The sequence below is a fragment of the Paenibacillus sp. NPDC058177 genome (genome assembly GCF_042883835.1).
Lineage (GTDB): Bacteria > Bacillota > Bacilli > Paenibacillales > Paenibacillaceae > Paenibacillus_AQ > Paenibacillus_AQ agri.
Genome location: NZ_JBHVVB010000004.1, coordinates 445,002 through 539,839 on the forward strand (window position 1 = coordinate 445,002; position 94,838 = coordinate 539,839).

General features: G+C 46.3%; 78 protein-coding genes and 1 rRNA gene (1 of these 79 only partly in view). 69 read left to right on the forward strand and 10 right to left on the reverse strand.

Features of this window, described 5'->3' with window-relative positions; all coding sequences use genetic code 11:
- The 24 genes from rfbF to argH all read left to right on the forward strand — a co-directional run.
- Positions 1-166, forward strand: the end of a protein-coding gene (gene rfbF, locus ACFVU8_RS19100; protein ID WP_387429327.1) for a glucose-1-phosphate cytidylyltransferase. The gene continues 611 nt to the left of window position 1, outside the view; 166 of the gene's 777 nt are visible here — the last part of the coding sequence; its start codon lies beyond the left edge, outside the window; its stop codon occupies positions 164-166.
- The gene (rfbG, locus tag ACFVU8_RS19105; RefSeq protein WP_387429329.1) at positions 163-1,230 is read left to right on the forward strand and encodes a CDP-glucose 4,6-dehydratase; all 1,068 of its coding nucleotides are present in this window, start codon (positions 163-165) and stop codon (positions 1,228-1,230) included. The genes rfbF and rfbG overlap by 4 nt, the downstream gene beginning before the upstream one ends.
- Positions 1,230-2,459 carry a methyltransferase domain-containing protein gene (locus tag ACFVU8_RS19110; RefSeq protein WP_387429332.1) on the forward strand — a complete coding sequence of 410 codons (1,230 nt, stop codon included), beginning with the start codon at positions 1,230-1,232 and terminating at the stop codon, positions 2,457-2,459. The genes rfbG and ACFVU8_RS19110 overlap by 1 nt, the downstream gene beginning before the upstream one ends.
- A gap of 23 nt (positions 2,460-2,482) precedes the next feature.
- Positions 2,483-3,220: a cephalosporin hydroxylase family protein gene (locus ACFVU8_RS19115; RefSeq protein ID WP_387429335.1), complete on the forward strand. Its 738-nt coding sequence runs from the start codon at positions 2,483-2,485 to the stop codon at positions 3,218-3,220.
- 15 nt (positions 3,221-3,235) lie between these two features.
- Positions 3,236-3,772 carry a dTDP-4-dehydrorhamnose 3,5-epimerase gene (rfbC, locus tag ACFVU8_RS19120; protein WP_387429338.1) on the forward strand — a complete coding sequence of 179 codons (537 nt, stop codon included), beginning with the start codon at positions 3,236-3,238 and terminating at the stop codon, positions 3,770-3,772.
- Positions 3,769-4,704: an NAD-dependent epimerase/dehydratase family protein gene (locus tag ACFVU8_RS19125; RefSeq protein WP_387429340.1), complete on the forward strand. Its 936-nt coding sequence runs from the start codon at positions 3,769-3,771 to the stop codon at positions 4,702-4,704. Before rfbC (ACFVU8_RS19120) ends, ACFVU8_RS19125 begins: the two co-directional genes overlap by 4 nt.
- A complete protein-coding gene (locus ACFVU8_RS19130; protein ID WP_387429343.1) occupies positions 4,691-5,875 on the forward strand; it encodes a class I SAM-dependent methyltransferase in 1,185 nt (394 codons plus the stop codon). Before ACFVU8_RS19125 ends, ACFVU8_RS19130 begins: the two co-directional genes overlap by 14 nt.
- A gap of 396 nt (positions 5,876-6,271) precedes the next feature.
- A complete protein-coding gene (locus tag ACFVU8_RS19135) occupies positions 6,272-6,664 on the forward strand; it encodes a flagellar protein FlaG (protein ID WP_387429345.1) in 393 nt (130 codons plus the stop codon).
- Positions 6,665-6,675: 11 nt separating this feature from the next.
- Entirely contained in the window at positions 6,676-8,142 is a 1,467-nt protein-coding gene (gene fliD / locus ACFVU8_RS19140) for a flagellar filament capping protein FliD (protein ID WP_387429348.1), read from the forward strand.
- A gap of 19 nt (positions 8,143-8,161) precedes the next feature.
- Entirely contained in the window at positions 8,162-8,554 is a 393-nt protein-coding gene (gene fliS, locus ACFVU8_RS19145) for a flagellar export chaperone FliS (protein ID WP_387429491.1), read from the forward strand.
- Positions 8,547-8,882 carry a flagellar protein FliT gene (fliT, locus tag ACFVU8_RS19150; RefSeq protein ID WP_387429350.1) on the forward strand — a complete coding sequence of 112 codons (336 nt, stop codon included), beginning with the start codon at positions 8,547-8,549 and terminating at the stop codon, positions 8,880-8,882. The genes fliS and fliT overlap by 8 nt, the downstream gene beginning before the upstream one ends.
- 222 nt (positions 8,883-9,104) lie before the next feature.
- Positions 9,105-9,302 carry a cold shock domain-containing protein gene (locus ACFVU8_RS19155; RefSeq protein ID WP_019915069.1) on the forward strand — a complete coding sequence of 66 codons (198 nt, stop codon included), beginning with the start codon at positions 9,105-9,107 and terminating at the stop codon, positions 9,300-9,302.
- A 261-nt stretch (positions 9,303-9,563) separates the two neighbouring features.
- Entirely contained in the window at positions 9,564-11,012 is a 1,449-nt protein-coding gene (locus ACFVU8_RS19160; protein WP_387429353.1) for an S-layer homology domain-containing protein, read from the forward strand.
- 255 nt (positions 11,013-11,267) lie between these two features.
- Entirely contained in the window at positions 11,268-11,822 is a 555-nt protein-coding gene (hpf, locus tag ACFVU8_RS19165; RefSeq protein WP_379466430.1) for a ribosome hibernation-promoting factor, HPF/YfiA family, read from the forward strand.
- Between the two features lie 279 nt (positions 11,823-12,101).
- Positions 12,102-14,609, forward strand: a complete 2,508-nt coding sequence (gene secA / locus ACFVU8_RS19170) for a preprotein translocase subunit SecA (RefSeq protein ID WP_379466429.1) — start codon at positions 12,102-12,104, stop codon at positions 14,607-14,609.
- 273 nt (positions 14,610-14,882) lie between these two features.
- Positions 14,883-15,996 (forward strand): peptide chain release factor 2 gene (gene prfB / locus ACFVU8_RS19175; protein WP_387429355.1). Its coding sequence is split into 2 segments (ribosomal slippage): positions 14,883-14,954 and positions 14,956-15,996, totalling 1,113 coding nucleotides; the frame shifts between segments, so codons are not numbered across the junction.
- Between the two features lie 89 nt (positions 15,997-16,085).
- Entirely contained in the window at positions 16,086-16,970 is an 885-nt protein-coding gene (locus ACFVU8_RS19180) for a YitT family protein (protein WP_175371508.1), read from the forward strand.
- Positions 16,971-17,161: 191 nt separating this feature from the next.
- Complete coding sequence (argC, locus tag ACFVU8_RS19185) at positions 17,162-18,211, forward strand: N-acetyl-gamma-glutamyl-phosphate reductase (protein ID WP_387429493.1); 1,050 nt, start codon at positions 17,162-17,164, stop codon at positions 18,209-18,211.
- A 21-nt stretch (positions 18,212-18,232) separates the two neighbouring features.
- Positions 18,233-19,465: a bifunctional ornithine acetyltransferase/N-acetylglutamate synthase gene (gene argJ, locus ACFVU8_RS19190; RefSeq protein ID WP_387429357.1), complete on the forward strand. Its 1,233-nt coding sequence runs from the start codon at positions 18,233-18,235 to the stop codon at positions 19,463-19,465.
- Between the two features lie 45 nt (positions 19,466-19,510).
- Positions 19,511-20,332, forward strand: coding sequence for an acetylglutamate kinase (gene argB / locus ACFVU8_RS19195; RefSeq protein WP_387429359.1), 822 nt, complete (start codon positions 19,511-19,513; stop codon positions 20,330-20,332).
- Between the two features lie 85 nt (positions 20,333-20,417).
- Positions 20,418-21,677 (forward strand): aspartate aminotransferase family protein, encoded by a 1,260-nt coding sequence (locus tag ACFVU8_RS19200; protein ID WP_387429361.1) that lies wholly within the window; start codon positions 20,418-20,420, stop codon positions 21,675-21,677.
- A 3-nt stretch (positions 21,678-21,680) separates the two neighbouring features.
- The gene (argF, locus tag ACFVU8_RS19205; RefSeq protein ID WP_387429364.1) at positions 21,681-22,649 is read left to right on the forward strand and encodes an ornithine carbamoyltransferase; all 969 of its coding nucleotides are present in this window, start codon (positions 21,681-21,683) and stop codon (positions 22,647-22,649) included.
- 288 nt (positions 22,650-22,937) lie between these two features.
- Positions 22,938-24,173 carry an argininosuccinate synthase gene (locus ACFVU8_RS19210; protein WP_066378771.1) on the forward strand — a complete coding sequence of 412 codons (1,236 nt, stop codon included), beginning with the start codon at positions 22,938-22,940 and terminating at the stop codon, positions 24,171-24,173.
- A gap of 110 nt (positions 24,174-24,283) precedes the next feature.
- Positions 24,284-25,699: an argininosuccinate lyase gene (gene argH / locus ACFVU8_RS19215; protein WP_066378767.1), complete on the forward strand. Its 1,416-nt coding sequence runs from the start codon at positions 24,284-24,286 to the stop codon at positions 25,697-25,699.
- A 118-nt stretch (positions 25,700-25,817) separates the two neighbouring features.
- Here the strand turns inward: argH and ACFVU8_RS19220 are convergent, their stop codons facing one another.
- Complete coding sequence (locus ACFVU8_RS19220; protein ID WP_066378764.1) at positions 25,818-26,597, reverse strand: alpha/beta hydrolase; 780 nt, start codon at positions 26,595-26,597, stop codon at positions 25,818-25,820.
- A 173-nt stretch (positions 26,598-26,770) separates the two neighbouring features.
- Between ACFVU8_RS19220 and ACFVU8_RS19225 the strand changes: the two genes are divergently transcribed.
- Positions 26,771-27,370: a DL-endopeptidase inhibitor IseA family protein gene (locus ACFVU8_RS19225; RefSeq protein WP_387429366.1), complete on the forward strand. Its 600-nt coding sequence runs from the start codon at positions 26,771-26,773 to the stop codon at positions 27,368-27,370.
- Between the two features lie 52 nt (positions 27,371-27,422).
- Here the strand turns inward: ACFVU8_RS19225 and ACFVU8_RS19230 are convergent, their stop codons facing one another.
- The gene (locus ACFVU8_RS19230; protein WP_379466423.1) at positions 27,423-27,830 is read right to left on the reverse strand and encodes a CBS domain-containing protein; all 408 of its coding nucleotides are present in this window, start codon (positions 27,828-27,830) and stop codon (positions 27,423-27,425) included.
- A gap of 178 nt (positions 27,831-28,008) precedes the next feature.
- A complete protein-coding gene (locus ACFVU8_RS19235) occupies positions 28,009-29,439 on the reverse strand; it encodes a VanW family protein (RefSeq protein WP_387429367.1) in 1,431 nt (476 codons plus the stop codon).
- 208 nt (positions 29,440-29,647) lie between these two features.
- Here ACFVU8_RS19235 and ftsE point away from each other — a divergent pair, with 208 nt between their 5' ends.
- The 5 genes from ftsE (at position 29,648) to ACFVU8_RS19260 (ending at position 35,571) form a co-directional block, all read left to right on the forward strand.
- Positions 29,648-30,334 (forward strand): cell division ATP-binding protein FtsE, encoded by a 687-nt coding sequence (ftsE, locus tag ACFVU8_RS19240; RefSeq protein ID WP_066378748.1) that lies wholly within the window; start codon positions 29,648-29,650, stop codon positions 30,332-30,334.
- Positions 30,324-31,238: a permease-like cell division protein FtsX gene (gene ftsX / locus ACFVU8_RS19245; protein WP_066378746.1), complete on the forward strand. Its 915-nt coding sequence runs from the start codon at positions 30,324-30,326 to the stop codon at positions 31,236-31,238. Before ftsE ends, ftsX begins: the two co-directional genes overlap by 11 nt.
- Before the next feature lie 71 nt (positions 31,239-31,309).
- Positions 31,310-32,593 (forward strand): murein hydrolase activator EnvC family protein, encoded by a 1,284-nt coding sequence (locus tag ACFVU8_RS19250; RefSeq protein ID WP_379466421.1) that lies wholly within the window; start codon positions 31,310-31,312, stop codon positions 32,591-32,593.
- A 118-nt stretch (positions 32,594-32,711) separates the two neighbouring features.
- The gene (locus ACFVU8_RS19255; protein ID WP_379466420.1) at positions 32,712-34,184 is read left to right on the forward strand and encodes a S41 family peptidase; all 1,473 of its coding nucleotides are present in this window, start codon (positions 32,712-32,714) and stop codon (positions 34,182-34,184) included.
- Between the two features lie 79 nt (positions 34,185-34,263).
- Positions 34,264-35,571: a PDZ domain-containing protein gene (locus tag ACFVU8_RS19260; RefSeq protein ID WP_387429369.1), complete on the forward strand. Its 1,308-nt coding sequence runs from the start codon at positions 34,264-34,266 to the stop codon at positions 35,569-35,571.
- A 575-nt stretch (positions 35,572-36,146) separates the two neighbouring features.
- Here the strand turns inward: ACFVU8_RS19260 and ACFVU8_RS19265 are convergent.
- Entirely contained in the window at positions 36,147-36,800 is a 654-nt protein-coding gene (locus ACFVU8_RS19265; RefSeq protein WP_387429372.1) for a response regulator, read from the reverse strand.
- Positions 36,801-37,270: 470 nt separating this feature from the next.
- Positions 37,271-38,422 carry a sensor histidine kinase gene (locus ACFVU8_RS19270; protein ID WP_387429374.1) on the reverse strand — a complete coding sequence of 384 codons (1,152 nt, stop codon included), beginning with the start codon at positions 38,420-38,422 and terminating at the stop codon, positions 37,271-37,273.
- A gap of 170 nt (positions 38,423-38,592) precedes the next feature.
- Between ACFVU8_RS19270 and ACFVU8_RS19275 the strand changes: the two genes are divergently transcribed.
- The 7 genes from ACFVU8_RS19275 to ACFVU8_RS19305 all read left to right on the forward strand — a co-directional run bounded on the left by ACFVU8_RS19275 (position 38,593) and on the right by ACFVU8_RS19305 (position 46,306).
- Positions 38,593-39,528 (forward strand): ABC transporter ATP-binding protein, encoded by a 936-nt coding sequence (locus ACFVU8_RS19275; RefSeq protein ID WP_387429376.1) that lies wholly within the window; start codon positions 38,593-38,595, stop codon positions 39,526-39,528.
- An 18-nt stretch (positions 39,529-39,546) separates the two neighbouring features.
- Positions 39,547-40,719 (forward strand): ABC transporter permease, encoded by a 1,173-nt coding sequence (locus tag ACFVU8_RS19280; protein ID WP_387429378.1) that lies wholly within the window; start codon positions 39,547-39,549, stop codon positions 40,717-40,719.
- Positions 40,712-41,872 (forward strand): ABC transporter permease, encoded by a 1,161-nt coding sequence (locus ACFVU8_RS19285; RefSeq protein WP_387429379.1) that lies wholly within the window; start codon positions 40,712-40,714, stop codon positions 41,870-41,872. The genes ACFVU8_RS19280 and ACFVU8_RS19285 overlap by 8 nt, the downstream gene beginning before the upstream one ends.
- A gap of 180 nt (positions 41,873-42,052) precedes the next feature.
- A complete protein-coding gene (locus tag ACFVU8_RS19290; RefSeq protein WP_387429382.1) occupies positions 42,053-42,460 on the forward strand; it encodes a BlaI/MecI/CopY family transcriptional regulator in 408 nt (135 codons plus the stop codon).
- Positions 42,457-44,706, forward strand: coding sequence for a M56 family metallopeptidase (locus ACFVU8_RS19295; protein WP_387429384.1), 2,250 nt, complete (start codon positions 42,457-42,459; stop codon positions 44,704-44,706). Before ACFVU8_RS19290 ends, ACFVU8_RS19295 begins: the two co-directional genes overlap by 4 nt.
- 190 nt (positions 44,707-44,896) lie before the next feature.
- Positions 44,897-46,051 carry a cation:proton antiporter gene (locus ACFVU8_RS19300; RefSeq protein WP_387429386.1) on the forward strand — a complete coding sequence of 385 codons (1,155 nt, stop codon included), beginning with the start codon at positions 44,897-44,899 and terminating at the stop codon, positions 46,049-46,051.
- Positions 46,052-46,117: 66 nt separating this feature from the next.
- Positions 46,118-46,306, forward strand: coding sequence for a hypothetical protein (locus ACFVU8_RS19305; RefSeq protein WP_387429389.1), 189 nt, complete (start codon positions 46,118-46,120; stop codon positions 46,304-46,306).
- A gap of 87 nt (positions 46,307-46,393) precedes the next feature.
- Here ACFVU8_RS19305 and ACFVU8_RS19310 read toward each other — a convergent pair whose 3' ends face one another.
- From ACFVU8_RS19310 to ACFVU8_RS19320, 3 genes are all read right to left on the reverse strand, one after another.
- The gene (locus ACFVU8_RS19310) at positions 46,394-48,079 is read right to left on the reverse strand and encodes a methyl-accepting chemotaxis protein (protein WP_387429391.1); all 1,686 of its coding nucleotides are present in this window, start codon (positions 48,077-48,079) and stop codon (positions 46,394-46,396) included.
- A gap of 269 nt (positions 48,080-48,348) precedes the next feature.
- A complete protein-coding gene (locus ACFVU8_RS19315) occupies positions 48,349-49,209 on the reverse strand; it encodes a flagellar motor protein MotB (protein WP_387429393.1) in 861 nt (286 codons plus the stop codon).
- Entirely contained in the window at positions 49,206-49,994 is a 789-nt protein-coding gene (locus ACFVU8_RS19320) for a flagellar motor protein (RefSeq protein WP_387429396.1), read from the reverse strand. Before ACFVU8_RS19320 ends, ACFVU8_RS19315 begins: the two co-directional genes overlap by 4 nt.
- Before the next feature lie 177 nt (positions 49,995-50,171).
- On the opposite strand from ACFVU8_RS19320, the gene uvrB reads away from it, so the two are divergent.
- The 5 genes from uvrB to galU all read left to right on the forward strand — a co-directional run bounded on the left by uvrB (position 50,172) and on the right by galU (position 59,668).
- Positions 50,172-52,163 carry an excinuclease ABC subunit UvrB gene (uvrB, locus tag ACFVU8_RS19325; RefSeq protein WP_387429398.1) on the forward strand — a complete coding sequence of 664 codons (1,992 nt, stop codon included), beginning with the start codon at positions 50,172-50,174 and terminating at the stop codon, positions 52,161-52,163.
- Positions 52,164-52,388: 225 nt separating this feature from the next.
- Positions 52,389-55,262 carry an excinuclease ABC subunit UvrA gene (gene uvrA / locus ACFVU8_RS19330; protein WP_387429401.1) on the forward strand — a complete coding sequence of 958 codons (2,874 nt, stop codon included), beginning with the start codon at positions 52,389-52,391 and terminating at the stop codon, positions 55,260-55,262.
- 319 nt (positions 55,263-55,581) lie between these two features.
- Entirely contained in the window at positions 55,582-55,791 is a 210-nt protein-coding gene (locus ACFVU8_RS19335) for a DUF2759 family protein (RefSeq protein WP_066378701.1), read from the forward strand.
- Between the two features lie 221 nt (positions 55,792-56,012).
- The gene (locus ACFVU8_RS19340) at positions 56,013-58,565 is read left to right on the forward strand and encodes a U32 family peptidase (protein ID WP_387429403.1); all 2,553 of its coding nucleotides are present in this window, start codon (positions 56,013-56,015) and stop codon (positions 58,563-58,565) included.
- Positions 58,566-58,780: 215 nt separating this feature from the next.
- Positions 58,781-59,668 (forward strand): UTP--glucose-1-phosphate uridylyltransferase GalU, encoded by an 888-nt coding sequence (galU, locus tag ACFVU8_RS19345; protein ID WP_387429406.1) that lies wholly within the window; start codon positions 58,781-58,783, stop codon positions 59,666-59,668.
- Between the two features lie 89 nt (positions 59,669-59,757).
- On the opposite strand, the gene ACFVU8_RS19350 is transcribed toward galU, so the two are convergent.
- Complete coding sequence (locus ACFVU8_RS19350) at positions 59,758-62,214, reverse strand: O-antigen ligase family protein (protein WP_387429408.1); 2,457 nt, start codon at positions 62,212-62,214, stop codon at positions 59,758-59,760.
- 154 nt (positions 62,215-62,368) lie between these two features.
- Between ACFVU8_RS19350 and ACFVU8_RS19355 the strand changes: the two genes are divergently transcribed.
- The 26 genes from ACFVU8_RS19355 to ACFVU8_RS19480 all read left to right on the forward strand — a co-directional run bounded on the left by ACFVU8_RS19355 (position 62,369) and on the right by ACFVU8_RS19480 (position 92,741).
- Positions 62,369-63,643 (forward strand): glycosyltransferase, encoded by a 1,275-nt coding sequence (locus tag ACFVU8_RS19355; RefSeq protein ID WP_387429410.1) that lies wholly within the window; start codon positions 62,369-62,371, stop codon positions 63,641-63,643.
- A gap of 14 nt (positions 63,644-63,657) precedes the next feature.
- Positions 63,658-64,734 carry a mannose-1-phosphate guanylyltransferase gene (locus ACFVU8_RS19360; protein WP_387429412.1) on the forward strand — a complete coding sequence of 359 codons (1,077 nt, stop codon included), beginning with the start codon at positions 63,658-63,660 and terminating at the stop codon, positions 64,732-64,734.
- Between the two features lie 35 nt (positions 64,735-64,769).
- On the forward strand, positions 64,770-65,765 hold the full coding sequence (gene gmd, locus ACFVU8_RS19365; protein WP_387429414.1) for a GDP-mannose 4,6-dehydratase: 996 nt from the start codon (positions 64,770-64,772) through the stop codon (positions 65,763-65,765).
- A gap of 7 nt (positions 65,766-65,772) precedes the next feature.
- Entirely contained in the window at positions 65,773-66,711 is a 939-nt protein-coding gene (locus ACFVU8_RS19370) for a GDP-mannose 4,6-dehydratase (RefSeq protein ID WP_387429416.1), read from the forward strand.
- An 18-nt stretch (positions 66,712-66,729) separates the two neighbouring features.
- Positions 66,730-67,371: an acetyltransferase gene (locus ACFVU8_RS19375; RefSeq protein ID WP_387429418.1), complete on the forward strand. Its 642-nt coding sequence runs from the start codon at positions 66,730-66,732 to the stop codon at positions 67,369-67,371.
- Positions 67,371-68,495 carry a DegT/DnrJ/EryC1/StrS family aminotransferase gene (locus ACFVU8_RS19380; protein ID WP_387429420.1) on the forward strand — a complete coding sequence of 375 codons (1,125 nt, stop codon included), beginning with the start codon at positions 67,371-67,373 and terminating at the stop codon, positions 68,493-68,495. The genes ACFVU8_RS19375 and ACFVU8_RS19380 overlap by 1 nt, the downstream gene beginning before the upstream one ends.
- Before the next feature lie 28 nt (positions 68,496-68,523).
- The gene (locus ACFVU8_RS19385; protein ID WP_387429423.1) at positions 68,524-69,309 is read left to right on the forward strand and encodes an ABC transporter permease; all 786 of its coding nucleotides are present in this window, start codon (positions 68,524-68,526) and stop codon (positions 69,307-69,309) included.
- 18 nt (positions 69,310-69,327) lie between these two features.
- The gene (locus ACFVU8_RS19390) at positions 69,328-70,071 is read left to right on the forward strand and encodes an ABC transporter ATP-binding protein (protein WP_387429425.1); all 744 of its coding nucleotides are present in this window, start codon (positions 69,328-69,330) and stop codon (positions 70,069-70,071) included.
- A 13-nt stretch (positions 70,072-70,084) separates the two neighbouring features.
- Positions 70,085-72,337, forward strand: coding sequence for a glycosyltransferase (locus ACFVU8_RS19395; protein WP_387429428.1), 2,253 nt, complete (start codon positions 70,085-70,087; stop codon positions 72,335-72,337).
- Positions 72,334-73,917: a glycosyltransferase gene (locus ACFVU8_RS19400; RefSeq protein ID WP_387429430.1), complete on the forward strand. Its 1,584-nt coding sequence runs from the start codon at positions 72,334-72,336 to the stop codon at positions 73,915-73,917. Before ACFVU8_RS19395 ends, ACFVU8_RS19400 begins: the two co-directional genes overlap by 4 nt.
- Entirely contained in the window at positions 73,914-74,495 is a 582-nt protein-coding gene (locus ACFVU8_RS19405; RefSeq protein ID WP_387429433.1) for a hypothetical protein, read from the forward strand. Before ACFVU8_RS19400 ends, ACFVU8_RS19405 begins: the two co-directional genes overlap by 4 nt.
- Before the next feature lie 50 nt (positions 74,496-74,545).
- Positions 74,546-75,289: a sugar phosphate nucleotidyltransferase gene (locus ACFVU8_RS19410; protein ID WP_387429436.1), complete on the forward strand. Its 744-nt coding sequence runs from the start codon at positions 74,546-74,548 to the stop codon at positions 75,287-75,289.
- A gap of 20 nt (positions 75,290-75,309) precedes the next feature.
- Complete coding sequence (gene rfbC / locus ACFVU8_RS19415; RefSeq protein WP_387429439.1) at positions 75,310-75,858, forward strand: dTDP-4-dehydrorhamnose 3,5-epimerase; 549 nt, start codon at positions 75,310-75,312, stop codon at positions 75,856-75,858.
- Between the two features lie 78 nt (positions 75,859-75,936).
- On the forward strand, positions 75,937-76,959 hold the full coding sequence (rfbB, locus tag ACFVU8_RS19420) for a dTDP-glucose 4,6-dehydratase (protein ID WP_387429441.1): 1,023 nt from the start codon (positions 75,937-75,939) through the stop codon (positions 76,957-76,959).
- 29 nt (positions 76,960-76,988) lie between these two features.
- On the forward strand, positions 76,989-77,852 hold the full coding sequence (gene rfbD / locus ACFVU8_RS19425) for a dTDP-4-dehydrorhamnose reductase (protein ID WP_387429444.1): 864 nt from the start codon (positions 76,989-76,991) through the stop codon (positions 77,850-77,852).
- Between the two features lie 105 nt (positions 77,853-77,957).
- Complete coding sequence (locus tag ACFVU8_RS19430) at positions 77,958-78,935, forward strand: glycosyltransferase family 2 protein (RefSeq protein ID WP_387429446.1); 978 nt, start codon at positions 77,958-77,960, stop codon at positions 78,933-78,935.
- Between the two features lie 404 nt (positions 78,936-79,339).
- Positions 79,340-80,287 (forward strand): glycosyltransferase family 2 protein, encoded by a 948-nt coding sequence (locus ACFVU8_RS19435; protein WP_387429496.1) that lies wholly within the window; start codon positions 79,340-79,342, stop codon positions 80,285-80,287.
- Entirely contained in the window at positions 80,284-81,690 is a 1,407-nt protein-coding gene (locus tag ACFVU8_RS19440) for an undecaprenyl-phosphate glucose phosphotransferase (protein WP_175371549.1), read from the forward strand. The genes ACFVU8_RS19435 and ACFVU8_RS19440 overlap by 4 nt, the downstream gene beginning before the upstream one ends.
- A gap of 106 nt (positions 81,691-81,796) precedes the next feature.
- Positions 81,797-82,675, forward strand: coding sequence for a phosphatidylinositol-specific phospholipase C/glycerophosphodiester phosphodiesterase family protein (locus tag ACFVU8_RS19445; RefSeq protein ID WP_387429448.1), 879 nt, complete (start codon positions 81,797-81,799; stop codon positions 82,673-82,675).
- 154 nt (positions 82,676-82,829) lie between these two features.
- On the forward strand, positions 82,830-83,549 hold the full coding sequence (gene pcrB, locus ACFVU8_RS19450; protein ID WP_387429450.1) for a heptaprenylglyceryl phosphate synthase: 720 nt from the start codon (positions 82,830-82,832) through the stop codon (positions 83,547-83,549).
- 63 nt (positions 83,550-83,612) lie between these two features.
- Complete coding sequence (gene pcrA / locus ACFVU8_RS19455; RefSeq protein WP_175371552.1) at positions 83,613-85,961, forward strand: DNA helicase PcrA; 2,349 nt, start codon at positions 83,613-83,615, stop codon at positions 85,959-85,961.
- A 75-nt stretch (positions 85,962-86,036) separates the two neighbouring features.
- The gene (gene ligA / locus ACFVU8_RS19460) at positions 86,037-88,049 is read left to right on the forward strand and encodes an NAD-dependent DNA ligase LigA (protein WP_387429453.1); all 2,013 of its coding nucleotides are present in this window, start codon (positions 86,037-86,039) and stop codon (positions 88,047-88,049) included.
- A gap of 142 nt (positions 88,050-88,191) precedes the next feature.
- Positions 88,192-88,899, forward strand: coding sequence for a response regulator transcription factor (locus ACFVU8_RS19465; RefSeq protein WP_387429456.1), 708 nt, complete (start codon positions 88,192-88,194; stop codon positions 88,897-88,899).
- Between the two features lie 20 nt (positions 88,900-88,919).
- Entirely contained in the window at positions 88,920-90,029 is a 1,110-nt protein-coding gene (locus ACFVU8_RS19470) for a sensor histidine kinase (protein ID WP_387429458.1), read from the forward strand.
- 124 nt (positions 90,030-90,153) lie between these two features.
- A complete protein-coding gene (locus ACFVU8_RS19475) occupies positions 90,154-90,828 on the forward strand; it encodes a hypothetical protein (RefSeq protein WP_387429460.1) in 675 nt (224 codons plus the stop codon).
- A gap of 59 nt (positions 90,829-90,887) precedes the next feature.
- Entirely contained in the window at positions 90,888-92,741 is a 1,854-nt protein-coding gene (locus tag ACFVU8_RS19480) for a transglycosylase domain-containing protein (RefSeq protein ID WP_387429463.1), read from the forward strand.
- 59 nt (positions 92,742-92,800) lie between these two features.
- Here ACFVU8_RS19480 and ACFVU8_RS19485 read toward each other — a convergent pair whose 3' ends face one another.
- Entirely contained in the window at positions 92,801-94,057 is a 1,257-nt protein-coding gene (locus ACFVU8_RS19485) for an MFS transporter (protein ID WP_175371565.1), read from the reverse strand.
- A gap of 457 nt (positions 94,058-94,514) precedes the next feature.
- Between ACFVU8_RS19485 and ACFVU8_RS19490 the strand changes: the two genes are divergently transcribed.
- Positions 94,515-94,838, forward strand: a 16S ribosomal RNA gene (locus ACFVU8_RS19490); the annotation flags it as partial.

Sequence of the window (94,838 nt, forward strand, 5' to 3'; positions counted from 1 at the left end):
TACGGTTTGGGAGCTTGACCCCTTAGAAAGCTTAGCAAGAAATAATCAGTTGTCCGCATTTAAACACTATGGTTTTTGGCAGCCAATGGACACATTAAGAGACAAAGTGAAATTAGAGGAAATGTGGGATAGAAGAGAAGCTCCTTGGAAGGTATGGGAATCATGAAATCATTTTGGGAGAATAAGAGAATCCTGATTACAGGGCATACAGGTTTTAAAGGAAGTTGGTTGTCGCTTTGGTTACAGAAACTGGGTGCACAAGTGACGGGTTACTCGCTAGCACCCCCAACTACTCCCAATCTATTTACTCAAGCAGAAGTGAAGAATGGAATGACTTCAATATATGGGGATATTCGCGATTTATCCTTATTAAAAAAAACAATTTCCGAGTTTGATCCGGAAATCATATTCCATATGGCGGCACAATCACTTGTGAGAAGATCATATCAAGAACCGGTAGAAACTTTTTCGGCGAACGTGATGGGGACAGTAAACTTGTTTGAAGCCGCTCGCGATGCTGAGAACCTACGTGCCATCATTAACATTACGAGTGATAAGTGCTATGAGAATAAAGAATGGCAATGGGGCTATAGAGAAATAGACCCGATGGGCGGGTATGATCCATATAGCGCAAGCAAAGGCTGTGCAGAACTAGTTACTGCCTCTTATAGGCGTTCTTTTTATAATGATCAACATAAGGTAGCTATTGCTAGTGTGCGAGCTGGTAATGTAATTGGCGGTGGAGACTGGGCTGAGGACCGTTTAATTCCTGACCTAGTTAGATCAATACAAGCTAATAAGTCTCTAAAGATTAGAAACCCTCACTCAGTTAGACCATGGCAGCATGTGTTGGAACCTCTTTATGGTTACTTACTATTAGCTGAGAAAATGTGGAGTAATGGTGAAGAATATAGTGATGCATGGAATATCGGTCCTTCCGATTATGATGCAATCTCAGTAGAAGCCCTATTAAGTTTATTCCAAACAGGATGGAAACAAAAATTAAACATTCAAATGGACGATGGTAATCACCCGCACGAAGCGGGTTATCTCAAATTAGATTGTTCGAAAGCAAGATTGAGATTAGGTTGGAAGTCGAACCTATCTATCCAACAATGTGTGCAATGGGTCGTAGCATGGACATATGCATACCTACAAGAAGAGAATATTCGTGAATTTACACTAGATCAAATAACATCATTTGAAGAGTTAATAAAGGAGCATAAATAATGCAGACCTGCCGTTTTTGTGGTGAGGAGCTTACACAGAATTTTGTTGATTTAGGTATGTCTCCACTCTCAAATTCTTTTATTAAACCTGAAAGCTTATATGCAGCAGAAACTTTTCTACCGTTACATGCATTTGTATGTAGTCATTGTCATTTAGTTCAACTTGAAGATTTTGAAACACCAGAGCACATATTTCAGAATTATGCATATTTCAGCTCGTTTTCGCAAAGCTGGCTTTTGCATGCACAGAATTACGTTCAAAAGATGATAACAGAATACCCAATAACTACAAACAGTCACGTAGTTGAAATTGCAAGCAATGACGGCTACTTGCTTCAATATTTCAAGGAGAGTAATGTGCCTGTATTAGGTATTGAGCCAGCAAAAAATGTCGCAAAGGTTGCTATTGATAAAGGGATACCTACTATTTCTAACTTTTTCGGCAGGGATCTGGCCTCAGATTTATCTGCAAAAGGAAAACAAGCAGATCTTCTTCTTGGTAATAATGTACTGGCTCATGTTCCTGATATTAATGATTTTGTAGCGGGGATGAAGATCCTTTTGAAGTCTGACGGAATAATTACAATGGAGTTTCCACACCTATTAAAGCTAATGGAAGATGTACAGTTTGACACTATTTATCACGAACATTTTTCGTATCTCTCACTTACGGCAGTAAACAAAATATTCGATGCACATGACTTGCGAATATTTAATGTAGAGAAAATTGAAACGCATGGAGGTTCTTTGCGTATTTACGCAAAACATTCGGAAGATCTTACAAAACAAGTTGATCAACGCGTTCAGAACCTATTGGATCAAGAAGAACAAGCAGGACTTTTAACGATGGAAACTTATAATGATTTTTCGAATAGAGTTAAACAAGTTAAACGTAATCTCCTAGAACTTTTGCTGAAATTAAAAAATGAAGGAAAGACAATCGTGGGTTATGGAGCTCCTGCGAAAGGAAACACCTTGCTTAATTATTGTGGGATAGGGTCTGACTTTGTAGACTATACAGTGGATCGTAGTCCATATAAGCAAGGATTATTTCTACCCGGTACCCATATTCCAATTCACTCTCCCGGGATGATCCAAGAATCCAAGCCGGATGTCGTACTGATACTACCTTGGAATTTGAAAGAAGAAATTATGGATCAGACTTCATTTATCCGTGAATGGGGGGGGAAATGGATTATCCCAATGCCGGAAGCAATTATTATTGAATAATAAAAAAGGGATGAGTGAGTTATATGAATAGAGCTGAATTTGAAATGGAGAAAATGGAGAATATTAAAAAGCAAGCTGAGGATGTTAATCTTAAGAAAATAACAAATGATTTTATTCTTCAGCAAACCGAACATAAATACACATATAATTTTACTTGGCTCGGTATGCCTATTATTCAATTTCCACAAGATATTATCGCTCTACAGGAGATTATATGGGAAGTAAAACCTGATGTGATTATTGAAACTGGAATTGCACGGGGCGGTTCAGTTATCTTCTACTCTTCATTGCAAAGGCTAATTGGTAATGAGGGAATTGTAATAGGTGTAGACGTAGATATTAGACCACATAACCGTAAAGAGATAGAAAGTCATCCATTTTCGGATAGGATTCATTTGATTGAAGGTGATTCAACAAGTTTGGAGACTATCAATCAAGTTAAAGATATAATCTCTGACCGTAAATCTGTTTTAATTATACTTGATTCTAATCATACTCATGAACATGTTTTCAAAGAATTAGAGCTCTATTCTCCTTTGGTTACGAAAGGAAGTTATCTAGTTGTACTTGACACGATTGTTGAAGATATGCCAGATCATTTCTTTAAAGAACGTCCATGGAAATCTGGTAACAGTCCCAAAACTGCTGCGAGACAGTTTCTACAACAAAACAACCGATTTATTGTAGACAAAACTATAGAGGATAAACTTTTAATAACAGTTGCTCCAGAAGGATATTTGAAGTGTATAGCTGACAATTAAGTGGGGGCAGGTATAATGCGCTTTACAGAAACAAAGTTATCCGGGGCTTATTTAATAGAAATGCAGTTGTTAACTGATTCGCGTGGACATTTCGCAAGATCCTGGTGCTATGAAGAATTCGCATCTCGAGGATTGGAAGCCTCTTTTGTACAGTGTAATATATCATATAATAAATATAAGGGTACCCTTAGGGGCTTGCATTATCAGTCATTTCCTTATGAAGAAACAAAATTAGTCCGTTGTACAAAGGGCTCCATCTATGATGTTATCGTTGATATCAGGCCTAACTCGCCGACCTATAAACAATGGTTTGGTATTGAACTATCAGAAACGAATTATAAAATGCTTTATATACCTAAGGGTTTTGCACACGGGTTTCAAACATTGTCCGACGATACTGAAGTGTTTTATCAAATGGGTCAAGTTTATAAAGAAGAGTATGCACGTGGATTAAAGTGGGATGACCCGGTTTTTAATATAACATGGCCTAAAGAAGAAAAAGATAGAATAATTTCTGAAAGAGATTTGAATTATGATAGGTATGAAGAATGAAAAAGATAATTATAACGGGCGCAAATGGATTTATAGGAAAACATGTACTGAATGAATTGGCGGTTCGAGAAGATCAAATATATGCAATTACATCAAGCCTTGAAAATAAAAAAAATACCGATAATATTACTTGGTTGAAGGTGGACTTGCTTAACAGCAATCAGATGGATGATATGTTTTCATTAATTGGGTCGCCAACACATCTTTTGCATCTCGCATGGGACACCACTCCAGGTAAATATTGGAACTCTCCTTTGAACTTTAAATGGATGCAGGCCAGCTTAGCACTATTCGATATGTTTTGTTCTTCAGGAGGAAAGAGGATTGTAGGAGTGGGATCCTGCGCTGAATATGATTTAAGCCATGGTATTTGCAAAGAGTTTGAGACCCCTCTAAATTACAACAATATATATGGAGCTAGTAAAAATTCATTAAGTCATATGCTGATGGCATATGAAAAATACTATGGAGTTTCTAGTGCGTGGGCACGCATTTTTTATTTGTACGGTCCTTGGGAACATGAGGATCGCCTGGTTCCGTCTGTTATTTTATCACTATTAAAGGGTGAACATGCAAAATGTACCCATGGACAGCAAATTCGTGATTATCTGTATGTTAAGGATGCAGCAAAAGCGTTAGTTAATGTATTGGATAGTGAGATTAATGGTCCAATTAACGTTGGTTCAGGTAGACCGATACGGCTGCATGAAATTATAAGTACTATTGCGAATTTTCTGAATAAACGGGAACTTATTCAGCTTAATGCAATTTCAGCCGCTGTGGATGAACCGGAATCTGTCGTGGCTAATATGCAAAGGCTGAAAGAAAATACTGCCTGGAATCCTTCGGTCACTTTAGAACAAGGAATATATGAAACCGTACAATGGTGGCAATCCTATCTTCTTGGAGGCAAGCAAAGTGTCAAAAAATAACTGTCCAATATGCGAATCTACAAATCTAAAGAGCATATTAACTCGTAAAGGTATACCAGCGTATCAAAATATATTGATTGATAGCTTTGAAGATGCAAAGCAGGTATTAAAAGGAAATCTAACTCTTCTCCGATGTAAAGATTGTGGTTTTGTTTATAATAGCGCTTTTGATTCGAGCAAGGTTGTTTACGGTAGTGATTATGAGAATACTCAATCGTACTCTTTGTATTTCAATAATTATTTAAATGATTTAGTTGCTAACCTTATTAATAATAAGGGCGTTAGAAATCTAAACGTTGTAGAAGTAGGTTGTGGTAAAGGTGTTTTTTTGAAGAAAATAGTAGAATCCGGGGATAATTACGGCTACGGATTCGATCCGAGTTACATTGGACCGGAATTGGAACTAGAGGGTAAATTGAGATTCGAAAAAAGACTGTACAATGAAGATTGTGTTCATATTAAGGCGGATATTGTTATTTGTCGACATGTTATTGAACATATTTCGGAGCCACTGGAATTACTGAAGTCAATAAGAAAAGCACTAACACATTCTCCTAATGCTAGAGTCTTCTTTGAAACACCTTGTATAGAATGGATTTTTGAAAACAAAGTAATGTTTGATATTTTCTATGAGCATTGTTCTTACTTTAATAAAAGTTCACTTGCTAAGGCATTTGAATTGACTGGATTTGAAGTTGTGAATGTTGAACATATTTTTAATGGTCAATATATGTGGTTAGAAGCTAGACCTGTGGAGACTAATGGAAATACACATAATTCACTGCCTCAATTAGCTGTTGATACAAGAACTAGCACGCTGTTTTCTCAATATGAGATGGAATGGAGACAGAATGTACAGGAACAACTCTCTCACTATTCTAAAAAGGGTGAAATCGCGATTTGGGGTGCAGGAGCCAAAGGAGTAACCTTTTTGAATTTGATTGATCCAGATCTTAAGCATATTACCTGTGTGATAGATGTGAATCCAAATAAAGTAGGCAAGTATTTACCTGGAACAGGTCATGAAATAATTGGGATTGATTCTTTGCGAAACAAAGCGGTATCAACGGTGATTGTAATGAATCCTAATTACTTAGATGAAATAATGAAGATAGTTGAGCAGCAACAATTAAATATAGAGTTAATAAATATTGAATCATGGAATATCTGAATATTTATATCAAATAAAAAGAGTGAGCTTTTTTATCTGTCTCTATATCATATCTGAAATCCTCTGGCAATGATTATGGATGTGCTATAGAGACGGATAAGACAAACAGAAAACTAAGTGCTATAGTCCATGGGATTTCATAAATACTCTTTACATGTTCACAAAAATCTAAGCCAGCTCACCTAGTTGGTCCCGAGAGACGATGATTCTATTTTCGCGGTACTCACTTACTGCCACTACACTCATTTAATTCCGTTACGGTTATTTGGAGTGAACTTCGCCTTTGCTTCCATGTTTCCCATAGTTACTGAAAAACGAGGATGTTATTGTTTTTTCTCTACATAAGCAGATGTAAACAACCGATAAATAACCTATATTGCGATTGGGGGTTGTTGAATGAATTTTCAATTTTCAGTAACGACTAGCGCCATGAACGGCTATACAGCTGAAGTAAGGCAACCAAATGATATTGCTGCTTTGGGTAAAGATTCGAATAAAACGAATATTATAAAGAGTGCAGCGGAATTGACAGATTTAGAGCGACAAGGAGCTCATGTTTCTCTGGGTGAAGAGCATTTAATTCGCACCATTGAACGTGCTGTGAAGGCTCTTCAAGGTCCCACGACTACTCTTGATGTGAGTGTGCATCAGAAAACGCATGCGATTATGGTAAAGGTACTAAACAAGGACACTGGTGAACTGATCCGAGAAATCCCACCGGAGAAGACATTGGATTTAGTAGCCAAAATGATGGAAATCGCAGGGATTCTGGTAGACGAAAAGGTATAGGGGGAACATAAATGCGAATTACTGGATTTTCGGGTATGGATATAGATGGTATGGTGACTAAACTGATGACAGCGAAGAGGGCGCCGCTTAATAAGCTGAGTCAACAAAAAACAATTCTACAATGGACCCGTGATAGTTATCGAGAAGTAAACAGTAAAATTGTTGATTTCAAAAATACTAAGATAAAGTCATTTAATCTTTCGGCTGCGATGAACACCCAGAAAGCCGTAGTTACGGGGAACACAACTGCAGTAAAGGCAGAGGCTACTGCTGATGCTAATGGTGCACCTATGTCAATAGAAGTTGTCAGCCTAGCAACGAAGTCATACATGCAATCAGGAGCTTTGACAAAAACCACGGCTGGCGATGTAAAATTAAACACTACATTAGGAGAGCTATCTGGTAATGCAGGTGAGTCCTATGATTTAATTATTAATGGCAAAACCATCTCTTTAAGTAAAGATGATACTATAGCTAATGCGATTAATAAGATTAATGCTACTCCAGACGCAAAGGTCAACGCAACATTTGACGAAATTAGCGGTAAATTCTCTATTACTGCCAAAGAGTACGGTGCAACTAACAATATTACAGGTGGGACGGGTTCATTTGCAACACTACTTGGCCTCGGAGCTGTGCAGGGGGCTAAACAATCGGAAGTAATAATTAAAAGTAAACCATCAGATGCTACCGGTAGGACATTGCATTCAGATAATAATTCATTAACTGTAAATGGAATTAATCTAACATTGCTGGCTACTAACACAGCAGCAGATCCTGTAACAATTACAACAGAGGCCGATTCTACGAAGGCAATGGACACAATTAAAGCTTTTGTCGAAAATTATAATAGTTTACTTAGCATGTTTAATACGAAAGTAGGTGAGGAGCAGTATAAGTCTTTTCAACCACTTACAGATGATCAGAAAAAAGAAATGAAAGAGAGCGATGTTACTGCTTGGGAAGCGAAAGCGAAAAGCGGTCTCTTGAAAAACGATGAGATATTAAAATCTGCGATATTATCAATGCGTTCAATTATTTCGTCGAAAATAGGAGAATTAAGCTCGATTGGCATTACGACAGGTCAATATTATGAAGGTGGTAAAATCTATATTAATGAAGAAAAGCTTAAAGTTGCCCTCGAAAGTGATTCTCAAAAGGTGATAAGTATTTTTAAGGGTACAGCTGATGGTACAACTTCAGGTGTATACGAAAAGTTAAGTAAAACCATGGATGATGCCCTTACCAAATTGGTTGATAAGGCAGGTACTTCCAAATTTTCAACTGATGCAAATAGTATATTTAAAGAGGAAAGTGTGATGGGCCGGAAGTTAAAGGATTATAACAAACGAATTTCTGGTTTGGAAGATCGTCTAAAAGATATGGAAACAAGGTATTACAAACAATTTAGTGCTATGGAAGCTGCTATGAGCAAATATGAGAATCAATCAACCAGTCTTTCAAATTTTTTTAAATAGAAAGTGAGGAATGAGCGGCTTGCTTACATCTCCTTATGAAAAATATAGACAATCCGCTGTCCAGACATCTACTCCTGCTCAACTTGTTATAATGCTATATGATGGAGCAATACGTTTTGTGAAATCTGGAGTTGAAGGGTTAAATAACAATGATTTCCAAAAAGTCAATTATAATTTTGGAAGAGCTCAAACGATTGTTAGTGAATTGATGTGTACATTGGATCATACTTACGATATATCTAAGAATCTACACTCTTTATATGAGTATATTAATTATTTACTAATCCAATCTAATATCAAAAAGACTCTTGAGCCAGCAGAAGAAGCATTAGACTACCTAACGGATCTCCGTGAGACTTGGTTAGCTGCTAGTAAGCTGGTAAATGGGGCTCCAGGGAATCCTAATGGATAGTCTGATCCTCCAGTTGGAGGAGTTGACGAATGAACTAATAGTTAGACTGGATATGACAACATACGAGGAACTGGAACAGTTCATTATAGAGAGACAAACGGTAATTGATTGTATTGAAGTTTCCTATAATGTTTCTACAGTAACTGAACCGCAGAAAGAGCGAGTCCGGCTTCTTTTGAAACATGATTCATCCATTACTCATCGGATGGAAACACTAAGGAATGAAGCCCAAGAATGGCTACAACAACGCAACATTGCAAAAGTACAGCGTGATATGTATAACACCGCCTACACGCCGGATAGTTTTTTAATGGACCGCAAAAAATAATGTCTTTATTGTTTCACCGAGGGAGCAGACGGGTATTATATAACGTCTGCTCCTTTTGATTCTATTATCATTTTGTAAGCTCTTAATCTGGAAAATTAATGAATGGTAAATAATTGAATGAAATCATTTACTATTCCAATTGACAATTGAGAAGCAGCGATGGTATAGTCGAGTTGTGAGCAAGACTCACGTTCATCTGATGACGAAGGGAATGTTTAATCAATGGAAGGTAAAGTAAAATGGTTTAATGCAGAAAAAGGTTATGGTTTTATCGAAACTGCAGACGGTGGGGACGTATTTGTACACTTTTCCGCGATTCAAACAGACGGTTTCAAAACATTGGATGAGGGTCAATCCGTAGAATTTGATATCGTTGAAGGTGCACGTGGACCACAAGCAGCTAACGTAATCAAATTATAATCATCCGGCGAAGCCGACCTACATATATATGGTAGATGGTTAGCAATTGATACAACGCTAGCGAGAACCTTGGGAATATTCCCAAGGTTCTTTTTATTGTATACGCAATCATTGGGCGGATGAGCGCACATAGATGATTTTATATAACTATAATTTTCCATAAAAAGGTTTAGTCCTCCAACTACTCGGGTAATGGGTTACGTTGAGCTTTTTAGCTTACCAGGCGCACACTATACTTTCTGTAGGAGGATGAACTGCAAAATGAAAAAGATGTGGCGCGGTCTTATGACCGGAATGCTGGGAGTGAGCATGTTGCTCGGCTCTCTGGGCAGTGTATCTGCAGCCCCTGTTCCCAAAGATATTCAGGGACACTGGGCTCAGGCGCAATTGCAGCAATGGCTTGATAAGGGCTATCTTGGTGGGTACCCTGACGGTACCGTTAAGCCCAATAATGCGATTACACGTGCAGAATATGTTGCCTTCGTAAACCGACTGTTCGGATTCACAGAGACAGGAACTGTTAACTTCACGGATCTGAAGAGCTCGAATTGGTCCTACATTGAAGTAGCTAAGGCTGTCAAAGCGGGATACATTGGAGGGTATGAAAATAATACGTTCCGTCCTAATAATCCCCTAACCAGACAGGAGGCAGCTGTGATCACTGCCAAGCTGTTGAGGCTGAGCACGAATGCGACGACTACTAAATTTAAAGATAGCAGCCAGTTTGCTGCATGGAGCCGTGGTGCGATTGCAGCAGCTGCAGATAAGAAAATCATCAACGGCTATCCAGACGGAACATTCGGCCCTAAAAAAGCGCTGACCCGCGCCGAGGCAGTAGGTATTATAAGCAATTCGGTAGTGTATAAACCAGCAACACCAGGCGTTGTGAATCCTACGCCAGTACCTACACCAACGCCGTCGGCCACAACTGTACCTACAGCCAGTCCTACCCCAGTTCCGACAACTGTTCCAGGTGGGGGAAGCGGAGGCGGCGGTGGTGGAGGCGGTGGCGGGACCATCACTACTCCAACGGTTACTGGTGTCACCTATGGACATGTCGGATCGGTTACTGCAGATGTGTACCTCACACCTTCAGTAACAGGTGAAGTGTATTATGTTGTGGTTCCATATACGAGCACGCTGATAACACCAAGTGTGGCGGAAGTAAAAGGTGGACAGGGTGGTGCTGGTGTAACGGTTGTAAACCATGGAATTAAGGCAACCGCCGCTAACACAACAGTTTCCTTCTCCGTTTATGGCCTGCAAGCCAACACAGAATATGCTACATTCGCTGTGGTTACGGACACCTCCGGCAATTGGTCCTCCGTAGCAAAAGTGCAGTTGAAGACAGCCCCAGCCAATGCAGATGCCATTACGCTGGCACAGCCGGGACAGATTGGAACCGTAACCGCTGACGTGTACTTCAAGTATGGACAGGCTGGCGGAACGGCCCAGCAGGTTAAGTACGTAGTGCTTCCTGAGAATGATGCTGTACCAAGCGCTGGACAGGTGGCAGCCGGTCAGAATAGTGCAGGTACCACGCTGGCAGCGCCATGGACAGGTACTGTGTCTGTACTTCCAGGGACAGGTCATACGTATACCCTAACTGGACTTAATGCTGGAACGGGTTATAAGGTTTATCTTGTTAGTGGCTCCGGCAGCAATTGGTCCTCCGTAGAGGTTGTTCGCTTGCATACAAAGCAGCCATAACAGAAGGGATTCAGGTAGCAGATTCACAAGTGAGGACTTTAGTTAACAACTGTGAATGAGCAATTATAGTCTGTAGCAGAATAGAATTGTAATCGTCCGGAAAGGGTCGTTTCTATCCTCTTTCCGGACTTCTTTTTTAAAGGCGAATATCTTGCGGGAAATTTGTTAGCTTAATGTAAAGGTTGTCATGATTTGTTTTTTACTTAGCTCTAACAATTTGGTATAATGGAGCTGTAAACAAAGGAGGAGTGCCCCATGCAATTTAGCATTCGAGGTCAACAAATTGAAGTGACCGACGCTTTGAGAGACTATGTTGATAAGAAGCTCAGCAGACTTGAGAAGTATTTCGATGCACCCCCTACCTCAGAAGGATATGTAACGCTTAGCGTTGTACGCGGCCTTCATACAGTGGAAGTAACGATTCCGCTTGCAGGTGTGACGCTTCGTGCGGAAGATCGCAGCGATGACATGTATTCATCCATTGATGCCGTAGTGGACAAGCTGGAACGCCAAATTCGTAAACACAAGACCAAATTGAACCGCAAGTTCCGTCAGGAAGGCAGCCTGAAGACATTATTCGTGGAAGGCAACGGCAGCTCTGTAGCTGTAGAAGAACAGGATACGGACGATGATTTGGAAGTTGTACGGAACAAGCGCTTTACTCTGAAGCCTATGGATGTGGAGGAAGCTATCCTGCAGATGAATATGGTAGGACATAACTTCTTTGTCTTCTCCAATATTGATACATCCGAAGTGAGTGTTGTTTACAAACGTAATGATGGAAAATACGGACTGATTGAACAGAGCTAACTACAGCTAATTCCTATAATTAGTGAGAGTTAGAAGCGTTTATTATCAGTCAGATGTAAAAAAATTAAACGAGCCCTTATTCGCGTGAAGCGAATAGGGCTCTTATGCGTATATATAGTTATGTATGAAAATGTGCCAAGTATTTGCTTGTATTGCGGCATCTCTTACAAACTGTTACAATTTATGAAGCAGCGGAATCGTTTCTGCATTTTGGCCCTTTCAATTTAAGTGGGGATGGGCTAAGGTTCCACCATCTGTGTTGCATGAAAGGGGTTAACCATGCTAGGACTTGTAAAGAAAATTTTTGGTGATACTAATGATCGTGATGTTAAACGACTTTCGAAAACAGTCGAAATTATTAATGGACTGGAGCCGGATTTTGCGGCGCTTTCCGATGAAGCATTGAAAGGAAAGACAGAAGAATTCCGCGCCCGGATCGAAAAGGGTGAGACACTGGAAGAGCTTCTGCCCGAAGCTTTTGCTACGGTGCGTGAAACATCCAAGCGGGTGCTGGGCAAGCGTCATTATGACGTGCAGCTCATTGGTGGTATGGCACTGCATGAGGGCCGTATCGCTGAGATGAAGACAGGTGAAGGGAAGACCCTTGTAGGTACACTTCCTGTTTACTTGAATGCATTGCTCGGTAAAGGCGTTCATGTCGTTACAGTCAATGACTACCTGGCTCAGCGTGACAGCGCCGAAATGGGACAAATCTATAACTTCCTGGGCATGACGGTCGGGGTTAACCTGAGCGGCATGGACCATGCTTATAAACAAGATGCATATGCCAACGATATTACGTATGGTACGAACAATGAGTTTGGTTTTGACTACTTGCGGGATAACATGGTGCTCTATAAGGAGCAAATGGTTCAGCGTCCGCTCTATTTCTGTATTATTGACGAAGTAGACTCGATCCTGGTCGATGAGGCGCGTACACCGCTGATTATTTCGGGACAAGCTGAGAAGTCGACAGAGCTGTACTATGCAGCTGACCGGTTTGTAAAGAAATTAAAGGCAGAAGAAGACTACACGATCGACATCAAGGTGAAATCTGTTGCCTTGACTGAAAAAGGTGTAGCCGTGGCTGAACGTGCTTTTGGCGTTGAGAATCTCTATGACCACAGCAATGTAACGCTGAACCATCATATTGTGCAAGCACTCAAGGCGAATGTTATCATGCGCCGTGACGTGGATTATGTGGTGAATGAAGAAGAAGTGGTTATCGTTGATGAATTCACAGGCCGGCTGATGGCGGGCCGCCGTTATAGCGACGGTCTGCATCAGGCGATTGAAGCCAAGGAAGAAATTCAGGTACAGAACGAGAGCATGACGCTGGCAACGATTACCTTCCAGAACTACTTCCGGATGTACCGTAAGCTGGCTGGTATGACTGGTACGGCGAAGACGGAAGAAGAGGAATTCAAGAAGATTTATGGTCTTGAGGTTCTTCAGGTTCCAACAAATAAGGTGAATCAGCGTCAAGATATGCCAGATGTGGTATACAAGTCCGAGAACGGCAAATTCAACGCTGTTGTGGCTGAGATTGTGGAGCGTCACAAGAAAAATCAGCCAGTGTTGGTAGGTACCGTTTCAATCGAAAATTCCGAGCTTCTCTCTGAAATGCTGAAGCGCAAAGGTGTTAGACACCAGGTATTGAACGCGAAGCATCACGCGACGGAAGCGGAAATTATCACTCATGCAGGACAACCAGGTACGGTTACGATCGCTACCAATATGGCGGGTCGTGGTACAGATATCATTCTGGGTGAAGGTGTGTCCGAACTCGGTGGATTGCATATCATTGGGACAGAGCGTCATGAATCACGGCGGATTGACAATCAGCTTCGCGGACGTGCAGGACGTCAGGGAGACCCTGGCTCCACACAATTCTACCTGTCCCTCGGCGATGAGCTGATGAAGCGTTTTGGTGCAGATAATGTACTGAACATGATGGACCGTCTTGGATTTGAAGAAGATCAGCCGATCGAGAGCCGGATGATTACACGTGCTGTCGAGTCTGCCCAGAAACGGGTGGAAGGCAATAACTTCGACATTCGTAAAGTGGTCCTGCAGTATGATGATGTAATGAACCAACAGCGCGAAATCATCTACAAGCAGCGTCGTGAGATTCTGGAATCGGAGAATATCAAGGATGTTGTAATGGAAATGATCAAACCGGTCGTAGACCGGGTAGTTCGTGCCCATTGTAGCGACGATATTCCTGAGAACTGGGAACTTCAGGAAGTTGCGGATTATGTGAACAGCAAACTGCTGGATGAAGGCACATTGACTCGTGATGATCTGTGGGGCAAAGAAGTTGAAGAGATCACTGACTATATCTTTGATCGTGTACTGGAGAAATATGCAGCCCGCGAAGAACGTCTTGGCTCAGAGCTGGTTCGTGAGTTCGAGAAGGTTATTGTACTTCGTTCCGTAGACAGCAAATGGATGGATCATATTGATGCGATGGATCAACTGCGTCAAGGGATTCACCTTCGTGCATACGGCGGTACAGATCCGCTTCGCGAATACCAGTTCGAAGGCTTCGAAATGTTTAATGAAATGACCGCCAACATTCAAGAAGAAGTGGCGACTTATATTATGAAGGCACATATCGAGACGAATCAAGAGCGTCAATCCGTAGTGGAAGAGGATAAAATTTCTACCAACGGTGAGCCGGCTGAGAAGCGTCCGGTGCATGTGGAAGAAGCAATCGGCCGCAACGATCCTTGTCCTTGCGGAAGCGGCAAGAAATACAAGAACTGCCACGGCCAGAACGCATAAGCTAACAAAGGACCGTGAATGTATCTCTATAGAGTGGTATGGGACATTTAAGAGAATGTTCTTTAAATAATAGACATTTCTTTTTACAGAGTCTGCTATACCGTTTCTAAAGGGTATAATAACAACAAAGAGCGGCTGGGCCCGGGGATTCCCGTTTGCGGCCTGGCCGCTTTTTTAAATTCGTAGTTTTGGTGAATAGGAATGTAGAGATTCCAACTCGCTACTCCAATATGCGGGAAACGCAACAACTTATACTGAAAGGTGAAGTGACATATGATAGATCCAAATGTAAAGCAGGACCTGCGGGAAATCGGTAAGAAATTAACCAACCTTAGGGGGTCTCTTTGACTTAGACCTTAAGCAAGAGATGATTGCTAACTTCGAAGAGAAGATGGCGGCTCCCGGGTTCTGGGATGACAGCGAGCAAGCCCAAGGCATTATCGCCGAGATGAATGCTGTTAAATCTTCGGTAGATCAGTATGAGAAGCTGCAGCAGGATTATGATGATGCTGCGATGATGGCTGAGTTGGCCGATGAAGAGGGCGATGAGGAACTGGCGGCTGAGGTTGCTGGCAACATCCGCGCTCTGGCCGGTAAAGTGGATGAGTTCGAGCTGCAGTTGCTGCTGAACCAGCCATACGACAAGATGAATGCTATCCTGGAGCTGCATCCGGGTGCAGGCGGCACGGAGTCCCAGGATTGGGGACAAATGCTGCTGCGGATGTATACACGCTGGGCAGAGAAACGCGGCTTCAAGGTCGAAGTGCTGGATTATCTTCCAGGTGATGAGGCAGGAATCAAGAGCGTGACCCTGCTAATCAAAGGCTTTAACGCTTATGGTTACTTGAAGGTAGAGAAGGGCGTACACCGATTGGTACGTATCTCGCCTTTTGACTCCTCCGGCAGACGGCATACTTCATTCGTATCCTGTGATGTGGTACCAGAAATATCGGATGATGTGGAAGTTGAAATCCGTACAGAGGATCTTAAAATCGATACCTACCGGGCAAGTGGTGCCGGTGGTCAGCATATCAATACGACAGACTCGGCGGTGCGGATCACGCACTTACCAACTGGTGTGGTTGTGACTTGTCAGAATGAACGTTCTCAGATCAAGAACCGGGAACGGGCGATGACAATGCTTCGTTCCAAGCTGTATGAGCGCAAGCTGCAAGAGCAGCAGCAACAGCTGGATGAAATCCGAGGAGAACAGTCGGATATTGCCTGGGGTAGCCAGATTCGCTCCTATGTGTTCCATCCCTATAGTATGGTAAAGGATCACCGCACTTCCGTGGAAACCGGAAACGTGGGTGCTGTAATGGATGGCGATCTGGACGCATTTATTGATGGATATTTGCGCAGCCAAATCAAGACTGAAACTGAATAAGTACAAATGAATTCCTACGCTTCCTCGGAGGCCGTAGGAATTTTTGGCGTCAAGAGAAAAGATAAAGTTACTTTGAAGGAGAGCCTTTCATGCAAAAGATCAACTCACGCAATAAGCCGCCGTTCATTCCGTTGAATGGACCACTGCGTCATGCAGTGGATTTAGGACTGATTCTGTTGGGGTCACTGATTACGGCGCTTGCGTTCAATTTGTTTTTCCTGCCGAACCGGATTGCTTCCGGAGGGGTATCCGGTCTATCCGTACTGGCCGAAGCCTGGTTTGGGGCAGAGCCTGCTTTTACCCAATGGGCGTTGAATATTCCACTCTTCGTGATGGGGGTAGTATTGCTGGGCAAGCAGTATGGAATGCGCTCTTTGCTGGGCAGCTTCGTGCTGCCATTGTTTATTTTTTTGACTAAAGATGGCCCCGTTCCGACTACTAATCCACTCCTTGCTTCCATATATGGAGGGATTGGGGTAGGTCTTGGTCTTGGGCTGGTCTTCCGTGGACGCGGCTCGACAGGCGGTCTCTCAATCTTGGCCCAGATTATTCAGAAGTTCTCCGGTCTGAGCTTCTCCATGTCAGTTGTGCTGCTGGATGGTACGGTGATTACGCTGGCAGCGTTTGTGCTGGGGATGGAGCAGGCGATGTATGCGCTGATTGGTTTATTTGTTACCGGCCGGGTCATTAATGCGCTGGAGGTTGGCTTTAGCTATACCAAGGTCGCGTATATTATCTCGGAGCAGACAGAGGAGATCACACAGGCGATACTGAATGACTTGGACCGTGGTCTAACGAAGCTGAATGCTCAGGGTGGCTATACAGGCGATGATCGCACGGTACTTATGGTTGTGGTCGGCCAGAACGAAATCACAAGACTTAAAGCAATCGTCAGATCGGTTGATCCGGGCGCGTTTGTAATTATTACAGAGGCCCATGAAGTGCTGGGCGAAGGATTTAAAAGAGAAGCGTGAACTCTCCTGCGCGGAGAGTCGCGCTTCTTTTTTTATACCGAAACTATGTACAAAGTTAACTTAACATGTTGTATTTATATTAATTGAGTCGTATAATAATACATATTTCAGAGCGGCTATACAATAGACTGAATATCAGGCAAGACCAGATAGATTAGAGTATCAACATCAAGCAGAAAGTGGGGATGACAGTGGAGAGCAAGCTGAGGGCGGCAATTGTTGGTTCAACGGGATATGGAGGCGTGGAGCTGATCAGGCTGCTGCAAAGTCATCCTAAGGTGGAGATCACATCAGTGATTTCCTCATCTAGCGCAGGGGTGCCTATTGAAGAAGGATTCCCGCATCTGACCGGGGTAGTGGAGCTAAAGCTGGACGGAGTGGATGCAGCAGAGATTGCCGGGAAGGCGGATGTTGTATTCACAGCTACCCCGTCGGGGGTAAGTGCGAAGCTGGTCCCACAGCTGCTTGAGGCAGGACTCAAGGTTGTGGATCTGTCGGGTGATTTTCGCTTGAAGGACGGCGCGGCTTATGAGCAGTGGTATAAACACCCGGCACCGGCCGAAGCTTATCTGGAGCAGGCGGTATACGGGCTGTGCGAGGTGTATGGAGAGCGGGCGGCGGGAGTTGATTTAATATCGAATCCAGGCTGTTATCCTACGGCTACGCTGCTGGGGCTGGTTCCGGCCATTGAAGCGGGTTGGATCAAGCATGACAGCATCATTATTGATGCGAAATCAGGGGTGTCTGGAGCAGGTCGTGGAACGAGCCTGATGGTGCATTTTTCAGAGATGAATGAGAATTTCAAAGCTTATAAGGTCAACAAGCATCAACATATACCGGAAATTGAACAGACGCTTTCAGACGTTGCCGGGAAAGATGTTACGGTGACATTCACCACACACCTCGTCCCTATGACACGGGGTATTATGAGCACGATGTATGCTGGAATGAACGGGCAATATACGGAACAGGATTTTGTGGACTTATATCGTAAGTATTATGCAGGCAGACCTTATGTGCGCGTGCGCGACGCGGGAGTGATTCCGGCAACGAAGGAAGTTAGCGGCTCCAATTATTGTGATATTGGCTTTGCGGCAGATGCCCGTACCGGGCGTATTACGATCGTATCCGTTATTGATAACATCGTGAAGGGTGCAGCTGGGCAGGCAATACAGAACCTCAATTTGATGATGGGATGGGAGGAAACCCTTGGCCTCGGCTATACACCTGTGTATCCGTAGAGTTCAGTGGTAAAAGAGACAATGAGCGAGAAGCAAACATATACCGTCGTGGAAGGCGGCAGCATCACAACACCTAAGGGCTTCAAAGCAGGAGGCTTGCACTGTGGCTTGAAAAAAACAGACCGCAACGACCTCGGCGCCATCCTGTGTGAGGTGCCTGCTACAGCGGCAGGAGTATATACAACGAATGTATTTCAGGCTGCTCCACTGAAGGTAACCCGGGAAAGTCTGGTGAATGGAACGTTACAGGCGATAGTCGTGAACAGCGGCAATGCCAATGCCTGCACAGGGGAACAAGGGGAAGCAGATGCGTACGAGATGCGCGCCGCGACTGCCCGTCAGCTGAATGTGGCGGAAGAGAATGTGGCCGTTGCTTCAACTGGTGTGATTGGGGAACTGCTCAAGATGGATGCTGTACGGAGCGGGATTGCCGGATTGCCGGAGAAGCTGGACGGGGGAGCTGCCGGAGCAGAAGAGTTCTGCCAAGCGATTCTAACTACAGATCTGGTGAAAAAAGAGTGCTGCGTAAAAGTGTCCGTAGGCGGTGAAGAGGTCGTGATTGCTGGAGCCGCGAAGGGCTCCGGGATGATTCACCCCAACATGGCAACGATGCTCGGCTTTATGACTACAGACGCAGCCATTGACGGTGAGGACTTGCTGAATCTGCTGCGCGCTGCTACGAATGTTACTTTTAATATGATTACTGTTGATGGTGATACTAGTACGAATGATATGCTCGTGGCGATGGCCAGCGGGCTTGCTGGAAATAGTAAGCTGAACCGGCTGCACCCCGATTGGGATAACTTTGCCGCTGCGTTCACGCATGTATGCCAGAGTCTGGCGAAGTCGATTGCCCGTGACGGTGAAGGTGCAACGAAGCTGATCGAGGTTCAGGTCAGCGGGGCAGTGAACGATGAAGCTGCTGCTGCCATTGCGAAGACGGTGGTCGGTTCCAGTCTGGTGAAATCGGCGATTTTCGGCGCGGATGCGAACTGGGGACGGATTATTGCTGCTGTAGGGCGTGCTGGAGTTCCGGTTTCACCGGAACGGGTGGACATCTCGCTGGGAGCAATTGAAGTATTGCTACAGTCGAAGCCGGTTGCTTTTGATGAAGAGCAGGCTTTGGTCTACTTGCAGAAGAGTGACACGGTTCTGATTACAGTAAAGCTGCATGATGGAGAGGGAACGGCTACTGCATGGGGCTGCGATCTTACTTACGATTATGTACGCATTAATGCTGCATACCGCACCTAACCCTGCGGGCATGGCTGCTGAAGTGCTTCAGGGAGGGCTTGGATAATGGTACAGAATGCAATAGATAGAGATGCGAAGGCGACCGACCGGTTGTTCGTGATGAAGTGTGGTGGCAGTACGCTAGCGGCGCTTCCGGATTCGTTCTTTGAGGATCTGCGTGACCTGCAAGCGGAGGGGATTCAGCCCGTGATCGTACATGGGGGCGGACCGGCTATTTCAGAGAACCTGACTAAGCTGGGCATCGAGAGCAGCTTCGTAAACGGCTTGCGAGTGACCACAGAAGAAGTTCTGGATGTTGTGGAGATGACACTGGCGGGTAGCATTAATAAAGCGATCGTACGTAGGATTCAAGGCAGCGGGGGGCTTGCGCTTGGATTGTCCGGCGTGGATGGCAACTTGATTACCGTTCGTCCGGTAGACAATAGCGCTGAGGTAGGGCTGGTCGGAGAAGTAACCGGGGTGAAGGCAGAGATTGTGACGGGTATCCTCGCCTTGGGTTATATTCCTGTGATTGCCCCGATCGGGGTGGATGCGGGAAGCCAGCGTTACAATATTAATGCAGATACGGCAGCGGGAGCTGTGGCTTCTCATATTGATTCACCGCAAATGATCGTAGTGACGGATGTTCCCGGTATTATGCGGACCATAGACGGGGAGAAGGTGGTTCTCCCCTCGGTGACGGTACAGGAAATTGAAGCGTTGATTGCCAGCGGTGAAATCTATGGCGGTATGATCCCCAAAGTTCGTGCAGCGATCGATTGCATCCAGGGTAATGTGTCTGAAGTGGTTATCGTGGATGGTAAGGAGCCGCATGTGTTGGGACGGGTACTACAGGGAGAAGATATCGGAACGCGTATCGTCCGATAAAGAGTACATGTATCTTGGACGTATTCAAGTTCACTATAAATAGGCAGCCCATTAGCGGCGCAGATGACAGGAGAGTGACAATGGAATGAGCAAGCTTACACAAGTGGAAGAAGGTAAAGCGGCAGGTGGCGCGGCAGGACAAGAGGAGCCGGCAGACAAGTTGAGCGCAGTGTTCCCATCCTATGCCAGATTCGATATCAGCCTCGTTAAAGGTAAGGGCAGCTGGGTGTGGGACGACAAAGGGAACAAGTATCTGGATTTCACCTCCGGACTGGCAGTGACTAGTTTGGGTCATGCTCCGGAGAAAGTCGGCGCCAAGCTGAAGGAGCAGATCGATACACTATGGCATGTCTCCAATCTGTTCCATATTCCGGGACAGGACAAGGTAGCCCAACTGCTTACCGAGAACAGTTGTGCGGACCAAGTCTTCTTCTGCAACAGCGGGGCGGAAGCTAATGAAGCGGCTATTAAGCTGGCACGTCGTTACCAGCAGAAGATCAAGGGTGTGGACCGTTACGAGGTTATCACTTTCGAGCAGTCCTTCCATGGCCGCACATTGGCAACACTGACGGCTACCGGGCAGCAAAAGGTCAAGGAAGGCTTCCTGCCGCTTCCGGCAGGCTTCAAAACCGTGCCACTACATGATTTGTCTGCGCTCAAGGCGGCAATCGGTGAGCATACAGCAGCGATCATGATTGAAATGATTTTGGCCGAGGGTGGCGTGCTTGAGGTACAACCAGAGTTTCTCGAAGCCGTGGCTGTACTTTGCAAAGAGCATGGACTGCTGCTGATTGTAGATGAAGTACAGACTGGCATGGGACGTACAGGCAAGCTGTTCGGTCATCAGCACTACAATATTGAGCCGGATATTTTCACACTGGCAAAAGGCGTAGCAAGCGGCTTCCCGGCGGGGTTGATGCTGGGCAAAGGTTATCTGCGCGAAGCGTTTTCGCCTGGCAGTCATGCGACTACTTTCGGGGGAACCCCTCTTGCGGCAGCAGTTATGTCAGCGACCATTGAAACGATGCTTGAAGATAATGTACCGCAGCTTGCGGCTGAATCGGGCAGCTATCTGGTCGGACAGCTGAAAGAGAAGCTGGCGGATGTTCCTTTTATCACTGAAATTCGCGGTAAGGGTCTGCTGATCGGTATTGAATGCAAGGGTCCTGTAGGCGATATTGTGCTGGCTGGACAGAAAAAGGGGCTGCTGTTCGTAACAGCTGGACCGAATGTCATCCGGTTGCTGCCGAACTTGTATGTCAGTAAAGAGGAAATCGATCAGGCGGTGGACATCCTTTCGGAACTCATTCATACTTATGCTACAGAAGCAAACGGGGAGGCCTAGTTCATGAATCAGGTTATACCAAGTGAAGCACAGGATATTGCCAAGAAGCTGAAAGGGCGCGACCTTCTGGAACTGAATGATTACAGCCCGGAGGAGATTACGTACCTGATTGAGCTGGCGATTGAACTGAAGAAGAAGCAGAAGAACGGCGAAGTTTATCAGCCGCTGAAGGGCAAGACAATCGGTCTTATTTTTGAAAAATCATCCACGCGTACCCGCGTATCGTTCGAAGTAGGCATGTTCCAGTTGGGTGGTCATGCGTTATTCCTGAGCAAAAATGACATTCAGCTCGGACGCGGTGAGACCGTTGGCGATACAGCACAAGTGATGTCCCGTTATCTGGACGGAATCATGATCCGGACCTTCGGTCATGACAAGGTAGAGGAGTTGGCAAAGTATGCTTCTGTGCCGGTTATCAACGGCTTGAGTGACTTAGCTCATCCCTGTCAGGTGCTGGCGGACTACCAGACGGTATACGAGCACAAGGGTCGCTTGAAGGGCTTGAAGCTGGCTTATATCGGCGACGGGAACAACATGGCCCATTCCCTGCTCATCGGCGGAGCCAAGCTAGGCGTGCATGTATCGGTAGCGGGCCCGCAAGGCTATGAGCCGGATGCAGCAGTAGTGGCAGAGGCCCGCGAGATTGCCAAGGAGACTGGCACAGAGATCGTGGTGACGACCAGCCCGCAGGAAGCGGTGCAGGATGCCGATGTCATTTACACGGATGTGTGGGCCAGCATGGGCTTCGAAGAAGAGCAATTGGCGCGTGAAGCGGCGTTCAAGGACTATCAGGTTAATGAGGAACTGGTGAAGGGTGCGAAGAGCGACTATCTGTTCCTGCACTGCTTGCCAGCACACCGTGAGGAAGAAGTGAGCACAGGTGTGATCGACGGCCCGAACTCGGTGATTTTTGATCAAGCGGAGAACCGCCTGCATGCGCAGAAGGCACTCATGGCTGCACTGATGGGTTAAGGAACTAAATCTTATTTAAAATATAATTATCTATATAAGATGGATTTGATAGTGGCATCTTGATGCTTGTGAGGAATTAACGTAGTGGAAGTTTGGAACTGGAGAAGCGTCAGCGGTCGTCTTTATCATCAGATTTCATCCGCAAAATGCGGCTTAAATATAGAAATCTGATGATAACAACGATCGGAAGTCCAAACATTCCGCGCAGTTACGACCAGACGCGAGACTTCAAAGGTGCTCGTATTCAATACATCTTATATAGCCCACACGAAAGGAAGTTGCTTGTTCATGGCTAAGGAAAAAATTGTACTCGCCTATTCCGGCGGACTTGATACATCGGTCATTCTGAAATGGCTGAAAGAGACTTATGATGCGGAGATCATTGCGTTCACAGCCGATATCGGCCAGAAGGAAGAGCTTGATGGCTTGGAGGAAAAAGCGCTCGCTACCGGCGCGTCGAAGGTATACATCGACGATCTACGCGATGAATTCGCGAGTGACTTCATCTATCCGATGTTCCAGTCGGGCGCGTTGTATGAAGGGCAATACCTTTTGGGTACGAGTATCGCTCGTCCACTGATTGCCAAGCGGATGGTGGATATCGCCATCGCTGAAGGCGCAACAGCCATCGCGCATGGCGCAACAGGTAAAGGCAACGACCAGGTGCGTTTTGAGCTGAATGCTGCGGCACTGGCACCTGGTATCCAGGTAATTGCACCTTGGCGTCTGGAAGAATTCCGTAACCAGTTCCCGGGCCGTGCGGAAATGATCGCATACGCAGAAGCAAACGACATTCCGGTTCAGGCTTCGGCAGCGAAGCCGTATTCCATGGACCGCAACCTGCTGCACATCAGCTATGAGAGTGGCGTACTGGAAGATCCTTGGTTTGATCCAAGCGCACCAGAGAACAAAGGGATGTTCCTGCTGAGCAATGCGCCTGAGGATGCACCAGATGAGCCGGAATATCTGGAGCTTGAATTCCTGAAAGGCGACTGTGTAGCTCTCAATGGCGAGTCATTGTCTCCGCTTCAGGTAATGGAGAAGCTGAACGAACTGGGCGGCAAGCACGGCATCGGTCGTGTGGATATGGTTGAGAACCGTTTTGTCGGCATGAAGAGCCGTGGCGTATATGAGACACCGGGCGGAACTATTCTGTTCACAGCGCACCGGAAAATGGAGTCCATCACGATGGACCGCGAAGTCATGAACCTGCGCGACAGCCTGATTACCCGTTACAGCACGTTGGTATACAACGGTTTCTGGTTTGCTCCTGAGCGCAAGGCGCTGCAAGCGCTGGTTACCGAGAGCCAACAAAACGTCACAGGTACAGTGCGCGTCAAGCTCTACAAAGGCAACATTATCGGTGCCGGCGTGAAGAGCCCAGTGAGCTTGTACAACCCTGAGATCGCGACTATGGAAGCTGATCCAACTCAGGCTTACGACCAAGGGGATGCAACAGGCTTTATCCGCCTGAATGCCCTGCGTCTTAAAGTATCTTCTGGCGTGGCAGAATCGAATAAATAAGTAGAGAGTACGTTCAGATAGAGCAATCAAACAAGCGGACCGTTCAGTGGGCCGTTCCTCCCGCAAGGACAGGAGCGGCTCTCTGGCGTCCAAGGAGGAGGAGTCGACAGGTGAGCAAGCTGTGGGGCGGAAGATTTACCAAAGGAACGAACAAGCTGGTGGAGGAATATACAGCATCCATCGGGTTTGATAAGGCATTGGCGGAAGAAGATGTGCAGGGCAGTCTGGCCCATGTCACCATGCTGGGCAAATGCGGAATTCTGCCGCAGGAGGATGTTGAGACGATAAAGGCGGGTCTGAACAAAGTGCTGGATAAGGTTCGTGCGGGAGAGGTTGTTTTCTCGGTATCGGATGAAGACATCCACATGAACATTGAGAAGCATTTGATTGAAGAAATCGGTCCAGTCGGCGGCAAGCTGCATACCGGGCGTAGCCGTAACGACCAAGTGGCGACGGATATGCATCTTTATCTGCGCAACCGCGTGGTGGAATTGGTAGGTCTACTCCACAATCTTCAGGAATCCCTGATTGAGCAGGCAAAAGATAATGTAGAGACGATTATCCCTGGCTACACGCATTTGCAGCGGGCACAACCGATTCTGTTCGCCCATCATTTGCTGGCCTATGTGTCCATGTTCCGCCGTGACGCGGAGCGCCTGACGGATAGCTACAAACGGATCAACGTGCTGCCGCTGGGAGCGGGTGCGTTGGCGGGAACGACGTTCCCTATCGACCGTCATTTTGTGGCGGAGCAGCTCGGCTTTGACAGTGTGTACGAGAACAGTCTGGACGCTGTCAGCGACCGTGACTTTATCGTAGAGTTTCTGGCCAATGCTTCGCTTGTGATGACACATCTGTCCCGGCTGAGCGAGGAACTGGTACTGTGGAGCAGCACTGAGTTCAGCTTCGTCGAACTGGATGATGCCTTCTGCACCGGCAGCAGTATCATGCCGCAGAAGAAAAATCCCGATGTTCCGGAACTGGTCCGGGGCAAAACAGGCCGCGTATACGGCAACCTGATCGGTCTGTTGACCGTGCTGAAGTCGCTTCCGCTGGCCTACAATAAGGATATGCAGGAAGATAAGGAAGGCATGTTCGATACGGTAACTACGCTGACAGGGGCGCTGCAACTGTTCGCTCCAATGATCGCTACGATGAAGGTGAACAAAGGCCGCATGCGCGAAGCGGTGAACACCGACTTCTCCAACGCGACAGATATCGCTGATTTCCTGGTGGGCAAAGGTTTACCGTTCCGTCAGGCGCATGAAGTCATCGGCAAGACTGTATTGTACTGTATCAACGAGGGTAAGTTCCTGCTGGATCTCACGCTCGATGAGTTCAAGCAATTCTCGCCGTTGTTCGATGAGAACATCTATGCGGTACTTCAGCCGGAAGCTGTTGTGAACGCACGTAATGTATACGGTGGCACAGCTACGGTGCAAGTGAAGGCTGCCATCGAACGGGCCGAAGCTGCCCTGCATGAAGCGAATGAGTGGGTTGTAAAACACAGCAACGCTGTTTTGTAGGTTGTTATTACAGATGACCCCACGATAGGCGCGAATATTCCTGAACATGACAAAGACTGTCTATCCCTGGCTACTGAAGCAAGGGGGAGACAGTCTTTTTTTGCAAAATAAAATCTATTTATTTGAGTGGCAGCCAGGCCAGAACATCGCGGATCTTGGCATCCCAATAACCCCATTCATGCTCTCCTGGGCCTTCATCGTAGGTTAGCGATAGGGTAGTCTTGCGGCAAGCGTCCCGGAATGACAGATTGTTCTCATACAGGAAGTCCTCTGTTCCACAGCATTGATAAAAGGCCGGTTTGGGCCCTTGTGATTGATCCAGTTCCTTTAAGAGCCACAGGAGATCGTCTGGTGTGCCTGCAACGTCTTTTTCGCCGAAAATCATCTGATACCCTCTTTTGGCAGCCGGGTCATCCGTATTTTTGAAATGCTGTGCGATATCCAGTGAACCTGACAGACTGGCCACGGCTGCAAAGCTTTCGGGCTTGCGCAGTCCTAACTTGAATGCTCCATAGCCGCCCATTGATAATCCCGCTACAAAGTTGTCCTCGCGTTTATGCGAGAGCGGGAAAAAGGAACGTGCCAGCGCAGGTAATTCCTCGCTGATGAAGGTCCAGTATTGGCCACCCATGGCCATATCTGTATAAAAGCTGTGATGCACCTGGGGCATCACCACTGCAATCCCCATTTCGGCAACATATCGTTCGATCGAGCTCCGACGCAGCCAGATGGAGTCGTCATCCGACAAGCCGTGTAACAAGTACAGCGTAGGGTGCAGCTCACCACGCGTTACATTGCTCATACCGATCTGTGAGGTTGTTGTTTGCGGTAAAATTACAGTCATGGAGGTGCTGAGACCTAACACTTCCGAATAAAATCTACATTCAATTAAAGCCATTGTATATCCTCCTCCCAGCACAAATAATAGCATAGTCCCCAAATGGTATGAAACATCGAAAGATCTGATTAGCGTTTTCATTGGCTCATGGATTGGGTATTTTAGCTTACGGGGTGTAATAAGCATCTTTAAGCGCACTTTTATGGCTAGTTTTGAAAAGGAGGAAATACAAGATGAATAAAAAATGGATGATTGGCACATTGGCTCTTTCCCTTGGACTACTGTCGGCCGGAGGAGGGGCGGTGGCAGCTTCGACACCTACAGCAAACCCTATAGCAAAAACGGTGGGGGCCTCGATACCGGGCAAGGAAGGTCCGGCGACGATTAACAATTTGACCGAGAAAAGTATTATTCCACTGCTAGTACATGCGAATGCTATCTTTTCCTACGCCAGCCAGGGCGGGGGAGATTACAAACGGGAGATTTTTCAGTACAAAGGCGACGAATATCGTTATCTCTCCAGCGACATCGGCACAGAGCAGAAACTGCTGAATTACATAAAAAAGGCGTTTACCCACAATGCAGCGGTTTATTATGCCCGGTCACAATTTATGGATCATGAAGGAAGGATGACACAAGTGAACCGGGATTATGGGACATCATTGGATTTTGAAAAGGCTACTGCCCGGATGGTCTCCAAAAATGCGTTAGCCGCAGTATTTGAATTGACAGTTCCCTATAAGAATCAAGGGGCTAACAAGGATGTAATCGTAAAGCTGAAGAAGGTGGAGGGATACTGGAGGATTGATGTGTCACCTAATGCTCTTTTTTAAAAGAGAGACTGCAGTGGAGAGCGGAGAATAGGCAGTACAAATAAAAAAAGCTCTACTGCAGGCAGCGGAGCAGATCGGACGGATAGGCAACGCCGGCATATTTTCCGTTACGAGTGACAATCACGCAATCATCCTTGGATTCATCCGGACGGTTGGTAGCCGCCGCCATCACGGTCTCCAGAGGGGCTTCAATGTCCAGCATTAGTGGAGCCTTGTTCATCAGCTTCAGAACTGGTTCGCCGTAGAAGGAATCTGCGCCCATCCGGCCGGTAGCACGTAGGAAGAAACGTTCACTCATTAGCAGTCCCAATGGCTCGTTAGCTGCGTTACAGACGACAATGCTTTTGGCTTCGGGATGCTGGAACATCACGCGCAGCGTTTCGCGGCAAGTACGGGAAGCATAGACAGCGGGCTCAGTGCGAATCAGTCCTGCAAGATCATTGATAATAGCTGTAGTCATTCTAAGTCATCCTTTCGAAATCGGGTGTATTCCTACTATACTCCTGAATCGTAAACTGCGATGGTTCTCTGCGTAATTTACCCGTAAAAACAGGCAGACTGCCTGTACACGAATATGAAAATAAAACGGTCGAACCTTCGCGGGTCCGGCCGTTTTTGATAGAGGCGATAGGTGCCTGCTACTGACTGCTGCGCACACCATCCTCCATAAAAGGACGCTCTGTAGCTTCTGGAGTGGGGTTCCGGCCCGCACCGGGCTGATTGGCTGCGACCAGCCGTTTTTGCGCAGGGTAGACGTCGCGGGACAACCGGGAAGTCTCCACGGCTTTACCGTCGACATAGCGGGTGATGTAAGTCTCGACTACATATCCTGTTTTGCCCTGCTGGATTACACGGGAGCTACCAGGCGACAGAGAGGCATCGCGGACGAAAATATCTTTCGGTGGCAGGATCTCCACCGTTTTCGATTGGATTCCATAGCTGATATTCTTAGGGAACGTGCCGAACAGCTTAACAGTCAAGGCGCGTCCCTGAACCTCGGCTTGGATAATGATGTACTTGCCGGTATTATTCCGGAAGCGGAAGTTGATATATCCTTCAGCGAACGTAGCATCCTGTCCCTTTGGCAGATAATTGACGGGTACGGAATGATTGCGCCGCTCTACAATCTCAAGACCAGTACGCAGCGCCGCATTGTACAGCGTACTGGATACCTGACAGATACCGCCGCCCATGCCGGGCTGCAGCCTGCCGCCGACGATGACTGGCGCCTCCCGGAAACCATATTCCTGACGGGCTTTTTCAATGGCCTTGCCATAATCAAACACAGCACCTGGCGGGAGAATGGTTCCGTTAACAGCTTTGGCCGCGGCATCTACGTTATGTGTGCGGCCTGGTCCGCTGCTGCCGAGTGAAGTGCTGAATTGTGTGATTTTACGCTCGATACCCTGATCTTTTAATTCTTTCAAGGTGATCGCTGGCTCCAGCACGGTTAAGGGGACTTCCAGAACAAGGGGAGTATTCTGTAGATCCTCCAGCTGTTGGAAGTCTGTAGGGAGCGCTGCCTGCAAAGTAGTCTCCAGCGCGGTCCAGTTCACCTCGCGTGAATTGGTTCCCGGTGTGTAGACCACCTGATCGCCAGGGGTAATGACCCGGGTGGCATCCACCGGGACGCCGAAGGCGGATCTCTCCCATGCGGGGCTGAGAATATCTTTGAGCTGTTTGATATCCAGACGAGAGGTTAGGCTCCAGCTATGGGGAAAGCTGCGGCGGGCGTTGAAGCGATCCCACAAATTTCCCTCTTTAAGCTCCTGAAGGGCTTGCAGGAAAGCCGGAGCTTTGTAGGTCAGCCCGGCCTGCTTCAAAGTGATAGCAACATCTGCAGTACCCTCCGCCTTGAGAACAAGCGGAAGGGCTTCGAGTGCGAGAAGCCGCTGCTCGAGACCGGAGCGAATATCATCGATATTCATACCGCCAATCTCCCAGCCGGCAAGGTTGATTCCGTCAGGCAATGTGCGCTGACTCGTATAGAGATGAAGCCCGCCGGTAACAAGCAAACCTGCTAGAATAAGACTGATCAATGCAATGAGAGCAGCGTGAATTTTTTTCATAGGAATCTCCTCTTGAGGGGTTAAATTGGTTAGGAAAGCCGTGATATTTCAAGTATATGTGCGGCCAATGTAAAACTTTCGGGTACTCAAGGAGTAACAGATTTGTTACAATAGAGACGCCTGCTGTAAAGTGCAGTTTATGGAAGTCTGGGCTGGACCTTGTCGAAAGACTTCACGGCGGAATATGTCATAATCGGGAAGTGATAGAGTGATTGAAATGCAGGATGTGTGGAAGACGTACCCCAATGGCACTCATGCGCTGCAGGGCGTGTCCGTCAAGATTGACCGTAACGAATTCGTATATGTTGTCGGTCCGTCTGGTGCAGGGAAGTCGACTTTCATGAAATTAATTTATAGAGAAGAGATGCCGACCAAAGGTCAGATTTCCGTGGGCGGTTTCAATATAGGCAAGCTCAAACCGCGTAAAATTCCTTATGTGCGCCGGAATATTGGCGTAATCTTTCAGGATTTCCGGCTGCTCCCGAAGCTGACGGCCTTTGAGAACGTTGCTTTTGCAATGGAAGTTATTGAGGCTCCGAAGAAAATTATCAAGAAGCGCGTCAATGAAGTACTAGATCTGGTCGGTCTGAAGAACAAAGCCAACCGCGAGCCTTCACAGCTCTCTGGCGGTGAGCAGCAGCGGATTGCGATTGCCCGGGCGATCGTTAATAATCCGTCCGTTATTATTGCGGACGAGCCTACGGGTAACCTTGACCCGGAGACCTCCTGGGACATTATGCAACTGCTGGACGAGATCAATTTCCGTGGCACTACGATCGTCATGGCTACGCATAACCGTGACATTGTTAACAAAATGCGCAAGCGGGTTCTGGCCATCGAGAACGGCAACATTGTGAGAGACCAAGTGAGAGGGGAATACGGTTATGAGTTTTAAGACCTTCTTGCGACACGTGCGGGAAGGCTTTAAAAACGTATTCCGCAACGGCTGGATGTCCATAGCCTCCATCACCTCGATTGTCGTCTCGTTGTTCGTGCTAGGTGTCTTTATTCTGCTTGTACTTAATGTGAACGCTATCGCCGATAAGGCGGACAGTCAGGTTCAGATCAATGTGCATCTGGCGCTTAATACCGACCAGAAGCTACGTGAGACGGTGGAGAATGAGATCGGCAGCATGCCGGAGGTCAGCAAGATTACTTTTGTATCCAAGGAGCAGGGTCTCAAGGAATTCCGTGAAGATATGGGCGCGGACGCCGCTGAACTTCTTGAAGGATTCGATGAGGACAACAACCCTTTGCCGGACAAGCTGGTAATAGAGGTCATTGAGCCGACTACTGTCCCTTTTGTGGCTGAGAAGATCCAAGCGCTGAACGAGACTCATGAAGAGCAGCCTATCTATAAAGTCAATTACGGAAAAGGCTCAATCGAGACGTTGTTTAAAGTGACGCGTGCTGTGCGCAATATTGGTTTTATTTTTGTAGCAGGATTAGGCCTGATGTCCATGTTCCTGATCTCCAATACGATTCGCGTAACCATTTTGGCCCGTCGCAAAGAGATCGGCATCATGAAGCTGGTTGGGGCGACAAATTATTTTATTCGCTGGCCTTTCTTTATAGAAGGGGCACTGATCGGATTAATTGGTTCACTCGTCACCTCGGGCCTGCTTTACGCAGGTTACACCAGTCTGTTGTCTTCTGTGCAGGGTGACCCGATGCTGGGGCTGAAGCTGATCCCGTTCGGTGAGATCTGGATGCTCCTGTGCGGTCTGCTGGTTGGGCTGGGCATGCTGATTGGCATTTGGGGAAGTACCGTGTCCATTCGCAAGTTTTTGAAGGTATAACGAGATTTCGAAGGTTCAAGTCAGGCTTCTGATTTTAATTTTGATTTTGGATAAAGGATGGGGAGTGCGAGTTGAAGAAGATTGCTGCCGGGTTAGCCGTATTATTGCTGACTGTCACTATGTTCGGGCCCTCTGAAGGATATGCCAACAAAAAGAGTGTCGCCGAAATCGACAAGCAGCTCAAGAAGCTGCAGCAAGAAGTTAAGGAAGCCAAAGAGCAGCAGGTGAAGGCTGCTTCGCGCAATCAGGAAGCACAGCACTATAAGAACAAGACTAATATGAATTTGCAGTATGTGCTGGGGCAAGTAGATATGGTTAAAGGGAAGATGAAAGATATCTCTGGCAAAATCGCCGATACAGAGAAGTCACTGAATCAGACGGCTGTTCAGTTGGATGATGCGGAAGCGCGTATCGCTTCTCGGGAAAAGGTTCTGGAGTCTCGGGTACGCCTTATGTATACGGACGGAGCCGTATCCTACCTGGATGTGCTGCTCTCGTCTAATAGCTTCACCGACTTCCTGGACCGGGCGGATTCCCTGAAGCTGATCGTGGATCAGGATCAGGATCTTCTGGTGCAGCATAAGGTGGACAAGCAGCTTGTCATCGACAAGAAGCAAGAGCTGGAAGGAAAGTACGCCCAAGCCAAGCAGCTCTACACCGATTTGGAGGAGCAGCGCAGTCTGCTAAAAGAGAAGGAAAAGGATAAACAAGAACTTATCGCTTACTATGACAAGGAAATTCAGGACTCTGATGATATCAGTGAGGAACAGAATACGAAGCTTGTAGAGCTGGCCAGTCAGCGTTCTAACTTGGAGAAGGAAAAGGATAAGCTTAAAGCAGAGGAAGCGGCGAGAAAGGCAGCCGCTGCTAAGGCTGAAGCTGCCCGCAGAGAGGCTGAGGCCAAGAAGAAGGCAGCTAAGGCAGCATCTTCTTCAAGCTCCACAGCTTATGCAGGCGGAGACGGTCCGCTTTTGAGACCTGTAGGTGCAGCGCGAATCTCTTCTCCTTATGGTTACCGAACCCATCCGGTCACAGGAGAAGTAGGGAAGCTGCATACCGGTACGGACTTTGCCGTTTCGCAAGGAACCAGTATCCATGCTGCAGATTCCGGCACAGTGCTGGTAGCGGAATGGTGGAACGGGTACGGCAACTGTGTGATTATTGATCATGGTGGCGGCATGTGGACACTGTATGGCCATATTCGTAACGGCGGGATTAAGGTGAAAGCCGGTGATCACGTGAGTCGTGGTCAGGTCATCGCGGAGTCCGGTTCCACTGGGCGTTCCACGGGCCCCCATCTTCACTTTGAAGTCCGGATCGACGGTAAGCCTGTTAATCCGATGCCGTACCTGTAATTTTCGGACTAATAAATATTAATTGGACATAGGGCATATACTGGAAGGGATACCGTTCTATGCTGAACGGGTAAAACGCAAGGTTCGAGAGAGGGACAAGAAGGGACGGTGGGAACTGATGTTGAAGAAAAGCACAGCGGCGTTTTTAATGATCGCCGCCCTACTGTGCGGCAGCTTGCTGACCCTGAGTGTGACCGGTTATATGCAGATTTCCGGACAAGCTGCAGGGCAAGGTGCAATTTCCTCTGCGCTTAACGGAAGCAGCGGCCTGGATCAGAAGGAAGCCAAGAAGCTGGGTACGGCTCTTGGTTTGATTGAGGGGAATTACTATGAAACTGTAGATCGGAACAAGCTGATCGACGGTGCTGTCAATGGGATGATGGAAGCGCTGGGCGATCCGTATTCCAATTATATGGGTAAAGAAACGGCAGAGAAATTCGAGGAGAGCATCGAAGGCTCATTCTCCGGAATTGGAGCCGAAGTCTCCTCGGAGAATGGCAAGGTTGTCGTTGTGTCTCCGATCAAAGGATCACCTGCTGAGAAAGCGGGCATTCAGGCCAAAGACGTGATTCTTTCCGTCAACGGTGAATCCTTGGAGGGTCTGGAGTTAAATGCAGCTGTTGCTAAAATTCGCGGTCCTAAGGGCAGCAAGGCGACGCTCAAAATTCAGCGTGCCGGCTCCGCAGAGCCGTTGGAGTTTGCCATCACCCGTGATGACGTGAAACTGGAGACCGTCTACGCCAAGCTGGAAAAGGGCGATGTCGGTGTCATCGAGGTGACTCAATTCTCCATGAATACAGCAGAGCGGTTCAAGGAAGAGCTGGACAAGCTGGAGAAGCAGGGCATGAAGGGATTGGTCATCGATGTCCGTAACGATCCTGGTGGTGTACTTCCTGTAGTGATTCAGATGGCGGAGCAGTTCGTTCCGTCAGGTAAAACCATTGTGCAAGTTGAAGATAAGAACAAAAATCGTGAGCTTAGTAAATCCAAAGGATCCAGCAAAGCATATCCGGTTGTTGTTCTAATGAATAAAGGCAGCGCAAGTGCATCGGAAATTCTGGCAGGGGCCTTGCAGCAATCGGCAGGCGCCAAGCTGATCGGGGATAATTCGTTCGGCAAGGGTACGGTGCAGACCAGCTTTGACAAGCAGCTCGGAGACGGCAGTTTGCTGAAGATCACGATTGCCAAATGGCTGACGCCTGACGGCACTTGGATTCACGGCAAAGGCATCAAGCCAGATATTGCAGTGGCTCAGCCCGACTATTTCTCGGTAGCTCCGATCAATAAGAGCGCGACCTTGCAATACAATATGAACAGTGCAGATGTAAAGAGTGCGCAGATTATGCTGGATGGACTAGGCTATAAGCCGGGCCGTAAAGATGGATATTTCGACGCTGCTACCAAAGAAGCGGTGAAGAAATTCCAGAGCACAGCCAAGCTAACGGTCACAGGCATTATCGATGCCAAGACTGCGGAGACCCTGGAAGCGGCATTGATCAAGGCTATCCAGAATCCGGCCAATGATAATCAACGGAATAAGGGAATTGAAGAGATTCAGAAGGAAATCAAGTCAGCATCGTCGAACAAGTAAGAAGGCTGAATTCAGCCTTCTTTTTTTCTTTGATTTTTGAGAAATGTAGTAGCCGGACGAAAAGGAGCGTGACGAACGGTTGAATGTGATGCTGGAACTGTTGGGAAGCTTGGGCAAGGCAGCGCTGAATTTGCTAATCCAGCCCTATTACTATATTGCTCTTATCTTTGTTGCCCTGTATTACCGAAGACAGGTAGCCTTGGAACGGAAACTTATTCATGTAAAGCTGCATAGTCCGGGTCAGGAAATTTGGCGTACAGTCTGGAGTGGCCTGGTTATGGGACTTCTGGTATCTGTTGCTGCTGTCTTACTGGGTGTTTCGATCTCTGGTCCAGCAGTGGCCTGTATTTGGATTGTTACCCTGCTTCTATTGCTGATTCGTGTTCGTTATCTATGTTTTGCCTATGCTATAGGCATACTAGGTGTTATACAATTCGTGTTTTCTTTCTTTCCGAATGCATTCCAGACGGGGACAGTCGGAACTCTAGTTACCGGTCTGCGGGAAATGGACATTCCAGCTTTGCTGGTGCTGGCCGCTTTGCTGCATCTGGCCGAGGCCCTGCTGGCTCGTTGGCAGGGCCCCGGATTGGCTTCGCCGCTCTTCCTGAAAGGCAAGCGTGGCAAGGTCGTCGGTGGCTTTCAGCTGCAGGCCTTCTGGCCGCTGCCGCTGTTCCTGCTGGTTCCTGCCGCTGCCGGAACCGGAGATCTGCCATGGCAGCCGCTGCTGGGCGGCGGGCTAGGCATCGTGTCCCTGCCCGTCATCATCGGCTTTAGCGAGATGACGCACAGCCTGCTGCCGGGGCGCAAAGCTGCCCGTACGGCAGGGCGGCTGCTGATCTACAGCGGCGTCCTGCTAGGCCTCAGCCTGCTGGCCTTCTGGTGGAGCCCGCTGACGCTGCTCGCGGCGCTCGCAGCGGTCCTGCTGCACGAAGGGCTGTCCTGGTACAGCGCTCTGGAAGAGCGCAGCAGCAGTCCCATCTTCGTGCATCCCCCGCACGGCCGCAAAGTGCTGGCCGTGCTGCCGGGCAGCCCCGGGCAGGAGCTGGGCATCCTGCCCGGCGAGGTCTTGCTCAAGGTCAACGGGGTCCTGTTGACCGAAGCCGCGCAGCTGCATGAGGCGCTGCGCAAGAACCCGGCGTTCTGCAAGCTGGAGGTGCAGAACCGGGCAGGCGAGAGCAAGTACCTGCAGACCGCCATCTATGATGGTGATCATCACCAGCTCGGCATCATACTTGCGCCAGAGCCGGATGAGACGACCATCGCGCTGGCGAAGCCAACGAGCATCTTCGGCATCATTAGTCTGCGGGCCAGCCTCAGCCGCAGCAACCGCTCAGCGGCTAATGATCTTAAACGGGCGAAATCCGCTGCCGAGTCCAAAGCGGATTAGGCCTTTGGCGATGCAGTTGGACAATTCATCCACGCCTGCTTCCCTAAAAAAGCTGAATCCAAGGTAGGTAGATGCAGATAATCCTTGGCCGTGTAAGGTGCTCTAGAGCTGTGAAACAGCTAAGTCTTCTGAAGTTAGAACAAGAGACTAATGGGTCCTCCTGTCTATCTTTCACTTTATAGCAGTAGAAGGTCCGAGTTGTGCTTAACAGGAAATTGTCCTGTTAAATAAAGTGAAATGAAATAAAGCGCCGGATTAACAGGATAAACTCCCGTTAATCCGGCGCTTTATTAGGTTTTCATGGCTATGGGGAGGAAATAACAGGATCTTTTCCAGTTATTCTTGCAAAACTATGATTTAACGGGCAGAATAACGGGAGTTTATCCAGTTGTTTCTGCGGGCTAAGTTATTTATCTGTTATGTAGAATGAAGTTAGGATTCTAACCTGGGGTTAGTCATGCAATGGCGGAACGTTGGGGCCTTTTAGTCGCTGCCGCTCGCCATCACGCCTGCCAGCACTAGTCACACTCACCGCTCGTCAGGATTTTAACCAGCCTGTCAGTCAACCTATAACCTCACTCCCGAATGTTCTTCAAATAAAAAATCGCAATCTGCGTGCGGTCGCGAAGGCTGAGCTTACTCAGGATGTCGGTGATGTAGTTCTTGACGGTACCTTCGCTCAGGAATAAGGCACCGGCAATCTCCTTATTGGAGTGACCTTCGGCGATAGAAGCGACGATAGCTTGTTCCGCTTTGGTTAGCCCGTAAGCTTCAAGGCATTGCGCGGGTGTGTTTTCCTGTTGTGCCGCGGGCTTTAGGAAGGTAGTCAGCTTACGGGCAATATCGGGATGGATTAGCATGTTGCCTTCATGTACAGTTTTGATCCCCTGGATAATACGGTCTGGCGGGATGTTCTTGAGCAAGTATCCCTGCGCTCCGTTCCGAAGGGCCTCGATAATATATTCATCATCGTCGAAGGTAGTCAGCATCAACACCGAAATCTGTGGATAGTTTGCTTTTATCAGCCGTGTGCCTTCAACGCCTCCGCAACCGGGCATGCGAATATCCATTAGCACCACGTCTGCCGCTAAGCCCCCCGACAGCAGAGCCAGTGCCTCATTGCCGTCTCCAGCTGTTCCAGCTACCTCAATATTGCCGTCCATACCCAAAAGCACCTTCAGACTTTCACGGATAAACGAATCGTCGTCAACAATGAGAACTTTGATCATAATGTTCAGCAGGTCTCCTTTAATCTGATTTTTGGCTAAAAGCCGTACTTGCCGCCAGATAGCTTTAAAATGTACTGGAATTCACGCATAAAACCTAGAAACAGCGTATGCTTTCTATAATTGCTTTCTTGGGGAAAGAGCGTTTATCTATCGCAAAATGAGTTCTTACTTCTTACTTCTTACTTCGCCAAGCAACGGACTCCAGAGACTTTATTGCCTATCGATTCAACTACGCAGGAAGATAACGGACCCCAGAGCTCCTAAGGGCAGAAATCCTGTTCAAAATCCGCTGTTTAGGAGGAAATAACGTCATCTGAGTCCACTACATGTTCCAGGAGCAGCTTGATGCGCAAATAAAGACGTTACGGTCCGTTAGCTCCCCTGAGTGAGCTTCAACCTGCTAAACCGGGTGTTATGAAGAAGTTGTTTTGGCAAGCTCTGATTACGATGTTGAGCCTCAACTTATATAGCTAGAGTATTTCAGACTGTTTATATACTGGAAGTCGAGTGATTAGGGTGAACTCCGGTTCCAGCCGCAGCTCCAAGGTACCGCCGACCAGGGAGGTCCGTTCCTCCATGCCTTTTAGTCCCATCCCTCCTCGATTCAGTAATCGGTTCTTATCAAGGGGAAGCAAGCCATTGTTGCTAATCTCCATGGTTACCTCGATGGTTGAATAGCCAAGTCTGATGGAAATCGCTGTGGCCTTACCATGTCGCAGCCCATTAGTGATGGCTTCGCGCGCATTTTTATAAAGCACGACTTGCAGGCTTGGGTAGAGCTGGAACGGCATGCCTTCCACCTTGTAGGAGGTGACTATTCCGGTATCGCGGCCCGTCTCCTCCAGCAGTCTGTCCAGTGCGTAAGCACCTTCGAGCTGAGGCGCGTAGTTAATACGCCTAACAGCTGCGCGCATATCATCCATGCTGGCTGCGAGCTGGTCGCGAATCTGAACCATGAGGGCCATTCCAGTGTCAGGGGAAGAAGGGAGCGTATGAATGGCTGCTTCCATCATCATTTTCACCCGAATCAGCCGATGTCCAATATCATCATGCAATTGGCGGGCGATCCGAACTCGTTCTTCGGATTGGGCGGTATTCTCGACTTGGGCTGCGAATTGCTGAAGCCGGGTTCGGGCCTCATCCAGCTCGAAATGCCGTTTGCGCAGCTCATCATAGAGAAACAGCGTTTCGGCCTGCCCATGCTTGGCCCGGTGCAATAGTACCATGAGACAAGCAGCCAGCAGGAAGGCGAGATTGATGGAAGCGATCGCAAGCTGTGAGCTAGAATGAAAGGCGGTGTTAAGTGAGATCAAATGCACAGTAGTAAAGACCACCGGCACCAGCCGCGGCTTAAGCTGTGAGTAGAGCAGTAGGGAAGATATAGCGGGAAAGATCATCAATGGGCCATATTGAATACACAGCCAGGCTGTGAATAACATCTCAATGCCACTGAGCAATGCCCTAAAGGCTAGAGGCAGTTGTCCTTCCATCACGACCAGCAGCAAAAGAATCAGCAGGTGCAAAGTGAACAACTCGTAATCGGCATATTCCTGAATATGCATCGTTATCAGCGCAGGGATCACAATAAGTCCATAACGCAGCAATGTCAGCTCTCGGTTCACAGCGGTGCCTTCCTTTTGTTCATTTTATATTACTTAGCATAGCATACAGACTGTGAATTTCAGGAGATGACTTTAGTCACCTTCATAAAGTGACCTTCTGTACCTTAACTTCTATGCTTCCCGCGATACAATAAAGACATAACAGTTTGAATTGACAGGAGAGATGATGCATGGCACTTGCGGTACTGACCGATGTAGTGAAACGATATGACGGCAAATTGACAGTGGACCACTTGAACGTCAGCATTCAGGAGGGGGAAATCTTCGGCTTGCTAGGCCCGAACGGTGCAGGAAAAAGCACAACCATCAGCATGCTCTGCGGCCTCTTATCCATGGATGGCGGTAGCATCGAGGTAGACGGGATTTCGGTAGCGGCGAATCCCCTTGAGGTGAAACGCAGAATCGGGCTAGTGCCGCAGGATCTTGCGCTCTATGAGGTTATGACGGCAGCGGAGAATGTGACGTTCTTCGGTAAACTATACGGATTGCGTGGCAAGTTGTTGAAAGAACGTGTGGAAGAGGCACTGGCTTTTACCGGGCTTAGTGATCGGGCGAAGGATAAGCCGTCTTCTTTTTCCGGGGGGATGAAGCGCAGATTGAATATTGCTTGTGCCATTATGCATCGTCCGCGCCTAATTATTATGGATGAACCAACCGTGGGGATTGATCCACAGTCACGCAATCATATTCTGGAATCGGTCAAGAAACTGAACCAACTTGGTTCTACGGTGATTTATACCAGTCATTACATGGAGGAGGTCGCTGCTATTTGTGATCGGGTAGCGATCATGGATAAAGGCCATATCATCGCCTGCGGTACGGAGAAGGAGCTGCGGGAGCGGGTGGCTCGTGAAGAAAAAATCGTGATCAAAGCAAGCAATATTAACCCTGGGCTGATTCAGGAGCTTGGTCTGCATCCTCGGATCAACCGGGTAGAGGTTAGGGAGGATGTTGTGGAGATTTATCTGCCTTCTTCTCAGGGGGAGCTTCAGGATATCTTGTTTATTTTCGCCAAACACGAAGGAATTATCGCTTCTCTGCATGTCGACGAGCCTAATCTAGAGACACTGTTCCTGAGTTTGACCGGACGGTCACTGCGGGATTAATGGAGGTGGGATAAAAGAATGAATACATGGACCATTATGACCTACGAGCTTCGCCGACTGTTCCGTTCGAGAGCGCTTCTGCTGAATCAGTTCTTGCTGCCCCTTCTGCTGATCTTTCTGCTCGGTACCTCATTGTCGGGGGTAGTAGGCAGTCAAAGTAAACAGACCATCCACTCCGTTCGGGTTGGTGTAGTGAATCTACCGACCAAGAACACGGCAAAATCGGCACTTGTGGCGGATTTTCTGTCAACACCTGAGCTGCAAGATATCATCATTCCTATATCGTTGCCAAGCCGGGAGGCGGCAGAGAGCGGGCTCCGAGCGGGGAAATATGGATATGCCGTCATAGTACCCCCAGGTTTTGACCAGAAGGTACAGAACGGGGAGCAGGCTCAGCTGGAGTTTATCCTTGGCAAAGATCATACCAACAACCTGGTGGCCGGTACGGTGTTCGATAACTTCGTCGACCATATCAATGATATTCAGGCGGCTGCAACGATTTTGGGTCCAGAAAGTCTTGCAGCGTTTGCCCCTTCGAATGAGAATACTCCGTCCCCTTTGAAGTTAGGAGAGCTTGGGGAGGACGGGGGCTCGTACAGCGCCACCCAGTTCTATGCGGTATCGATGCTTTTAATGTTCCTGCTCTATTGCGGCCTGACCGTTAATATTTCGTTGTTCAATGAAAAGGAAGAACATACATTGTTTCGCTTGAATTCCATGCCCGTCAAAGGCTCCCAGCTATTCATTGGAAAAATGCTTGGTGTGGGTACGGTCTCTATCGTGCAATGTTCGGCTATTATTCTGCTATCGCATTGGCTGTATGGCGTGTATTGGGGTAACCGTCCAGTTCTGCTGATACTTTTCTGTCTGTTGATGATTATTGCGTCCATGACGCTATCTATCGTAGTGTCCATGTTTTTCAAAAGCGGAGCAAGTGCCCGCAGTGTGATTACTGTGCTCACCGTCTGCATGACATTTCTGAGCGGAGGGATGGCTCCCCTCCCCGAATCCTGGGTCAACTCAGTGGGGGCGTTCACGATTAACCATTGGATGATGCAGGCGATCCTCGGAATGATGCTGCATGTAGATGTATCCAGGATCATGCCTAATCTGTTGGCCATGGCGCTGATCTGTGTTGTCCTGTTTGGCGCAGCCCTCATCTCATACCGGAAGGTGGGATACCATGCGTAACATCATGACCATTGCCTGGAATATGGCAAAACGAACCATTGGTTCCCGTTCCGGTTTGCTCATCTATATTATTTTGCCTTGTATTGTGGTGTCGGTAATTATAACGACCACAGGCAGCTCAGGCGAGGAACCTGCTATTGTGCTGTATACCAACCTGGATAGCGGCGCAGGTGGACGGCATGTCATTGCGGAGCTTGCTGCTACCGGTGATTACAAGCTCGTCCAGACTTCTGGTGAAGCGGAGCTAAAGGCCAAGATTACGGATCAAAAAGGAACGGCTGGCGTATTCATTCCACCTGGTTATACAGAGGACCTGCTTGCCGGGAAGAAGCCACAGATCAGCTTCTACGAGTTGAAAATCTCGGAGACCTCGATTATGCTACAGCGCAAATCTGGCGAAATTGCCGGGCGGATGGGCCATACAGCTGAGGCAGTGCGGACGGCTAGCGCAGCCGGGGGCAATACTGAATCTAAGTTCTCAGCAGTATTGCAGCAGGCTGAACAGCATAAGGTCGGAAGTAAGCGTACCGATTATAATCTGTATCCCCGAGCGGAGCAGACTAGTGTCACCGGGTTTACATTGTTGTTCCTGATGGGACTTGTGACCAGTTCCGTCTCTATCATTGTCAAAGACCGCAGGGACAGAACCATGATGAGAATGTTTAGTGCTCCTGTTCATGCTTACGAGATCGCTATAGGCAACTTCCTGGGTAGTTTTCTTGTCGGGTTAATTCAGATTATCACATTACTTACGTTGACTCGTGGAATTCTTGGATATGATTTCGGGGTTCCGCTATATCTCTACTTCCTGGTGCTGGCCGCTTTTATGCTGGTATCCATGGGGATTGCCAGCACCATCACAGGGCTAGTCCGCAACCAGAACAACACCGGTATGCTGAACGCACTCATTCTAACGCCAACCTGCATGTTAGGCGGCTGCTTCTGGCCGATCTCCATCATGCCGGATTACATGCAGAAAATTGCCAACTTTGTTCCGCAAAAATGGGCAATGCAGGCGGTTGATGTCGCCGCAACCGGAGGTGGCTGGTCCGAACTGTGGTTGCCGTTCGCCATTTTGGGCCTCATGGCAGCTATATTGCTAGCGATTGGATCAGCGACGCTCCGCCCTAATGAGGCGGGAAGCGGAGCATAGGCTGACAACTCTAAAACGATAGTTAATATACCGTTCCTCCCGAGAGATAACTTTTGGAGGAGCGGTTTTTTATTTTGAAGAAACAGGAAATTAGGGTTTGACTTTCTAAATCTACAAATGTAATATTATCCCTGAGATTAGAATTACACTTGTAGATATAAAACGGAGGAGGCAACACCTATGACCCCTGTGCCCAAAATATCCGAATCAGAGTGGGAGATTATGAAGATCATTTGGAGTGATCATCCCATCACAGCTGAACATATTGCCGCTACGCTGCCTCATGACATCCAGTGGAGTGAACAGACCGTGCGTACGTTTATCACAAGGCTGCTAAAGAAGAAAGCCATTGGCTATAACAAAGAAGGTAGAACCTACCATTACTATCCCTTAGTTTCGGAGAAGGAATGCGTGAAGGCAGAAAGCCAATCCTTTTTGCAACGGGTATTTGGCGGAGCTGCAGATCTGATGGTGACGAATTTTCTGGAAGAGGCCGTATTGTCCGAGCAGGAGATTGAAGAGCTGCAACGGATTCTGACCGAGAAAAAAGACCGTAAAGGGAACAACTCACCCGGTGAGCAAAGATGAATGTATTCTATGCGGGATTTGCTGCTTTTCTCGAATCCACTCTCGCAGCTAGTGTTGTGATTCTTGTGGTACTGGTTCTTCGCAGGGTGTTCCGGCAAACGCTGGCCCCGCGCATTCGGCATTGGCTATGGCTGTTGGTTATTATTCGGTTGCTGCTGCCGGTATTCCCGGAAAGCCCGGTTAGTATTTTCAAGGTGGTGGACTATGGCCGTTACGTCAAGGAGACGCTACTACATTCTGCAGAGCAGATTGGGCAACGCCACACTATGGGGGATGGACAGTTGTCTTTACCTTTGCCGGAAGAGGGAGTGCTAAATCAGCCGAGTGCTGCCTCACAGGAACAACAGGGAATTTATCAAGGTGTTGGAAATGACGAGAACGCTGTTACTAAACAATTTTCAACGCTGATGAAGGTTATGGCGATCGTGTGGTCCTCGGGCACCCTCATCCTCTTAATCCATCTTGCGGTGTTCGCAAGACGTATGGACCGTCGGAGACAGCAGTTGATCCAGGTGACTGAGCCCCATATTCTGAATCTTCTTGATGAAGTAAGAGAGGTATTCAAGATATCCCGGCCCCTACCGCTCTATACGGGTACTTCTTTGGCAAGTCCCTATATTTCTGGTCTGCTGAAGCCGTGGATCTTTATTCCTCAGTCGTTGCTTCGGGAGATGGATTCAGCACAGTTATCCCATATTCTAGCGCATGAGTTGGCACACTATAAGCGTAAGGATATGCTGTGGAACCTGCTCGGGGGTATTGCCGCCGCGATTCATTGGCTCAATCCGCTGATCTGGCTTAGCATGAAGGCGATCAAGGCTGACAGAGAGCTGGCTTGTGACGCCTATGTACTGGAGACAATGGGCGAAGAGGAAGCTCCAGCCTACGGAATGACGATGGTTGCTTTTATGAAGCGTTACTCCGCTACAGGGCGTCCACCGACATTGCTCTATTACTCGAACTCCCGTCGCCGGCAAGAACTTGTCAGGAGGATCTCCATGATTAGCTCATTTAAAAAAGGGTCCTATAAAATCTCTATGACTGCCCTCTTATTCATCGTAATTCTTGGCGCAGTTACACTTACCAATGCTTCAGGAAGCGCAGTCCCTGTGGGAATTAACGATCCGAAGATCGTTAGTAATGATATACTTCCGGCTCAAGGCAGCCGGCAGTATAACCGATTGGACAGAGCGGTGAAGAAAGCGGGATTTGCCTTTGAGGCGCCGGCTGTGCTCCCTATGGGTTATGGACTGAAGATGGCGCATCTCTCAGCAGCGGGTGCCAATAAAGGCACGGATCTTATGAATAGTGCTACCCTGACTTTTGAGGCCGGAAGTGGGAAATACAGGACAGGGCAAATTATCCTGGAGGCTTTAAAACAAGTGCCAAGCGAGGGGATATATACTCTTGAGGACATGGCAGAGAAGGTGAAGCAACGAATTAATGTTATTCGTGAAAATAAAGCTCAAATACAAGAACAGCAAATTGTAATTGGTGATTTAAATATTCTCCAGATCCATGCCACTGAGGATAATCGCTTGAAAGATATCTACTATTTGTGGGAGCGTAATGAAATCGGTTATAAGCTGAACCTTGGTGGTGCTTCGCTAACCGAAGAACAGTCAGAATCATTAATAGCTTCCATGAATCTTCCTGATGAACGGATGAAAAATACTTACGTCAATAAAGATCTGCTGATTGTTGATATCCTTGACGTGGAAGACCTGGAGCTGGCAGCTTCGTCCATAGGTTTTACACCTAAGTTTCCCTTGAAAGTATTGAACTATGAACTTGAACGTGCCAATGAGACCAGCAAAATCAACTTTAGTTATCCCGAGAATGAACAAGACGAGTTGTCACGAGTGCTCTATAACAGATATGTTGATGAAACATCAAGTGACAACGAGCATTTGGCACGTTTCACTTTTGCACAGATCAAGGATGATGGACTGTATGCAAAGATAAAGAATGATGGGCAAGCGCTGTTTGGGCGAATCGATCGTGGCCAGGTTCAGGTACCGGTAACACCGGTCATTGTAGGGGGGCAAGAAGTATTGCAGACAGCTCCCTATAAAGTTGACGGAGAACTAAGCGCACCACACGAGCCTGATTTTATCAGCTACTTCTGGCTGGAGCAGGGAGTATGCTATCAGGCAGTATTCAGCAACGCGCAGGTACAGAATGAACAGGACATTGTGGCTGCATTGATCCGGTCCCGACCAGTGGATCTTGAAGAGCTAAGATAATAACGCACAGTCACTAAGGGAAGACAACGACAACGGCGTAAACTCATGTTATAATTAATGTACATGTATTTAATTGCATATTTTATTGCTATTAGGAGGAGCCTGTCACCAAGGGCTCCTCTTTGTCTTTTTTAGGACATCATTATCTCATAGGAGGGGCCCGGACAGAGAAAAAGGAGTGGGAGAAACCATGCAATTTATTCTTTATCTGATGTTGATTTTGTTATTTACCAAGTTGGCCGGAGATTTATCTGTAAGACTGGGGCAACCGGCAGTACTCGGCAAGCTGATAATCGGAATTGTACTGGGACCTGCAGTGCTGGGTTGGGTGCAGGATGGGGAATTTATTCATTACATGTCGGAGATCGGCGTGCTGTTGCTGATGTTCATAGCCGGTCTGGAGACGGATCTGGAGCAGCTCCGCAAGAACTGGAAATCGGCCTTTGCTGTGGCAGTGGGTGGGATCATATTACCCTTTGCAGGTGGCTTTGCTATAGGAGAATGGTTCGGTTTTGCTGACCATAATGCCTTGTTTATGGGAGTCATTTTGAGTGCCACCTCTGTGAGCATCTCTGTTCAGGTTTTGAAGGACATGAACAAGTTGAATTCGGGCGAAGGTTCGACGATACTTGGCGCTGCCGTAGTGGATGATATTCTGGTAGTGATTTTACTGGCCGTGTTGATGAGCTTTTTCGGTACAGGGACGGAAGTGTCTATCGGACTTCTAATTGGTAAAAAGGTACTGTTTTTTGCCGTCGCAATCATCGCGGGTGCCTTCCTGGTCCCAAGGCTAATGAAATGGCTTGCTCCACTTAGAGTTACTGAGGCTACGATTACTGCAGCGCTCGTGATCTGCTTTGGTTATGCGTACTTTGCTGAATTGCTCGGGATGGCCGGGATTATCGGCGCTTTTGCTGCTGGTATTGCTATTGCCCAGACCTCATTCAAACATACGGTAGAGACCAAGATTGAGCCCATTGCATATTCAATTTTTGTACCGGTGTTTTTTGTGAGTATCGGATTGAACGTAACCTTTGCTGGTGTAGGAGGACAGATTGGTTTTGTCGTGCTGCTTACTGTTGTCGCTATTCTGACCAAAATGCTGGGCGGAGGCCTTGGGGCACGTTTGACCGGATTTAACACCCGTTCCTCGGCAATTATCGGCGCAGGTATGATTTCAAGGGGTGAAGTTGCCTTGATTATAGCGGCTACTGGACTACAAAGTGGGCTGCTGCATCCAGAGTATTTCACATCCGTAATTATTGTAGTGATTGTGACAACCCTTGTCACTCCACCGCTACTGAAATACATGTTCCGTGAGCCCGAGAAGGTGACAGGTGAGTAAACGTAACTGTGAATAATTTCATATAAATGTTATAATTAAGAAAACTTTGCAAAAGGAGCTGACGTTATGTCCGATAATCACAACATACCGCTGCAGTCTCCACCAATGGACCCTTATGGAGCCAAAGCGAATTTTGATGTCAACGAAAAGAAATTGCATCTTGAGGGTCCTCCAGGGTTCATAAGACAAGTGACGAACCTGCTAATTCTGGCGGGAATTATCGCGTTTATTGTTGTTTTAGTGAGAGTTTTTTGATGAAATCATTAATTTAATTTGAAGAGCGAACGGGTGTATGCCCGTTCGCTCTTTGTTGTTACAACATTTTTAATTGCGATAACGTGCCTAAACCTTGAATCTGTCGATTTGACTATGTAACCGTTCAGCCATTTGGGATAGAGATGAAGCAGAGGAGAAGATTTCTTCCATAGAGGCCAGTTGCTCCTCTGTTGAAGTGGAGATCTCTTGAATGCCTGATGCGGATTCATGAGCGATCGTAGATATAAATTCCATTAAACCGTTGACTTGTTCTGAACTTGCAGACATCTCTTCTGCAGCAGCAGCAACCTCTTGAATTTGAGACAATACTCTTTGTACCGACTGATCGATATGTTCAAATGATGTGCCTGCCATATGTACCACAAGAATGCCTTCATCCACTCCCTGTATGCTGGCTTCCATAGATTGTGCCGCGTCCTGTGTTTCCTGTTGTATAGTTGATATTAGTTCGGCAATCTGGCGTGAAGAATGGGAAGACTGTTCAGCTAGATTTCGAATTTGACTTGCTACTACTGCAAATCCTCTGCCCTGTTCTCCTGCCCGTGCAGCTTCAATTGAAGCGTTTAATGCCAGCAAGTTTGTTTGTGCGGCGATGTCGGTAATTATTTTAACAATTTCCCCAATGCCCTGGGATCTCGTCTCCAACCCATGAATCACGTTCGATAGATTTTTGATGGTTTGGTGGATGGAGCTCATTTGATCCATAACCCGTTGAATGACCTGGCTGCCTTCAAACGATTTTTCTGCGGCTTCAGAGGCGGAGGAGGAGACATTTTGTGCATTGGCAGCAATATGTTGTGCGCCTGAGGACATTTCATTGACGGCTAACACACTTTCTCGTACGCTATGAGTCTGTTTGTTTGATCCGGTGGCCACTTCTTCTATAAAGGTAGCAATTTGTTCTGTCGCTACGTTGGTCTGTTGAGCGCTTGCCGTCAATTCTTCCGAAGCCGCCGCCAAATGCTCAGCGCTTGTAGTGGTTTGGGCAATCAGTTCCCGAAGATTGGTCACCATTTGGTTGAAGGATTTGGCTAAATCACCGACCTCATCCCGGTTCTTCGTCTCGATGGCTTTAAGAGTCAAGTTACCCGAAGCGATTTCTTTGGCAGCGTTAGCTATAGAAACGATGGGTTTGGAAATGATTCTGGAGATAAAGATTCCGACAAGAATAGCCAGAAGGAAGGCTGCGATACTAATAATCATAATTGCTCTTTTGATTGAGGCAACCATCGCTGAATTGTTTTGAGATCCCTCATCAACCAGCTTCTGCTGTCTGTCAGCGATAGTGTTTGCAAGCTCCTGCATATCCCGACCAATCTGAAGTACATCAGCAGAGGATTTTATTCCAGCTTCTTTATTTGAGTCTATTAATGCAGCAACCTTGGTAGCATCTGCGTTGAATTGTTGATTCAGTTCCTGCAATTTTTTGATGTCGTTTTTATCGATATCCCGCCGTACCATACTTAAAGTGGCGGTCGCTAGTTCTGACATTTTCCCATTCACATCATGCAGCTTATCAAGCTGCTCTTTGTCCTGGTTAAGCATATAATCGCGTAAACTGCTCATTTGCTGTATAGAGTCTGCTCGGATATCTTTGGAATTAGCTAAAATCTTCTCTCGCCTGCTAACCAGATCGGTGTACGATTCATCAATCTCCTGTAAATAGTAAAAAGATATGAAACTGATAAATCCTAAAAAAATTGCAATAATTAAAAAACCAGTTAATATTTTGTTGCTGATACTAAACTTCATAAGTCATCCCCTTTTGAAATCAACTATTCTTCACAATTCGACAATAACACGATTTTCCATTCTTGAAAAGTCGATTTATTAGGTTGTTATCGGAAATTATGAATGAGTTTAGATAGGGGTGATAATTCGCATTAGTGAAAAATTAGATCTTTATGCTCATAAAAATAGATGGGATTGCTAATTAAGTATGAGAAAAGCTCCCGGCCGTTTAATAGGCGGCGCGGGAGCTTTTCTTACTTTCGTATATATACTATACCTGCATAAGTTTGTTATTTGCCCTGAAGCTGGCGCAGCACGATAATCTCTACGCGGCGGTTCTTCTGCCGTCCGGCTTCGGTAGAATTGTCGGACGCCGGGCGCGTATCGCCATAACCCGCGTACTGGAATGTACTTGGCTTCAGCCCTTCTTTGTCCACAAAGTAACGCAGGACAGAAAGGGCCCGGGCCCCGGACAACTCCCAGTTGTCGCTATAACGGGATAGCTTAGAGAGTGGCATGTTGTCGGTGTGGCCTTCAATGCTTATAGTAGCACCGATTCCGTGGAACAGACCTGACAGCTGCTTCAACGCAGGAAGGGCAGGGTCTTTAAGCGCCGCGTTGCCAGGATCGAATAGAAAACGGTCACTGAGTGTGATCGCGATGCCTTGCGGCTTATCAGCTACAAAGATCTGGTCGCCCAGATTATTGTCCTTTACATATTTGGTGATCACGCCCATCAGTTCGGCAAGCCGGGCTTCCTGCTCGCGAAAAGCCAGCTCTCGATCTGAAGGTTTCAAGTTGTCCGACTTCGTTGGGGAAGGTCCTTCGCTGGACTCGGCTCCGCCTGCGTCCTGCCCTTTTCCCGGTGCCGGACTACCTGGTTGCGACTGCCGGCCTGGGCTGGTGCCGTTTAATCCTTTTTGCCCATCCAGAAGACCGTTGCCTCCGCCTGGTAAGGCGCTCCCGTTCTTGAAGGTTTGGGATAACGAGCCAGTGACGACATTATACTTCTCCGTGTCCAGGCTGCTCATTGCATAAAGAACAACGAAAAAAATAAGCAGTAGCGTAATAAGGTCTGCGTAAGTGATCATCCAGCGGTCACGGCTGTCCTGTTCGGTTCCTCTCTGTTTTCGGCGATTTCGCTGTCTCATGAATGGCCTCTTGAGCGGATAGACTCAGCGGGAGCTGGAGCCAAATCATTAATGAAAGAATTCATCTTCTTGCGCACCAGTTGCTGATGTTCCCCGTTACGAAGTGCGAGGATACCGACGAGCAGCATTTCCATAACATGCAGTTGCTCCTGGCTGCGGGATTTGATTTTGGACGCAATGGGTAAAAAAATAAGATTGGCGCTGGCAACCCCATACAGCGTTGCCGTAAAGGCGACCGCGATGGAGGGACCTAGGCTTGAAGGATCAGTTAGACTTCCTAGTACGTGAATCAAACCCATCACCGTACCGATGATGCCCATAGTAGGCGCATAGCCTCCGGCTGCCTCAAAAATCTTGGCATAGCTTTCATGTTTGGCTTCCAGAGCGTCCATCTCCAGCTCCAGGATTTGCCGGACCTGCTCAGGGTCGGTACCGTCGATCATGAGTTGCAGGCCTTCGCGGGTGAAGGGGTCAGGATGCTCCTCTGCCCTTTTCTCCAGAGCAAGAACCCCGTTGCGCCGCGTAATCGCTGCCATTGCAATGATTTCTTCGGCTTTTTCTTCAGTGTTTCCGGCGTTTTTGCCAAAAGCCAGCGACAGCGCAGCAGGAAGGGTGCGCAATCTGGATGCCGGAAAGCTGATCAGTATAGCTGCAAGCGTTCCTCCAAACACAATGAGGGCGGCATTCGGCTGTAGCAGGCCGCTGAGGCTTCCGCCTTCCCAGAAGAAGCCGCCGATCATGGCCGCGAGTCCGGCCACAATACCGATTATTGATGTAATATCCATGCTGCATGCTCCTTAAATTTCTATATATTATGGTTTGCAACGTTACCGTCAACACTGTATAATGAACGGGAACAAGTATTCTTATCTTCCAAATTTTATCACCATCGTATGAAGAGCTTATTTTCAGATAACAATAATATATTAATATATTTTAGTCGATAGAGGGGAGACGGGCAAATGAGTGATATTGTCCTCAGCACGAAGACTTTTGAACTGGAGTCCGAATATACACCCCAGGGCGATCAGCCTCATGCCATAGAGGAATTAGTAGAAGGCATCCGGCAGGGCAAGAGGCACCAGACGCTGCTGGGAGCGACAGGAACGGGAAAGACCTTTACCATCGCACAAATGATTTCGAAGCTTAACCGCCCCACACTGGTGATCGCACATAATAAGACATTGGCTGCACAGCTTGCGAGTGAGTTTAAGGAGTTCTTTCCTAGCAACTCGGTAGACTATTTTGTCAGCTACTACGATTACTATCAGCCTGAAGCCTATATTCCTTCCTCCGATACCTATATTGAGAAAGATTCCAGCATAAACGAAGAGATAGATAAGCTGCGTCACTCGGCGACCAGTTCTTTGTTCGAACGTCGTGATGTAATTATCGTGGCGAGTGTGTCGTGTATCTATGGCCTCGGCTCGCCGCAGGAATACGGTGGATTGCTGCTATCGCTGCGGGTTGGCATGGAGAAGCCGCGAAACCAGATTCTGAGCCGGCTTGTGGATATTCAGTATCAGCGTAATGATATGAATTTTGTACGCGGCACCTTCCGTGTGCGGGGTGATGTCATTGAGATTTTCCCGGCTTCCCAAGGGGAGCATGCCATCCGTGTTGAACTGTTCGGCGATGAGATCGAGCGTATTACAGAGATTGATGTGCTGACAGGTGAACTGATTGGTGAGCGCGATCATGTCGCTATTTTTCCGGCATCTCACTTTGTAACGAAGGAAGAGACCATGAAGGTGGCGCTCGTCAATATTGAACGTGAACTGGAAGAGCGTCTGACTGCGCTGCGCGATGCAGGTAAGCTCTTGGAGGCACAGCGGTTAGAGCAGCGTACACGCTATGATATCGAGATGATGAAGGAAGTGGGCTTCTGCTCCGGGATCGAGAACTATTCTGGTCCGCTTACCTTCCGGGAACGAGGGGCGACCCCCTATACTCTATTGGATTATTTTCCGGATGACATGCTTATTGTCATAGATGAATCGCATGTGACGCTGCCACAAATCCGGGCGATGTACAATGGTGACCAAGCGCGCAAGAACGTTCTCGTAGACCACGGGTTCCGTTTGCCGTCTGCGCTTGATAACCGGCCGCTCAAATTTGAGGAGTTCGAGGGCAAGGCAAGCCAGCTTGTATATGTGTCGGCTACACCTGGACCGTATGAAATGGAGCATTGCCCAACAATGGTGCAGCAGATTATCCGGCCTACAGGCCTGCTGGACCCTATTATTGAGGTTCGTCCAACCGAGGGTCAGATCGACGATCTGATTAGCGAGATTCACGATCGTATCGCCAAGGATGAACGGGTGCTCGTCACTACTCTCACTAAGAAAATGTCGGAGGATCTGACCGATTATCTTAAAGAAATCGGAATCAAGGTCCGCTATATGCACTCTGATATCAAAACCTTGGAGCGGATGGCCATTCTACGCGATCTCCGTCTGGGTACGTTCCATGTGCTCGTGGGGATTAACTTGCTGAGAGAAGGTCTGGACTTACCAGAAGTATCATTGGTTGCCATTCTCGATGCCGACAAGGAAGGGTTCCTTCGTTCGGAGCGGTCGCTCATTCAGACCATTGGTCGCGCCGCGCGGAACTCCGAAGGACGGGTACTGATGTACGGTGACCGAATTACGGACTCTATGGATAAGGCAATTAGTGAGACTCAGCGCCGTCGTTCCATTCAGATCGCCTATAATGAGAAGCATGGTATTACACCAACAACGATCCATAAGCGGGTACGTGATGTCATCGAAGCAACGAAGGTTGCAGAGTCGAAGGCTGATTATCTGACCGGAGCGGGTAGCAAGATGAACAAGAAAGAGCGTCAGTCTCTAATGCAGCGTCTCGAAGCCGAGATGAAGGACGCGGCCAAGAACCTACAGTTCGAACGTGCCGCAGAGCTTCGTGATGCCTTGTTGGAGCTGCGTGCCGAGTAGTGGTGTAAAGTCGCTCTTTTTTACGATAAAAAAATATTATTTGAACGGTGCTATCCCAGGCCGTTCTTTTTAGATCATTCCTTTGTACGGCTTTCAGTTCAGTCGATCCATTCCGCACAATCCCACCCATCACTACAGTTTCTTGAGCGATATCCTGAGAGTTTTAGCTCTTCGGGTCTAGCCGGAAGGTTAAGTGGGGTGGGTGAACTCTAGGAGGTTATAGTGTTGGCGAACGAAAATATTGTAATTAAAGGCGCTAGGGCGCACAATCTTAAAAATATAGACGTGACGATCCCCCGTGACCGCTTCGTCGTGCTGACGGGACTTAGTGGTTCCGGCAAATCGTCGCTGGCGTTCGACACGATTTATGCTGAAGGGCAGCGACGTTACGTTGAATCGCTGTCGGCCTACGCACGCCAGTTTCTGGGACAAATGGAGAAGCCGGATGTAGACTCCATCGATGGATTGTCGCCAGCAATCTCCATCGACCAGAAGACCACTAGCCGCAACCCTCGTTCCACGGTAGGGACGGTCACAGAAATCTATGATTACCTGCGGCTTTTGTTCGCACGTATCGGTCATCCGCATTGCCCGGACCATGGTATTGAAATCACCTCGCAGACAGTTGAACAGATGGTGGATCGTATTATGCAGTATCCAGAACGGACACGTCTGCAGATACTGGCTCCTGTGATTTCAGGACGTAAGGGCGAGCATAAAGGTCTTTTCACGGATATTTCCAAGCAAGGCTTTGTTCGCGTGCGCGTGGATGGTGAATTGCGTGATGTGAGCGAGGATATCGAGCTGGAGAAGAACAAGAAGCATACCATCGAAGTAGTTGTGGACCGGATTGTCATCAAGGAAGATATCGAGACCCGGCTGACAGATTCCATTGAGACTGCGCTGAAGTTGTCGGGCGGCAAAATCCTTGTTGATATTATTGACCAGGAAGAGCTGCTGTTCAGCTCCAACTTCGCATGCCCAGTCTGTGGATTTAGTATCGAAGAATTGGCGCCGCGGATGTTCTCTTTCAACAGCCCGTTCGGAGCTTGCGGTGAGTGCGATGGTCTTGGTGTGAAAATGGTGGTCGATCCTGATCTGTTGATTCCAGATACGGGGAAATCTATTGAAGATGGGGCCTTCCTGGCCTGGACCGGAAGCACCTCCAATTACTACCCGCAATTTTTGAAGTCTGTCTGTGAGCATTTTAATATTCCACAGGACATACCGGTAAGCGAACTGACACCGGATCATATGGATAAGCTGTTGAACGGCACCGGTAGTGAGAAGATACGCTTCCGTTACGAAAATGATTTCGGGCAAAAGAAAGATGCTTTGGTTGCCTTTGAAGGTATCATTCCCAATCTGGAGCGCCGCTACCGCGAAACGGCTTCGGACGGGATCCGTGAGTTCATCGAAGGGTTTATGAGCGCGAAGCCTTGTCATGTCTGCAAAGGTAAACGCCTCAAGAAAGAGATTCTGGCAGTGACGATCAATGATCGCAATATTGCTGATGTTACGGATCTTTCTATTGGTGATTGCGAGCATTTCTTTGAACATGTTGTTCTTTCTGAGAAAGAGCAAGCGATTGCCAACTTGATTCTCAAAGAAATCAGCAGCCGTCTCGGCTTTTTGGTAAACGTAGGCCTGGATTACCTGACACTCAGCCGGGCAGCAGGCTCCTTGTCCGGAGGGGAAGCACAGCGTATCCGGCTGGCGACTCAGATCGGCTCCAGCCTCATGGGTGTACTGTATATTCTGGATGAGCCGAGTATTGGGTTGCACCAGCGTGATAATGATCGCTTGATTTCTACCCTTGCGCATATGCGTGACCTTGGCAACACCTTGATTGTGGTAGAGCATGATGAGGACACGATGATGGCTGCCGATTATATCATTGATATCGGCCCAGGTGCAGGGATTCATGGAGGGAAAGTCATTGCTCAGGGTACGCCGGAAGAGATTATGAAGGACCCTAATTCCTTGACAGGAGAATATTTAAGCGGTCGGAAATTTATCCCTGTCACCTCCAAGCGCCGTCCGACGGATGATCGTTGGCTGGAAATCCGTGGTGCTAAAGAGAATAATCTGAAGAACGTCAACGTTAAAATCCCACTCGGTGTCTTTACGGCTGTAACAGGCGTATCGGGGTCCGGCAAGTCTTCGTTGGTCAACGAGATTTTGTATAAGAGTCTCGCTCGCCATCTGAACAAAGCAGTGAAGGTTCGTCCGGGACTGCACAAGGAGATCAGAGGGCTTGAGAATCTGGACAAGGTGATTGAAATTGACCAGTCGCCAATCGGACGGACTCCGCGTTCTAATCCGGCCACGTATACCGGCGTGTTCGATGACATTCGTGATCTGTTCGCCAAGACTAATGAAGCTAAGGTGCGCGGTTTCCAGAAGGGACGCTTCAGCTTCAACGTCAAGGGAGGGCGTTGCGAGGCCTGCCGTGGGGACGGAATCATCAAGATCGAGATGCACTTCCTGCCAGACGTCTATGTGCCTTGTGAGGTCTGCAAAGGCAAGCGATATAATCGTGAGACTCTGGAAGTAAAATATAAAGGCAAAAATATTTCCGATGTGCTTGAAATGACTGTGGAGGATGCGACGGAATTCTTCGTTAACATTCCGCGTATTCACCGTAAAATGCAGACGTTGCTTGATGTTGGTCTCGGGTACATCAAGATTGGCCAGCCGGGAACGACACTGTCCGGCGGTGAAGCGCAGCGTGTGAAGCTGGCTTCTGAATTGTACCGCCGTAGCACAGGCAAGACTCTGTATATCCTGGACGAGCCTACTACCGGGTTGCATGTGGATGACATCGGCCGCCTGCTGGAAGTGCTACATCGCCTTGTAGACTCCGGAGAATCTGTGCTGGTCATTGAGCATAATCTGGATGTCATCAAGACCGCCGATTATCTGATCGATATGGGGCCAGAAGGCGGCAGCGGTGGAGGAACAGTGCTGGCTACAGGCACACCAGAAAAGCTGATTACTGTTGAGGCGTCTTACACAGGCAGATACTTGAAGCCTATCCTGCTCCGTGACACGGAGCGGACCGAAGCTCTGCGGTTGGAGACATCGGATATTAGCTAGAGGATGTAATCTTAGGTAGAGGGTCACGCGATAGCGTGGCTCTTTTTACATAGCTAAAAGAAGGGTAAGCTTATACAAGCTGAACAAAAAAGTAAAAGCAAGCGAGATGGCACAGAGGGGAGAGTTTGGGATCATCCCTTTTTGTAAATGATGAAAATCATCTCTTTTAAGTGAAAAATGGATGAAAATTATATTTTTTATGACATTTACCTCATTTTTTGCACAATACCTCTTGCGCAGCCCAAATGGTAGCGATAACATAGAAGGGAATATGGGAATAGAGGCGCTTGCTTGACAAAACTTTTGAGGAGGTATCGCCATGCTGCTTGCAGAAGCTGCCGCGCAAGAACCGTCTAAATTTCATACCTTTGATGTATTCATGATTTTGTTCACGATCCTCATCTTGGTTGGGGTAGTACGGCTGCTGAAGGCTCCGCAGAAGAACAAATTCGCCATTGCTTTTGGTGCAGTGAGCTTGCTTGTCTTCGTCGTTTCCGATTATGCCATGGTGATGAACTGGTTGAGCTAAAATAAGGGCAATCCAGGATAACTGAAAAGTGAAGTCCGAAAGACTCCTTTACCGCCGTGGCGAAATAAAGGTGTCTTTTTATTTGCGATCAAAGTGAATTATTTACATTCAGCACTATATTAAATATTGGCAAACACATGGCGAATAGGTGTGATTTTTGATACAATAAATAAGTTAAACGTATAGAAATGACCCGTCTTGGACGGTTTGGGAGGATATAAATGAAAGAGCAGGACATACGCAGAGAAGACGTGGAGTTGCTGGCTCCGGCTGGTGACTGGGACTGTATGCGGGCGGCTGTGGCGAACGGGGCGGACGCTGTCTTTTTTGGCGTAGAGAAATTTAATGCACGTGCTAGAGCGAACAACTTCCGCATGGACGAGCTGCCGGAAATTATGGCTTTTCTACACAGCTATGGTGTAAAAGGCTTTCTGACCTTTAATATACTTGTGTTTGAGAATGAACTACCTGAAGCTAAGGAACTGATTGATGCCTGCGTGGATGCGGGTGTAGATGCGGTGATTGTACAGGATTTGGGACTGGTTAAGCTGATTCGCGAGATTTCCCCGGATTTCCCGATTCATGGTTCCACACAGATGACCATTACTTCGCCGGAGGCGGTTGAATTTACAAAGCCGTTCGGGATGGAACGTGTGGTACTGGGCCGCGAAAATAACTTGAAGCAGATTCGTACGATCGGTGATCAGGCGCGTCTGCCGATGGAAGTATTCGTTCATGGTGCGCTTTGCGTCTCCTATTCCGGTCAATGTCTAACCTCGGAAATGTGGGGCGGACGCTCCGCCAACCGTGGGGAATGTGCGCAGGCCTGCCGTTTGCCATATGACCTGATGGTCGATGGTGAGATCAAACCGATGGGTGATGTGACTTATCTGCTCTCGCCGAAGGACTTGGCGGCTATCGAACTGATGCCAGAGCTGATTGAAGCGGGCGTAACGTCCTTTAAAATTGAAGGACGTCTTAAAACCCCTGAGTATGTAGCTAACGTGGTTAGCAAATACCGTAAGGCCATCGACCGTTACTTTGATGGTGAGTGGTCTGCGCCATCCAAGGAAGAAATGCGCGAGCTCCAGCAGAGCTTCTCGCGGGGCTTCACACATGGTTTTTTAGATGGGACGAACAATAAGAAGCTGGTTGACGGGACTTTCCCGAAAAGCCGTGGTGTCTACTTGGGTACGGTTGAACAAATTCTGCGCGACGGTGTAGTCTGCCGCATTCACGCACCGCTCAAACGCGGTGACGGGATTGTATTCGACGCAGGCGATCCAACAAAGAAGGAAGAAGGCGGACGTGTCTACGACTTGCGCCGTAAAGGCGTAAAGCTGGAAGGTGAAGCCGGTGAGGGCTGGATTGTTGATATTATTGCTGGACGCAATGATGTGGATCTTCGCCGTCTGCATGTCGGTGACCGGATCTGGAAAACCAATGACCCAGCGCTGGACAAAGCGCTGCGTCAGTCTTACGAGACTGAGAAGCCATACCGGGTATTCCCGGTTCAGGTGAAGGTCAGTGGCCGCGCCGGTGAGAAGCTGGAGACTTGGTGGACGGACACGCAGAAGGGCGTGACCGTCCAGGTGGATTCGGAGCTTGCGCTGGAGACTGCGCAAAAGCGTCCGATGGACGCCGTCCTGCTGGAAGAACAATTCGGCCGCTTGGGCGGCACGGTGTTCCAGCTAGAGGCGCTGGAGTCGCATCTGGAAGGCGACGTCATCGTGCCTATGCGCGAGCTGAACAGCATCCGCCGCCGCGCGGTGGAGCTGCTTGCGGGCGAGCGCCCGAAACCGCCCGTCTACGTGAAACGGGCGGTAGAGGTCTACGGCGACGCGACCCGCAGGGGCGTCGCTGAAGCAGCCATCCCGGCTGTGCGGGATGGCTGGGGTGTGAGCGGCGCGGCAGGGCTTACCGCGCTGTGCCGCAGCCTCCCGCAGGTTGAGGCTGCACTCAAGGCCGGCGTGAAGAACATTTACGCCGACTTTGAGTTCATCAAGCAGTTCCCGGCAGCCGTGGAGGCTGTGCGGGCTGCGGGCGCAAGCATTGCGCTGGCAACGCCGCGTATCCACATGCCGAATGAGAACGGCTACCATGCTAACATCCTGCGTCTTCAGCCGGATGCGGTGCTGGTGCGCAATACAGGCGCATTGTATTACTATCTGCGCCGCCGGATGGAGCAGCCGGATGCTGTTCATCCACGATTGATTGGCGACTTCTCGCTGAATATCGCCAATCACAAGGCCGTTGACCTGTTCTTGGAAGCCGGATGCGATATGGTGACACCATCCTACGACCTGAACATTCAACAAATGGTGGATCTGCTAGGCCGCAGTGATACCTCGCGGATGGAGATCGTAATCCATCAGCATCTGCCGATGTTCCACACTGAGCACTGCGTGTATTGTACCTTCATGAGCGAAGGAACAGACTACACGAACTGCGGACGGCCGTGCGAAGAGCATCGGGCGTCTCTCCAGGACCGGATCGGCATGTCTCACCCTGTACGCGTGGATGAGGGCTGCCGTAACACAGTCTATAACGCTGTAGAACAATCCGGCGCAGAGTATTTGAACAACTTCCGTGAGCTGGGAGTCTCCTCATACCGGGTAGAGTTCCTAGAAGAGACACCTGAACAGGTGGCTGAGGTAATCAGCTTGTACAGCCGTGCACTGCGTGGTGAAATCTCTGGCACCCAAGTATGGAAGAGCCTCAAGGCTACTAACCAGCTTGGTGTTACCCGCGGACAACTCGTGAATGCGAAATAATTAAAGATATACACAACAGGCGGACAAAACGTGGAGAATCTCCCGGGTTGTCCGCCTGTTTTATTTTGAGGGATTTGGGTAGATAGAGTATTCAGCAATTTTTAAGGAGCACTGAACTGCCATAAATGGGATATTACTGTTATAATTAAAAAATATATATGCTAATTCATCATCTGCGAGATATCGAATTGATTATAATAGAAGGAGCCTATGTTATGAAGATTCGTAAGGCCATTATCCCGGCTGCCGGTCTCGGCACACGCTTTTTGCCTGCGACCAAGGCCATGCCCAAAGAAATGCTACCCATTGTAGATAAGCCAACCATCCAGTACATTGTAGAAGAAGCTGTAGCTTCAGGAATTGAGGATATTATTATCGTAACGGGGAAAGGCAAACGTGCGATTGAGGACCATTTTGACAATTCATTCGAACTAGAGTTTAATCTGGCGGAAAAACAGAAGTGGGAGCTGCTGGAATCAGTCCGCAAGTCGTCCGAAATGGCTGACATCCATTATATTCGGCAAAAGGAACCGAGAGGTCTCGGTCATGCCATCTGGTGCGCACGCAAGTTCATCGGGGAAGAGCCGTTTGCAGTTCTGCTGGGTGACGACATTGTCGAATCGAATAAACCCTGCCTAAGACAGATGATTGAGGTCTATGACCAATATAAATCCTCTATTGTCGGTGTTCAGCCTGTGCCTTGGGAAGAGGTGTCCCGATATGGCGTCGTGGACGCAGTTCCTATCGCTGATCGGGTCTACAAAGCCAACCGCCTTGTGGAGAAGCCTAAACGCGAGGATGCGCCCTCTAACCTGGCCATACTGGGCCGGTATATCCTGACTCCACGGATATTCGATATGCTGGGTGAGCAACAGGTGGGTGTAGGCGGAGAAATCCAGCTTACCGATGCCATAGCACGCCTAAGTGAAGTGGAGCGGATTATTGCCTATGATTTTGAAGGCCACCGTCATGATGTTGGTGAGAAAATGGGCTTTATTCAAACCACAATACACTATGCACTCCAGCATGAAGATTTAAAAGACGACCTGCTTCTTTATCTGAAAGAGATCATTGAGAGTGAAGCAGCTAAAGCGACGAAATAGTCGACTTTCATCTACTAAATACAAAACACGGGTAACTTTCCTCTCGAGGAAGATACCCGTGTTTTTGTGTAATGCATGTATTCAGGGAATTAGAATTGCGTAGCTGCAATTTCATCAATTTGAGCTGCTTCTGCAGGCTCCGCAGCGATTAGCTGATCGTATACGGCTTGATCCTGACCACCGTTTTTCTTCAGTGCCGCCAAGTACCAGCGGGCAATTTCCCGGTTGTTCAGATCGGTATAATCTTGACCGAGACCAAGTTTTAGTGTTTCTGCAGCTGCCTCAACTTGCCCGGACATGTACTGCATTTTACCGGCATTCAGTGCGATTTCCGGAGTGACTGAGAACGGCCGTCCTTGCAATTGCTCTGGAGGGAGTGTCTTAAGATGCTCTACGCCAGCTACAACATGGTCATAGGCTGCCAGACCTGTTTTAAAGTATTCCTGTTCTTTCGAAGAATCCTTCTGGTTGTATGCCTCTTGACCGAGTTCAAAAGAACTGCTGATCAGCCCGCTGTACCAGTTGATGTCCCAATTGAACTTGTCGGCATTATCCTGGTACACCGCTAGAGCCAGATCCTTTTGACCTTTAAGGTTATAATAGGTGATCAGTTGGCTCAAAAGAATCTTATTGTACGGCTCATCCTTAAGCGCGCGAGTTAACAGGCTGTAGGACTCGTTCAGGTATTGTTCATCCTCGGTTTGTTTGTAAACCTGCTGATCTATGGCAGAGAGGTTTGCTACCGACTCAGGATGGGTCGGACGGTTCTTCAGGGCTTTGGAAAGAGAAGCCTTGATTTCTTCATACGACTGGCTGACTTCCATGAGTTGCTTGGAGCTAACTGCAGCGTTACTGGAGCTGATGTAGGTAACTGAGAGGAACAGAAGGAACAAGGATCCTAACGTAGTTACGGCCATATACCCCAAGCGAACTCCGCCTTTATTCCAATTCCGACGCAGTGGTTTGCTGTCCATTACAGCAGCCATCCCTGCCAGACCAAGAAACACAAGAATGCCCATAAAGGCATAGCTCATATTGAAGTCTAGCAAGCTGTGAATAAGAATGGAAAGCGTAATAATAAGATAGAAAAATCCGTTATTGAACTCATCTTTGTCCCGTCTCACATACCCGCGGATATATTTATAGAAGATATAGAGAATGAAGCCCATAAATACGATGAAACCTAAAATACCAACCTCGATCAGGAACTGTAAAAAGAAATTATGTACCTGACGGCTCGTATAAGGGTTGTTTTGGTAATGTTCATATAGCGAAGACCATCCACCGCCGCCAGCACCAAGGATCGGATAATCCTTCACTACTTTGACAGCATCTTTGTAGAAGGTAAAACGTTCAAGTACACTGTGCTGCTTAAAGTTGATATTTTCAAGACGTGTCTCGATATTACCAGGCAAGATACTCTTGACGCTTGTGCCAATAAGCAAGAATGCTACAAGACCAATCAGCGCAACGGAGCCCAGCGGAAGCCATAAGCCTGTCCATTTACGTAAAGACCAGCTTCCGAGCTTCTCTTGCAGCCATGGAGCGGCAAACCGTTGAATGACCCAACCAAGACCTGCTACAACTACTGAAGCTCCAAGAAGGTAACCCCAGCCCTTGAGCGCTGCTGAAGAGGAGAAGGCAGTATTTAATTCTATTCCGAGATTCGTAACCTGGTTGGTGATGACGAGGGATAACAATCCAGAAATGCCCAGATGGATAATCCACAGAATTTGTTGCGCAGGCTTTAAGAACAATAGAAGCAATATAAACACCACAGGCAGCATTACAAGACCGCCGCGTGAGAGTGTTAGCAGTAGGGATACAATGATAGGAACCAACATAAACCCGTGGGTCAACCTACCATACCATTTACGTGAGCGTACCAGCGCGAACACTGCAACGAATAGAAACGCCATCAGAAAGGCTGCATAAGTATTGGCATATTGGAAAATAGAAGTTAGTCGAAGACCGTTGGAATCTGTCATCACGGCATCCAAGTATATACCGTTGCGGACAGTGTTAGAGAACCAGCCTACTAGATTACCCGCGAGTTTCCCGCCTCCAAGCCAATTCAGGAGACCAAAACCCACAATTAAATAGGCAATGGTAAGCACAGCATTTTCAATGACAACATTTACTTGCTTTTGCTTCAAGAGATATAACGCTATAATGAATACAGCGGCGTACATGCTTTGAATAAAGAACATATTCATTGCCATATAATGCGAAACAGCGACAAACAGCGACAATGCGTAAGTAATGGGTAGAAGCAGGGCAGCCACGCCTACCAGGTCCCGCTGCTCGTCAAGCTTGAATTTCTTGAAGCCAAGACCGACCCAAATCAGCAGCATAAGCGCTGCAAGCAATGTAGATACATAGATCGGTTTCTCAAAATCTACTGACTGCCCATTAAACAGTCCCACCTGAAACGGGGTCCAGAATAAAAACAAAATAAAACCAACAACTAATGCCCACACCGAGCCTGATATCTTTGCAACATTTCTCGACTGTGTAGCGTTTTTACCGTATACTGGTTTCGACACGTTATAATCTCCTTTTCCTGTAGGTACGACAATATTTTAGCATATGGTAAGGGGCAGGGCTACTTAGAATCTACAAGGGTTTCGTGATCCGTTTATATTAATTTTTACTTATGCAAAAAAAGGAGTTTTTTTATTATGAAAAGTGGATTACAGGATGTCTAATATAATATCGTTTATCTTTAAGCGTTTGTATAAAATTTCACTTATCTTTAAGCCGTTAATAGTGAAATTTATTTCCCCCGACTTTCGTAAAAAAATAAAAAAAGGGGTACTTAATAGAGCCTTCCCTATTGATAAGGAGAAGATAAAGAGCGGGGAGCCTTGGGAATTCAAAGGAGTGAACTTGGTTGGTTTTGCTCGTGCTGAAATGGGGATTGGGGAATCTTGTAGGATTGCAGCAAAGAGTATGACTGCTGTAGAAATTCCGTTTGTTATTCTAAATTTTAAGGGCACAAATCCTGCTAGCATGAAAGATGAAACATGGATTCACAAAGAGGTCACTGAACCTCAGTATAATGTAAATGTATTTCATATAAATGCTGAGCAAATGCAGGAAATCTATACTGAATTTGGGAGTTCGATTTTCAAAGAGCGCTACAATATAGGGTTTTGGCACTGGGAATTGCCGGATTTTCCAGATGAATGGTATGAAAGTTTTAATTTGGTAGATGAAATATGGGTACCTTCTGTTTTCGTGGCAGATGCTATTTCTCTTAAAAGCCCAGTTCCTGTTGTTAGGATTCCGCATAGCATAGAAGTGGTGGTCGATCATAAGAGAGAACGCTCATACTATGGAATACCGGAAGATACTTTTTTGTTTTTGACGATGTATGATTTGAAGAGTTACCAGGACCGTAAAAATCCACAAGCTTCAATTGAAGCTTTCAAAAGAACCTTTAGTCCTGATGATTACAATGTTGGTCTTGTAATTAAAATAAACGGGAATTATCAGGCTGACCCAGAGATTGAGTTAATAACTAAGCTGGTGGGGGATTTTAAGAATATATATATTATAAGTGAAACTCTATCAAGAAATGATACGAATGCGTTAATAAATGTAACAGATTGTTTCATCTCACTTCATAGAAGTGAGGGATTTGGCCTGGGTCTTGCTGAGGCTATGTATCTTGGTAAACCAGCTATCGGGACAAATTGGTCCTCAACTACTGATTTTATGAATCACGAAAATTCCTGTCCGGTGAAGTACAAATTAGTACAAATCGGAAAGGATCATGGGCCTTATAAAGCTTATCAGATGTGGGCTGATCCTGATGTAGATCATGCGGGTGAATATATGTACAAACTTGTACATGACAAAGAATATTATGTTAATATAGCAAATAGTGGGCAAAAATTTATTAAGGATTTCTACTCGCCGAAGGCTGTAGGAGAGTTGATACAGAAACGTTTAAAATACATCAATTATTGAAAGTTGGAGAGAATATGACCACGACTTGTTTAATAATGGCAGGGGGAAAGGGCGAACGCTTTTGGCCTAAGAGCCGTACCCATCTGCCTAAGCAGTTTTTGAATATTTCCGGAAATAAATCTATGATACAACAGTGTATTGATCGTTTGAAGAAATTTATTCCAATTAACCAAGTGTTTGTTATTACCAATGAATTGTATGCTGAGTTGATAAGAGTTCAAGTACCAGATCTTCCGCAAGAAAATATCATTATAGAAACTATTGGCCGCAATACTGCCCCGTGTGTTGGCTTAGCGTCCATCATTATCGAAGAGAAGTTTCCGGAAAGTAGCATGATTGTACTCCCATCTGATCACATAATTAAAGAAGAACGGGAGTTTATAAATATTCTTAAAACAGCGGTTAAAGTAAGTGAAATGGGGGATTACCTGGTAACTCTGGGTATTTCCCCGACCTATCCTGAAACAGGGTATGGTTATATTGAAAGCTCTTATGAATCTATTGACGTAAATGAAATGTTGGTTCACAGAGTAAATAGTTTCGTTGAAAAACCGAATGCTGAAGTAGCTGCATCTTACCTGGAAGCAGGTAATTATTACTGGAATAGTGGTATATTTGTATGGAGGACTTCAGTTATTCGGAATTATATACAATTATTCATGCCAGATATGCATGAGTTGCTAGAGAGGATGAAGTTAGCATTTAAAGTTACTGATAGGAATGAAGTTATTAAAGAGGAGTTTCATAAAATGCCTGATCAATCAATCGATTATGGTATTATGGAAAAAGCCAGCGATATCTACGTCATTCCTTGTGTTTTTGGCTGGGATGATGTTGGAAGTTGGACCGCTCTTGAACGTATTAATAATCTTGATGAAAGTGGGAATGTTATAAAGGGGAATACAATTAGTATAGATACAAAACGTTGCATTATTGAAAGTAATGGGAAGCTAATAGCTACTTTAGGTGTGGAAGACCTTATCATCGTTGAAACGGATGATGTTACTCTGATTTGCAAAAAAGAAAAAGCTCAAGACATTAAATCATTGATTAAAGAATTAAAAGTTCAGAAACTCGAGCAATACTTATAAAATTAATTATATAGAAGGTTGAGGAGTTATTTATAATGACGAAACGCGCTTTGATTACAGGTATTACTGGACAAGATGGTTCTTATCTGGCAGATTTGTTGCTGGAGAAAGGATATAAAGTTTATGGATTGAGAAGAAGAACAAGTGTTCCTATTCTGGAGAACATCAAACATATCGAAAACGAAATCGAGTTTATTGAGGGTGATATTCAAGATTTGAGTTCTTTGATTCGGGCTGTTAAAACATCCGATCCTGATGAAGTATATAATTTGGCAGCTCAATCGTTCGTTGGAACTTCTTGGACTCAGCCTATCCTAACGGGACAAGCTACTGCTCTAAGTGTAACTAATATGCTGGAAGCAGTTCGTATTATGAAACCAGATGCTCGTTTCTATCAAGCATCTAGTAGTGAGATGTTTGGTAAAGTAGTAGAAACACCGCAAAGAGAAACAACACCTTTCTATCCTAGAAGTCCATACGGAGTGGCTAAGGTGTATGGGCATTGGATGACAGTTAATTATCGGGAAAGTTATGATATGTTCGGTTCTTCTGGGATATTGTTCAATCACGAGTCTCCACGAAGAGGTATTGAATTTGTTACTAGAAAAATTTCTAACGCCGTAGCGAGAATTAAATTGGGACTCCAAAATGAATTAAGACTTGGTAATCTTGATGCTCTTAGAGACTGGGGCTTTGCTAAAGATTATGTTGAATGCATGTGGTTAATGCTTCAACAGGATAAACCAGATGACTATGTCATTGCTACAGGCGAAGTTCACTCTGTCCGTGAGTTTTGTGAGATTGCATTTAGTCATGTAGGATTGGATTACAGAGATTATGTTGTCACAGACCCAGCCTTCTTTAGAGCTGCTGAAGTAGATCTGCTCCAGGGTGACCCTTCAAAAGCTGTTGAACAGCTTGGATGGACTCCTCAAAAAACGACATTTAAAGAACTGGTTCATCTGATGGTTGAGTGTGACCTCGAGAAGCAAAGCAGAGAAAATACTGAAATTTATAGTCTTAGGAAGTGATATCTGCTTGAAAGCCCTAATAACTGGAGCTAACGGTTTTGTAGGGACTTACTTATGTGATTTATTGCTTACCAAAGGCCGTAGTGTAGTTGGAATATCACGATCAGGAACCGCAAACTTAAGTGGTGATATCAAGTACATGGCCTGTGACATCAGAGATACTCAATGCCTAGAAAAGATCATTCGATCAGAAAAACCTGATGAAGTGTATCACTTAGCTGGTACTTCTTATATTCCAGATTCATTTCGCGACCCTTTACTATCGTATAATACCATTGTAGATGGTACTTTGAATCTGCTGGAAGTAATTAGAGGGTTAAAAAAACGCCCCAAAATACTTTTTGTTGGATCAGGCGAAGTTTACGGGGAGGGGGTTGCTAGAGCCTTTTCTGAAAAAGATCTCTTGCGACCCTCAAGCCCATACGCTGCTGCCAAGGCTTGTGCTGATTTAATTTGTGAGCAATATGTAAAATCTTTTGATTTAAGGATTGTACGGGCACGACCGTTTAATCATACTGGTCCCGGCCAGTCTTCATTATATGTATGTTCAAGTTTTGCAAGGCAAATTTCTGAAATGGAAGCAAATCTACTGGATTTCATTAGTGTTGGAAACATTAAGGTTAAGCGTGATTTTTTGGATGTAAGAGATGTTGTGACGGCGTACTACCTCCTTATGGAACATGGGGTTCCCGGCGAAGCATACAACATCTCTTCCAATGATCCTATCTCTATTTCAGAGATTCTAGAGTCGCTTTTCTCCCATTCTGTGTTGCAGAATCCGAGGATAGTAGTTGATTCTCAAAAGGTTAGAACGAATGAAGGAAATGTCAGATTTGGAGACAATTCAAAACTAATAGGTCAAACACAATGGAGTTCTAAATTTGTTTTAAACCAGACCATGAAAGATTTATTAGATTATTGGAGAAATATAAAAGAGCATGTATAGAAGGATGAGGGAGTTCATTTGCAACGTGAACGAGTAGTGGTTCTTGGCGGTGGTGGCCACGCAAAAGTCGTAATTGATATCTTACAAGCGATGAATTGTTATGAAATTATAGGATTTACCTCATTCGGTTATACCGCAAAAGAAATGTATGGAGTCAGTTATTTGGGTGGGGATGAAATAATTACTTCGTTAGTACCCGATCAAGCTGATAGTTTTATAGTAGCTGTCGGAAATAACATTCTCAGGAAGAAGCTGTTCGATTGGTGTTTGGAGTTGGGGCTACAGCCTATTAATGCTATAAGTCCATTTTCATATATTTCGCCATATGCTTCTTTGGGAAAAGGGATAGTTGTTGCTCCAGGGGTAGCAATTCATCCTGATTCAAAGATCCAAGATAATGTCATTATCAACACAAATGCAAGTGTAGATCATGATTGTTTTATTGGGTCACATGCTCATATTGCCCCAGGTGTGACTTTAACAGGTAATGTTAATGTAAATGAAGGGGTAATGCTGGGAGCTAAGACGGTTGTTATTCCTGGGAAAAGTATTGGAAGCTGGGCAACTGTGGGTGCAGGTGCAGCAGTTATAACAGATATTCAACCTAATTGTACGGTAGTTGGTGTGCCTGCTAAAAATTTAATTGAAGGTGAGTGCTGATGGAAGTAGTTAAAAGAATACCTCTTGCAGGACCAGTTCTAAATGGTAATGAAAGAGAATATGTGCTTGATTGTATAGATACAGGTTGGATTTCAGCGAACGGAAAATATGTGAATGAGTTCGAGAGAAAGTTTGCAGAATTTTGTAATGTAAATGAGGCAATATCCTGTGCCAATGGAACCGTTGCTTTGCATTTGCCTTTGATTGCCTATGGTATTGGGTCAGAGGATGAGATTATAATCCCTACGTTCACATATATTGCAACTGCTAACGCCGTAAAGTATTGCGGTGCTACGCCTGTGCTTGTTGATTGTGAACCGGATACTTGGAATATAGATCCTACCAAGATTGAAGAGAAGATTACTTCTAAAACTAAGGGTATTATTGTAGTACATCTTTATGGTCATCCAACAGATATGGATCCTATTATGGCAATCGCCAAAAAACATAATTTGTTTGTGATTGAGGATGCAGCTGAGGCCCATGGAGCAATGTATAAGGGCAAGGTCGTTGGATCTATTGGTGATGTGGGTACTTTTAGTTTCTTTGGTAATAAAGTGATCTCTACTGGCGAAGGTGGTATGATCACAACTAATGATGCTGCACTTGCAGAGAAAATGCGACTTCTTAGAGGCCAGGGAATGAGTCCTGAACGCCGCTACTGGTTTGATGTTGTTGGCTATAATTATCGTATGACAAACCTTCAAGCAGCTGTTGGCTTAGGGCAAGTTGAAAAAATCGAGTGGCATTTAGGTGAAAGAAGAAGGGTAGCAGAGGCATATATTGAGAAGCTTACGCCATATTCTGAGCTGTTCAAGCTTCAACCAGAAATGTCATGGGCAAAGCATACTTATTGGATGGTTTCAGTACTTCTAAATGATAATATCTCTATTGAGAGAGATGAACTTATGAAATTGCTCGAAAAAGACGGTATTGAGACACGCCCCTTATTCTATCCAATGCATGCTATGCCGCCATATTTTGAAGAATCCACCTATCCTTTTGCTGATCAGATTTCTTCAAGGGGCCTAAATATTCCAACAAATGCGCTTCTTGAGGATGAGGAAATTAACTTTATTTGTGAGAGACTTATTTATCATTGCCAAAATAATACTCATAAATAATACTCGTTTTTATTCGGAGGTAGCTATTTTGGGAGAATACGTTAATAAAATATATGAGACCAGGTACTTCTGGTCTCATCTTGTAAGAGCAGAATTAAAGAATAAATTTAGAAGATCCAAACTAGGAATACTTTGGACTTTTATGAATCCGTTACTGCTTACTGCACTGATGTCTACGGTGTTCGGTGTTGTTTTCAAAATGACCTTTAGTGATTATGCACCTTATGTATTATCGGGCTTGATTGTATGGGATCTAGTGAGCGCCTCATTTATAGGAGGAGGCTATTCGATTATGACTGGTGAACAATATATTCGCCAGTTTAATCATCCTATTATTATCTATACTTTAAAATCCGCCTTAGTCTCAACAATCACGTTTATTATAGCTATGGCTGCTTTAACGATTTGGGTTTTATTTACTAATCCGCAAAACATTATCATAGGTATTGTTACACTACCACTAACGGTAGTGTTGTATTTTTTTCTGTCTTGGTCAGTCACAACTATTGCGGGCTTTTCAAATGCTAAATACAGAGATTATCCCCAAATTACGGCGCTAGTGATACAGGCTATTTGGTATGTATCTCCAGTTTTCTTTAAGAGAGAAATGTTTTCTTCTAGCCCTTTGCTAGAGAAAGCTTTTTACTTTAATCCAATTACTCATATTCTTAATTTAATACGCAATCCCTTTTTAGAAGGAATAATGCCTTCTGTGAGTGATTATATGTTTACCATAGTTTCTATTGTTGTTGTAGGTTTGATTGCTATTGCTGTTAATAGGAAGAATAAAGACAAGGTTATATTCTACTTATAAAAGTTAAGGAAGTTGAATATGGAGAACTGTTATATCAAACTTGAAAATGTGGACTTGTTTTATCCTTCGCACATTTATAATGCTACAACCTTAAAGCAAGAAGTGTTTGCGCTTCTTAAATTACAGAAGAAAAAAGAAAAGCTAGAGGATGTGCAGGCTTTAAAGAACTTTAGCTTACAAGTAAAGGAAGGCGAAAAGCTGGGGATTATAGGTCACAACGGAGCAGGGAAGAGTACCCTTTTAAAAACCATAGCTGGAATTTATCCAATAAAGTCTGGCGAGCGCAAAGTTAAAGGAGACATCCGTTCTTTGTTTGATCTTAGTTTGGGCTTTGACTTGGAATCTACAGGTAGAGAGAACATTATGTATCGTGGTTTGTTGTTAGGAGAGACTCCGAACACTATTCGTGAAAAGGAGAACGAGATAATTGAATTTGCTGAATTAGGCGAATTTATCGATTATCCTATTAGATCCTATTCTTCGGGTATGCTGGTTAGGCTTGCCTTTGCGATTTCGACTTCTATCCCAGGGGAAATCCTTTTATTGGATGAAGTTATTGCTGCAGGAGATGCTTCCTTCTATGCCAAGGCCAAAGAAAGAATGTCTGGGCTTATGAGCCAAGCCAAAATCTTAGTGTTGGTATCTCATGATCTAAACACAGTAAGGGAAGTTTGTAATCGAGCTATTCTTATTAAACAAGGCAGTATTATTAAAGATGGTGATCCGGAAGAAGTTATTGATTACTATAGAAAATCAATATAATTGAGAGGTAATTATGAAAGAGAAAAGGATATTATGGTTGCTTAATCATCAAACTCTAAGTGAGTTTGAGCTCCCCTTAATTAAAGATTTAGGATTTGAAATATTTACACCAAAGATTGCATCTAAAGTTATATTACAATCAAGTGGCTCTGTTACCTACGATTATGATGACACTTTGAGCATCCCAGAAGAGGATTTAAAGCTCCTTAATGAATATGACTTTTTTTCTTTACATGAAATGCCCTTATATATAAAGAAAATTATTAATACTCACTTTTCAATTGCGCTAACTTATACCGATTCTGCTTTTTTAATTTTTAAAAAATTAATTCATAACTTTGACGGTCTTATTTTCTTCCGCGCATTTGGGGTTGGAGGTACAAAATTTAGTAATTATACTGAATTGCTGAACTTCTACTTTGATCAAAATGATCATTATAGGTTAGAACAAATAAGAGGAAGATTTTATTATTCTCAATGTTACCCTAATCTCGCTGAAATTGAAGACGATCTTTATAAAGAGGCAGCTGTATACATGCCTTTAGGCCTTCCTGAAGATTTTTACGAGATACAAGACCAGTGGAGTGGCAATAGTGACAAACTATTGTTTTTTTGTACCCGAATTAAGTATGTAGCTGAAGCAGAGGAGATTTATAAGCAATTCAAAAAAGATTTTAGCGATTTTAATTATGTTATAGCAGGAAACCAGCCGGTACCGGTTGATGATCCGCGAGTAACAGGGTTCCTTAAGAGGGAAGAGTTGAATGAACTATATAAAACTTGCAAAGTAATGTATTATCATTCTACCAACCCACGACACCTACATTACCATCCTCTTGAGGCAATGATTGCAGGAATGCCTGTAGTTTATATGGACGGTGGCTTGTTAAGTAAACTAGGTGGCGAACGCCAAACTGGTGCTTGTAAAAATATAATTGAAGCGAAGCAAAAAGTTCGACAGATATTATCAGGAGATCAAAAATTGATAAGGGAAATAGTGGAGGATCAAAAGGAAATACTCTTTAAATTCTCATATGAGTTTGTTCTAAAACAATGGAAAACAGACTTTTTACCTGTAGTTGAAAATTATAATACTCAATCAAAAGAGCAAATTGCCCAGAAACTATCAATTTTTATGCCTTCGAAAATGGAAAAAAGCCATCTTAATGATTATTTTAATTTGGCGATCAGCTTTAGTGAAGATGTGAAAGAAGTTAGTCCTCTGCACAGTATTGAGATAAGTACTTATAATAATGAGAATTCTTTCGAATCAGGTCTCGAACAGTTGATTGATTCAAAAATTACCACAAGTAATTATAATTTCAAACGAATATCGGTTGAAGATATTTCAAACTCATTAGATTTAATGTTCAAGCCATCTGCGCTCTGGCATTCCAACTACTATATACCAGTAGATTATGCTCAAAACTATGTGAATTCTGATCTATGGTTATTCTTGATGGATGATTTGGAATTACCAATCGCCCCAATTAAACCATTTGGCATTTATATCGAAGACATAGCAAGAAAGTTCTATGAAAATATTTCTCCTATAAATGTGCATAATTTAAAAATGGCTGCTTTCGTCCTTACGCAATCTCGAGTTACAAAAAATGATCTTGTTAAGCATCTTGGATTAGATAAAAATAAAATTTTTGTAGTATCAGGCCCACGAGTTGAAAATTCGTTAGCTAATGAAAAAATTCAGAGTGGAGATTATGATGTTATCGAAATGGATATCAAAAAGCCACAATATGTCATTGATATCATTAACCATTTAAATGATTATTTTCAGTTATATAAAGATGATAGGCAGATTAAGATACTGTTTAATAATTTTTCAAAGGGTGAGGATGATACGTTTCTTAATGAACTGAATAAATTTGTTGAAACATCAAACCATTTAAGTGAGAATATAACAATACATGTTAATGTTAGAAAAAAAGAGTATGATGCGTTGTACGCATATGCAAAAAAAATTATTTATCCACATCATCTGAAACATATGCTCTTTAAACTCACAAAAGCAGCTTCATTCTCTAAAATAGTTATTGTCGAGGATCTGCCTCTTTATAAACAATATGAAAAAACGTTGGGTAATACTTTTGTATATAAAAAGTTTATAAATAATTCTGACTCAATGTTTGAAATATTAAATAAAGATGAGTTAAATATAACTCAAAAAGAGAATGATTATTCAAATGATTTGTTTAAAAATAATACTCTAAACTTAGAAAGATCTTTGGTATGGGGGAGAATATTATGAGAAAGACCGGGATTTTTTTAGGCTTCAATCCTGGTGCAAATCTTTCTAATGAAGGCATCGGCAGGCTATTAGCTTTCTTGCTTAAAGAGAGTAACACGAACAATAAAGATATTGTTTTGTTTTGCCCTGAGTGGTTAAAACATTCTATTTCTTCTTTGATGAAGGATAACAAAATTCCGCAGTCTAAATTTGAAGTTGTATCTACGGGTTCAATTCCTTTAGGTGTTCGCTTAAAAGACTATTTGTTGAAGAGACGTACTTTGAGAATAAAGAATTCTAAAAGAAATAATCTAGTTAGAAGATTGAAACAAAACGTAATTTCTCTCTTTAAACGAAGTATTACTGATTTTTTTAGTACTACAAACCTTTTTATGGCCTTCTTGAAATTATTGGGTTATTTATTTGTTGTGGTTTGCGCTATCCCATTTTTGTTGGTTTTTATTTTGCTCTTTTTTGTGTATAAGATTTTAAAAGTTGTATATCGTCTTTCAAAAAAAGTGATACCTTATTCTTGGATCGACTCCAAACTAAGATTATTGCTCGAAGGCTCACAGGGGAAGATCTATCAATTAGTCTTAGCTGCTGAACTTTCTAAAGTAGCTAGAATGATTAATAAACGTAAAGATATAGATGCTTGTTATATCCCCTCAATGGTTTGGCCACAAATTAGGGAATTGCGGTGTAAGAAGATTTTAGCCGCTCCTGATATTGTTTTTTATGATTTTCCTACTCAGTTTCCAGGGGTAAAGGGAATTCACCAAAACATAAGGGGTAATATTAAAGCAGCAGACCACCTTATATGCTATAGTGATCACGTTAAATACCATCATCTGGTAGAAAAATGTGGAGTATCTCCTGAAAAAATCACAGTTATCAAACATGCAAATATTGATATGGCTGAACATTTGAAAATGTCAAAGCATGTGAAAACCTATTTATCTTTTGAACAAAATGCTAAGCAAATTATAGATGAGTATATTCAAACCAATTTCTCCCCTAACCATGTTTTGTACAACAGTGATTTTAGAGATATTGATTTTATTACGTATTCTTCACAATATCGCTCTCACAAAAATATATTCAATTTAATTAAAGCAGTTAAAATTATTAATAAAGAAATGCATGGAAATGTGAAATTATTTTTAACTGGTGATTATGAAGTTGAAAAGGCAATAAAAGAATATGTTACGGAGAATCAATTGAACAATGATATCTTTATTTTCTTTGGAATTTCTTCAACACTATTGGCAGCTTTAAATAGTTTGGCTAGACTAGCAGTCAACCCAACGCTATTCGAAGGAGGATTTCCATTTACTTTTTCAGAAGCTTTTTCAGTCGGAACCCCCTCGATTATGAGCGATATACCAGTAGTTAATTCGGAAATTGATAATGAGGAACTTAAAGATCAGATGCTATTTAATCCATATGATCCGTACTGTATTGCTGAGAAAATACTGCAGAACCTAGAAAACCCAAACTCCTTATATGAATCGCAAAAGAAATTATATAATCATTTTAATGAAAGGGACTGGAAAACTGTGGCTAATCAATATAAACAGGTTTTCAATCAATCGCTATGATTATTATGATAAGAAGAACAATACTACTAATTTCTGTTTTTTTTATTTTCAGCTCATTTGCGGGCACTGTGTGGGGGAGTACTTCTAATAATGTAACCATTGAAGTAAACTCCAGACTAAAGCAGCATAGTCCACAATTTAAAACTAATGTGCGTATCTCCTTTTCAAATATTAAATTATATAATGATCGGGTTCTTCTTTCGTACCATGTTTATGATTCGAGAGATGCTAAAATTTTGTGGGAAGGAGCACGGGTTCCCTTTACCATTGATAACTCAGGTAAGGGCTCACTAACCGTGGATATTAATCTCAATTCTCTTCTTCCTGCAGACAAACTAAAGTATGCTAAACTAAAATTTGATTTTGTTGACGAAAATAATGCATACTGGTTTTCACGTAACAATGATATCTTATTGAAATCAGATACTATTATACTTGATCAAAGCTTGTCGAGTAAGTTTATTGGGACTTTAACGGGGGTATTAGAAGACAGTCCTATCTCATTTTCTATTAATGTTATTATTTTTTTGCTTGCAATTTATTCTTTGGTTAGATTAAGGAAGAGCGGAATTCTTTGACATTTGAGATGGGGCATTTCTCTCAGAAATAACTATTGGAGGATTTTGGTATGAAAGGCATTATCCTAGCGGGTGGTACTGGTTCCCGTCTCTATCCACTAACTAAGGTGACCAACAAGCATTTGCTGCCTGTGGGGCACTATCCCATGATTTTTCATGCTATCCATCGGTTAAAGCAAGCTGGACTAACAGATATTCTTATCGTTACGGGTAAAGAGCACATGGGGGACGTGGTTAATCTGCTCGGTAGCGGCACGTCATTACATGTATCTTTCACGTATAAAGTACAGGATGAAGCTGGTGGTATTGCGGAAGCTCTTGGTTTGGCAGAACAATATGTGGGGAATGAGAAATGTGTTGTTGTTCTTGGGGATAACGTATTTGAACAGGACATTTCTGCATATATTTATAAATTCAAGGAACAAGAATCAGGGGCTAAGATTCTTATTCAAAAAGTAGCTGATCCTCAAAGGTTCGGTGTCCCAGAACTTCAAGGAAATAAAATCATTTCCATTGAAGAAAAACCCACTGATCCCAAGAGCGATTATGCTGTTACTGGTATTTATATGTTTGACAGCAGGGTTTTTGAAATTATTAAGACACTTACACCGTCTAACCGTGGAGAACTTGAAATAACCGACGTTAATAATGCATATATTAAAAGAAATGAATTGACTTACGATGTCCTTGAGGGTTGGTGGACGGATGCTGGAACGCATACTTCACTTGCAAAAGCTAATGAATTGGCCAAGGATATTTTGTTTGATGAGGATTTTGGTAAATTGAAGTTATAGATAAAAGGAGGATATCCATTATGAAAGTCACTCCTTTAAAACTAAAAGGCGCAAGCCTTCTTGAACCGGTGGTCCATGGCGACAACCGGGGTTTTTTTATGGAGAGTTACAACGAACAAACAATGCACACTCTAGGTATTACGCTTAACTTTATCCAAGATAACCATTCTCTTTCTGCCGAAGTGGGTGTATTACGAGGACTGCACTATCAATTAAACCCTAAGGCACAGACAAAATTGATTCGTGTGTTATCCGGCGTGATCTACGACGTTATTGTAGATGTTCGCCGCAACTCGCCGACCTTTGGTCAATGGGTTGGAGTTATTTTAAGCGAACACAACAAACGTCAACTTCTTGTACCCAAGGGTTTTGCCCATGGGTTCTGCACGTTGGTGCCCAACACACAAGTATTATATAAGGTAGACGAATACTATTCCCCAGAGCATGATCGTGGCATACAATGGAATGATCCTGCGCTAGGAATTGACTGGCCGATTTCCAATCCGATTTTATCGGATAAAGATCAACGTCATCCTTCGCTTAAAGATGCTGAGCTTAATTTTGGCTAAATATCCAACTTCATTGATTCTGTGAGAAACAGATGAATAGAATATCATTAATTATTGAATAAGAAGGTGGTCGGTTTCATGAAACTGCTTGTAACTGGCGGTGCCGGATTTATCGGCAGCAATTTTGTAATATACATGCTTAACCAGCATCCGGAATATCAAATCGTTAACGTGGATGCACTGACGTATGCAGGAAATCTGGAGAACCTGAAATCTGTTGAAGGTAATCCGAATTATTCATTCATCAATGCGGATATTACGGATGTCCAAGCAATGGATGCCCTGTTTAGCCAAGGCGTTGATGTAGTTGTTAACTTCGCGGCAGAGTCACACGTAGACAGAAGTATCTTGGAGCCGGATGTGTTTGTGAAAACGAACGTGCTTGGTACACAGGTTCTACTAGATGCAGCGAAAAAATACAGTGTCACTAAGTTTGTTCAAGTGTCTACGGATGAGGTATACGGTACGCTGGGAGCCACTGGCTTGTTCACTGAAGAGACTCCGCTAACTCCTAATAGTCCGTATTCTGCTAGTAAGGCAGGAGGGGATCTGCTGGTTCGTGCCTACCATGAAACGTTTGGGTTGCCGGTGAACATCACCCGTTGTTCAAACAACTATGGCCCTTACCAGTTCCCGGAGAAACTCATTCCACTAATGATCTCCCGTGCACTAGCTGATCAGGCACTACCCGTGTATGGTGATGGCTTGAACATTCGCGACTGGCTGTATGTAGAAGATCATTGCAGTGCAATTGATCTTGTCATTCACGAAGGCGTGAATGGTGAAGTGTACAATATTGGTGGCAACAATGAGCGGACGAATGTGCACATCGTGAACACTGTACTCCAGGAGCTTGGCAAACCGGACTCCTTGATTACTTATGTGCAGGATCGCCCAGGTCATGACCGTCGTTATGGTATCGATCCTACTAAGATTACCAATGAGCTAGGCTGGAAGCCGAAGCATACCTTTGAAACAGGGATTAAAGAGACGATCCAATGGTACTTGAATAATCGCGAGTGGTGGACCCGTATTCAGTCTGGTGAATACCAAAAGTATGCCGAGCTGCAATATGGAAGTCGCTTAGGCGATTCACTGTAGGATCGATAAGTAACTTACGGAGGTTTACAATGAAAGTATTAGTTACAGGTGCTGCAGGACAACTGGGGCAGGACGTTGTTCTATTGCTGCAAAAAGAAGGCCATGAGGTATTTGGTTGTGACCGGAAAGAGATGGACATCACCGATCTGGAACAAACGGTAAAAGTGATTGGTGACTTTAACCCTGATGCGGTTATTCATTGTGCAGCATATACGGCGGTAGACGCTGCAGAGAGCGATGTGGATGGTGCTTATTTAATTAATGCCACTGGTAGCCGCAATGTAGCTCTTGCATCCGAAAAAGCCGGTGCGAAGCTGGTGTACATCAGTACGGATTATGTTTTTGAAGGGCTGGGTTCAGAGCCGTACCATGAATATGACAATACCGCCCCGCGGAGCATCTATGGCAAATCCAAACGAGCTGGAGAAAATTTAGTACAAAGCTTATCCAGCAAGTATTTTATCGTACGTACGGCTTGGGTATACGGCAAGTATGGCAAAAATTTTGTGAAGACGATGCTGAAATTTGGTCAGGAAAAGCCATTACTTAAGGTTGTAGATGATCAGAAGGGTTCCCCAACATACACGGTGGATTTGGCCAGCTTTGTACTGGAATTGATCCAGACTGAAAAGTATGGAGTATATCATGCCACCAACAGTGGGTCTTGTACTTGGTATGAATTTACTGGGGCCATTTTTGAAGACGCTCATGATATTCTGGGGTTGGATTTCACAGCCAAGCTTGAGCCTTGTACTACAGAGGAGTTCCCATTGCCTGCCCCTCGACCGCATAACTCTGTATTAGAGCATCTATCTATCCGCACCAATGGATTTGAAGATATTCGGCATTGGCGTGAAGGATTAAGGGATTTCTTGCTTGAGTTAAAAGAATAACAAATTATACTTCCGAACCGACACACGGTACGGGAGTTTTTTTTATTTTTTAGCTATAATAGAACAATAGTCTGTGAAGTGAAAAATAAAGATTCGAGGATCCTTATGAATAACAAAAAAGTTAGCGTACATATTGTTACTTATAATAGTGGAGAGGATATCCTAGAATGTCTGGATGCAGTTTTGGCGCAGGATTATCCTCTTGAACAAATTGTGGTGATTGATAACGCATCCGGAGATGGAACAGCGGAAAGGGTTAAGAACTATAGCATACAAAGTGGACATAGCGACCCAGTTAATCCTCTTGATCGGATACAGCTTATTCAAAATTCGGTTAACACTGGCTTTGCCCCTGCGCATAATCAGGCCATTTCTCTAACCAATACGGATTATGTCCTTGTGCTTAACCCGGATCTTGTCCTGGCACCTGATTATGTCAGTAGACTGATTGAAGATATGGAAGCCAACCCACAGATCGGGAGTGCAACGGGAAAGCTTTTATTAAAAGCAGATCCTAATCTGGTCGACAGTACAGGGCTCAGAATGAACAGAGCACGTCGTGCCTTTGACCGGGGGCAAGGAGAAGCGGCTGTAGGCTGGCAGAATTCTGGTCTAGTTTTTGGCGTATCGGGTGCCGCTGCGATGTATTCCAGAAGAATGATCGATGATATAAGCGTAGGCGGTGAGTTTTTTGATGCGGACTTTTTCGCATATAAGGAAGATGTTGATGTAGCCTGGAGGGCGCAATTGCTGGGATGGCAAGGTTACTATGATACAGAAGCTCTTGGATATCATGAGCGTGGCTGGAAGACTTCCGGGAGAAGCGGGAAATCGATGTTCATTAGGCGGATATCCTATATCAACAGATATAAGATGATGTATAAAAATGAACATAGCCGTACTTTGCTGGCGACCTTGCTCGTTTCAATGCCCTATGAAATTGCCGCGCATGGATATATGCTTCTAAAAGAGCCCGGGTTATTTAAAGCGTGGAAGTCCTTTTTCTCGCAGCTGCCTGCCCTTAAGGAGAAGCGTAAGGCCGTACAGAGTAAGGTGAAGGATAGGGAGAGAAGTAGATATTAAGCGGAAAGTGGATGATCTTAAGGAACGAAGGGGAAGGTTTGGAACTGTAGGAGCGAAAGCGCTCGCCTAAAAGCTTTCCGAAGGAAAGCTCGCGTCGGAAGCTAAGCTGTATCCAGATTTTCAACCGCTAAAAGCGGCTTATAAAAAAGAAATCTGGATACAACATTGACGAGAAGTCCAAACATTCACCGTAGTGACGACCGAGCTTTAAGCGGAAATCTTAAGTTCGTCTTATATAGAAGTAGCGTAAACAATATAAATCTAAAATCAGATTCCATTTTAATAATAATATAGGATATCTTATACAAAACCTCCCTGCCAAGGCCACGCCTTTCTTGGGGGTTTTGTGTTATACTATTTGTCGAGAGATTACTATATTTGTCAGGAGAGTAATAGCATTGAGTGTGGATGTAAGTATATTGATAGTCAATTACAACACCCGTCGCCTGACGATGGATTGTCTAAGGTCGGTATATGATTCGGAGACGAAGTTTTCCTATGAGATTATTCTAATAGACAATAATTCCCACGATGGATCCGTAGAGGCCATCAGTAGAGAGTTTCCGAATGTCACTTTGATAGCCAATGAGGAGAATACAGGGTTTGCTCGGGCCAATAATCAGGGTATGGAGATTGCTTCCGGACGTTTTGTACTGTTGCTGAATTCCGATACGGTCGTACGTAAAGATACGCTGGAGACGATGATTACCTTTATGGATAGCCGCCCGGACGTTGGGGCTTCTGGCTGCAAAATTATTTTGCCCGACGGATCACTGGACAAGGCTTGCAAACGTGGTTTCCCTACACCTTCGGCCTCGTTTTATTATGCCTTTGGTTTCAGCAAGCTGTTCCCAAATAACCCCCGCTTCAACGGCTACCAGTTGGGTTATCTGGACCCGGATAAGAATTACCCTGTCGATTGTCTGGTTGGTGCGTTCATGCTGCTCCGGCGGGAGACGATTGAACATGTCGGTGGTCTGGATGAAGAGTTCTTTATGTACGGGGAGGACTTGGACTGGTGTTACCGCATCAAGGAAGCGGGATGGAAAATTTACTACTATTCGAAGACTTCTATTATCCATCTTAAAGGCGGTAGTGCACGTCGCAGACCGTTCAAGATTGTGTATGAATTTCATCGGGCAATGATTTTATTTCATCGTAAGCATTATCGCCAGCAGTACAACAGTATGATTAATGGAATGGTTTATGCTGGAGTGGGTCTCAAATTTGTATTATCGCTGGTGCGGAACGCTATGATATCACCGAGAAAAGTACCTCTTCCAGCTCAGAGTCTGTCGGCTTCCGGCGATGCCGGTACACGCACCGAATCGAAAGCTGAGGTGAGATTATGATTCGCCGTAATCAACAATTTTTAACGCAAATGTATATGGTCGCGGATTTTTTGGTTATTCAGATATCTTTTCTGGCCGCATGGTGGCTTAAGTTTGAAAGTGAATGGATGGATTACGAAAAGTCGCTATCCTTACAGTCATATGCCTATTGGAGCATGATTTATGGCGGGATTGCCGTACTGATTGGGATTATGATGTCTCTCTATCTGCCGAAGCGCAAGAAGCGCTTTGTCGATGAATTTATGAAGATTTTTCAGGTGCATGCGATAGCTATTTTTATCCTGCTTGGCCTCATGTTCTTCGTAAAAGAAATCAATATCTCACGTACGTATCTGGCGATCTATATGGGTTTCAATATATTTGCCATTATGCTGTACCGTTATTTGCTCAAATCCATGCTAAAATCCATTCGCCAAAAAGGCCTCAACCGTCAATTTGTACTTATTCTAGGAGCCGGGACTCTCGGCAAAAGATTCTATAATAACCTAGAGCAATACCCCGAACTGGGCTATGAAGCCATTGGCTTCCTGGATGATTACCATACCTGGGACGGAATCGAGGAACAGCGCTACAAACCTATCCTGGGAACGATAGACCAGTTATCCGGGATGCTGGAGATGTTGCCTGTGGATGAGGTAATTCTGGCGCTGCCGCTGGATGCCCACTCGAAGTATCCTTCTATCATTGCCGCTTGTGAAAAAGCGGGTGTGCGCACGCTCATCATCCCCGACTTCTTCGATTATTTGCCGGCTAGGCCATACTTCGATAATTTTGCGGGCATGCCGATGATCAATGTACGGGATATTCCGCTGGATATGGCAGGCAACAAGCTGGCCAAGCGGATGTTTGACATCGTGTTCTCGCTGTTTGCGATTGTGATGATGCTCCCGGTAATGCTGCTGGTTGCGCTGGGAGTGCGTCTCACCTCACCAGGTCCGGTTATTTTTAAGCAGGAGCGGGTGGGATTGAACCGTCGCAACTTCATGATGTACAAGTTTCGCTCCATGAAGATGCAGGTGGATACCGGAGAAGATACGGGCTGGAGTACACGCGAAGATCCGCGCAGAACCAGATTCGGTACCTTTATCCGCAAAACCAGTCTGGATGAGCTGCCACAGTTCTTCAATGTGCTGCTGGGTCATATGAGCGTAGTGGGTCCGCGTCCAGAGCGGCCATATTATGTACAGCAGTTCCGCGACGAGATTCCGAAGTATATGGTGAAGCACCATGTGCGTCCGGGAATTACAGGCTGGGCTCAGAGCAATGGATTACGTGGCGACACCTCGATCGAGGAGCGCATCAAGCATGATATTTTCTATATTGAGAACTGGTCACTGTTGTTCGACATTCGGATTATATTTAAGACGATTCGTAACGGATTTATGAATAAGAATGCCTACTAAACCAAACCGTCTGGTGAACGTATGAGAGATACCCCGTTTTGCCTCCGGCAAAGCGGGGTATTGTGTTTAAATACCTCCAATCTTACTACTAAAAGGAAACTTTTATATGAACAAAAAAAAGAAGATTGTGGCTTCTGTAATCATGATTTTGGCGCTAGGACTCTTAGTTATATTCACAGTTGGACAGAAACAGGAACAGCCTGGCTCGGGCTTTGCCGCTCACCGGGTCGTTGCCCATGCGATGGGCGGTATTGGGGGGCATACGTATACCAATGCTTTTGAAGCATTTATAGCCAATTATGAACAGGGCACCCGGGTCTTTGAGACGGATTTAATGTTAAGCACGGATAATCAGCTAATTGCCAGACATGAGTGGACGGCAAATATGAGTAAGCTATTGGGTCAGACCGAAATTCTTTCATCCGCCAAGGTAGGGGCACCGCTGAGCCACGATGAGTTTATGAATAGCCCGATAATGAATATCTATTCGCCATTGGATTTAGAGAAGATTCTGGATTTGATGCAGCACTATACAGATGCGTACATAGTTACGGATACCAAGGAGTTTGATTCCGGGTTAATTATGCAGCAGTTCGAGATGCTGACCGAAGCGGCCCGAACAAGAGATCCCACGTTATTGGAGCGGATCGTTCCCCAGATTTACAGCCGTGATATGCTGGACGAACTTAACAAGATACACATTTTTCCAAATATAATTTATACCCTTTACACCTCCAAGGATACTAATGATGAGGTCATTGAATTTGTGCAGAACAATAAGGTGGATATAACAATGCCGGCGAGCCGGGCCAATAGAGATTTTGTGCAAAAACTCAAAAAGGCCGGGGCGCGGGTATACGTTCACACCGTGAACGAGGAAGAGCAGATTGTGAAGCTGTACCGGATGGGCGTAGACGGATTTTATACTGATTTTGTGGCCGAGAATGATCTGAACCGGATCAAGGGACTGCGCAGCAGTCTGTAGTCTTTCATATGGTAAAAAAGCGAAAAAATGTTCGTATTTTTTACCGTCTTTAAATTGACACCCCCCTTCCCGCTGGCATAGACTAGAGTTATATCTTTAGCGGAGGCAGGGGGGATTTTGTCCTGCCTAAATGACTGATGAGGGATGGAAGAACATGAGAGCAGTGCAGCAGATGATCAAGCCGTGGCGGCATGTATTCAAGCTGGATCCGGACCGTGAGCTGGGTGATGGAGAGCTGGAGGCATTATGTTTGTCAGGAACGGATGCCATAATGGTAGGTGGCTCCTCAGGAGTCACTTATGAGAATACTGTGGACCTAATGTCCAGAATCAGCCGCTACGCGCTGCCAGTGGCCCTGGAGGTATCGGATCTGGAAGCGGCTGTCCCGGGATTTGATCTGTACATGATCCCTATGGTGCTTAATACGCCGGACCCGACCTGGATCGTCGGCCATCACCGCCGGGCGATTGAACGCTACGGCTATTTGATTCCTTGGGACATGCTGCTGACTGAGGGGTACATTGTGCTGAACGACAATTCTACTGTGGCTAGACTTACGGGAGCTGATACGGATCTTCAAGCTGAAGAGGCTGCAGCCTACGCGCAGGTTGCGGACAAGCTGATGTCTCTGCCTGTGGTATATCTGGAGTATAGCGGCAGATTCGGAGAGGTGGAAACTGTGCGGACCGTACGGGAGGCTGTGGAGCATAGTCAACTTTTTTATGGCGGGGGAATTACTTCCGAAGCGGAGGCTGTGCAGATGGCAGCGCTATGTGATACGGTTGTGGTCGGCAATATCATCTATCAGGATTTAGAGCAGGCACTGCTGACGGTTCAGGCGGTGAAAAATACGCAGCAAATGCACTTTGAGTAGTCTTTATAGGAGAACTACTTCAATGTTGTAATTCATATGAATGAAGAAAGGAGCATGTTATACATGCAACCTGTTAACATACAAGAAGCCGTTAGTCGGCTCAATCCTCCGCAGCGGCAGGCTGTGGAGACTACTGAAGGACCACTGCTGATTATGGCCGGCGCGGGCAGCGGCAAGACGCGGGTGCTGACGCACCGAATTGCGTGGCTGATTGCGAACCGCAAGGCACCGCCTTGGGCGATTTTGGCCATCACATTTACAAATAAAGCAGCGCGTGAGATGCAGGAGCGTGTATCCAAGCTTGTTGGGCCGGAGGGCCGCGACATTTGGGTATCGACCTTCCACTCCATGTGCGTACGGATTTTACGGAAGGATATCGAACGGATCGGCTTTACTTCCAACTTCTCGATTCTGGATTCGACGGACCAGCTGTCCGTAATCCGCAACTGTATGAAGGAACTGAACATCGACACGAAGAAGTTCGAGCCGAAGGCTGTTCAGTCTGTGATCAGTACGGCGAAGAATGAGCTGGTAACCCCGGCCCAATATGAGCAGAAGGTCGGCGATTATTTTGAAGGATTGATTGCCAAGGTCTACACCATGTACCAGAAGCGTCTGAAGAGCAATAACTCTTTGGATTTTGATGATCTGATCATGGCTACGATTCAACTGTTCAAGGAAGTACCAGAGGTTCTGGATTTTTATCAGAAGAAATTCAAGTACATTCATGTGGACGAGTATCAGGATACGAACCGTGCGCAGTACATGCTGTGCCGGATGCTGGCTGACAGCCACCACCGGATTTGTGTAGTCGGTGACAGTGACCAGTCGATTTATCGCTGGCGCGGAGCGGATATCACCAACATTCTTAATTTTGAAGAAGATTATCCTGAAGCCAAAACTATCCTGCTGGAGCAGAACTATCGTTCCACCTCCAATATCTTGAATGCAGCCAATGGTGTCATCGCGCTCAATACCGGACGCAAGCCCAAGAAGCTGTGGACGGACTCGGATGAAGGTGCGAAGATTAAGGTTTATCGCGGGGATTCTGAGCATGATGAGGGATATTTTGTTACCGGAGAAATCAGTAAGAATGTGAAAACAGGTCAAGCCTACCAAAATCACGCCATTCTGTACCGGACGAACGCCCAATCCCGGGTTATCGAGGAAATTCTGATCAAGTCGGATATTCCCTATCAGATCGTAGGCGGCATCAAGTTCTACGACCGTAAAGAAATCAAGGATATTCTGGCGTATCTGCGCCTGTTGTCCAACCCGGATGATGATATCAGCTTGACGCGGATTATCAACGTGCCAAAGCGCGGGCTAGGCGATACGACTGTTGGTAAGCTTGCCGTTGCTGCAGCCGAACGAGGCGTATCGATCTTCCGTGTTCTGGAGACGGTGGATGATTTGGGCTTTGCCGGACGTACCCGGAATGCGCTGGTGGAATTCTACGACATGATCGAAGCGCTGCACCGGATGGTGGAATTCCTGTCGGTGACTGAACTGACCGAGAAAGTGCTGGAATTGTCGCAATACCGCTTGGAGCTGCAAAATGAGAACACGCTCGAGTCCCGCTCCAGACTGGAGAATATCGACGAGTTCTTGTCGGTAACGATGGAATTTGAGAAAAATAATGAGGACAAGTCGCTCGTCTCCTTCCTGACAGACCTTGCGCTAATCGCTGACATTGACAGCATGAATGACGAAGAGGAAGATCGCAGCGATGCGGTGGTATTGATGACGATGCACAGCGCCAAGGGTCTGGAGTTCCCGACAGTGTTCATTGTCGGGATGGAGGAAGGCGTCTTCCCGCACAGCCGGGCTTTCCAGGACAATGATGAACTGGAAGAGGAACGACGGCTGGCCTATGTCGGCATTACCCGCGCCGAGAAACAACTGTTTCTCTCCTGCGCGCGGGTGCGCACGCTCTTCGGACGGACGACGGCCAACCCGCCGTCCCGCTTCCTGGAGGAGATTCCGGAGGAGTTGAAGGAAGATACCGCCCCTGCCCACGACCGATTCCGCCGCGGCGGGTCGGATGTGGGCGGAGCCTATGGCGGCCGCGGCTTCGCCAGCGGCGGCCGGGGCAATTTCGGCGGCCGGGGCGGGGCCGCCGGGTCTACGCCGAATGCCGCAGGCTTCGGCGGAAGCACGGCCACGGCCGCAGCTGGCCAGGGCCGCGTGTCCGTGACCTCCGGCGGGGCGAAGCCCGCAGCCGGAGCAGGATCTTCAGCGTCCGCCGATTTCAAGGCGGGCGACAAGGTATCCCACGGCAAATGGGGCACAGGCACCATTGTGTCCGTCAAAGGCACCGGCAACGATACGGAGCTGCAGATTGCTTTTCCGGCGCCGGTGGGCGTGAAACGGCTGCTCGCAGGCTTTGCGCCGATCGCCAAGGTGGAATAGATCGACTACGATTAACGATTGTCTTTTTGGACGACGCTAATTGTAGGACACTTATTGACGGAGGGATATACCTGTATGGATGTTATGCATACAATGGAAGAGCTCGTAGCAGAGCTTCACAAATATAACTATCATTATTACACGCTTGACACACCGCTCGTTAGCGACAAAGAGTACGATGTTCTCTATGACAAGCTAGTAGCGCTGGAGGCGGAGAGCGGCATTGTGCTTCCGCATTCACCAACACAGCGGGTGGGTGGAGAATTGCTCAAGGGCTTTACGCCCCATCGCCATCTGGCTCCTCTGTGGAGTTTGGATAAGGCGCAGAATATTGAACAGCTGCGGAGCTGGAATGCCCGCGTACTGAAGCTGGTCAATGATTATAACACCAAGAACCCGGATACCCCATTGCCAGAGCCATGTTATGCCGTTGAGCTCAAATTTGACGGGCTGACGCTGAATTTGACGTACCGTAATGGCGTGCTGGAGCAAGCTGCCACGCGCGGAAACGGGGTAACAGGTGAGGGTATTCTGGCCCAAGTAAAGACGATTAAGTCCGTTCCGTTGACCATTCCGTTCAAGGAAGGTCTGATAGAGGTGCAGGGCGAGGGGATTATGAACCTGTCGGTACTGGCGGATTATAATACCCGGGCAGCCGAGCCGCTGAAGAACGCACGCAACGGCGCGGCCGGTGCTCTGCGGAATCTAAACCCTAAGACGACGGCCGAGCGGCGGCTAAACGCCTTTTTCTACAATATAGGCTACTCAGAGGGTGTGCAGTTTAGCGATCATCAGGAGATGATGAATTTCCTGCGGAATAATCAGTTCAAGGTGAACCCTTATCTGACTTACTACGATAAATTTGACGATGTGACTGAGCAACTGGCGGAGATTGAAGAGAAACGTGCCTCCCTGGATTACCTCATTGACGGAGCCGTGATCAAGGTCACGGATTTCCGGATTAGGGAAGTTCTAGGCTATACGGACAAATTCCCACGCTGGGCAGTCGCCTACAAGTTCGAAGCAGAAGAGACGACGACGATTCTCGAATCTGTCAGCTGGAATGTGGGACGGACCGGCAAAGTCACGCCGCTGGCACGAGTTGAGGCGGTTGAACTGGCCGGTGTTACTGTCCAGAATTGTACACTTAACAATGTGGGCGATATCGAACGGAAGAACCTGAAGCATGCGCTGGGCACAAGAGTCTTCATCCGTCGTTCCAATGATGTGATTCCGGAGATTCTGGGCAAAGTGACTGAGGAGAGTGACGGCGGGGAGATTATTTTCCCGGACAAATGCCCTGCATGCGGTTTCCCGCTGGAAATGCGCGGTGCACATCTCTTCTGCAACAACAAGCTGGACTGCAAGCCGCAGATCGTCAGCCGGATTACGCATTTTGCTTCACGGGACGCCATGGACATTGAGACCTTTAGCGAGAAGACGGCAGGACAGCTCTATGAAGAGCTAAGTGTCCGTGAGCCGGCCGATCTCTATGAGCTAACTTTTGAGCAGCTAGTGGAGTTGGAGCGCTTCGGTGAGAAGAAAGCGCGCAATCTTCTTCAGGCACTGGAAGACAGCAAGGGACGGGATTTAGCCTCCTTCCTGTACGCGCTAGGTATCCCTAACACAGGAAAGGCTACGACTCGCACTTTGGCTGAGTATTTCCGTGATCTGGGAGCAGTGATGAAGGCGACAGCCGAAGAACTCGCTGAACTGCCGGATATTGGCGGTATTGTGGCTGAGAGCATCGTAGGATTCTTTGCTGATCCGTTCGTGGTGACAGGGATTGACCGCATGCTGGCGCTAGGCGTCGAGGCTAAGGCCCCTGAAGCCCCGCGCCCGGTAAGTACAGATTCCTTCTTCAGCGGCAAAACCGTTGTTCTTACGGGTACGTTGCATAAGCTGACACGTGAGGAAGCGGCGGAACGTCTGGAAGTACTGGGAGCGAAGGTAACCGGTAGTGTGTCCAAGAAGACGGATCTGGTCATTGCCGGCGAGAAGGCAGGCAGCAAATTGGCCAAAGCACAGCAGCTCGGTATTCAGGTCATTGAGGATGAGGAAGAACTGATTCGGTTGTTGGAGAGCTAAAAGCATAGTGGAATAAGCGCTGCGGCCCAGGCCCAGCATAATATTATAGATCCCGGTTAATTTGCATAGGCGAATTGGCCGGGATCTTTTGTTAGAATAAGGAAGGAACGTTAACAAAAGAACTGGAAAGGATGTACTTTCGGTGAAACCTGAAACGATATTGCTGGTAGACGATGAGAAAGAGATCGTGGACCTGCTGGATATTTATTTTCGCAACGAGGGCTATCGGCTGCTCAAGGCTTATGATGGACTGGAGGCCCTGGAGTGCCTGAACAATGAAGAGGTGGATCTAATTATCCTGGATGTGATGATGCCAAAGCTGGATGGTGTGGCCGCCTGTATGAAAATACGTGAGGAACGGAACATGCCGATCATTATGCTATCCGCGAAAAATACCGATATGGACAAAATCGCCGGACTCAGCATCGGGGCGGATGACTATGTGGGCAAGCCCTTTAACCCGCTGGAGCTGGTGGCCCGGGCCAAATCGCAGCTGCGTCGTTACCATAAACTGAATACAGGCGGTCCTACACGCCGGAACGAGAATGAACTAGTGTTTGAGGATTTGATCATTGATACCGCCAAGCATGAAGTCAGTGTGGACTGCCGTAAGGTTAAGCTTACACCTCGGGAGTTTGCCATTCTGGAGCTGTTAGCAAGACATCAGGGCCAGGTGCTCAGCATGGAACAGATTTACCGTAACCTCTGGAATGAGCCTTTTCTTGATGGGGGCAATACAGTAATGGTGCATATTCGTAATATCCGTGAAAAAATCGAGCTTGACCCCAAGCAGCCCCGTTATGTACAGACCGTATGGGGTATTGGCTACAAACTGGACGGGCCTTCCTGATCGGCCGGAGGTGATGAATTTTGAACTCCAAATATATCAGTACCATCCGCTGGAAGTTTATATGGGCTTTCTTGCTGAGCGTATTCTCGGGCGGTATTCTGCTTGCGGTATGCTATCAGTTGGTGAACTCCATGGTGTATCTAAACCCGGCCCCGCCTTCTGCTCCTTACTCTTTGATTCTGAAATGGATTATTAACCATATCGGTTCAGCTCCGCTTATGGCTGCGGCTGGAATCGTCAGCTTTTTGCTATTCTTTTTCATCTATACCCGTAAAATCATTTCCTACCTTGAAGAGATCACCAAAGGGATTCAACAAATCACTAAGCTCGGGGAGTCACACCGAATTGAAGTCCGGTCAGGGGATGAACTGGGTGTGCTAGCCGAGAACATCAACATTATGTCTGATCGTCTTCAGCATTCCTTAATGGAAGAACGGAAAGCAGTAACCGCTAAAAATGAGTTGATTACTGGTGTATCACACGATCTGCGTACTCCGTTAACCTCTGTGTTAGGCTATCTGGAATACATTGAGCAGGACCGCTGCCGGGATGAGACAGAAATGCGCTATTACGTAGGCATTGCTTACCAGAAATCACTGGTGCTCAGAAAGCTGATTGATGACTTATTTGAATATACACGGGTGAATAGTGGCGGTATACCGTTTGTACTGGCGCCTTTGGATCTCAAAGCATTTATGCGGCAGTTGGCAGAGGAAGCTGTTCCCGCACTGACTGCAGCTGGTATGACGTATGAAATTGAAGACGATACCGAATCGCTATGGATACAGGGTGCACCGTATGAGCTGGTTCGTGCTTTTGATAATCTGATCACCAATGGAATCCGGTATGGTCGTGACGGCAAGAAGCTGCAGATCGGCCTGAGCCGGGAGGGAGACGAAGCCGTGGTGCGAGTCAGCAATTTCGGAGAAATGATAGCGGAAGGCGATCTTCCGTATATCTTTGAACGCTTTTATCGGGCGGAGCGTTCTCGTTCACAGCACACCGGAGGTTCTGGATTGGGGCTGGCGATTGCCAAGGGGATCATTGAACTGCATGGCGGTGTTATTTTGGCCGTAAGCGGCAGACAACGTACGGACTTTATCGTCCGTCTTCCGCTTTCACAAACGTAGCTTTTGTCTGCTCTCCTTCTTGTTTCTTCAGAAAATCTTAAGAAGTTATGGAGTCATTCTTAAGATTTCCTCCTTATCCTTGTGTCAGAGGGGGATTATCCCCTTCTGAAAGGAGGGATTGGCATTGAGGAAGCGGCGGACCGTAAGACTGGGGTATCTATATATTTTTGGCGGAAGCACACTCTTGAGTGCTGCTGTTCTTTTCGTGTTATACCGACTGTTCGTATGGATGTATTCCCGTCACAGCCAGGATTCGGGCGCTTTAGTTGTGACGCTTGCCCACTGGATTATCAATCATATTGGCAAAGCCCCCTTTGCCGCCATGTTATTTGTACTGGTGTTCTCGGGGTTCTTTTTGCTGCGCTCACAGAAGCCGGCACAGGATATGCAATCACTGCTGCATGCAGCGGAAAAGCTCGCCAATCACGGTTCTTTCACGGGACTGAAGGTGCTATCCGCCGGGGAATTGCAAGCATTAGCTGGACATCTGGAGCGGATTAACAGCAATAGGAGAGGTGTAGGTACGCAACATAAAGCGTATAAGGGAGAAGATCCGAGGGAGCTCTCAGCAGCAGTTGCAGGGGATTTGGACTTTAGCCCAACTTCTGGTTCGTCCCCGGTGCTGGATAACGAAGATGCCATGGCCCTGATCCTTAGGGTTAAAGCTACACTCCGTTGTCTTCATGAGGCGGAAGCTGCGGGGGAAGATAGCAATACTATGCTCCGCCTTCTCGTGAATGCCAGAGAGGAAGCAACCGGGATGGAGCAGGCGTTGGAGCGTCTGATTACTGGGTCATGAGCAGTCCACTGGAGAGGCGACCCCATGAGAACTTCTATAGAAGGATTCACTGGTCTAACATGCGTGACAGGGTCTTGAGCATCCTGTATACGTTGTTTGATCTTGGAGTAATCGTAGTCCTGCTAATGTTAGCTGGTCTTGTGTACATTCATGAATATGGAAGCACCGTAGTCAGCCGTTATTCTGACAAGTTAATTTTACCGGAGTCTAGTATAATGCTGGCTTCAGATGGATCTTTATTACGCAAAGTCCCCATTCCAGGATCCGGCTACAGGACCTCCCTACAGCTTACGGAGATGCCTAAGCTATTAACAGCTACTTTTCTGGCAGTGGAAGACCGCCGCTTTTATACCCATGACGGGCTGGATTACAAAGGAATACTGCGGGCACTTGTAACAAATGCAGCGAATATGGAAATAGCCGAGGGAGGGAGCAGTATCACCCAGCAGCTGGCCCGGAATCTGTATCTGAACAGAGATAAGAACCTCTTACGCAAGGTGAACGAGGCGTCTATTGCCTTGGAGCTGGAGCGGCGTTTGTCCAAAAGTGAGATTCTGGAGATGTATCTCAACCAGTTGTATATGGGGCGAGGTCAGTATGGAATCAAGGCCGCAGCTGAGCGGTATTTTGGCATTAACGATCCCAATAAGCTGGAGATCTGGCAAATTGCTACGCTTGCAGCGATTCCTAAAGGGCCCTCGATCTACAACCCTGTGGATGATCCCGAGCGGTCTGCCGAAAGACGTAAGCTTGTTCTACATATAATGGAGCAGCGGGGTTTGATATCTCATGCACAGCTGAATGCTGCACTGCTTCAAGAATATCAGGCTCCACCGGTGGAACCGCAGCTTTCGGCTGCTGGAATATCTTATGGCGATGCCGCGCTTCAGGAAGCGTCCAGGCTGACTGGCAAATCCAGAGAAGAATTGCAGAGTGGCGGCTATACGATTGTTACAGCGATGAATGTGCATGCCCAGAGTGTACTCGAGAAGACCTTTTTGCAACCCGATTCTTTCCCACCGGATGGGAAGGACCGGCAAGTGGAAGCGTCTATGGTGATTATGGACCATCGTAACGGAGAGGTTGTAACGCTTATGGGAGGGCGGGAGCCGAAGGCAGGGGGGCTGAACAGGGCTATTATGGATGCCAGACAGCCGGGGTCTTCTTTTAAACCAATCATTGATTACGGACCTGCGCTGGAAAGTGGAAAATTCACTCCAGATAGTCTGTTGTCTGATCGGCGGGCGGCCTATGGAAACTATCAGCCGGAGAATCTGAACGGGGATTATCGTGGCCAGGTAACTATGCAGACGGCGATCAAACAGTCTATCAATGCGCCGGCGGTGTGGCTGCTGCAGCAGGTAGGCATAGGTCAGGCGCGTAAGTTTGCGGCCAAGCTGGGGATTGAATTAACAGAGGAGGACAATAATCTCGCAATCGCATTAGGCGGCCTGCACAAAGGCATTTCTCCGCTAAAAATGGCCCAGGCCTACAGCGTGTTCGCAAACGGGGGCAAATTCAATGAGGGGCATCTGGTACGGATGGTGAAGAATGCCCGCGGAGAAGTCATCTATAAGCACACGTCATCTTCAGCTCAGGTGATCTCTCCAGTTACAGCAGACAGGATGACCACAATGCTTCGGAGTGTAGTTAATGAAGGTACCGGAAAAAAGGCTCAGATGAACCGCCCAGTAGCGGGGAAAACCGGGACGACCCAATTGGATCTGCCCGGAGTGAGCCGTAAGGGGAATCGGGATCTCTGGTTTGTCGGGTATACACCGGAATGGACCGGAGCGGTATGGATCGGTTTTGACCGGACGGATGAGCAGAATTATATGACGGCTGGAAGCGGGATGGCGGCAGCAATATTTTCTAAGGTAATGACCCAAGCTCTGGCGCAGGCTGGAAAATAAAAAAAGCTCATCTGTCCTCTAAGTAGAGAACGGATGAGCTACCTATCAGGATTGGGGCCTTACTCGGCCGCCCATTCCTCCAGTTTGTTGTCTCCTGGGAGCAATAGTGCCAATAATCCGAGCAGAGGCAGGAATCCGCAGGCCACAAATACTTTCGTAATGCCAATAACGTCAATAAGATTACCAATCACGAGCGAGCCGATGCCGCCAAGTCCGAACGCAAGTCCGGTGATTAGTCCTGACACAGTTCCGATATTGCCGGGATAAAGCATTTGTGCATAAATAACGGTAACTGAGAAGCTTGATAGAAGTACGAAGCCGCCAATCAGCAGCAGCACTGCGGCCCAGAAGTGACTGACGAAAGGCAGCGCCAATGCAAAGGGAACCGTACCTACCATAGAAAAGAGAATCAAGTTACGCCGCCCGAAACGGTCTGCGAGTGGTCCGCCGAAGAACGTACCTACGGCACCGGCTGCCAGGTACATAAAGATATACACCTGTGCACTATCCAGGGACATCCGGTATTTATCCATTAAGTAGAATGCATAATAACTGCCGATGGAGGCCCCGTACCAGGATCTCACAAACACCAGGAAGACAAGAATGATAGTTGCATTCCGAATGCTTTTGCGCCTTGCAGGGTCCATTAGCTTGGCCGCGGCCTTTTTGCGGAAGGTATAGCCGGAATCAAGCATTTCGCGATACCAGCGAGCTACATAGGTCTGCACGGCGATTCCTGCGGCAGCAACGATGGTGAAGCCTAGTGCACCAATTTGCCCGAAAGGAATGAAGATCCACTTCGTCAGCATGGGTCCGAGCGATTGCCCGGCATTCCCTCCTACCTGAAAAATAGACTGGGACAGTCCTTTGCGAAGTCCTGCGGCCATATGGGCAACACGCATGCCCTCCGGGTGAAAGGCAGCCGATCCGAATCCGACAAGTACAACAGAGAATAGCACCAGTATATAATTGTTGGCATAAGCCAGCAAAAAGACCCCGGCAAAGGTACAGCACATCCCCAGCGGGAGCAGAATCGGACGTGGCTTGCGATCGGCGGCATAGCCGATAACAGGCTGAATGACCGAAGAAGTTACATTCAAGGCAAACGAAATCCAGCCGATCTGAGCAAAGGAAAGCAGCAGGTTGTCTTTGAGAATCGGGAAAATCGCCGGAATGACTGCTTGAATAGAATCATTAAACAAATGAACAAAACTGACAGCGAGTAGGATGCGGTAAATCGTGGCCTGTTGCGTATTGCGCTGCTCTGCAGCCGGAAGATCTGGCTTAGGGGCAGCGGTTGTTGAGTTGTTCTTCATTATGGCTCCTCTCCATATTGTGTGCTAGGATTCTTTTTTAATGTTTACGATAGATCCTATTTTAGCCATATGCAATGGATTATGGGAAACAATTTGTGCTGTAGGGGTGGGAAATATACGTACGATAGATTATTTTCAAAAAAGTGTTGCAATCATGAGATCCGCATGGTATATTATCTCTTGTGCTTATGAGACATCGCCTAACGGAAACGAGGGCGTTGAAAAAATAAGTTGACAAGAAATAAAGAAACATGATATGATATAATTCCTGTGCAAGACATACATGATGAATTGCAAGGGAACAAGTTCTTTGAAAACTGAACAAATGGAACACGTTGATTTAACAAGATTCATTTAATGAATCGTCAGTTTCAAAATGAGCAATCGCTCTTTTCAATAATTTTTCGGATGGTTATTTTCTCGGAGTAATTCGGGGAAGTGATCGCTCGAAAAAACCAATTTGGAGAGTTTGATCCTGGCTCAGGACGAACGCTGGCGGCGTGCCTAATACATGCAAGTCGAGCGGACTTGATGGAGTGCTTGCACTCCTGATGGTTAGCGGCGGACGGGTGAGTAACACGTAGGCAACCTGCCCCACAGACTGGGATAACTACCGGAAACGGTAGCTAATACCGGATAATTCCTTTTGGCTCCTGCTAAGAGGATGAAAGACGGAGCAATCTGTCACTGCGGGATGGGCCTGCGGCGCATTAGCTAGTTGGTGAGGTAACGGCTCACCAAGGCGACGATGCGTAGCCGACCTGAGAGGGTGAACGGCCAC

Bases quoted from the DNA above. Each gene is read 5' to 3' on its own strand.
- rfbG (WP_387429329.1), top strand. From the start codon at position 163: ATGAAATCATTTTGGGAGAATAAGAGAATCCTGATTACAGGGCATACA.
- ACFVU8_RS19110 (WP_387429332.1), top strand. From the start codon at position 1,230: ATGCAGACCTGCCGTTTTTGTGGTGAGGAGCTTACACAGAATTTTGTT.
- ACFVU8_RS19115 (WP_387429335.1), top strand. From the start codon at position 2,483: ATGAATAGAGCTGAATTTGAAATGGAGAAAATGGAGAATATTAAAAAG.
- rfbC (WP_387429338.1), top strand. From the start codon at position 3,236: ATGCGCTTTACAGAAACAAAGTTATCCGGGGCTTATTTAATAGAAATG.
- ACFVU8_RS19125 (WP_387429340.1), top strand. From the start codon at position 3,769: ATGAAAAAGATAATTATAACGGGCGCAAATGGATTTATAGGAAAACAT.
- ACFVU8_RS19135 (WP_387429345.1), top strand. From the start codon at position 6,272: ATGAATTTTCAATTTTCAGTAACGACTAGCGCCATGAACGGCTATACA.
- fliD (WP_387429348.1), top strand. From the start codon at position 6,676: ATGCGAATTACTGGATTTTCGGGTATGGATATAGATGGTATGGTGACT.
- fliT (WP_387429350.1), top strand. From the start codon at position 8,547: ATGGATAGTCTGATCCTCCAGTTGGAGGAGTTGACGAATGAACTAATA.
- ACFVU8_RS19155 (WP_019915069.1), top strand. From the start codon at position 9,105: ATGGAAGGTAAAGTAAAATGGTTTAATGCAGAAAAAGGTTATGGTTTT.
- ACFVU8_RS19160 (WP_387429353.1), top strand. From the start codon at position 9,564: ATGAAAAAGATGTGGCGCGGTCTTATGACCGGAATGCTGGGAGTGAGC.
- hpf (WP_379466430.1), top strand. From the start codon at position 11,268: ATGCAATTTAGCATTCGAGGTCAACAAATTGAAGTGACCGACGCTTTG.
- secA (WP_379466429.1), top strand. From the start codon at position 12,102: ATGCTAGGACTTGTAAAGAAAATTTTTGGTGATACTAATGATCGTGAT.
- ACFVU8_RS19180 (WP_175371508.1), top strand. From the start codon at position 16,086: ATGCAAAAGATCAACTCACGCAATAAGCCGCCGTTCATTCCGTTGAAT.
- argJ (WP_387429357.1), top strand. From the start codon at position 18,233: ATGAGCGAGAAGCAAACATATACCGTCGTGGAAGGCGGCAGCATCACA.
- argB (WP_387429359.1), top strand. From the start codon at position 19,511: ATGGTACAGAATGCAATAGATAGAGATGCGAAGGCGACCGACCGGTTG.
- ACFVU8_RS19200 (WP_387429361.1), top strand. From the start codon at position 20,418: ATGAGCAAGCTTACACAAGTGGAAGAAGGTAAAGCGGCAGGTGGCGCG.
- argF (WP_387429364.1), top strand. From the start codon at position 21,681: ATGAATCAGGTTATACCAAGTGAAGCACAGGATATTGCCAAGAAGCTG.
- ACFVU8_RS19210 (WP_066378771.1), top strand. From the start codon at position 22,938: ATGGCTAAGGAAAAAATTGTACTCGCCTATTCCGGCGGACTTGATACA.
- ACFVU8_RS19220 (WP_066378764.1), bottom strand. From the start codon at position 26,597: ATGGCTTTAATTGAATGTAGATTTTATTCGGAAGTGTTAGGTCTCAGC.
- ACFVU8_RS19225 (WP_387429366.1), top strand. From the start codon at position 26,771: ATGAATAAAAAATGGATGATTGGCACATTGGCTCTTTCCCTTGGACTA.
- ACFVU8_RS19230 (WP_379466423.1), bottom strand. From the start codon at position 27,830: ATGACTACAGCTATTATCAATGATCTTGCAGGACTGATTCGCACTGAG.
- ACFVU8_RS19235 (WP_387429367.1), bottom strand. From the start codon at position 29,439: ATGAAAAAAATTCACGCTGCTCTCATTGCATTGATCAGTCTTATTCTA.
- ftsX (WP_066378746.1), top strand. From the start codon at position 30,324: ATGAGTTTTAAGACCTTCTTGCGACACGTGCGGGAAGGCTTTAAAAAC.
- ACFVU8_RS19255 (WP_379466420.1), top strand. From the start codon at position 32,712: ATGTTGAAGAAAAGCACAGCGGCGTTTTTAATGATCGCCGCCCTACTG.
- ACFVU8_RS19265 (WP_387429372.1), bottom strand. From the start codon at position 36,800: ATGATCAAAGTTCTCATTGTTGACGACGATTCGTTTATCCGTGAAAGT.
- ACFVU8_RS19275 (WP_387429376.1), top strand. From the start codon at position 38,593: ATGGCACTTGCGGTACTGACCGATGTAGTGAAACGATATGACGGCAAA.
- ACFVU8_RS19280 (WP_387429378.1), top strand. From the start codon at position 39,547: ATGAATACATGGACCATTATGACCTACGAGCTTCGCCGACTGTTCCGT.
- ACFVU8_RS19285 (WP_387429379.1), top strand. From the start codon at position 40,712: ATGCGTAACATCATGACCATTGCCTGGAATATGGCAAAACGAACCATT.
- ACFVU8_RS19290 (WP_387429382.1), top strand. From the start codon at position 42,053: ATGACCCCTGTGCCCAAAATATCCGAATCAGAGTGGGAGATTATGAAG.
- ACFVU8_RS19295 (WP_387429384.1), top strand. From the start codon at position 42,457: ATGAATGTATTCTATGCGGGATTTGCTGCTTTTCTCGAATCCACTCTC.
- ACFVU8_RS19300 (WP_387429386.1), top strand. From the start codon at position 44,897: ATGCAATTTATTCTTTATCTGATGTTGATTTTGTTATTTACCAAGTTG.
- ACFVU8_RS19305 (WP_387429389.1), top strand. From the start codon at position 46,118: ATGTCCGATAATCACAACATACCGCTGCAGTCTCCACCAATGGACCCT.
- ACFVU8_RS19310 (WP_387429391.1), bottom strand. From the start codon at position 48,079: ATGAAGTTTAGTATCAGCAACAAAATATTAACTGGTTTTTTAATTATT.
- ACFVU8_RS19315 (WP_387429393.1), bottom strand. From the start codon at position 49,209: ATGAGACAGCGAAATCGCCGAAAACAGAGAGGAACCGAACAGGACAGC.
- ACFVU8_RS19320 (WP_387429396.1), bottom strand. From the start codon at position 49,994: ATGGATATTACATCAATAATCGGTATTGTGGCCGGACTCGCGGCCATG.
- uvrB (WP_387429398.1), top strand. From the start codon at position 50,172: ATGAGTGATATTGTCCTCAGCACGAAGACTTTTGAACTGGAGTCCGAA.
- ACFVU8_RS19335 (WP_066378701.1), top strand. From the start codon at position 55,582: ATGCTGCTTGCAGAAGCTGCCGCGCAAGAACCGTCTAAATTTCATACC.
- ACFVU8_RS19340 (WP_387429403.1), top strand. From the start codon at position 56,013: ATGAAAGAGCAGGACATACGCAGAGAAGACGTGGAGTTGCTGGCTCCG.
- galU (WP_387429406.1), top strand. From the start codon at position 58,781: ATGAAGATTCGTAAGGCCATTATCCCGGCTGCCGGTCTCGGCACACGC.
- ACFVU8_RS19355 (WP_387429410.1), top strand. From the start codon at position 62,369: ATGTCTAATATAATATCGTTTATCTTTAAGCGTTTGTATAAAATTTCA.
- ACFVU8_RS19360 (WP_387429412.1), top strand. From the start codon at position 63,658: ATGACCACGACTTGTTTAATAATGGCAGGGGGAAAGGGCGAACGCTTT.
- gmd (WP_387429414.1), top strand. From the start codon at position 64,770: ATGACGAAACGCGCTTTGATTACAGGTATTACTGGACAAGATGGTTCT.
- ACFVU8_RS19380 (WP_387429420.1), top strand. From the start codon at position 67,371: ATGGAAGTAGTTAAAAGAATACCTCTTGCAGGACCAGTTCTAAATGGT.
- ACFVU8_RS19390 (WP_387429425.1), top strand. From the start codon at position 69,328: ATGGAGAACTGTTATATCAAACTTGAAAATGTGGACTTGTTTTATCCT.
- ACFVU8_RS19395 (WP_387429428.1), top strand. From the start codon at position 70,085: ATGAAAGAGAAAAGGATATTATGGTTGCTTAATCATCAAACTCTAAGT.
- ACFVU8_RS19400 (WP_387429430.1), top strand. From the start codon at position 72,334: ATGAGAAAGACCGGGATTTTTTTAGGCTTCAATCCTGGTGCAAATCTT.
- ACFVU8_RS19405 (WP_387429433.1), top strand. From the start codon at position 73,914: ATGATTATTATGATAAGAAGAACAATACTACTAATTTCTGTTTTTTTT.
- ACFVU8_RS19410 (WP_387429436.1), top strand. From the start codon at position 74,546: ATGAAAGGCATTATCCTAGCGGGTGGTACTGGTTCCCGTCTCTATCCA.
- rfbC (WP_387429439.1), top strand. From the start codon at position 75,310: ATGAAAGTCACTCCTTTAAAACTAAAAGGCGCAAGCCTTCTTGAACCG.
- rfbB (WP_387429441.1), top strand. From the start codon at position 75,937: ATGAAACTGCTTGTAACTGGCGGTGCCGGATTTATCGGCAGCAATTTT.
- rfbD (WP_387429444.1), top strand. From the start codon at position 76,989: ATGAAAGTATTAGTTACAGGTGCTGCAGGACAACTGGGGCAGGACGTT.
- ACFVU8_RS19430 (WP_387429446.1), top strand. From the start codon at position 77,958: ATGAATAACAAAAAAGTTAGCGTACATATTGTTACTTATAATAGTGGA.
- ACFVU8_RS19440 (WP_175371549.1), top strand. From the start codon at position 80,284: ATGATTCGCCGTAATCAACAATTTTTAACGCAAATGTATATGGTCGCG.
- ACFVU8_RS19445 (WP_387429448.1), top strand. From the start codon at position 81,797: ATGAACAAAAAAAAGAAGATTGTGGCTTCTGTAATCATGATTTTGGCG.
- pcrB (WP_387429450.1), top strand. From the start codon at position 82,830: ATGAGAGCAGTGCAGCAGATGATCAAGCCGTGGCGGCATGTATTCAAG.
- pcrA (WP_175371552.1), top strand. From the start codon at position 83,613: ATGCAACCTGTTAACATACAAGAAGCCGTTAGTCGGCTCAATCCTCCG.
- ligA (WP_387429453.1), top strand. From the start codon at position 86,037: ATGGATGTTATGCATACAATGGAAGAGCTCGTAGCAGAGCTTCACAAA.
- ACFVU8_RS19480 (WP_387429463.1), top strand. From the start codon at position 90,888: ATGCGTGACAGGGTCTTGAGCATCCTGTATACGTTGTTTGATCTTGGA.
- ACFVU8_RS19485 (WP_175371565.1), bottom strand. From the start codon at position 94,057: ATGAAGAACAACTCAACAACCGCTGCCCCTAAGCCAGATCTTCCGGCT.